Raw genomic sequence first — 113274 nt, 5'->3', positions numbered from 1 at the left:
TGCCTGTGATGACCGGCGATCCGCGCGCATTCAAGCAGATCGTGCTCAACCTCGTCGCTAACGCCATCAAGTTCACCGAGCGCGGCGGTCAGGTGACCGTGACGGCCGCCGCATCAGGCTCGCAGCTCACGCTGCGCATCACCGACACCGGGGTCGGCATCGCGCCGGATGATCTCAAGCGGATCGGCGCGCCGTTCTTCCAGGCCGGCAAGACCTATCAGCGCCGCCACGAAGGCACGGGCCTCGGACTTTCGATCGTGAAGAGTCTCGTGGCGTTGCATCTCGGCGAATTGACGCTACAAAGCAGGTTAGGTGAGGGCACCGCCGTCACCGTCAAGCTGCCGCTCGTCTACACGCCGCCGCAAGCCAAGAGCTTCGATGGCAAGCCGGTTGAAAGCAAGGTCACGACGTTGACGCCGGTGCTGCGCCAGGAGGCCTACGACCAAATTCGCGAGGAACTTCACGAAGACCTCAACGACCAACCCGCTCTGGTGAAGAAAAGTGCCTAAGAAGTCTGCCAAGGACGAAGCCGCTCCGCGCCGCCGTGGCGCCAAGGATGGGACCAAGGCCGCGGTCATCGACGTCGAGACCGAGCGCAACCTCGTGATGCGCGTGCTGCTGCACAGCCCGAAGGACACGCTGGCGGGTCTCGTCGCCGTCGCCGCCATCGCCGCGATCGTCGCCAATGCGCTGTTCCTGCAGACCGGCCGGCATCCGGCGCCGATGTTCGGCAGCGTGATCAATCTTCCCGTGCCTTCGTCGGTGCCGCTGTCGAACCCGTTGCCGCGTCCGCGCCCCGTCGGCGCCGACACCTCGCCGCTCGAACCGAGGGCGACGGAGTTTCGCGTCGAGCCCAAACCTGCTGAAAGAGCCGCCGAGAAGCCTGTGGAGAGGCCGGTCGAGGCGACCGCATCGACGCCGCGCGCGGGCAACGATCCCATGACCAATCTGGTCAAGGCGACCGCGACGCCGTCGTCCGCGATGCGTCCGCCGGCGCCGATCCCGCCGCCGCAGAGCCCGGCGGCGCGGCGCATCGCCGGCGTGCAGCGCGCGCTGGCCGAATATGGCTATGGCAATCTGAAGATCACGGGCACGATGAGTGGCGAGACCCAGTCCGCGATCCAGAAGTTCGAGCGCGAGCACAAGATGCCGGTCACCGGCCAGGTATCCGACCGCCTGCTGCGCGAGCTCGCCGCCGTGATCGGCCATCCCGTCGAATAATTGTCGGGCTGTGCATATCCACGCTCCTGACTGGGTCTCGCTGCCGCTGCGCGGGCGGATACTTCATCACAATTGACTTGAGATTATTTTGTAGCTACAAAATAATCCTGTGAAGATCGTTTGGGACGAACCGAAGCGCCAAGCCAATCTCGACAAGCACGGGATGGATTTCGCGGATCTCAACGAGACCTTCTTCGACAATGCCTTGGTTTTGGCGACCTATGGCAACCGCTGGCGCGCGATCGGCATTAGCATTCGGCGTTGTCTCAGTCATCTTCGCGACCCGCGGAGCTGAAGGCGCAAGCATCGTCAGCATGCGCCCTGCCAGCAAGAAAGAAAGGAGGTTCTATGAAGAAATCCGTCGCTAAGAAAGGTTACACCGCGCGGGACATGCGTGCGGTGAGCGACAATCCGGAATGGACCAAGGATGACTTCGCCAGGGCCAAGGCTTTCGATGAGGTTTTCCCAGGTGTGCGGAAGGGCCGCGGCCCCAACAAGGCTCCGACAAAACGGCAGGTGACCTTGCGCCTGAGCCCCGTGGTGGTCGACCATTTCAAGGCGGAAGGTCCGGGTTGGCAGAGCAGGATCGATGAAGAACTGCTCAAGGTGGTGAAGCGCAAGCGTACCTCCGCAGCAGGCTAGCTCATGCGCCTGAAATCAAACATCTGGGTCTCCGCTTATCTGCGCCGCTGCCAGACCGAGGGCGTGTTCGGGGCGGTGCGCCGCCGTGGCGCCGAGGAGGCGGGTGCGGTGTTCGTCAAGGTATCGCTGCTCGACGGCAACGCGATGCTCTACGTGCCGGCGCCGCAGACCGTCTATGAGGACGGCCGTCCCGTCGACCGCTTCTTCGTGCCGGTCGCGCCGCAGCCCCTGCCGGAGCACACCATTGAGGAGCGCCTGACCAAGGAGCTCCGCTTCGATCCGGATGCGTGGATCGTCGAGACCGAAGACCGCGCCGGGCGGCATTTCCTGGATTTGGCGAAGACTTAGCGCTCCGACGCCCCGCCGGTGCCGGTGCGCACCGTCGGGCTGGATCCGGGCTGCACGCCCGGTCGCGTCTGGCTTGCGCCGGCACGCGCGCGCTGCCGCTCGCTGTCGTGCAGCGAAGGTTGATACTTCGCCCGCGTCACGGCGAGCGTGGAGCCGCGCCAGGCCGCCAGCATCACCAGCGCCGCGCGGTCGCTGAGGCGGTCGTAGAGTCGCGACAGCCGGTACACCTCGTTCACGGAGTTGCCGATCTCCGGCTTGAAGAACAAGAGGATGCGCTGGAAATTCGGGCTCGGCATGTCGAGCGCGCGCGCGGCGACTGCGAGCGCCTCGCCGCCGGCATCGTCGACGATTTGCGCGGCGACGCGGGAGGGCAGGATCAGGCTGTCGCCGAGTTCATAGGTGAAGTTCTCGACGTCATTGGCGATTGCCGCCATCTCCAGGATCTGGATCGCGCGCTTGGCGCGCACGGTCGGTATCCGCGGCGCGGCCTTCAGCGGCGTCTGCGCCAGATTGTGCAGCATCAGCGCGCGCTCGGAGGCGCCGGCGCGGAAGAACGTGTCGTGGATTTCGGCCGCTTCCTTCGGCTGCATCGCCATGTTGGCGCCCATGCGCGCTTCCGCGTCGGTCGGGGCGCGGCTGGGGGACGGCGCCGAGATCTCGCGCGCGAGCGGAATCCTGCGGCCTTCCTGGGCCGCGACCAGCCCGAGCTTCTGCAGGACCGGGACGGGCGTCTGCGGATAGGTCGCGAGCTTCGCCTTGACCGAGGCGCGCGTCGCATCGTCGACCTGGTCGATCAGCCGCGTGGCGAGCTCGACGAATTGCCGCTGCTCGTCCTCGCTATGGGTGCTTGCCTGAACATAGAGGTCGGTCAGGACGCGCAGCAGCGTTGGACGAACATCGACGCCTTCACGACGTGACAGGGTCATCAGCCCGTCGAATCCGGGAAACAGCGACTTGGTCATGGAGAGGTACGCAACTTGGAAGAGACACTTGCAGCGAACCTAGCGCCGGTTCGTTTAAAGCCTCGTTAAGGAAAACGAGGCGTGAAGCGCGCCCTGCACTTACAGGCATTGTCGTGCCGCAACGGGACGGCGCGGCGAAGGCCGTGCGGTTACGGTCGGAGGGGCGTGTTTACACCCCGTTAACCATGAGCTGATCTTAATGGACCCATGTTGCAGGGGCGCGTTCGGTCGCGCGGCAATTGAAGAGAGCTGACATGGGGACCATCATCGAATTTCCGGCCGGTCGCCGGGTAGGCTCGTCGGGGGACGCCACACCGCGCACGGACACGGGAACGATCGTGATTCTCCCTGTGATCCGCATCGAGCGCGAGAGCGACGAAACCAGCGGCGATCGCGGGCCGGAGCAGGGCACAGCGCCGGGGCGCCGTCGCCGCCGCCGCTAGATCCGGCTCCCGCAATGCCGGAAACCATCCGCCAGATCCGGCCCTTCATATCGGCCATCCTGCTCGCAGCTCTGGGCGCGAGCCTCGCCGCCTGCAGCGGCGGCGATTTCGGCCGCACCCGCGCCGATATGCGCAGCGACGACATGCATCGCTGGCTCGGCGTTGAGGCCACCGGCAGCCTCGGCCTCAAGGCCTCGCAGTTCCAGCTCACCGACGAAGAGCGCCAGCTTCGCGACCTCGCCTATCCCATGATCGAGCCGCCGCTGTCGCGTCCGGCCTGGAAGAGCGTGTTCGGCGACTACAAGGCGCTGCCCTCGCCCTGGCGGCAGAAGATCGTGTTCGATCGCACCATGTACGGGCGCACGCTGATCGACGAGCCGCACCGCTCGCACTCCTCGCGCTATGCGCAGCTGATCGAGGACGTGCGCAACGACATCACCCGCTTCGAGCCGTTCTTCGCCTCCGCGATCCGCGTCATCGATCTAGACAGGAAGCGCAATGCCAGCATGGTGCGCGTCTCCGAGCTCTCGCCGCGGGAGATGGAGGACGCGATCGCGCGCATGCAGGAGAACTCGCTCATTGTGCAGTGGGTGCAGCAGTGCCTCGAACAGCGTGTTTCCTCTTATCGCTGGGCATTGGAGCGCCTGGTGATCCAGGCGCCCGACGGCATGGCCGCCGACGCCGACCGCCTGATCGGAGAGCTCGCCGCCCAGACCGCCAACCCGCCGGTCATGAGCCAGCCGCCTTACGGCCGCGCGGTGGTCTCGAAGGGCTGAGCGCATTGCGCGCGCCGGTCCGATCAGGCTTTCGCCGCTACTTCTGCAGCGTGTCCACAAATTCCTTCAGCGCATCCGATAGCGGGGCCGACCGATGCGCGATAGGCAACCCCACCTCGCGCTTCACCTTGAGCTCCCGCCGATTACGAGCGCTGCCGGTGCGGAGGGCATTGAGCGAGCGCCTTGCGCGACGCGCGCTCGCCACGGTCTCTATTTGCCGGAGTCAGCTTTTTGATTCAGCAGAAGGCGTTGCCTCACCGCCCGTGCGATGGCGGCCGGTGCCTCCTCGGGAATCGCAAAGCAGGAGCTCGCGTTGATCTCGCACAGCACGTAGGCGTCGGCGCCCGTTGGGTCGCGCGGCCCGTACAAAAAATCCGCATCCCAGATCACCGGCAGCGAACCCTCATCGATGCCGAGCCTCGCCAGCATCTGCGGCGTCCATTCGTTCTCCATCGCTCGCCGCAGCGCCTGGAATTGCGGCGCGTCGGGGCCCTGCATGATCCGCGGGCCGGGCTGGGCTTCAGGCGAGTCCGGCCCCTCAGGCGGCGGCGGGATCAGGGCTTTGATCTTCTGATGCCCAAAACCTGCGACTCTGGCGCCGCTCATGTAGCAGCGGATCATGCCGTCGGGCAGGCGGGGTTGAAACGCCTGGTCGATGATGCAGCCGCCCCAGCCGAAATAGGGCTCGCATCGCGCGAAGAGGGCATCGAGCGGCATATCCTCGGGTACGCTGCCGCGCTTTGCATGCAGCACGCGAACCATGGCATCGGTGTCGGGCAGCGCCTCGACCTTCCAGACGCCCTGGCCGCCATTGCCGCGATTCTGCTTCAGCACGCGCGGGCCGCTCGTTCGAAGCCGCGGCGGAAACTGTTCGCGGAAGCTCGCTGCCGTGTCGTAGCGATGCGTGTCGGCGCCCCAGCCGAGATGACGGGTTCGGTAGAGCACCTCCTTGACGCCCATCTTCAGGATCACGTCGGGATGTGCACTTACCCAAGGTCCTCGCGCTGCGACGTCGCGAAGCAGGATGTCGAGGTCCGCGCGCGTCTTGCCCTGATGGATCGGGTCGACCCAGACCAGCACGCCACTGGCGGCGAGCAATTGATCGCGGACAGCGTCAGCGAAGGTTTCGTCGTAAATCACCGGATGCGCGTCGATGCCAAGCGCGGCGAGGGCCTCGAAGACGTGGACGAAGCGGCTGTTCTGCGCCGTGGCGTCGCGACGCGCGGCAGCGTCTCCGCGGGAGAGGATGGCGATAGCAGGTCGGTGAGAGGAGTGTCGTTCGGTGTCCATGCGCAAGCTCCACGAATTTGCGTGCTGCGCAGAGCTTGGACCTGGGTCTCACGGGGAGTCTGCATCGTCCCCACGAGGATCAGTCTACGAGAATTGGTCGCAGGATTTCAAGAGAGCGTCGGTTCCATCCGGGCGGTGAACTCTTCGTGACGCCTATCCCGCGCTTTCGCGGGAAGCTCGGGTTGACAGCCCACCGCTCCGGGTTTCTACGTTAAGCCATCGGGGATGTGCGATCTCCCCGTGAGGCGACATGCCAAAGCGTCGCGTCCTGAGATTCACTAGGGGCGTAGCATGTCATTTTTCACGATCTCATCCGGTAAATCGTCCTGGCTCTCCAATGCGGCACGGCGCGTCAGCGCCTGCGCGGCGCTGATCGGCATCGCAGCCGGTTTCATCGCGGCGGCTCATGCGCAGGATATCGACTGGCAGAAGGTCGATCAAACGCTGGACCGCAAGGCGGCCGTCTCCGGCGACGTGCATCGCTACGGCTTCCCGCGCACCGATCTTGCGGTCACGCTCGGTGGCGTGACCATCAAGCCCGCGCTGGCGCTCGGCGGCTGGGTCGCGTTCAAGCCCGCGCATGGCGGCGTCATGGCGATGGGCGATCTCGTGCTGCTCGAATCCGAGATCAACCCGGTGATGCTGAAGATGATCGAAAATGGGCTCGAGATCACCGCCGTTCATAATCATCTGCTCGGCGCGAGCCCGGCGACGTTCTACATGCACGTCGCCGGGCACGGCGATCCGCTCAGGATCGCGGCCGCCCTGAAGGACGCGCTCGCTGAAAGCAAGACGCCGCTGTCGCTGGCGCCTCCAGCGGCCCCTCCGCCCGCCGTCGATCTCGACACGGCGCAGCTCGATCAGATCATCGGCGTCAAGGGCCAGGCCAATGGCGGCGTCTACCAGTTCAACGTTCCCCGCCGCGATCTGGCCATGGAGCAAGGCATGCAGCTGAGCCCCGCTGCGCCACTGGGGGTCGCAACCGGCATCAACTTCCAGCCGACCGGCGGCGGCAAGGCGGCGATCACCGGCGACTTCGTGCTGGCCGGCGATGAGGTCAACCCCGTCATCGCGGCGCTCCGCTCCCACGGCATCGACGTGACGGCACTTCACAGCCACATGCTGGACGAGCAGCCGCGTCTCTTCTTCATGCACTTCTGGGCCAACGACGACGCGGTCAAGCTCGCGGGCGGCCTGCGCGCTGCGCTCGACAAGACCGCGAGCGAAAGGAAGTGATGCGGGAAGGGGAGGTCGGGGACGAGGCGCTGCGCCTCAGCGAATGGCCGCCACCATGGTCGTGACGATGAGCGCGATTGTCACGAGCGCCCCTGCAACATGGAGGATGGTCCTGACGCCTGGCGCCCTTGGCGCTTCGCCTCCACGCAAATAGACTGCAACGCGGGCCAGACGGATCGCGGTATAGACCGATACCAGCGCTGAAGCACAGCCGGCCTGACGCCCACTATCAAGCCTATGTCCTTGGCGACGACGGGGAGCTATGGCGGTCCGAGCAGAAGCTCGCGACGTTCGAACCCGATCCTTTGGTCGCAGGCAAAGCCCAGGGTTGGCTCCAGGGGACGTACGTCGGCCGGAATAATTTCGGCGGCTCACGTCGGCAGGCCTACCTTGGAAAAGTTACGGATGACCGGGAGCGTGCTCGGCTTCCACGGCGCGGATCAGGGCGGCAAGACTGGGATATTCCACCCCATTGCGAGCGTAGCGATTGATGCGCTCCACATAGCGGGCCGATCCGTCGGGCCTGCCTCGCCAGCTGAACAGCAGTACGGGGCTGTTGTGCTTGCGCAGAACGTGGCCCGCTCCATTACCGAACGACTTGCTCAAGGGGTGGCGCTTCATGGCCGCGCCTCCAGCTTCACCAGCTCCGACTCGTCCATTCCCGGATAAGCATCCGGAACGGAGACGTTCCTATTGTAGGCGAGGAGAGATTCGGCAGGGGTGAGCAGCTTCACACTTCCTGTTTTTTAGGCGGGGTTGGATTAGGCTGACAGTCGCACAGGCCGGGAGCCTTGGGAACAGAGCTCACTGTCCAGCATGCCAGGCTGCCCCTGCGTGCTGAGCGCGAGCGCCGGGCTGAGCAGTAAGTCCGGATGTCGACGGATCGTCAGCAATACTCGATCGCAAATCAGATGGCTGTCATCGCGGCCTACGCAGTCCAGCATCGGCTCACGATCGTGGATACATATATAGACGGGCATCAGCGCAGTGAGGGTCAACAACCGATGGGGCTCATCCGTCTGATCAAGACGTTCAGTCAGGAGCCGCCGAGTTCGGCAAGGTGTTGGTGCGGGAATGCGGCAACGGGAACGAGGCTTCGGCCCACTAGAGGGGCCCTTGCTTCCGCAAGTGGCCCGACGGCGAATTCGGAACGAGCTGCTCAGCTATCCGCTCCTCAAAGCAGTCCGGAAATGGCAAAGCAGGGGACCTAATCAGCGCTTTTGACCCGTTGCAGAGTCCGCCTTGGCAGGAGCTGGACGGGGCGTGATGTGTCGGCCTGCAGCTCAGTGTCCTGGTTTTCCTGGCATCATAAAGTCCAAGACCGCCTGCATTACGTTTTCCCCCTGACGTACGAGATCATGCAAGCAGCTCCTGCGCCAGGAACAGACCGGGTACCAGGTGACTTTCTTCGCCAATCGATTCGCGCCTCTTTTGATCTTTACTCGGCCAAGACCATATGCCGAATGCCATAAGCCGGATACTTATCCGCTGGCTGTGATGCCCGTGTCTAAGAGTCCACTGTGCACCGGGAAAATCGACGCGGTATACTAATGGTGTAAGTCAATACTGACTTACAAAACTTCCAGGCCGGCATCACTTTCAGAGAAACGCCACACCTATTCGGAAGGGTGCGCGCCAAGCCACGCGGCAGGGCAACTTTAGACTGTGCTCTGGGATGATCAGAGTGAACCTGGCGGGTATTCGGTCTGTCGTACCAAGAATTGCAGCGCCGCGCCCGATGTCGAGATATCGCGGATCGTGCAGGAGATCTTATCTCCGGCTCCGTCTATTTGTGCCGGCATCGCCGCACGAAAGCGTGGTGCGTTACGCGTCTCTACCATGAGTTCAACTGCTATTGCAGTCCCTAGATCGATCCGTATTCCTCAACGCTCTGGTTGATCCAAAGCAGCGCCGCCCGGCTATCCAACCACAAAAGCTGGTCTTCCTCCCCTTCGCCGGGAGTCATGTGCAACACGAAGCAATTCTCGCCATATCGGAATAACGTGTCGCGCGCTAGGCGCTCGCTTAAGGTTTGAACGTCGAGATACGGATACTCGTGCGTAGCGACAAGCTTCATGACTGAAACCTGCTTAGAGCAGCGTCATCCAAAGCTGAGCCCAGTTGATCAACCATCTGACGGGCTCTCTCGACGCTACTAATTAGTTCTTCCGCTTGCCGAGTGAGCTGAAGGATACTCGGATCGTCTTTAAAGTCAGACAGGATAATCTGAACGCACCTGTTAGTAAGATCGAGCATCCATAGAGCACGTCGCATGTCGTGTTGGCTCTGAAGATCTGCTTCATGCAGCTCAGACAGGACGTTTGTAAGTCCTTGGATCCGACGAACAGCGGGATGAGATGTAGGACGTCCTCGACCGCGCGGGAAATCGAGTACCTCGGACACCGGTGTCCTCCAAATTGTTAAAATATGCAGGTAGTTTTGCGGCAATCATTTAACGCTTTCATAAGCTTCCATAAAATGGCTATCGGTTTTCGGCGAAGCAGCAGACGCTACCGAGAAGCAACCCGCATAGTTCGCTGCAAGCCGCCGTACTCCCCCTGCGCGTCCGTTGCAGCGGCCGGTCATGCTGAAGGCTGGGCCGATCTTGCTAGGCACCGTCGCAAATCGCGTGTGGCATAAGTCGCCCAACCGTCATCACGGAGAGATCCTGATCTGAAACCGCCGGGCTGTCCCCGGTGATGCCTATCGCGACAGTCAACTGATCTCTTCGTGGCCCGTTGCATCTACCTCCAGCAGCCGGCCGCGACCAAGCCCTGTCCGCTTATTCCCCATCGGCGAAGTTGCGCGTCGTCTGACGGAGGTCCGCTCACGGCGACGCAGCGGACCAGATTTGCGAAGCGCCGGGAGACCGGCAAGGAGTAGAGAGTGCAAGTCTCTTACGATGAAGGAGTAGCGATCCAGATCGGCCCCGAGTCATGCGCAGTTGCCCGCGAGGTGTCGGCGAAGCGTTGACAGGGGAGCGCATAGGCCAGCCATCGAGCCGCGAAAGAGTCCTATTCCGGGTGCCGACGCCGTGCAAATGGCGGAAGGCAACACATCCAGGCGCGTCATCGCGAGCGCCAGGACGACCCGGCGTGGTCAGAGACCCTGGCATGTGCAGACGCTCCTTGCATGGGAACCGGGAGATCTCGCGATCGACCGCTCGGCAACAGCCGCCGGTCCGCATCGGGAAGGCGAGGAGCCGAAGCCGATGATGCACGGTCGCGAGAAGTCAGACTCTGCCATAGTAGCTGTGAAGCCGACGAACAAAGCGGTCCCGACCGCAGCGGAGCCGGTGGAGCCAAGGGCGGGGGCCAAGGGGAACGCGCGCCAGCAAAGCACGCACCGGACACAGGGACGGGAGCGCGTGACACAGGCGCTGGAACGCGTACGGCAAGCCGCAAGGCAACGGAAGAAGGAGAGGTTCACCGCACTCCTCCACCACATCAGCATCGACTGCCTCCGGATGGCGTTCTTCGCGCTCAAACGCGATGCCGCCTCTGGGGTGGATGGACTGACGTGGCCGACCTACGAAGCAGACCTGACCGAAACCTCACTGATCTGCACGAGCGGGTTCATCGGGGAGCATACCGGGCATTGCCATCGCGCCGGACGTACATACCGAAGGCTGATGGGAAACAGCGTCCGCTGGCGGTTGCGGCGCTCGAGGACAAGATCGTCCAGAGAGCGACTGCGGCTGTGCTGAACGCCGTCTACGAGGAAGACTTTCCCGGGTTCAGCTACGGGTTCCGACCCAAGCGAGGTCAGCACAATGCGCTGGATGCGCTGGTCGTCGGGATCACGAGCAGGCGAGTGAACTTCATTTTTGACGCAGATGTGGCCTCCTTTTTGACTCAGTCAGCAAAGACTGGCTGGTGCGATTTGTGAGGCACCGCATCGGCGATCTGCGCATTATCCGCCTAATCCAGAAGTGGTTGAGGGCGGGTGTCCTAGAGAACGGAGTTGTCACGGTCAGTGAAAAGGGGACGGGGCAGGGATCGGTCATCTCACCGCTGCTCGCCAACGTCTACCTGCACTACGTGTTCGACCTCTGGGCCGCGCGCTGGCGACGGCACGAGGCCACGGGTGACATGATCCTCATGCGGTATGCTGATGACATTGTCGTCGGCTTCGAGCACGAGGCGGACGCCCGGCGCTTCTGGGACGATATGCGCAAGCGGTTCGAGGAGTTCTCGCTGTCGCTCAATCCGGACAAGACCCGCCTGATCGAGTTCGGCCGCTTTGCGGCGGAACGACGCGCTCATCGCGGGCTCGGAAAACCGGAGACCTTCAACTTTCTTGGCTTTACCTTCATCTGTGAACGCAACCGCCGTGGCCAGTTCCTTGACAAAAGAACAACACGGCGCGATCGCATGCGGGCGACGCTCAAGAGGGTCAAGGAGGAATTGCGACGGCGCATGCACGAACCTATCCCCGAGCAAGGGGCGTGGCTCAAGCAAGTGGTCAGAGGCTTCTTCGCCTACCATGCCGTGCCGACCAACGGCCGCGCACTGGGAGCATTCTATTATCATGTGACGCGCATCTGGTTGCGCACGCTGCGGCGGCGCGGCCAGAAGGACCGCTTCTCATGGCAACGAATGCACAGGTTAGCCGCCGACTGGCTCCCTCAACCGCGCATCCTTCACCCGTATCCTGACAAACGTTTCGCCGTCATGCACCCGAGTGGGAGCCGTGTGCGGGAATTCCGCCTGCACGGATTTGGGCGGGGGGCGGTCAGCAATGACCGTCCCTACCGCGCTTCCATCTGAGTTCTTCGCATTTTGACCCCGACCGGACACATGCCCTCCTTCGGGGGGCTGCAATAGCTCGGCGCGCATGGTAATCTTTCTGCCCCGAGTGAGGGAGCCAGAAGATGCAAGCGCGGGACGTGATGGTTCGTGGGGTTATCTCGGTTGGCCCCGATATCCCCGTTCAAATCGCGGCCAATGCGATGGTCAGTAACTGCGTAAGCGCGCTCCCGGTCATCGATATCCACGCCAAGCTGGTCGGCATCGTTTCGGAAGGCGATTTGATCCGGCGCGTCGAGATCGGCACCGAACGGTGCCGTTCCAGCGGGCGCGAAGCAATCATATCAAGCGACGCGCTGGCGAAGGAGTTCGTCAAGTCGCACGCTAAACGAGTAAGCGATGTCATGACGCGTGAGGTGATAACGGCGCAGCCGGAAACACCGTTGCGGGAAATCGCGAACTTGATGGAGAAGCACCGCATCAAGCGGGTGCCGATCGTTCAGGAAGAACTGGTGGTCGGGATCGTCAGCCGTGCGAACCTGTTGCAAGTATTGGCCCGCGTCAACAACAATGCGGATTGGGTTGAAAGCGACCGCGAGCTGCATCAACGCTTCGTCGACAGCATCAAGGATCAGCCGTGGGCGGACAGACCCTTCAACATCATCGTCAATGACCGCTGCGCCGATCTCTGGGGGTTTGTCTACAGCGTGGATGAGAAGACCGCCGTGCGCGTTGCGGCCGAGGCAACGCCTGGAATCGAGTCGGTATCGGATCATCTGGGCATCGCCCCGTGAGCCGATTTCTGGCCCCCAGCCGCCGCCTACATTGGAGCTGGTATCCCGCCACTCGCCGTAGCGGAGACAAAGGATGCCTTCGAAGTGACGGCCGACCGGTGAGAAAAAGGCCGAGAGCACAACAGACGAGAAGGAATGGCACGTCGAGGAGCGGACCTATGGCTCATACTATCGGTCGATGTCCCTGCCTTTTGAACCTGAGGCTGTCGAGGCGCATTTCGGCAAGGGCGTGTTGCATCTCGGCCATCAAGAAGCCAACCAAGGTCGTGAAGAGTTCGAAGACGATCGATATCAAGACAGGCGCTCCCCCTAACAAAGCTTAGCCCCTGATTTGATCGCAGCACCTCAGAGAGCCGCCTTCGGGCCATTTTTCGTCTAGGTGCCCGATGACGATCTTCGCGGTCTTCGGAGTGACCCACAGCAGAACCGAATTGGCGGCCTCACCCCAGTCGATCTAATCGTGCCAGAACGGATATGGAAATTTTCCGGGCGGTAACATAGGACGCGCCTGTCAGTTATGGGAATTAACCAGTTGCGCATATCGAGGACACGCGCCGTCGGCCGCATCCGTGACTTGGCGCGCAATCTCGTCCGTGAGACCTTCATGCTCCCAGCACGTGCCATCACTCTTGATGATGTTTCTGGCGCGGTAATAGGCGTGGGTTTCAGCGGCGTCGTCTCCGACGCGGATGATCACCTCTGGGTGGAAAGGGCAGAGAACCATAGCGCGCGTTGTCAACAACGCATAGCGCACGGCCGATTCCAGATTGTCGGTATCGACCGGCATCAGAGCCTCCTGCTTCGAGACGCAAGCGCGTTTGAGCGCGGGAGCAAGGCGCAGCCCAATCCTGATGCGCCTGACCGCAGCGTCGCTCGGTACAGTGCCACTGCGCGATACCATCGCGACTACTTTCGCTCGGCGTCAGCCTCCTGCTCGAGCCGCAAAATATGTGCGCGTAGTGCGTCAAACCGCTCTTCGGCAACGTCGCTGAACAGTGGGTCCTTGTGACTCGTTGCGGCCGAAGTGATCTCAGTCCAATCTTGAGGCTTGAGGGCCTTAAGTGCCGCGGGAAAGAAATTGCGATCTTCCATCATTACGTGACGGCGCTCGTGCGCAATAAAATCGCGAACGATGATATCCACATCTTCCCGAAGAATTTCACGATCTGCGAGTACGCCGTCGACCGCCTGAGCGACGCGGCGTAAAAGCTGGGCCCCTTTCTGGTGTTCGCGAGCTAGATCACCGATCTTCGCAGCAGCCGCAGGATCTCGCGCCCTCAGCTTGGCAAAGACCAGGTCCTCCTGGGGATGATGATAAACTTCGGGGTAGACTTCGAAATAACTGATCACCGCGTGAATGACCTCGTAGTCGGGACGGTCTCCGCGGTCGAATACCTCAAGTTCCCGTTCGAGGATGGCGAGCAACTTCTCAATGTTGCGATGCTCTTGGGATAAGCGCTCTATGATCATGACAGCGCTCCATAAACCAGCCAAAATATAGTCTCAGGGCCAGTATCGGTATTTGCGATAGATCAAATCCGAGACAAATTAGGTGCGACGCACAGTGGCTGATTGCCCGATTTCAACCGTGTCGCCTCGTCGTATTCAATTCCGGCCGGACTTCGCCATTCGCGAAGCTGACGCCTATTATCGTATGTTCTGCTTCTCGCCCGAAGATATGGAGAAAATGAGCGGCGCGCTGAAGCAGGCCGGGCTGCGCGAATAAGTGGAACGACTGGAGCCGAACGCGCGCGGTGGTGTAGTTAGGGTTTTCGCCGGAGAGGAGGATCGGACGAGTGACCCCAATCCGTCCGGAATTGGCCCGTGGCTGACTTCCCTTCATGGCCTCGCACGGTCCGCTTCCGAGGGCTAAGCGGAAAGCCCTCGTGGAGACGCCGAGGGCAGCCTTTGACCCATTGCGGTCATGGCGATACTCGTACTCGGGAGCGATATTCGCCATGACCGCGCCCTTCTGTTGACTTGAAAATCAGTCTTCGCGACTGGCCAGCCTACGATAAACCGCGAGATCGTCAAAGGTAGGTGCTTCGCCGCGCCGCACGTTGGAATTGATGTCAGGCCCGACGACCAGCGATGTACCAAGCCCGGCATAGATGTACCGCGTGCCGAATGCTTTCTTTAACGCAGCAAAGGTCGGTTCGCCCGTGCAGTGCCCGGGGGCAATGTTCTCGACCTTGAATTTGTCCTTGAGCGCCGTCACGATCTTTTCAATGGCATCGTCAGCTGCAACAACGAGGTGAAAGCTCCCAGCTATGAGATGAATTCTAGGGTTGATCGTTGCAGCCTCGACAATCCGTTCGATTCCCGGATGCGAACAGCCGACGACTAGAACAAGACCGTCCGGGGTGTTCACTGCGAGCGAGAGTTCTTTGAGTTCCTTTGTGCCGGGAAGATCAGAAACCAGAGCGATCAGAGTAAAGCCTGGTGCTATCTCCGTCGTCTGATCAATCAGTTCGAAGTTTGCATTGGGCCATGCGGCGCCGAACTCCAGGATGTTCGGCGGTTTGCCGCCGTAATATCGCATCTCTTCAGGCAGGGAATCGTCTTTGCGATAGAAGGTCGATGGAAGCGATGAACCGTAGATGCCGAATCCCTCCTTGGGAGCGTAGATCTTCACCTTCGGGTTCACACTGAGCACATAGCTCAATCCGGCCATGTGATCGGAATGCCTGTGAGAGAGAACCACAAAATCAAGAGCGGTAAGGTCAACCCCTTTCGCCCTGACATTCCTCGCAAAGATCTCCGCGCTATCTCCTGTATCAAATAAGATGCGCTTTCCCGCGACCTCCACCAGCGCGGAGAACCCCCAGTCCTTTGTCATTGCGGGATCGGCGCCAAACGCGTCATAGAGGATCGTAATCTTGCTGCTCGGCTCGGCCGCGATGCTCGCGCAAGAGGTCGCCACTATTGCGCAGGTGACAGCGGCGGCGATGAAACTCCATCTTCCGAATGTCATGGATGTGCCTCCTCTTCGGTTGGACTTCCGCTGAAGATTGAGTTGGCGCAGTCCGACTTCGACTGGCTGGGTACTATGGCACCGATCGCAAGTCGCGGACTGTCGCTCATCTTCCGATGCTCCCGGCCGATCGGCAACGAGACATTTTTGAGCTTGGGACTTGAACCTTCCGGCGCTTAGATCGACGTCCGCCGAATTGTTTCGGGTTATGGAGCAGGCCCGGCTGGTCCGCTTGTGTGCAGGTTTTTGGACGCCGGCAACGAGAGACGCTCCGCACGCTCAACTAGCCGGCGTCCAAAAAGCGCCAAGGCACGAAGTCGCGGGAAGTTGGGCACTGGCCGGGCAGCGAGTGCTATGCGGATTTGACGGCGGCGCCGACCTCGATGGTGGACGCGACGGAGGCAGGATGTGACCTGCGGATAGGGTCGCGGGCGAGATTGGGAGCATGCAATGGGCATCTCGGCGGCTGCTCGGAGTGCATCAACGCAGGATCCGGGCACTGCTGGATGCCATTGGGTTGAGCGAGAGCGCTACCGGCGTGGAGCCGGCATATCGGGCCAGGAAAACTGCAAGGCTTACACGCGGTGTTGGTCATGACGTGTCGATCCTGATCGGTGTTGGTCGCCAGCTCGGCGCGCAGCCGGGTGCGAAGGTCTCGATGACGATCATGCGCGCGCCACAGCGGGGACATGGGCACGGCAGCACCCGCGGTGGATCCGGCGCACCATCCGGCTCTTGTTGGGGATCGGCGGCAGACGGGACGACATTGAGGAGTGCGCGGGCGGTTGCGATGCTCTCGGCACGGTTGGTTGAGGCAAAGAGCCCGTAGTGGCGGATGCGGTGGAAACCCTTGGGCAGCACGTGCAGCAGGAAGCGCCTGATGAACTCGTGCGGGTGAAGCCGCATGGTCTTCCAACGGTCGGGGCCGCTGACGCGATAGTCCTTCCAGCGGAACGCAATCGCCTCCTCGTCGGCTGCAACGAGGCGGCGGTTGGAGATGGCGACACGATGGGTGTAACGGGAGAGATAGCGCAGCACCTGCGCGGGCCCCGCGAACGGGGCCTTGCAGTAGACCACCCACTTGATGCTGCGCAGCGGGGCGATGAAGCGCTTGAACGTTGTCTTGTCGGCAAGTCCGGCATGGGTGTTGAAGAACTTCAACTCGCCGGCGTCATGCGCATCCATGAGCATCGCCAGTATCTTGCCCCGGAACAGGCGCGCCAGCACGTTGACATGGACGAGGAAGTTGGAGCGCGCGGCGATCCATCGCGTGGTATCGAGCGAGAGCCCTCCACCCGGCACGATCATATGCACGTGCGGATGGTGGGTGAGCGCCGAGCCCCAGGTGTGCAGCACGGCCGTGATACCGATCCGCGCACCGAGGCGCTTGGGATCGCTTGCGATGGCGAGCGTCGTCTCGGCCGCTGCCTTCATCAGCAGGTTATAGATCACGCGTTTGTTCTGGTAGGCGATGTCACGCAACTCGCTCGGCAGCGTGTAGACGACGTGAAAATACGGCACCGGCAATAGCTCCGCTTCGCGGTCGGCCAGCCATCGGCGTGACGCCGCACCCTGGCACTTCGGACAATGCCGGTTGCCGCAGGAGTTGTACGCGATCTCGGTATAGCCGCACGCTGTGTTCTCGCAGCGTGCGACGTGGCCGCCGAGTGCTGCCGTACGACAGCGCTCGATCGCACTCATCACCTTCAATTGCCCGAGGCTCACATGCCCCTGATTGGCGTCACGCCAAGCAGAGCCGTGATCGCGGAGGATGTCCGCGACCTCCAGAACTGGCCGAGCCACCGCCGGCGGCGCTAGGGCGCTGGCGGCTCCTCACTGTCTCGCTGTCGCCGGCGGCGGCGCGAGGCGCTTAGGCCCTCGAGCGGGCTCTCGATCTTGGCAATCAGTCCGATCGCGACGCGACTGTAGCGGGCTGTCGTCTCAAGCTTGGAATGTCCGAGCAACGCCTGGATCACGCGAATGTCCCTGCCGCGCTCGAGCAGGTGGGTCGCGAAGCTGTGGCGAAGCGAATGCAGCGGGACCGTCTTGCGCAGCCCCGCGGCTTTGGCGGCCTCCTTGAACAACCGGCTGAACTGACGCGTGGTCAGTGGCTGACGTTGATTGCGACCGGGAAACAGCCAGCGCTGTTCGGGCGCGACGCCGTTGTTGGACGCGGTCGGCCCCGCCTTCCACCATTGCCGTAACAGCTTCAGGACCTCCGGCGGCAGCATCACGTGCCGGTCCTTGCGGCCCTTCGACTGCACAACGCGGATGATCTTCTGCTCGCTATCGATGTCGCCCGCCCGCAGCCGCACCACCTCGCCGGCGCGCAATCCGCAACCATAGGCCAGCGTTAGCATCGCTCGCGCTTTCAGGCTCGTCGCCATGGTCAGGACACGCTTGATCTCCTCAGGGCTTAGCACCGGCGGCAACCTCTCGGGCTCCTTGATGTGCCAGACCTCGGCCGCCAGATCGTGACGACGTAGCGTGACGCGGAACAGGAACCGCACCCCGGTCATGATCCGATTGCGGTTGCAGATGCTCATCCCGCTCTCGATCAGGTGCAGCTGAAATTGGCGCACCTCGTCGGGGGTTGCCGTATCGGGCGAACGTTTGAGCCAGGCGGCGAACCGCTTGCAACTGTAAATGTGGCCACGCCGCGTGTGCGGGTTGAGCTTGCGCGCAGCCATGTCTTCGATCATACGCTGACGCAGCGGACTGACTGTGTTGGTATCGCTCATGGAGAGCTCCTTCCTGAGTGAGGGTTGCAACACCTCGATTCTCAGGACGGGGGCTCTCCAGTGCTACCACTATCCTCTCAACTGGCTACCGGCCTCTCGGCTCTTGCTCCCGCGCAGCGGGCTGGAGCGCAGCGACTTTGTGCCCTGGCCCATCTGCGACGTTTGCTGCAATTGCACAAAGGCGGTCGGTGCCGGGGCAAACCGGACATCGAGAAAATCAATGAGTACGCGGCCTGGACATCGCTCCGCGCCCCCAAATGAAAACACCCGCGGCGGATTGCTCCGCGCGGGTGTGACGAACTCTCGATGATGCCATTATGCCGGCGTTTTGCCCGACGTGTCAAACTGACCGGAAGGCGCCACCTTTCGGTTTCAAGGCGTCAGCTGTTCGGAGTTACTGTCGTGCTGCGCCACTGGATCCCGGGATTTGTCCTCCGAACCTCGACGAGCCGGTGCCGCTGACGCTGGTCGGCCCGCCCGCCGTCCCGTTCGGGTCGGTACGTGCAGCCGTCCTTCCGGGACCGTGCATCATGTTCATCGAGCTGAACCAGCCGTGATGATGATGGCGTTTGGCGCTGTGGGCCGAGGCATAGCCGGTCGAGCAGGCGAGGACGATCGCTAAAGTAAGGGTTGCGGTTTTCATCGGCGTTCCTCCAGTTGAGGCAACTGCTTGTGCAGGCGACTGTTCCTCAGCTGTTGCGCCGAACGGACGTTTTGCACCGAAACGTCAACGGCTTCGCCGCAGGCACAGGGCATGGGCCGGAAAGCGGCCTTCTACTGTGCATGGGGTTGTTTTCGAAGTTTTGTTTTGAGCTGGCCGAAACAGCCGCGCGTCAGCGCCGGCCGCGCGGGGCTTCGGCCTTGGCCGGCGGCTCGGTCTGCGGCGCGCAGGTCGCGGCCTGGAGCGAGGCCTGCGCCTGCGGCATCAGGCCGGGCTCGGCGGCGAGGGCCTTCATCACGATCAGGCCGGTGGTGCTCGGCGAGTCGATGATCAGGCGGTCGGCCGCCGTGACCTCCTCGTCCTCGGGCAGCTCGTTGTGCTGCGCTTCGGTCATTAGGTCGAGCTCGATCACCTTCTTGCCGGCCGAGCGGTCGTTGATGGCGTAATAGGCGATCTCGTTGCGTGTGTAGAACGACACCGACGTATAGGCCTGGCTCACCGGCACCGTCAGCTTGAGCGGGCCGCCCGTGAGGTCATAGCGGCAGATCGCGATCGCAAACGCCGGGTCCATGAACGGCATCGGCGAGGTCTGCGGATCGGCGAGGGGAAGCTGGGTGACGCCGTTGACCTTGGTCATCGGCGTCAGCCGCGAATAGGCGTCCTGCGTCGCGATCCGCGGCAGCGCCAGCACGCTGACGAGATGGACCACGAGGCCCAGCACCACGCCCGCGACGATGGTGAACATGAGGCGGATCATGAGCAGCCCACCGTCTTGATGGTGGGCATCGGCGCATCGCGCTGGGTGCGGGTGGCAACGCCGACAGGGGTGTCGTAGAGGCGCAGCATCAAGGCGTAACGCTCGATGCCGCCGGTCGGCAGCCAGTTGCCGGCGCGCGAGCGCGAGGCGATGCGGATCTCGAACGAGCCGTCGGACGACCGCACGATCTCCTGGCTGGTGAAGCCGTAACGCTGGAGCGAGTTGGCGACCAGATGGCCCTTGCGGTCATAGAGCGTCAGCGTCCAGAACCGCGCCGGCGGCGTCACGCCGGAGACGACGACGTCGCAGCGGCCGTCGAGTGCCTTCTTCTTGTCGTCGGCGGTGGCGGTGAAGGCGACGCCGTCACCGGTGCCGATCGGCAGCTCGCCGTTGCGCACGATGGTGGCGCGCGAATAGGGGTCGACGTCGGCCGTGCCGGTGCGCGGACGCGCAGTCCACGCGCCGATCGTCAGCGCGCCGATCTCGGTGCCGCGCGTGGTCGTCATCCAGGTGGCACCCAGGCCCACCACGGTTGCGAGAAGAAGCGCCGTCAATGTGATCAGGATCAGCCGCACGGACGTCGATCAGTTCTTGCGCGGAGCGGATGCGTTCGCATTCTCTTCCGCATAGTTCTGCGGGAAGGCGAGCGCGCTCGTCGACGGCGACGGGCTCGCCTGCTTGCTGTCGTCGGCCGCCGATTTGTTCGCGGTCTTGGCGGCCTCGTCGAGCATCTTCTCGACGCGCACCAGGATGTCGGCACCGCGCTTGGTCAGCACCGGCGGCGGACCGGGCTTGGTCTCCAGCACTTTCGGCGCCGCATTGGCCTGCGCGTTCGCATCCTTCGGCTGCGGCGGCAGCTTCTGGCCCATGCCGATGCCGGGAATCTCCCGGACCTCGACGCCCTGATGCGCGGCGACCATGATGTCGTGCCAGGTCTGCGCCGGCAGCGAGCCGCCGGTCATGCGGTTGGTCGGCGAGTAGTCGTCATTGCCGTACCAGACCGCACAGGTGAAATTGCCGGTGTAGCCGACGAACCAGGCGTCGCGATACGCATTGGTCGTGCCGGTCTTGCCCGCGGTCGGAATGCCGTCGAGCGCGGCGCGGCGCGCGGTGCCTTCGCTGACCACGTGGCTCATCATGCCCGCCATGTCGGCGGCGATGTTCGGCGGAATCGCCTGCTTTGGCTTCGGTCCGTCGCGGTCCCAGCGCCAGACGAGATCGCCGGCGCCGGTGCGCACCTCCAGCACCGAATGCGGCGTCACCGACTTACCGCGGTTCGGGAAGGTCGCGTAGGCAACCGCGTGCTCGACCACGGTGACTTCGTCCGAGCCGATCGGCAGCGACGGCGTGTCGGGCAGCGGCGCCTTGAGGCCGAAGCGGCGCGCGACCTCGACGATCTTGGCGCGGCCGATCTTGGCCGGATTCGGCGCCTTCGGCTGTTCCTTCTGGCCGATCGCAATCGACAGCTTCACGGGCACGACGTTGATCGAGCGCGTGATCGCCTGCGTCAGCGTCACCGAGCCGGAATAGGAATGACCATAGTTCTGCGGGCACCAATTGCCGATGCAGACCGGGCCGTCGACCACGACCGAGTTCGGTGTGAAACCATTCAGCAGGGCCGTGGTGTAGACGTAGGGCTTGAACGACGAACCAGGCTGGCGATAGGCATCGGTGGCGCGGTTGAACTGGCTGGCGCCATAGTCGCGGCCGCCGACCATGGCGCGGATGCCGCCGTCGAGATCGGCGACGACGGTCGCGGCTTGCGTCGCGTGATAGTCGCGGCCGAACTGGCGCAGCTGGTTCTCGATCGCGTCTTCGGCGGCCTTCTGCACGTTGGTGTCGATCGCGAGGCGAACGACGAAGACGCGCTCGGTGTAGGACTTCGGGAAAGTGTCGACCAGCTTGCGCATCTCGTCGAAGGCGTAGTCGAGATAGTAGTTCGGCGAAGCCTCGTCGCGGCGGTCGACGGCGAAGGCCGGATTGCGGCGGGCGCCGAACACCTGGCCCTCGGTCATGAAGCCGGCATCGACGAGATTGTCGAGCACGACGTTGGCGCGGGCGCGGGCGGCCGGCAGGTTGATGTGCGGGGCGTATTTCGTCGGCGCCTTGAACAGGCCGGCGAGCATCGCAGCTTCCGCCAGCGTCACGTCGCGCGCCGACTTGTTGAAGTAGAAGTGCGCTGCGCCGTCGACGCCGAACGTGCCGCCGCCCATATAGGCGCGGTCCAGGTACAGCTTGAGGATCTCGTTCTTGGTCAGGCGCCATTCCAGCCAGACCGCGAGGAACGCCTCGTTGATCTTGCGCTCGATGGTGCGCTCGTTGCTCAGGAACAGGTTCTTGGCGAGCTGCTGGGTGATCGAGGAGCCGCCCTGGCGGACGCCGCCGGCCTGGGCGTTGGTGACGAGCGCGCGCGCGGTGCCGGCGATGTCGATGCCGAAATGGTCGTAGAAGCGGCGGTCCTCGGTCGCCAGCGTCGCCTTGATCAGCACGTCGGGAAAATCTTCCAGCGGGATCGAATCGTTGTGCTTGATGCCGCGGCTGCCGATCGGGTTGCCGTAGCGGTCGAGGAACGTCACCGCGAGGTCGGACTTCTTCAGCCAGTCCTCGTCCGCAGTCTCGCGGAAGGCCGGGATGGCGAGCGTGAGCAGCAGCACGAGCCCGCCCAGCCCGAGGGTCGCGGCCTCCGACAGCGGCTCGATGAACACCCAGCGCTTCCACCGCCCGACATAGAAACGGTCCATGAAGGTCGAGTAGCGCTCATAGAGCTCGCGGATGCCCTTGGCCGAGGAGAACAGCGAGGAGTCGATGCGCGCATCGAGGTCCAGGAAGAAATTCCGGACCTTGCTCTTCCAGTTGGATGGTGTGTTCTGGACCACCTAGAACCCTTGAGGCTCGGTTCGATAGCGTTCAAGCACCCGGCCGGGGGCGGCGCCGGGACGTCTTGAGGGAATGTTGCGGCAAACCCAAGGCGCCCGGCAAGCGCCCGAGGGACTTGTTGTTCCTTCTAGCCGAGCATGGCCTATAAACCAATGGTCAGGCTCGCTATTTTGAACAACAGGCCTAATTGACCCCGGTTCATTACGGGCGTTTGGAGGGCCTTGCTTGCAGCATGCTGGCCGCACGCCCTAGATGGCGTTAGCCGTAGCTCTTTCGAACCTTGTTGAGGCGCATGACCGCAGCTCCCAAACGACCTTCCGGGCAGGAAGGATTCTTCTGGAAAACCAAGACGTTGGAAGAGATGTCTCGGGAAGAGTGGGAAAGCCTGTGCGACGGCTGCGGCCGCTGCTGCCTGAACAAGCTCGAGGACGAGGACACCGGCCAGATCTATTTCACCCATGTCGGCTGCAAGCTGCTCGATGCCGGCACCTGCGCCTGCAAGGACTACCCGAATCGCTCCGACAAGGTTCCCGACTGCGTCCGCCTGACCCCCGCCAATGTCCGCACCCTGAACTGGCTGCCGCCGAGCTGCGGCTACAAGCTCGTTGCCGAGGGGCGCGACCTCTATTGGTGGCATCCGCTGGTGTCAGGCGATCCCACTACCGTGCATGAGGCCGGTGTGTCCGTGCGCGGCCGCGTCGAGGGCAGCGAAGAGGACATCCCGGACGAGGAGCTCGAGGACCACATCGTGCAATGGCCGGCCGTGCTGCCGAAACGGGCACGCCTGAAGCGACGTCCGAAGGACTGATCCGCCGCACGCGGGATCACATGTTCGGGATGGCCCCCGCGCGGGATGCACCCATGCGCTGCGGCGCCTGCCTGGGAAGGATTTTGCTCTCTACATTGCCTGCATAGAACGAATCCTTCGCGGCGTTGTGCCGCCACATCACGTCCGATCGAGATGAACAAGTTCGACCGGCAGAGCAGTTCTGCCGACATCCAGGCTTTGCCCGACGACATCGCGGAAGAGCTGTCCCGCCTTCCGAGCGAGGTCATCAGCGTCGATGACGCGCCGTCCATCTCTCCGCCCGCGGCGCTGACCTCGGACGAGGTCCGAACGATCGTCATCAGCCTGATGCTGACGATGTTCCTCGCCGCGCTCGACCAGACCATCGTCGCGACCGCGCTGCCGACCATCGGGCGCCAGTTCCAGGACGTCTCGAACCTGTCCTGGGTCATCACCGCCTATCTGCTCGCCTCGACTGCGGTTGCGCCGGTGTTCGGGACGTTGAGCGACATCTACGGCCGCAAGGCCATGATCATCACCTCGCTCAGCCTGTTCGTCGCAGGCTCGATCCTCTGTGCGATCGCCCCGAATATGCCGATGCTGATTCTGGCGCGCGGCCTGCAGGGTCTCGGCGGTGGCGGCATCATGCCGGTCGTGCAGACCGTGATCTCCGACGTCGTGAGCCCGCGCGAGCGCGGCCAATACCAGGCCTATTTTTCCAGCGTCTGGATGGTCGGCGGCATTTTGGGGCCCGTGATCGGCGGCGTATTCGCCGAGCATTTGCACTGGTCCATGATCTTCTGGATCAATCTGCCGCTCACGGCCGCGGCGCTCGCGCTGCTGCTGCCGAAGATGAAGAAAATCCCGGTGTTCCACCGCAAACGCGAGGTCGACTGGCTCGGCGGCGTGCTGCTGATGGCCTCCGCCGTCGTCTTCATGCTGGTGCTGACCTGGGGCGGCACGCGTTATCCGTGGCTGTCGCCGACGGTGCTTGCGATGATCGGCGGCGCTGTCGCGCTCGCCGTCACCTTCGTCTGGCACGCGCGGCGGGCGGATGAGCCGTTCCTGCCTTTGCCGTTGCTCGGCGGATCGGTCGCCCCTTATGGGCTGACGGCCGGCGGCTGCGCGCTCGGTGCGATCACCGGCCTCACGGTCCAGCTGCCGCTTTATTACGAGTCGGTCTATCACCTCAGCGCCAGCGAGGCCGGTCTCGCGCTGATCCCGCTTGCGGCGGTCTCGACCTGCGGCGCGGCAATCGCCGGCCGCACCATGGCGCGCGCCAAGCACTACAAGCGCGTCGCCATCATCGGTACGTCCTGGGCCGCGCTGTGCGGTCTCGGCCTCACGTTCACGACGCTGCCGCTATGGGCCCTGCTGACGCTGATGGCCGCGTTCGCGCTCGGCCTCGGCACGACCTTCCCGGTCTGCGTGGTCTCGCTGCAGAATTCGGTCGCCCGCCCGCAGGTCGGCACCATCACCGGCGCGCTGAACTTCTTCCGCTCGCTGATGTCCTCGTTCACGGTCGCGGCCTTCGCGGCGATCCTGCTGATCGCGCTCGGCGCCGACATTCCGCTCGCCGGCGAGCACCACGCCGCCGGCAGCGTCGTGATCCCCACCGAGGACATGCGGCACGCGTTCCGCTACGTGTTCGGCGCCGCCACCGCGCTGATGGCCGGCGCCGCGTTCTGCCTGATCATGATGGAGGAGCGGCCGCTCGCCGGTCCCTCCGTTACCAAGCATGTGGAGATGGCGGAGTAGGAGTTAGCCACCGCGATCGGGATCGTCGTCGACATTGCCCGCGCCGGCCTTCCGCGCCTTCGCCGCGAGCTCTTCCTTGAGCCGCGCCAGTGCATCCGCAGACCAATCACGGACATCGGTGACCGCGACCCAGGCATCGACGTAATGCTCGGGCGCGTAGACATGACCAAAGCCCATCGGGGTATCGGTCGCGACCGCCATATCGAGGGCGAGCTGCAGCATCGTGACGATCGGATACCATCGCAGCTCCGGTGAGACGTCAGGCCCGCGCGGTAAGCTCATCCAAGCCGGGGCCTGCAAGGCATCGCGGTAGGCGAAGAACGTGATCGCGTCGCTGGCATATTGCAGGTAGACCACGCGTATCGCTCCCCAGGGCGTATCCGGCGGTACCGTGGGCCCGTTCTGATTCATGAAGCGCACGATGCGGCTGTCACCGAATTCCGGAAGCCACGCCGGCGAGTCAGGGTTGCGGTTTGCGGTGACCGAGCGCCAGATGCGGCTCTCGAACGGTGGCCCGCTCCATAGCGCGCCGGCAATGGGATCGCCGATCATCTCGAACAGCTCCGCGGATTTTTCCGAGTTCATGGCGCCGAGGCTGAGCCCGTGGAGATACAGCTTCGGCCGCTTGTCCTTTGGCAAGCTTGTCCAGTAGCCGTAGATTTCGGCAAACAGGGCGCGCGCCGCCTCTGCGCCGTATTCGGGCTGAAATAGCAGCGACAGCGGGCTGTTGAGATAGGAATATTGCATCGCCACGCTGGCGACATCGCCGTGGTGCAGATATTCGACCGTATCCATCGCAGACGGATCGATCCAGCCGGTCCCGGTCGGCGTGATCACGATCAGGATCTTGCGTTCAAAGCCGTGCTGGCGCTTGAGCTCCTCGAGCGCGAGCTTCGCGCGCGCCTGCGCCGTGCCTCCACCGGCGAGGCCCACATAGACGCGCACGGGATCACGTGCGGGCCCGCCCGCGACGGCGCTGATGTCCGCGGCGGTCGGACCCGAGGCAATGAACCGGCGGCCCGTGCGCCCGAGCTCCGTCCACTTCACCAGCGACGCCGGACTTCCCGTGCGATCGGGCGCGGTCGGCTGCGGCCGTTCGGGCTCGTGCAGGGCGTCGAGTTCACGGAAGGAGGAGTCGAGCGCGCGAAATGCCGTGCTGATCAGGACATTGCTGGCAATCGACCAGAACAGCAGGCCTGCAGCCGCGATACCAATGACGTTCGCCACCTTGCGTGGAATGATGCGCCTGGCGTGCTCGGCGAGGAATCGCGACACGAGCGCGAACAGTCGTCCGAGCAGCAGCAATGCGGCGAATGTGACAAGGGCGATGCCGCAGACCTTCACCGGATGCGCGGTCTCGACCGGCGGCATCTTCATCACGGTGCGGATCGAATTCTGCCATTCGGCGGCGCGCAACAGATAGATGATGACGACGATCAGGCAGCCGGACGCGACCACCGCATTGCCGCCTGACCGCAGGCGCGCCGAGGGCTCGGGCAGCTCGAGATAGTGCCACAGCCAGCGCCAGAGGTTGCCGGCGAGATAGCCGATGGCAAAGCATCCGCCGGCGAGGGCGCCTTGGGTGAGATAGCTCCGCGGCACCAGCGTCGGCGTCAGCGCGGCCGCGAAGAACAGGGCGCCCAGCATGAGACCGACGCCGGACAGCGAGAGCAATTGTCGCCGAATGAGCCGCGCCAGAGTCATGAGGGCCCCTTCCGATCGCCGCTACCCTGTGGTCGTGTCCGGGAAGCTGCTCTTGCGCGGCAGGAGGATCGTGAACTCGGTGAACTGGCCCGGCTCCGTCGCGACGTCGATCGTGCCGCCATGCTGCTTCACCACGATATCGTGGCTCATCGACAGGCCGAGGCCGGTGCCTTCGCCGGCCGGCTTGGTGGTGAAGAACGGATTGAACATCTTCGCCTTCACCTCGTCGGGAATGCCGATGCCGTTGTCGCGGATGCGGATCTCGATATGGTCGCCGCGGTCGCGCGTGATTGCCGTCACGACCGGCTCGTAGCCAGCGGCGCCGTTGTCCGCCTTGCGTCTCGTCACCGCGTAAAATCCGTTCGAGATCAGGTTCAGCAGCACCCGCGTGATCTCCTGCGGGAAAACGTCGGCGGAGCCGGCCGCCGGATCGAGCTCGCGTTTCACCGTCACGTCGAACTGCGGCTTCTCGGCGCGTGCGCCATGATAGGCGAGATCGAGGCTCTCCTCGACCAGCGCATTGATGTCGCTCAAGCGGTGCTCGCCGCCGCCATCGCGCGAATGCAGCAGCATGTTCTTGACGATGGAATCGGCGCGCCGCCCGTGCTGCACGACCTTTTGCAGATTGTCCTTCAAGAGCCCGGTCAGCTCGTCGATCTCGTTGCGGACATCGTCGGCGAGCGGGACCGGCGCCAGCACCTCGTTGAGCTCATCGGTCAACTCGGACGAGAGCGAAGCAAAGTTATTGACGAAGTTGAGCGGATTCTTGATCTCGTGCGCGATGCCGGCGGTGAGCTGACCGAGCGAGGCCAGCTTCTCGGTCTGGATCAGCCGGTCCTGCGCGGCGCGCAGATCGTCGAGCGACTTGGCGAGCTCCCGTGTGCGGTCTTGCACTTCGTTGAACAGGCGCGTGTTCTCGACTGCGATCACGGCCTGGTCGGCGAAGGTCCTGAGCAAATTGATCGCCTTCTCCGGAAAATGACCGGGCTCCCGCCGCGTCACGCCGATGGTGCCGATCGCAAGGCCGTCGCGCAGCATCGGCACCACGAGAATGCTGCGATAGCCTCGTGTCCGCGCCAGCTCCTTCATGGCCTCCGTGAGATCGGGCTCGTTCTGCATGTCGCTGCGGAACGCATATTCGCCGCTGGTCGCCACGCGGCTGTGAATGCCCGACGAGTCGAGCGGCGCCGGGAACGTGCTGAGCAGCTCGGCGTTGCCGGCCTCGTTGTCGGTGGTGAAGGCCGCCAGATGCAGCATACCGTCGATGAGGCGTGTGACGGTGGAGGAATGTCCGCCAATCAACGCCTTGGCGCTGTCGGAGATGGCCTGGAACACCGGCGTGACGTCGGCCGGCGAGGCCGCGATCACCTTGAGGATGTCGGCGGTCGCGGTCTGCCGTTCCAGCGCTTCCTGGGTCGCGTTGAACAGGCTGACATTCTTGATCGCGATCACCGCCTGGTTGGCGAAGGTCTGGAGCAGCCGCACGTGATGCGCATCGAACGTCCCCGTCGCGCGGCGTGTGGTGATGATGACGCCGATCGCCTCGGCCTCGCTCATCAGGGGCGCGAACAGCATGCTGCGATAGCCGCGGGCGCGCGCGATGTCGCGGGCTGCCGGCTCGAGCTCGGTATCGGGCAGCTGCGCCGCGCTGCCGCCCGCCACGAGGCGATAGGGCGGGAACTGCGCGAACGGCACCGGGAACGACGCCTGCAGCACGCGGTCGCCGGCCGGATCGGTCGGGGTGAACGCGGCAAGATGCGCCGCACCGTCCACATAGCGCAGCACCGCGGTGGAGAAGCCGCCGATCAGGCGGTTGGCACTGGCGGCGATGGCGTCGAACACCGGCTGTACGTCGGAGGGCGAGGCGGCCATCACCTTCAGGATGTCGGCTGTGGCAGTCTGGCGCTCGAGCGCCTGCTGGGTCTCGTTGAACAGGCGCGCATTCTCGATCGCGATCACGGCCTGGTCCGCAAAGGTCTGGAGCAGCTGCACGAGATCGGGCGCGAATGCGCCGACCTCGGCGCGCGTGACGCTGATCATGCCGACCGGCGCGCCCCGGTTCATCAGCGGCATGAACAGCACGCTGCGGAAGCCGCGCAGCCGCGCGAGATCGCGGTTGAGCTGCGGGACGTCATCGGCTTCGCTGTCGGGAAACTGGATGGTCTCGCCGCCGCGCACCAGCTCGAAGGTCGGAAACTCCGTGATCTTCCGCGGGAACGAGGCCTTCAGTCCCGCGTCCGCCTCCGGGCTCGTCGGCGTATAGGCGACGAGATGCAGTTCGTTGCCGATGAACTGGAGCACGGTGGCGGAGAAGCCGCCGAGCAGACGTTTCGAGCTGGACGCGATCGCCTCGAACACCGGCCGGGCGTCGGAAGGGGAGGCCGCGATGGTGCGCAGGATCTCGGCGCTGGCGCTCTGGCGGTCGCGCGCGCTCGCAAGTTCGCTGCGCAGCCGCGCGTTCTCGGCTGCGAGCGCATCGGCGACATCGTTGGAAGGGTTCGTCATTCGCATTCCGGCCTGATGCCGCGACCTGCGCGGCACCAGGGCGGATTATCACATCTTCTGCGGCCGGAGCCAGCGCCCGCAGCGAGGCCCGGCCTCACGTGCCCGGCCGCGACACCTCGGTCTCCTTGGCTGTGATGAATTCGAGCAGCACGGGTATGCCTTCCTGCGTCTTCTGGATGCCGCGTTTGATCGCGGGGATGATGTCCTCGGGCTTGGTCACCCGCTCGCCATAGCCGCCGAAGGCGCGCGCCATCGCGGCGTAGTCGCCGGAAATGTCGGTCGAGCGATATTTCTCGGTCGAGACCGGCATCACCTTCAGCTCGATCGCCATCGAGAAATTGTTGAGCAGGATCGACATGATCGGGATGCGCTCGCGCACCGCGGTCTCGAAATCCATGCCGGTGAAGCCGATGGCCGCATCGCCCCAGACATTGACGCAGAGCTTGTCGGGCTTTGCGAGCTTGGCGCCCATCGCCAGCCCCAGGCCGTAGCCGAGCTGGGTGGTCTTGCCCCAGCCGAGATAGGTGAGGGGTTTTACCGCTTTCCAGAACGGCGAAAGCTGGTCGCGCGGGCTGCCGGCATCATGGGTGATGATGGTATTCTCAATATCGACAGTGTGCTGCAGGTCCCACAGCACGCGATAGGGGTTGAGCGGGGCGTCATTGCTGGTGAGTTTCGGCATCCATTTCGCCAGCCACTCCTTATGCGAGGCCGCGATCTCGGCCGCGACGGCTGAGGCGTCGTGATCCGAGGTAACGGTCTTGCCGATCTCCTCCAGCAGCGCATCGAGCACGAGGCCGGCATCGCCGACGAGGCCGATTCTGGCCTCCACATCCTTGTTGAGATGGTTCGGATCAAGCGTCGAGTGGATGATGGTCTTCCCCTTCGGCATCGCGATGCCGAAATTGGTCTCGGTGAAGGAGCAGCCGATGCCGAAGATGACGTCGGCATCGCTGAGGAATTTCGGCACCGCGCGCGGTACGGCGAGACCGCCCGAGCCGAGCGAAAGCGGGTGCGTTTCCGGAAACGACGACTTGCCACCGAGACTGCTGGTGACGGGAATGGCCAGCCGCTCGGCGAGGCGTTTCAATTGCGGCCAGGCCTGCGCGTAATGCACGCCCTGGCCGGCATAGATCACCGGCCGTTTTGCATTGACGAGCAAGCTTGCTGCCTCCCTCACATGCACCGGATCGGCACCGTAGCGGGTGCGCAGCACCGGCGTGTAGTTCAGCGGCTCCGGCACCTCCTCGTTCCACATGTCGGAAGGAATTTCGACGATCACGGGCCCGCCGCGGCCGTTCTTCAGTTTCGTGAAGGCGCGGCGGAAGATGTTGGCGACCTCCGCGGCCAGGATGATTGGTTCGGAGGATTTCGCGAACGGCTTCATCGCCTCGCTGGAATTGAAGTTGGGCTCGATGTGCGACAGCCGGCGCTGATAGCCCATCGGCAGCACCAGCACGGGCACGGATTCGCCGAAGCACTGCGCGACGCCGCCCATCGCGTTCTCGGCGCCGGGTCCATGCTGCATGCAGAACGCGCCGATCGTGCGTCCCGAGGTGACCCGCGAGATCGCATCCGCCATGTGGATGCCGACGCGCTCCTGCCGCACCATCACCGGGCGGATCTCGGCCTTGGCCGCGTGCTCGATCAGATGGTTGACGGGATAGCCGCAGAGGATCTCGATCCCCTCGCGCCTCATGATTTCCGCAATGGCGGTGCCGAGCTTCATGGCGTCTCTCTCCCTGGAGCGAGGCCGGTTGATCCGGCCGATTGAGGAGAGAGGATCAGGAAATCCGTGAAGCGTAAAGCGCGCGCGGTGAGCGGGGCGGAAGGCCAGCTATGCACCGCGAGCGTGCACCGGCCCCGGCTGGCGACAATGGCCGCAGCCGCCCGGCGTTGGCCGCATGCGCTGCAGCAGGCGCGAAGCAGTTAGCAGATCCGGTGTCTCGAAGCCCTCGGTGAATTCGTCATAAATCGGGGCTAGCAGGCGAACAGCTTTGGGCTTGCGGCCGGTCGCAATCCAGTGCGCGGCAAGGTCGATGGAGATGCGCAACGCGAAGGTCATCGCGCCGATGGCTCGCGCTTCGGCGAGCGCCTGCTGCAGCTGCCTTTCGGTGCGCAACGGCTCGCCGGCGCGGAGAAGGACCGCCGCTTCGACCCGCTGAAGCTCCGAGCGGCACCAACGCTCGCCCTGGCGTTCCTGATGGCCGATTGCCTGCGCGATGGCGTCGCGCGCCTCCGCGATCCGCCCCTGCCGCAGATAGGCGCGGGCCAGGACTGCCAGATAGCTGCCGATCCGCATCAGGAAGCGGCATGCGCATTCCAGGGCCGAACCAGGCAACCTGCATTGGGATGTCTGGCGCGACACATCGAACGAAGATCGCTACGTTCTCGACGAGCTGTACCGTGACGGCGCGGCCGTCGAAGCTCACCAAGCCACGCCGCATTACCAGGCCTATCTGGCAAAAATTCCCGAGCTGGCTGATCGGACGGCCGTGGTCTTGGAAGCGCTTGAGGTCGGGGGTCGGTGAACGGCGTCAGCAACTGCATCCGCGAACAGCTCCCCGGATTTCGCTGTGCTCCATCCGGGCTACGGGCTGGCGTTATGCTTTCCTATTTGCAGTTCTTGCAGATCGTCAGCTTTCGTCTCAACGCCTCATCTTCCGGATCGAACGAGTCCAGTTCCGTGGAGCCCTTCTTTGCCCCGCGCGACCGCGCCGGCGGCGCCAACTGGCGCGGGGTGTCGCTGTCCTCGCTGCCGACGCTGAAGCCATCGTAGTCGGCGGCGGGATTGGGCGATGCCGGAAGCCCGCCGATCACGGGCGTCGAAGGCGCTCCGCCGGGCGCGGTCACCACGGCCCGATCGCGCTTGGGCCGGGAATTCCTGGCGCTCGCTGGTGGGGGCGACGCTTGCGGCGGAGATGCCTGAGGCGGAGCAAGCGAAACCGGCGGTGCGGTCTGTCCTCTCGCGCTGTCCTGCGACCAGAGGCCGACAAACGCAAAGCTGACAGCCAGGACCATCGTGCGTCTCATCGGCATCCTCAAACAACCTTGGTTCAATGATCGAAGGCATGACTGTTCGGCCATGCCGTGCTGAAGAATATCAGCACCCAAATGGCTGCAAAAGGTGACGGAAATGGGGAGTTTGCCGCGCTCTAGCCGTGCGGGCTCCGCCGAGCGTGCGGGGGGTGTCGAGTCAGGCCAGAGCGGCCGCTATTTCATCGCCGAGCTGACCGAATTGAACTTGTTGTTGAGAAGCGCGCTGCCCGTGTTGTTGACGACGGTGACGATCGCGAGCGCGATGCCGGCGGCGATCAGGCAATACTCGATGGCGGTGGCACCATTTTCATCGGCAAGAAATGACCTGAGCAAAGTCATCGTCAACTCCTGTTCATCCGTCCAACGTAGGCTGGCGCCGTTTTCGGATTGGTAAATTGATTCACTAACTTTCGGGGGACGCGTGCGCGCAAAAGTGCAGGCGGGATGCGTTCTGCCTGCGGCTTAATACGATGCCATGCGTTGACTTAAGGTTTCATCACCTGATTTGGCCGGATTTGATGCTGTTTCTGGTCAGGACGTGATCGAGCGTCCCGGCGCGGCCTCGGCGGAGCGCTTCAGCACAGCGGCAAGGCGCCCGACCAGATAGCTCATGACACGCGGCTGCGACGGCGCGGGGCCGCCGGCGAGGCGCTCGTTCTCGGCCGTGTCGTTGACGAGGCTGATATAGTACTTCCTGGCGTCCTGCTGCGGCACGGGCGTACCCCCCGGATTCAATCGACGGCGCAACCATGCGATGCGCAGCGGGAATCGAAGGTTAATTTTATCTTCCGTAGGATTACGTGGCAGCCTCCGAGGGCGAGCGAAAACCACGATGCGGCCTTAACGGATTGTTGAGGCTGTTCGCCGGGAGGCAAGAAACGCGAGCGCAGATCTTGTGAGCGACACAGCGAAGCGGATGAGTTTTGGTTGAATCGATGCGCGCTCAGGACTCGGTTCACCTCTTCCGACAGGGAGAGGTGAACCATGGACAGCCCGCCGAACCTAGTTTCGGCATGCTCTAGCCGCGGTCGGCATCCGCGTTCAGTGCCCGCAGCATCGCGATGCGGGCGAACATCATCCAGCCGCCGCCGGTCTCGGCCGCATGGATCAGCGTCTCGATCGCGGTCTGCCAGTGGGGGGTGTGCTGCGCGTCCTCGGGCAGCCGCATAATGTGATCGGCCGCCTCTTGCAGCGTTCGCAGCTCGCGCCCGCCGCGCAAGGCAATGGGATCATCGAACGTCGCCGACCAGGGCATGTCAGGCCGGCCGATCGGCGAGGGGAGAGATCACAGCGCGATGAGAGGGTGTATGGCGCTAGCCGGCCTTCTTCGCCCGCGCTGGCGCGCGCACCAGCTGCTTGTCCGCCTTCTTGGCGGGCTCCTTCGCCGTCTTCGCAGCAGCGTCCTTGCCGCCCTTGCCTGATATCGGCAGCAGCATCTCGCGCTGACCCTCGACGCGCTTCTTCGGCTTCTTGCCTTTGACGGCTTCCTTGGCGACCTTCGCCGCGGGCGCCGCATCCTTCTCGTTCGCGATGCTCTTCTTCAGCGCGTCCATCAGGCTGATGACGTTGCCGCCGGTCTTTGGCGTCGCCTTCGGGGTGATGGGCATGCCGCTGCGCTTCTTGTTGATGAGGTCGATCAGCGCGGTCTCGTAATGGTCCTCGAACAGCTCCGGCTCGAACGCGCCGGACTTCTTCTCGACGATGTGCTTGGCAAGGTCGAGCATGTCCTTGGTCAGCTTCACGTCCTGGATGTCGTCGAAATATTCGGTCTCGCTGCGGACCTCGTAGGGATAGCGAAGCAACGTGCCCATCAGGCCGCTCTCGAGCGGCTCCAGCGCGATGATGTGCTCGCGGTTGGTCAGCACAACGCGGCCGATCGCGACCTTGTCCATGCTGCGGATGGTCTCGCGGATCACCGCATAGGCGTCGTGGCCGACCTTGCCGTCGGGCACGAGATAATAGGGCCGGATCAGGTAGCGGTTGTCGATGTCGGCCTTCGGCACGAACTCATCGATCTCGATCGTGTGCGTGGAGTCGAGCGCGATCTCGTCGAGTTCGTCCTTGGTGACCTCGATGTAGGTGTCGGTATCGACCTTGTAGCCCTTGACGATGTCCTCGGAGGTCACCTCGTCACCGGTCTCGGCGTCGACCTTCAGATACTTGATCCGGTGACCGGTCTTGCGGTTGATCTGGTTGAACGAGACCTTCTCGGTATCCGAAGTGGCCGGATACAGCGCGACCGGGCAGGTCACGAGCGACAGACGCAGAAAACCCTTCCAATTGGCGCGGGGGGCCATGGGCTACTCCAAACGCAACGGGGACAGCTGACAAGGATACCATCGGGGAACACCGAATCATAGCAAGGCGCGACGCGGAATCTTGCAACTGCGTTAACCGGCAGCTGGGCTCGCGGTTGCTGCCTCAGGCCGCGGGCAAAACCGGAACATCATATCAGATCGAGCGTTGGCTCCAGGGCGGCGACATGGTCGTCGGCCATCGGAGGCGACATCCAGAGATTGAGGGCATCATGGCAACCACGCGAGAGCAGAACCGGATCGTCGAAACTCCGACCGAGGCCCGCCAGGGCGAGCCCGGGCCTTCGGTGGCCGCGCTGCTCGCCATCTCGACCGGGCTGGCGATCCTGATCCTCGCCGTCGTCTGGTTCGTGTTCTTCCGGACCTGACGGCCGGGTCCGGTCACACGGACCATCCTGACCGCCGCATGACGCGGCACATTGCGCCCGCCATGCCGCCGGCCCGTCCGGATGCGCGGCGGGCGCAGTCGCATCCGAGCGTGAGGAATCGTATATGACTAAAAAGTAACGCGGGCCGGTTCCCCGCGTTCATATTCGGTTCACGCCGGAATTGCTCATCTCTAGCGCAGTCCCTGCGGCCAAATATCTGGAGAGAAGCGTGCGCCTGCTCGTTGTTGAGGACGACCCCGATCTCAATCGCCAGCTCACCAAGGCGCTGACCGACGCCGGCTACGTCGTCGATCGAGCCTTCGACGGAGAGGAGGGGCTTTATCTCGGTGACAACGAGCCCTACGACGCCGTCGTGCTCGACATCGGGCTGCCGAAGAAGGACGGCATCTCGGTGCTGGAGGCATGGCGCCGCAACGGCCGCACCATGCCGGTGCTGATCCTCACGGCGCGCGACCGCTGGAGCGACAAGGTCCAGGGCTTCGATGCCGGCGCCGACGACTATGTCGCCAAGCCGTTCCATCTGGAGGAGGTGCTGGCGCGCATCCGCGCCCTGCTGCGCCGCTCCACCGGTCATGCCCAGAGCGAGCTCTCTTGCGGCCCCGTCACGCTCGACACCCGGACCGGCCGAGTCAGCGTATCGGGCAACCCCGTCAAGATGACCTCGCACGAATATCGGCTTCTGGCCTATCTGATGCACCATTCCGGGCGCGTCGTCTCGCGCACCGAGCTGGTCGAGCATCTCTACGACCAGGATTTCGACCGCGACTCCAACACCATCGAGGTCTTCGTCGGCCGCATCCGCAAGAAGCTCGACGTCGACATCATCCAGACCGTCCGCGGGCTCGGCTATCTCCTGACGCCGCCGGCCGCCTGAAGGCCTTCTCGGGCTTGACGGCAGCCCGAACAGGGGCCTTGGTCCGGTTATGACGTTCGACGCACTGACATCCTGCGCCTGCCGGGACCGTTCCGATGGCTGCTAGCTCACTTGCCAACCGGCTGTTCCTGTCGGCGACGGCGTGGCTGGTGGTGATCCTGGCCATCACCGGCGTCGTGCTGTCCTCGGTTTACAAGAATGCGAGCGAGCGCGCCTTCGACCGCCGGCTCAACCTCTATCTGCGCACCCTCATCGCCGAGGTCGCGACCCCCGACGAGCCGCCGGACCGCCAGTTCCAGTCGCTCGGCGAACCCCTGTTCGAGCTGCCGCTGTCCGGCTGGTACTGGCAGATCACGCGCACCGACACCGAGAAGCCGGAGGTGCGCTCCTCGCGCTCGCTATGGGACAAGAAGCTGCCAAAGCTAGAGGATCAGGGCGCCGAGCTCACCGCCGCCGGCATTCGCCTGGCTTACGTCGACGGGCCCGAGGGACAGAATCTGCGCATGGTGGAGCGGCCGGTCGATCTCGGTGCCGACGGCAAATTCCTGGTCAGCGTCGCCGGCGATGATACCGAGATCTTCGACGAGACCCGCAGCTTCGACTATTATCTCGGCGGCACCTTCACCGCGCTCGGCATCGTGCTGCTGCTGACCACGGTGTTCCAGGTCCGCTTCGGCCTCGCGCCGCTCAAGCGCATCTCGGAATCGATCGCCGACATCCGCTCCGGGCGGGCGGAACGGCTCGAAGGCGAATTCCCGGTCGAGATCGCGCCCTTGGCGCGTGAGACCAACGCGCTGATCGAAGCCAATCGCGAGATCGTCGAGCGCGCGCGCACCCATGTCGGAAATCTCGCCCACGCGATCAAGACGCCGCTCTCGGTCATCGTCAACGAGGCCAGCGCCCACGCCGCCGAGCCGTTCGCGGCCAAGGTGATGGAGCAGGCCGACGTGATGCGCGACCAGGTCGCCCATCATCTGGAGCGCGCCCGCATTGCAGCGCGGGTCTCGGTGGTCGCGACCGTGACGGAGGTTGCGCCTGCGATCGAGGCGTTGCGGCGGACCATGGAGAAGATCCACCGCGACCGCGGCATCATGGTCGAGGCCAAGGCCGATCCCTCGGCAAAATTTCGCGGCGAGCGGCAGGATCTGGAGGAGATGGTCGGCAATCTCGTCGACAATGCCTGCAAATGGGCCGCCTCCCGGGTCTTCATCGAGGTCCTGGTGGAGACGGCGCGTCAGGCAGGCACCGGCCCCCGGCTGCGGATTCTCGTCGACGACGATGGCCGCGGCCTGTCGGAGGCCGAGCGGGCCCAGGTCTCCCGGCGCGGCCAGCGGCTGGACGAGTCCAAGCCCGGCTCGGGACTTGGCCTGTCCATCGTCACCGACCTTGCCGCCCTCTATGGCGGCAGCCTCTCTCTCAGTGCCGCCCCGATCGGAGGCCTGCGCGCCGAGCTGTTGCTCCCAGGAATATAATCCCTTGTTTCCACGGGCGTTTTCGGTTTGAGGAAGGCCGGTCCGCAGAGCGGATCGGGGCATTCGCGCCAACGTCCTCAACCGCTTCTTAAGGCGCAGTCTCCTATGATCGCGCCCGGACGCATCCCACGTCCGCCATTTTACCGTGCATTACCGGGCGCATGAGCCAGACATCAATCGAGCGGCTGAGGGAATATCTCGCGCAGCTCCCGCCGCAGTCGCAGGCGCTGCTGATGCGGGAGTTCGAGCGCGCGCTCGAGCGCGGCCAGGACACGGCGGTGGCGACCCTCGTGCTCGAGCAGCTGCGCAAGATCGTGCGCAAGAGCGAAGCCGACGAAGCCCCGCCGGCGCGAACCGACGATTTGTCGCGGCTGCTGTTCCAGGCGCTGGAACCGTTCCTGGTCGAGGCGGGCGTGCCGATCCGGGTCGGGCAGATCCGCCGCTCCTCGCTGCATCCGATCTGGCAATGGCTCGGCCGCGACGGTGCCCCGGACAAGGTCAATGAATTCGAGGCGGCGCTGGCGCGCATGCCGGCGGATGCAGGAGGGCAGGTCGAGGCGCTCGCGCACAAGCTCCAGGCTGTGGCTGCCGAGGCCATCCTCGAGTTGACGGGTCCGGGCGGCGGCGACAAATCGCGCGCGCTCGCGCGCGTCGGCCCGCCCAATGTGATCGAGGACCTCTATTCGATCGGAGCGGTGCTCCAGGTCCGGGAGGCCATCGCCTCGTTGAACGAGAAGCTGCCGCGCTTTCTGCGCGCCTTCGGCGAGCCCCAGATCGCTTCGGTGACGGCGGCGCTCAACATTCCCGTGCTCCAGACGCCGCAGATGCTGCCTTTCGCCCTGTCGATGGTGGCGCAGCGGATGGCCGCGCCCTGGCAGATCATCCGCCTCGCCATCAAGATGGCCGCCTCCGACGACGAGATCCGCGTCGCGGCGACGCCTTATGGTGTCGCGGTCACGATAGCTCTGCACGATCTGTCCTGCGTTGCTGCGATCCTGCGCATGGACATCAAGCGCGGCTATTTCGACAATGTCGCCGACAACCTCAAGGCGCTGCATGACGGCGTGCGCGGGCTGCGCACCGAGCTCGATCTGCGCAACGATTCGGCCTGGGGCAAGCAGCTGACCTCGATCCGGGCCGACATCTCCAATGCGCTGCAATCGGAGATCGATAGCGTTCCGGGCCGGGTCCGCCGCATCCTGCGCCAGCGGCCCGAGAAGGACATCCCGCCGGGGGCGCGGATCGACAGCACCGAGGTCGAGGAAACCGCGGCGCTGATCGATTTCGTCGCGACCTGCCGCAACTATGCCAGCGAGCTTGCAATCAACGAGGTGACGCTGCGCACCTATTCCGACCTCCAGCAATATGTCGAGCGCTCGACCGAGCAGCTGGTGCAATCGCTGCGCGCCGCCGATCACAAGGTCCGTACCTACCGGCAACAGCAGGTGCAGGCCGCGATTCGCTTCTGCCAGGTGCTGTTCGGCGACGATTACGCCTCGCTGATGAGCCGCGCCGCGGAGAACGCAGCCACTGGCGAGCGCAAATCGTCGCGCGCAAGCTGATCCAAGCGCATATTTGTGTAATCACAATTTGTGGTTGACGCTGCCCGTGGCGAGCCCTACGGTCGCGATGCAAGTCTTGGAAATTTCTATCTGTGGGCGCATGAAACCCTTTATCAGCTCCATCGAGATTGAGAACCGCGTCATTGTTGCCAAATATCAACGGCTGATGGTCGGCGCGAAGGTGGTGCTGGTCGAGAAGGCAAGCGGGCGGCAGTTGTCTGAGACGGTCACCAGGGTTGCATCGCCCGTTCCCGTCGGGGCGTTGCGCATCAGATTGCCCGACGCCATCGAGCCTGGAACATACTTCCTGCGGGCCTTCAACGGCCACGGCGAGAACGCCGCGCAAAGCGCCGACTTCGAGATCGGCTAAGTCGTTGGATTTTCACCGTTTCGGGACTATGTGCGGTCGCGCCGAATTGACAATTGTCAATTGCCGCATCGTCCGGCCGTGGTGTAAAGCCAGCTATGGGCGCGGGTGGCGCGCTGCCGGAAGCTTGCCTGATGACGCTATGGTTCGTGTTCGCGCTGATGACGGTCGCGGCGATTTTCGCCGTGCTCCTGCCGCTCGGCCGCAGCGGACGCGCGCAGGATCAGAATAGCCAAACCCAGGGCAGCGAGGTCGCGGTTTACAAGGACCAGTTGGCCGAGATCGAGCGCGATCTCGCTGCAGGGTTGGTCGCTGCGCCCGAAGCCGAAGCCGCGCGCGTCGAGATCAGCCGCCGGCTGCTCGCTGCGGCCGCCAGCGAGCCCGCATTGGAGCCGAAACCGAACCTCAAATGGCGCCGCGCGGCGGCCGTGCTGGCGCTCGTCGGCCTGCCGCTGGTTGCGATCGGCGTCTACATGCCGCTCGGCTCGCCCCTGCTGCGCGACTTTCCGCTCGCGCAGCGGGAGCGCGGGGCGGGCACCGGCATGGCGCAGCCGCTCGAGAACCTCGTCCTGCAGGTCGAGCAACATCTGGAAAAGAATCCAACGGACGGGCGCGGCTGGAACGTGCTCGCACCGGTGCTGGAACGTCTCGGCCGTTTCGACGATGCGGTCCGCGCCTATCGCAACTCGCTCGCCTACAACGGCGAGAGTGCGGAGCGGCGGTCGGATCTCGGCGAAGCGATCGCGGCGGCCGCGAGCGGCGTTGTAACCGCCGAGGCGAAGAGCGAGTTCGAACGCGCGCATGCGCTCAACGCCGACGATCCCAAGGCGAACTATTTCCTCGGCCTTGCCGCCGAGCAGGACGGCCGCAAGGACGATGCCGCCAACATCTGGCGCGCACTGCTGGCGAAGGCGCCGGCCGATGCGCCGTGGCGTCCGCTGGTGCAGTCCTCGCTGGCGCGGGTCAGCGGCGGGGGCACGATGCCCGCGCTGTCGGACGAGACGATTGCCGCGTCAAAGGACATCAACGAGGGTGATCGCAACGCGATGATCCGCGGCATGGTCGAGCGTCTCGCCACGCGCCTCAAGCAGAACGGCGACGACGTCGAGGGTTGGCTGCGCCTGGTGCGGGCCTATCTCGTGATGGGTGACCGCGACAAGGCGAAGGGCGCCTCGACCGACGCCCGCCAGGCCGTCGCCAATGACGCCGAGCGGCTGCGCCAGCTCAACGAGGGCCTCAAGACGCTCGGGCTCGACGGATGACGATATTGGGACGGAGAACGGACACGCCATGACCCGCAAGCAGCGACGCATGACCATTATCGGCGGCTCGCTCGCCGTGCTCGCGCTCGCGGCCGCGCTGGTGCTCAATGCACTGCGCGACTCCATTGTGTTCTTCTCGACCCCGACCATGGTCGCCGAGAAGCACGTCGCACCGGGCAAGCGGTTTCGCCTCGGCGGCCTGGTGCAGCCCGGCTCGCTTCAGCGCGGCGACAATCTCGCGGTGACCTTCGAGGTCGCCGACGGCAATGCCAAGCTGCCCGTCGCCTACAAGGGCATCCTCCCCGACTTGTTCCGCGAAGGGCAGGGCGTCGTCGCCGAAGGCGCGCTCGATGGCAACGGCGTGTTCAAGGCCGACACCGTGCTCGCCAAGCATGACGAGACCTACATGCCCAAGGACGTCGCCGATGCCCTGAAGAAGCAGGGCCACTGGAAGGATGATTACGGCGCCAAGCCTTCTGAAAACGTCAAGGCCTCCGGTGGCAGCAAGCCTGCGGCGACGACGGCGCAGGGCAACCCGCAAGGAGCGGTGCGGTGATCGCGGAATCAGGACATTACGCGCTGGTGCTGGCGCTTGGCCTCGCGCTGATCCAGTCCATCGTGCCGCTGATCGGCGCGCGCCTGCGCGATGCCGCGCTGATGAACGTAGCGCGCTCCACCGCGCTGGCGCAGCTGCTGTTCGTTGGCGCATCGTTCATTGCGTTGGTGACGTTGCATGTGAACTCGGATTTCTCCGTCGCGAATGTCTACGAGAATTCTCACTCCATGAAGCCGCTGATCTACAAGATCACCGGCGTGTGGGGAAACCATGAAGGCTCGATGCTGCTGTGGGTCTCGATCCTGGCGCTGTTCGGCGGTCTCGTCGCGGCCTTCGGCAACAATCTGCCGCTGTCGCTGCGTGCGCATGTGCTGGCGGTGCAGGCCTGGATCGCCAGCGCCTTCTATCTCTTCATCCTGATGACCTCGAACCCGTTCCTGCGCATCGTCAATCCGCCGATCGAGGGGCGCGATCTCAACCCGGTGCTCCAGGACGTCGGTCTCGCCGTGCATCCGCCGATGCTCTATCTCGGCTATGTCGGCTTCTCGATCTCGTTCTCCTTCGCCATCGCGGCGCTGATGGAGGGACGGATCGACGCGGCCTGGGCACGCTGGGTGCGGCCGTGGACGCTGGTCGCCTGGATCTTCCTGACGCTCGGCATCGCGATGGGCTCCTACTGGGCCTATTACGAGCTCGGCTGGGGCGGCTGGTGGTTCTGGGATCCGGTCGAGAACGCCTCGCTGATGCCGTGGCTCGCCGGCACTGCGCTGCTGCATTCGGCGCTGGTGATGGAGAAGCGCAACGCGCTGAAGGTCTGGACCATCCTGCTTTCGATCCTGACCTTCTCGCTGTCGTTGCTCGGCACCTTCCTGGTGCGCTCGGGCGTCATCACTTCGGTGCACGCGTTCGCGACCGATCCGACCCGCGGCGTGTTCATCCTGCTGATCCTCTGCATGTTCATCGGCGGCAGCCTGTCGCTGTTCGCCGGCCGGGCGACCTCGCTGAAGCAGGGCGGCCTGTTCGCGCCGATCTCGCGCGAAGGCGCGCTGGTGCTGAACAATCTGCTGCTCACCGTGGCCTGCGCGGTCGTGCTGTTCGGCACGCTCTATCCGCTGGCGATGGAAGTGCTGGCCGATTTCAAGATGTCGGTCGGCGCCCCCTTCTACAATCTCACCTTCGTCCCGCTGTTCGCGCTGCTGCTGCTCGCCGTGCCGTGCGGCCCGATGCTGGCGTGGAAGCGTGGCGACCTGCTCGGCGTGACGCAGCGCCTGCTCGCGGCCGGTGTAGCCGGCCTGGTCGCGGTGGCCATCGCCTGGGGCTGGGCGAGCGGCGGTGCGACGCTGGCGCCGCTCGCGATCGGGCTCGGCATCTTCGTCATCGCCGGCGCCGTCACCGACATCGTCGAGCGGACGGGCCTCGTGCGGTTGCCGTTCGCGACGGCCATCCACCGTGCCCGCGGGCTGCCGCGCTCGGCCTGGGGCACGGCCTTCGCGCATGCCGGCCTCGGTGTCGCGCTGATCGGCATCGTCTGCGAGACCACCTGGAACAGCGAATATATCGCGACCATGAAGCAGAACGACGTCGCCCACGTCGCCGGCTACGACCTCAAGCTCGACGGCCTGTTTTCGCGGCAGGGTCCGAACTACCACGAGATGATCGCCGAGTTCAACGTCAGCCGTGATGGTGAGGCGATCAGCGTGATGACGCCGTCGAAGCGCAGCTTTACCACGCGCGGCTCCTCGACGACCGAGGCGGCGCTGCTGACCCGCGGCGCGAGCCAGCTGTACGTCTCGCTCGGGGACGCCACCGCCGACGGCGCGATCGCGGTCCGCATCTATCACAAGCCGCTGGTGCTGCTGATCTGGTGGGGACCGGTGCTGATGGCGTTCGGCGGCGTGCTGTCGCTGTCCGACCGCCGCCTGCGGGTTGGCGCGCCGAAACCGGCGCGGGCCAGGCAGCGCCTCCAGCCCGCGGAGTGATCTTGATGCGACGGATGATGGCTGCGTTCGTTGCCTTGATGCTGCTGGCTGGGCCGGCGGCGCACGCCGTGCAGCCCGACGAGATCATGTCGGACCCCGCGAAGGAGGCCCGCGCGCGCGACTTGTCGCGCGAGCTGCGCTGCATGGTCTGCCAGAACCAGTCGATCGACGATTCCGACGCGCCGCTCGCGCGCGACCTGCGCCTGCTGGTGCGCGAGCGCATCGCGGCCGGTGACAGCAATTCGCAGGTGCTCGATTTCCTGGTGGCGCGCTACGGCGAATTCGTGCTGCTCAAGCCGCGCTTCGAGCGGCACACCATGCTGCTCTGGCTGCTCGCGCCGCTGCTGCTGATCGGCGGCGGCCTGGCGCTATGGCTGCAAATCCGCCGGCGCGCGAAAAGCGGTGCGGATCTACCAGCTCCGCCGCTCACGCCTGAGGAAGAAGCGCGTCTCGCGGCATTGATGTCGGACGACGCGAAACCGTCCTGACCAGCGTTCGGGCGAGCTGAAAACGGTGAAAAAGCGCGCTGTCGGCCTATCCGGGAACTTCGGTTAAGTTCCTAAAGAACCACGACTTTTGGCCTGCGTTAAACTGCCGCATCGGCAGCGCGCCTCCATTACAAAAGTTTAACCCCGCCGCCAGCGCGCGGTAAGGCGGAAGTCCCCATCTTCAGATCCGTAAAGGTGCCCATATCCGGCACCAGATGGATTTCAAGGCCCTGGAGATATCTGCATGACCGACCGTATCGACCTCTCGAACCTCCCGTCCTACCGGCAGCCGCGCCGGTCGGTGTTTTCCGCGCGCAAGATTGCGCTGATGGCCTCGGTCGCCGCCGGGCTCGGCGCTGCCGTTTACGGCTTCAGCCCGTCGGTGTCGCCGGCCGACCTGTTCTCCAGCCCGGCCCATGCGCAGGTCAACAACGAGGTTCGCAAGGTCGAGCGTCCGGTCGGTTTCGCCGACATCGTCGAGCGCGTGAAGCCGTCGGTGATTTCCGTGAAGGTCAACATCAAGGAGAAAACTGCGAGCAACGATGATGGCGACGACGCACAGTCGCCGTTCCAGCCGGGCTCGCCGATGGAGCGCTTCTTCCGCCGCTTCGGCGGTCCGGATGGCTTCCCGGGCCTGAAAGGCGGCCGCGGCCGCGTCGTGCAGGGCCAAGGCTCCGGTTTCTTCATCTCGGCTGATGGCTATGCCGTGACCAACAACCACGTCGTCGATGGCGCCGACAAGGTCGAGGTCACCACCGATGAGGGCAAGACCTATACCGCCAAGGTGATCGGCACCGACCAGCGCACCGACCTCGCCTTGATCAAGGTCGAGGGCGGCACCAACTTCCCGTTCGCCAAGCTTGCCGACGGCAAGCCGCGGATCGGCGACTGGGTGCTCGCGGTCGGCAATCCCTTCGGCCTCGGCGGCACCGTGACCGCCGGCATCGTCTCGGCCAGCGGCCGTGACATCGGCAACGGTCCGTATGACGATTTCATCCAGATCGACGCGCCCGTGAACAAGGGCAATTCCGGCGGTCCGGCCTTCAACACCGAGGGCGAGGTGATGGGCGTCAACACAGCGATCTATTCGCCCTCCGGCGGCAGCGTCGGCATCGCCTTCTCGATTCCCGCCAACACCGTGAAGAGCGTGGTGGCCCAGCTCAAGGACAAGGGCTCGGTCAGCCGCGGCTGGATCGGTGTGCAGATCCAGCCCGTGACGTCGGACATCGCCGACAGCCTCGGCATGAAGAAGGCCGAAGGCGCGCTGGTGGCCGAGCCGCAGGCGAACGGTCCGGCGGCGAAGGCCGGGATCGAATCCGGCGACGTCATCACGGCGGTCAACGGCGAGTCCGTCAAGGACGCCCGTGAGCTCGCCCGCACCATCGGCGGCATGGCGCCCGGTGCGACCGTGAAGCTCAACGTGCTGCACAAGGGGCAGGACAAGGTCATCAGCCTCACCCTCGGCCAGCTGCCGAACACGGTCGAGGCCAAGGCGGACACCGACAACGATAGCGGCAAGGGCGCCACCAAAGGCACCGACGTGCCCAAGCTCGGCATGACCGTTGCGCCTGCCAATTCCGTGGCTGGCGCCGGCAAGGAAGGTGTCGTCGTCACCGAAGTCGACCCGAAGAGCGCCGCGGCCGAACGCGGCTTCAAGGAAGGCGACGTGATCCTCGAGGTCGCCGGCAAGAGCGTGGCCACTGCCGGCGAAGTCCGGGACGCCATCAACGCGGCGCGGACCGACAACAAGAACAGCGTCCTGATGCGCGTGAAGAGCGGCGGCCAGTCGCGCTTCGTCGCAGTGCCCATCGCCAAGGGCTGAGGGCCAGGAGGCCTACGAGATGAGGGGTGTCGCCGGCATCAGTCGCCCCCGCCGCCGACGCTCCTCGGGGGAGCAGCGCAACGATTGCTTCCCCAGCCTACCTTCCGGTGGAATTACGCCCCCCTCCGTCGGAAGGCCTAGGGCGGTGAAGTCCCCCCAGCTTCACCGCCCGCCCTTTGCCCACCCAAGTCTCTTTCGCTTGGCTTGCATGCGATTGCCGCTCGCGCCATGTTCATAGAAGGTTGACCCCCTTGACCGCCGCTGAACGCACGATGCGCCTCCTCATCATCGAAGACGACCGCGAATCCGCCGACTACCTCGTGAAGGCGTTTCGCGAAGTCGGTCACATTGCCGATCACGCCGCCGACGGCGAGGAAGGCCTCGCCATGGCCGAGAACGGCGATTACGACGTGCTGGTGGTCGACCGCATGCTGCCCAAGCGCGACGGGCTGTCGCTGATCGGCGCGCTGCGCGACAAGGGCAACACCACGCCGGTGCTGATTCTCTCCGCGCTCGGACAGGTCGACGACCGCATCAAGGGCCTCCGCGCCGGCGGCGACGATTATCTGCCAAAGCCGTATTCCTTCGCCGAGCTGCTCGCCCGGGTCGAGGTGCTGTCGCGCCGCCGCGGAGGACCTGCCGAGGACACGCTTTATCGCGTCGGCGATCTCGAGCTCGACCGGCTCTCCCACCGCGTCGCCCGCGGCAAGGACGAGCTGACGCTCCAGCCGCGCGAATTCCGCCTGCTCGAATACCTCATGAAGCATGCCGGCCAGGTGGTGACGCGCACCATGCTGCTGGAGAACGTCTGGGACTATCATTTCGATCCGCAGACCAACGTGATCGACGTGCACATCTCGCGGCTGCGCTCCAAGATCGACAAGGGTTTTGAGCGGCCGCTGCTGCACACGATCCGCGGCGCCGGATACATGATCCGTGACGGCATTCGGTAAACTCGTCCGCACCACGGCGTTTCGGCTGACGCTGGTCTATCTGCTGCTGTTCGCGATGTTCGCGGCCTCGCTGCTCGGCTATTTCGCCTGGAATACGCGGCGGCTGATCACCGAGGAGATCACGCAGACGGTCAATGCCGAGACCTCGGAGATCGAGGAGATCTACGGCCGTCGCGGCATGTTCGTCCTCGTGCGCACGATCGAATACCGGGCGCTGCGGCCGGGCGCCAACCTCTATCTCGTGACCACGCCGACCGGGCAGGCGATCGCCGGCAATGTCGGCTCGCTGGCGCCGGGCGTGATGGCGACGCGCGGCTGGTCCGAGACCGCCTACCGCCGCATCGAGGATGCCGACGACCGCGACCACCGCGCGCTGGTGCGCGTCACCGAACTCGAAAACGGCTTCCGGCTCCTGATTGGCCGCGATCTCGCCGAGCGGCGACGGCTGTTCGGCATCGTCGCCAAGGCGGCGCAATGGTCGGTCCTGATCGTGGTGGTGCTGGGCCTTGGCGGCGGCATTTTCGTCGCACGCCGCGTGCTCACCCGTATCGACGCCATGACCGGCACGGCCCAGCGCATCATGACCGGTGATCTCAGCGGACGCCTGCCGGTCGGGCGCAGCGGCGACGAGCTCGATCGCCTCGCCGAGAACCTCAACGCCATGCTGGAGCGGATCGAGGCGCTGATGGCGGGGCTGAAGGAAGTCTCCGACAACATCGCCCACGACCTCAAGACGCCGCTGACGCGCATGCGCAACCGCGCCGAGGAAGCGCTGGCGAAATCGGGCTGCGAGGCCGATTACCGCGCCGCGCTGGAACGAACCATCGAGGAATCCGACGGGCTGATCCGCACCTTCAACGCGCTGCTGATGATCGCGCGCGCCGAGTCCGGCCAGGCGCGCGGCAACATGGATGACTTCGACGCGGCCGAAGTCGCGGCCGGCATCCACGAGCTCTACGAGCCGCTCGCCGAGGACGACGGTATGACCTTGAAGGTGAAGGCCGAGCCGACGCCGATTCATGCCAACCGCGAACTGATCAGCCAGGCGCTCGCCAATCTGGTCGAGAACGCGATCAAATACGGCAAGCCGGCCGTGCAGGCGGCGGGAACCGTGGTCAGCATGGACGCAAGGCAGATCACGATCGAGGCGAAACGCGAGGGCGACCAGGTGCTGCTCGGCGTCACCGATCGCGGCCCCGGTATTCCCGAAGCCGACCGCAAGCATGTCGTCGAGCGATTCGTGCGGCTCGAAGCCAGCCGCACGCTGCCGGGCTCAGGCCTCGGCCTTAGCCTGGCTGCCGCGGTTGCGACACTTCATGGCGGCGAATTGCGGCTGGGCGATGCCAACCCCGGCCTCGTCGCCACGCTGGTGCTGCCGACGCGCACGGGCGCGGGCGACAGGGTTGCTCCTCCGCTGCCGGATATGCCACAGAAGGTGGCATGAACCACTCCGCGCCGGGAAACGCGGACAAGACTGGTGTGAGCCTCGCGACCCGCTTCGCGGAGGCTCCCCATATTGCCGCTTCCGCAACCGACGAACGACGTCTTGAGAGCTGGCTGGCGGAACTTGAGCCGGCACAATCGACTCGTATTGAGGGATTGCTGAGCCATCCCTTCGCGCGGGATATCCTGGCCGGCATTGCGGAATTCTCGCCCTATCTGCTCGATCTGGTGCGCGCCGATGCGCCGCGCCTGATCCGCCTGCTCGAATGCGATCCGGATGCGCATCTTCCTGCGCTGATCGCGGAGGCGAGGAGCGCGGTACTCGCCGCGGGCGACGAAGCCGAGGTGATGCGTCTGCTCCGCCGCATGAAGGCGGAGGCGGCTCTGCTGACCGCGCTGTGCGACATCGGCCGGGTCTGGCCGGTGATGCGGGTGACGGCGGCGCTGACCGACGTCGCGGTCTCCTCGGTGCAGGCGGCGCTCCAGTATCTGCTGCGGCAGGAAGCCGCACGTGGCAAGCTCTCACCGCCCAATCCGGAAGCCCCTGAAGAGGGCTGCGGCCTGATCGTGCTCGCGATGGGCAAGATGGGGGCGGGCGAGCTGAACTATTCCAGCGACATCGATCTCATCGTCTTCTTCGATCCCGAAGCCACGACGCTCGCGCCGGACATCGAGCCGCAGCCGTTCTTCGTCCGCCTGACGCAAGGCATGGCGCGCCTCCTCCAGCAGCGCACCTATGACGGCTACGTCTTCCGCGTCGATCTGCGCCTGCGCCCGGATCCGTCCTCGACCCAGGTGGCGATCTCGCGCGAGGCCGCGCTGAATTACTACGAGCGGGAAGGGCGCACCTGGGAGCGCGCCGCGATGATCAAGGCGCGCGCCTGCGCCGGCGACCCCAAGGCGGGCGAGGCGCTGCTCGCCGAGATCGCGCCATTCGTCTGGCGCAAGCATCTCGACTTCGCCGCGCTTGCCGACGTGCACGACATGAAGCGGCAGATGCAGACCTATCGCGGCCAGAGCGAGATCGCGGTCGAAGGGCACAACGTCAAGGTCGGGCGCGGCGGCATCCGCGAGATCGAGTTCTTCGCACAGACCCAGCAGCTGATCGCGGGCGGCCGCCATCCTGAATTGCGGGTCCGGCCGACGCTCGCCGCACTCGACATTCTCGCCTCCAGCAACTGGATCACGTCCGCCGCGCGTGACGAACTGAGCACGGCGTATCAATTCCTGCGACGGGTCGAGCACCGTCTCCAGATGATCGCCGACGAGCAGACCCATGCGCTGCCGGAGGACAAGGAATCGGTCGAGCGCTTCGCGCGCTTCTTCGGCTATCCGGATCGCGAAGCCTTTGCGCGCGACCTGCTGCGCCAGCTCGAGATCGTGCAGGGACACTACGAGAAACTGTTCGAGGGCGACGATCCGACCGGCACGGCAAAGCTGCCGGCGCTCGATTACAGCGCCGGTCCCGAGGATCCGCGCCTGCTGCAATATCTGACCTCGCTGGGCTTCAAGAAGCCTGCCGCGGTTGCGCAGACCGTGCGCGACTGGATCACCGGCGATTATCGCGTGTTCCGCAATGATCAGACGCGAGGCGCCTTCGTCGAGTTCGTGCCGGCCCTGATCGATGGTCTCGCCCATGCCGAAGAGCCGGATCGCGCCGTCGTGGCGTTCGACCATTTCCTCCAGGCGCTTCAGCGCGGCGGCCGGCTGATCACGCTGCTCGGACAGAACCGCGATCTCGTCGCGCTGGTGGCCTTAGTGCTGGGCGCGGCGCCGCGGCTCGGCGAGATGCTGGCGCGGCAGCCGCAGCTCATGGACGGGCTGATCGATCCGCGCTTCTTCGGCGCAATGCCGGACAAGCAGGAATTGTCGGGACGGCTCGCGGCGACCGTGCAGGACGCCGGCTCATACGAGGAGTTCCTCGATCGCCTGCGCTTGTTCGGGCAAGAGAGTCTGTTCCTGATCGGCACGCGTATCCTGTCCGGCACCGTGTCGGCGCAGCAGGCGAGCACGGCTTTTGCCGACGTCGCCGAAGGCATCGTCCACACCGTGCACGGTCTGGTCGCCGATCGTTTCGCCGCCCAGCACGGCCGCATCAAGGACCAGGAGACCGCGATCATCGCGATGGGCCGGCTCGGCAGCCGCGAGATGACGGCCTCGTCCGATCTCGACCTGATCCTGCTCTACGATTTCGATAGCGACGAGCCGGACTCGGACGGGCCGAAATCGCTCCAGGGTGCGCATTATTTCGCCCGCTTCACCCAGCGCCTGATCAGCGCCTTCACGACCCGCACCAATTACGGCGTGCTGTACGAGATCGACATGCGGCTGCGCCCCTCCGGGCGTGCCGGCCCCGTGGCCTCGAGCCTCGTCTCCTTCGCCGACTACCAGGTCAACGAGGCCTGGACCTGGGAGCACATGGCGCTGACGCGCGCGCGCGTGGTGTCGGCGTCGAGTGAATTCCGCCAGCGGATCGAGCGCGTGATCCGCGATGTCCTGACCCGCCGCCGCGATCCCGTCACCACCGCCAACGACGTTGCCGACATGCGGCATGCCATCGCGCAGGAGAAGGGCGAGAGCGACCATTGGGATCTCAAATATGCCGCCGGCGGCATGGTCGATATCGACTTCATCGCGCAATATCTCCAGCTCGTGCACGCTCACGACAAGCCGGGGATCCTCGACGTCAGCACCCTGCAGGTGCTGGAAAATGCATGCAGGCTCGGCGTGCTTTCGCAATCGGAGACCGAGATCCTGCGTGCCGCGGCGCGGCTTTATCACGATCTGACGCAGATCCTGCGGCTCTGCGTCAGCGACCGCTTCAAGCCTGAGACCGCCGGCACCGATCTTCAGCGCGTCATGACACGCGCCGGCGATGCGCCGGATTTCTCTGCGCTTGAGGCCCGCGTGAAGGAGACGCAGAGCGAGGTGCGGCGCGTGTTCAGGACGCTGCTGGGAGGGACGTCGTCTGCTTCAGCACGGTGATGGCCTCGCGCACGTTCGGCTCGAGCCCCACGCCGCCGGCATCGAGATGGGCGAAGATCGCGCGCTTCATCCGGGGATCCCAGAACTTCCTGATGTGCTCGGCAATCCCTGGCACGGCCTTGTCGTGGCCCTGGCTCTGGAAGAACTTGCCGATCTGGTTGGCCATGTAGATCAGGCGGTCAGGCGACATCGGCAACTCCGTGGCATGGCAGGCAACGATCCGGCCGCCATGCGAGAACACTTCGAACCCGTCCTGGCGGGCAATGGCGATCAGCGTGATGCCGGCGGCTTCCGCGGTGCGCACCGCGAGCGCGGTGGGCGCGGAGACCGCGACCATCACCGGCGCGCCGATCGCGGCGGTCTTCTGCACCATCTCGACCGAGACGCGGCTGGTGAGCAGCACCATGCCGCAACCCGCGTCGGTGCGGCTGCGCGCGAGCGCGCCGGCGAGCTTGTCGAGCGCGTTGTGGCGGCCGACATCCTCGCGCAGCGCGACGATGTTGCCGGTCGTAGACCAAAATGCGGCGGCATGGACCGCGCGGGTTTGCAGATTGATCGATTGCAGCGGCGCGATGGCCTGCATCGCCGCCATGATCTGATCCGGCGTGAAGGTCTGCCCCTGCGGCACCACGCCGGCAGGCCGCACCGCTTCGGCAATGGACTCGATGCCGCAGATGCCGCAGCCGGTGGCACCCGCGATGTGGCGGCGGCGCTCGCTGATGCGTGCGGCGTCGTCCGAGGCCAGCCACATGCGCAGCTCGATGCCGTCGTCGAGGCGAACCACATCGAGCGACTTGATGTCGTCGACCGATTTGATGATGCCTTCGTCCAGGCTGAAGCCGACGGCGAAATCCTCGAGGTTCTGCGGCGTGCCCATCATGACGGCATAGGTGCCGCCATTATAGGTCAGCGCCAGCGGCGTCTCCTCCGGTATCAGCCGCGTCCCTTCGGACGCGACCGCGCCGCGCCAGATCTCGCGATCGATGGCCTGGACCGGCACGTGCATCCGGCTACTCCGCGGCCTCGGCCGGCGCGATGCGGCGGGAATGCCGCGCCTGCGCGTCATAGGCCTTCTGCCAGTCGGACGGGCCGTTCGACGGCGAGACTTGCACCGCCGTCACCTTGTATTCGGGGCAGTTGGTCGCCCAGTCCGAATAGTCCGTGGTGATGACGTTGGCCTGCGTGTCCGGGTGATGGAAGGTGGTGTAGACGACGCCGGGCGCGACGCGGTCGGTGATCTCCGCGCGCAGCGTGGTCTCGCCGGCGCGGCTCTTCAGCCGCACCCAGTCGCCGTCGCGGACGCCGCGTTGCTCGGCGTCGTGCGGATGGATCTCGAGCCGGTCCTCGGCATGCCAGACCACGTTCTCGGTGCGCCTCGTCTGCGCGCCGACATTGTACTGGCTGAGAATGCGGCCGGTGGTCAGCAGCAGCGGATAGCGCGGGCCGGTGCGCTCGTCGGTCGCGATATATTCAGTGACGACGAACTTGCCCTTGCCGCGGACGAAGCCGTCGATATGCATCACAGGCGTGCCCTCGGGCGCCTTCTCGTTGCAGGGCCATTGCACCGAGCCGAGCTCGTCCAGCTTGGCGTAGGAGACGCCGGCAAAGGTCGGTGTCAGCGCCGCGATCTCGTCCATGATCTCCGAGGGGTGGCTGTAGTTCATCTCGAAGCCCATCGCCTTGGCAAGGCCGATGGTGACCTCCCAGTCGGCCATGCCGTTCTTCGGCGTCATCACCTTGCGCACGCGCTGGATGCGGCGCTCGGCATTGGTGAAGGTGCCGTCCTTCTCCAGGAAGCTCGAGCCGGGCAGGAAGACGTGGGCGTAGTTCGCGGTCTCGTTCAGGAACAGGTCGTGGACGATGACGCATTCCATCGCCGACAGCGCCGCCACCACGTGGCTGGTGTTGGGATCGGACTGCAGGATGTCCTCGCCCTGAACGTAGATGCCCATGAAGGTGCCTTCGACCGCGGCGTCGAACATGTTGGGAATGCGCAGGCCCGGCTCTGGGTTGAGCTTGACGTTCCACAGCGCTTCGAACTGGTCGCGCACGGCATCGCCGGAGATGTGGCGGTAGCCGGGCAGCTCGTGCGGGAACGAGCCCATGTCGCAGGAGCCTTGCACGTTGTTCTGGCCGCGCAGCGGGTTCACGCCGACGCCGGGACGGCCGATATTGCCGGTCGCCATGGCGAGGTTGGCGATCGCGATCACGGTGGTCGAGCCTTGGCTGTGCTCGGTGACACCGAGGCCGTAATAGATCGCGCCGTTGCCGCCGGTGGCGTAGATGCGGGCGGCCTCGCGCAGCAGCTTGGGATCGACGCCGGTCAGGATGGCCGTGGCTTCCGGGCTGTTGTTCGGCTGCGCGACAAAGGCGGCCCATTCCTCGAACTCGGCCCAGTCACAACGCTCGCGCACGAAGGCTTCGTTGACGAGGCCTTCGGTGACGATGACATGCGCCAGCGCGGTCATCACCGCAACGTTGGTGCCGGGCATCAAGGGCAGGTGCAGCGCCCTCACATGCGGCGATTCCACCATCTCGGTACGGCGCGGATCGATCACGATCAGTTTTGCGCCCTGGCGCAGCCGCTTCTTCAGGCGCGAGGCGAACACGGGGTGAGCGGAGGCCGGGTTGGCGCCGATCACGACGACGACATCGGTGTCCTCGACCGAGTCGAAATCCTGCGTGCCGGCCGAGGTGCCGAAAGCGGTGGCAAGGCCGTAGCCGGTCGGGGAGTGGCAGACGCGGGCGCAGGTGTCGACATTGTTGTTGCCGAAGCCGGCGCGGATCAGCTTCTGCACCAGATAGGTCTCTTCATTGGTGCAGCGGGACGAAGTGATGCCGCCGATGGCGTCGCGGCCATACTTCTTCTGGATGCCGCGCATCTTCGACGCGGCGAACGAGAACGCCTCGTCCCAGGACACTTCCTTCCAGGGATCCTCGATCCGCTCGCGGATCATCGGCTTGAGGATGCGTTCCTTGTGGTTGGTGTAGCCCCAGGCGAAGCGGCCCTTGACGCAGGAATGGCCGCGATTGGCCTTGCCGTCCTTGTACGGCACCATGCGCACGACTTCCTCGCCGCGCATCTCGGCCTTGAAGGCGCAGCCGACGCCGCAATAGGCGCAGGTGGTGACGACCGAATGTTCGGGCTGGCCGATCTCGATGACGGATTTTTCCGTCAGCGTCGCGGTCGGGCAGGCCTGCACGCAGGCGCCGCAGGAGACGCATTCGGAGCCGAGGAAACTCTCGCTCATGCCGGGCGAGACGCGGCTGTCGAAGCCGCGGCCGGAGATGGTCAGCGCGAAGGTGCCTTGCACCTCCTCGCAGGCGCGGACGCAGCGCGAGCAGACGATGCACTTGGAGGGATCATAGGTGAAGTACGGGTTGGACTCGTCCTTCGGCATCCAGTGCTCGTTGCTGCAGCCGTTCGTCTTGGCGAAGACGTGGTTCTCCCCCTCATAGCCGTAGCGTACGTCGCGCAGGCCGACGGCGCCGGCCATGTCCTGCAATTCGCAATCGCCATTGGCGCCGCAGGTGAGGCAGTCGAGCGGATGGTCGGAGATGTAGAGCTCCATCACGCCCTTGCGCAGCTTCTTCAGCCGCTCGGTCTGGGTGTGAACCACGAGACCGTTCATGACCGGCGTGGTGCAGGAGGCCGGCGTGCCGGCACGGCCTTCGATCTCGACGAGGCAGAGCCGGCAGGAGCCGAAGGCGTCGACCATGTCGGTGGCGCAGAGCTTCGGGATCTGATGGCCGGCGTCCATCGCGGCCCGCATGATCGAGGTGCCCTCGGGCACCGTCACCTGGTTGCCGTCGATGGTCAGCGTGACCATCGTTTCCGATTTGGAGCGCGGCGTGCCGTAGTCGATTTCCTCGATCAGAGACATTGTCGTTCTCCTATTCCGCGGCCTGAAGCGTGGTTGGCGCCGGGACAAAATCCTCCCGGAAGTGCTTCAATGCGCTGAGCACGGGGTAGGGCGTGAAGCCGCCGAGTGCGCAGAGCGAGCCGAATTTCATGGTGTTGCAAAGGTCCTCGACGAGCGCGAGATTTTCATGGACGCGCTCGCCGTTGATGATCTTCTCGATGGTCTCGACGCCGCGGGTCGAGCCGATCCGGCACGGGGTGCACTTGCCACAGGATTCGACGGCGCAGAACTCCATCGCGAAACGCGCCTGCCTGCGCATGTCGACGCTGTCGTCGAACACGACGACGCCGCCATGGCCGATCAGGCCGTCGCGCGCCGCGAACGCCTCGTAGTCGAACGGCGTGTCGAACAGGGCGCGCGGAAAATAGGCGCCGAGCGGGCCACCGACCTGCACCGCGCGGACCGGGCGGCCGGTTGCGGTGCCGCCACCGATGTCGTCGACGAGATCGCCGAGCGTCACGCCGAACGCGGTCTCGAACAGCCCGCCGTAGCGGATATTGCCGGCGAGCTGGATCGGCATCGTGCCGCGCGAGCGGCCCATGCCGAAATCGGCATAGGCCTTGGCGCCTTCGGCGAGGATGAAGGGGATCGCCGCGAACGACAGCACGTTGTTGATGACGGTCGGCTTGCGGAACAGGCCGTGATGCGCCGGCAGCGGCGGTTTTGCGCGCACGATGCCGCGGCGGCCTTCCAGGCTCTCCAGCAGCGAGGTCTCCTCGCCGCAGACGTAGGCGCCGGCGCCGACGCGGACTTCGAGATCGAAGCTGTAGGCGGAGCCGCCGATCTTGTCGCCGAGATAGCCGCCCCGCTTCGCGGCGTTGATCGCCGCGTTCATCGCCTCGACGGCGTGCGGATATTCGCTGCGGATGTAGATGTAGCCCTTGGCCGCGCCGACCGTGATGCCGGCGATGGTCATGCCTTCGATCACCAGGAAGGGATCGCCTTCCATGATCATGCGGTCGGCGAAGGTGCCGCTGTCGCCTTCGTCGGCGTTGCAGACGATGAACTTGCGATCGGCCTTCGTCTGCGCAACCGTCTTCCACTTGATGCCGGTCGGAAAGCCCGCGCCGCCGCGGCCGCGCAGGCCGGATGCGGTGACTTCGTTCAGGATCTCATCCGGGCCGAGCGAGAGTGCGCGCTCAAAACCCTTGTAGCCACCCTGGGCGCGGTAGTCGTCGAGCGAGCGCGGATCGATCACGCCGCAGCGCGCGAAGGTGAGGCGGGTCTGGCGCTTCAGCCAGGGGATCTCGTCGGTCGCGCCGAGCCGCAACAGATGCGGCGTGTTGCTGGCGAGCGCATCGAGCAGGGAAGGCACGTCGGTCTCGGTCACGGGGCCGAAGGCGATGCGGCCCTGCGGTGTCGCGACCTCGACCAGCGGCTCCAGCCAATACATGCCGCGCGAGCCGGTCCTGACGATCTCGACGGCAATGCCGCGCTTGGCGGCAGCGTGTGCCAGCGCCAGCGCGACCTCGTCGGCGCCGACGGCGACCGCACCTGCATCGCGCGAGACGAAGAGACGCATGCTCATCGCTGTGCCTCCGCGACCAGGGCATCGAGGCGCTTCTCGTCGAGCCGGCCAATGACGCGGCCGTCGAGCATGGCGGACGGCGCGGTCGCGCACAGGCCGAGGCAGTAGATCGGCTCCAGCGTGACGCGCTCATCGGCGGTGGTGTTGCCAATCGAGATGCCAAGCTTCGTTTCGGCGCGCGCGGCCAGCGCATCACCGCCCGCAGCTTGGCAAGCTTCGGCGCGGCACAGCTTCAGCACATGGCGGCCGGCCGGCTTGTGGCGGAAATCATGATAGAAGGTGAAAACGCCGTGCACCTCGGCGCGCGACAGATTGAGCGCCTGCGCGACCATGGGAATCGCCGCCTCCGGCACGTAGCCGAAGGCCTCCTGAAGCGCATGCAGGACGACGAGCGTTGCGCCCTCCTGCTTCGCATGTTCGGCGATGATCTCGGCGCCGCGCGTCTCGTCCCAAAGCTCGTGAAGCGTTGTCATTCTTCGTTCTCAACCGGAGCGTTTCTCCCTCGCAAACTATTTGGAATCATTCGAAGATCAATAAAGCTGTCTCATGCTGCGATTGCGAATTCTGATCGATTTGCAACCGCAATTGATCGATACGAATGGTAATGAAGGTTGTATCGGCTGCCGGTTTTTGCGTGTCGGTGCAGGCCCGACATGCTAGCTTGCATGCGACGACAGAATTCGAGGGGACGTCCGGTTGATCGACAAGCTTGAACTGCTGCTGGCGCTGGCGAAGGAACGGCACTTTGGTCGCGCGGCAGAAGCCTGCGGCGTGACCCAGCCGACGATGTCGACCGGGCTGAAGCAGCTCGAGGAGATCCTCGGCGTGATGCTGGTCCAGCGCGGCTCGCGCTTCCAGGGGTTCACGCCCGAAGGCGAGCGAGCGCTGGATTGGGCGCGGCGGATCGTGGGCGATGCCCGCGCCATGCGCGACGAGATCAACGGGCTCAAGCACCAGCTCTCCGGCGAGATCCGCATCGCGGCGATCCCGACCGTGCTCGGCATGGTCGCTGCGCTGACGACGCCGTTCCGCGCGCGGCATCCCGAGGTGCGCTTCCGCATCCAGTCCACGACCTCGTCGGAGGTGCTGGGCCTGCTCGAAAATCTCGAGGTCGATGCGGGGCTGACCTATATCGAGAACGAGCCGATCGGCAAGGTGCGCACCATCCCGCTCTACAACGAGAGTTATCGCCTGCTCACCGCGCCCGATGCGATGTTCGGCGACCGCGAGACGGTGACCTGGACCGAGGTCGGGCAGGTGCCGCTGTGCCTGCTCACGCCCGACATGCAGAACCGCCGCATCATCGACCGCGCGCTGCGCTCGGTCGGCGCGGAGGCGACGCCGACCTTGACCTCGAACTCCCTGCTGGTGCTGTTCACGCATGTGAAGACGGGGCGCTGGGCCAGCGTGATGCCGGCCAAGCTCGCCGAGACTCTTGGCTTATCGGATACGGTGCGCTCGATCCCGATCGTCGATCCCGAGGTCAATTACAGCATCGGCATGGTGATCCCGCAGCGCGATCCCATGACGCCGCTGATCGCCGCGCTGGTCAATGTCGCGCGCGAGGTCGCGCCCTCGCTGCAGCTGTAATTCTACGCCGCCGCTGATATCCCGGTCGCCGCCCTGATGGCGTCGCGCGGCAGGGTGACGCGGACCACGGTGCCGACCTCGATCTTCGAGCGCAGCCGCATCGAGCCGCCGTGAAGCTGCGCCAGCGAGCGGGCGATGGCAAGGCCAAGGCCCGAGCCGTGATAGGTCTTGGTGAGCTGGCTCTCGACCTGCTCGAACGGGCGGCCAAGCCGCGCCAGCGAATGCGCAGCGATGCCGATGCCGGTGTCGGCGATCATCAGCACGACCTTGTCGTCGAGCTGGCGGCTGCGCACCACGACGCGGCCGCCGTCGGGCGTGAACTTCACCGCGTTGGACAAGAGATTGACGATGATCTGCTTGGTGGCGCGGCGGTCGGCCACGACCGAGATGGATTTCGCGATGTCGGCATCCAGCGTCAGGTGCTTGTCCTGGGCCCGGCCGGTGACGACGCGTAAGGATTCCGCCAGCGTCTGCGACAGGTCGAGCTCTTCCATGTCGAGCTTCATGCGCCCGGCCTCGATCTTGGACATGTCGAGGATGTCGTTGATGACCTCGAGCAGGTAGTGGCCGCTGGTCAGGATGTCCTGGCAGTATTCCTGGTACTTCTCGCTGCCGAGCTCGCCGAACATGCCTGAGCCCATGATCTCAGAGAAGCCGATGATGGCGTTGAGCGGCGTGCGCAGCTCGTGGCTCATATTGGCGAGGAATTTCGACTTGGTCTGGTTGGCTTCCTCGGCACGGGTCTTCTCGCGCTGATATTTCTCGGCAAGGTCCGCGAGCTCCACGGCCTGGCGCTCCAGCGCGGCCTGCGAGCGCTTGAGGTCGATGACGGTGGCGCGCAGGCGAAGATCGTTGTCGACCAGCTTCTGCTCGTGCTCCTTGATGCGGGTGATGTCGGTGCCGACCGAAACGTAGCCGCCGTCCTTGGTACGGCGCTCGCTGATGTGCAGCCAGCTGCCGTCGTCGAGCTGCGCCTCGAAGGTGCGGGCGCCCGGACCTTGCGCACCGGTCTCGTTGTGGCGGGTGCGAACCTCCGGCATGCGGCCGACCTCGAGCACGGTCTCGTAGGAGGTGCCGGGGATGACGGCGCTGTCGGGCAGCTTGTGCAGGCGCTGGAAGTGCGAGTTGCAGAGCACGAGGCGGTCGCCGGCGTCCCACAGCACGAAGGCTTCCGGGATAGTCTCGATCGCGTCGCGCAGGCGCAGATCGGCTTCCACCGTCTTCTCGGCAAGGCTCTTCTGCTCGGTGATGTCGACCGCGATGCCGATCAGGTGCACGCTGGAATCGGTCGCCCCGCGCGTCTTCTCGCAGCGGACGCGGAGCCAGATCCAGTGGCCGTCGACATGCTGCATGCGGAAGGTCTGGTCGATGTGGTCGATCTTCTCGGAGATGAGCTGGTCGGCGATCTCGAACAGGTCGATGTCGTCGGACTTCACCAGCGCGTTGACCTCGCCGAAGGTGAGGAGCTCGTTGCGGCCGTCGAGGCCGAGCATCGAGAACATCGACTGCGACCAGAAGATCCGGCCGCGCGACAGGTCCCAGTCCCACAGGCCGCAGCGGCCGCGGTTGAGCGCGGTGTCGATGCGGCCGCGCACGGCGTCGTTGATGAGGTCGCCTTCGCGTGCGCGGGTGGACTGCCAATGGAAGGCGAAGCCGAGGATCAGGACGACGAAGCCGGTGGTGGCCGACAGCGTCACCGAGAGCGCGGCGTCCGAGCCCCAGATCGGCTCGTTGCGCTCCTGGATCACGGTGACGAAGCCGGGCATCGACTTGATCTGCCGCGAGGTCGCCATTGCGGCGTTGCCGCCCGGCAGCGTCATGTCGGAGATGTTGCCGTCGCGCGGCGGCGCCGCGAGCAGCTGCGCCGTAGTGATGGCATCGAGCAGGCGGTCATTGCCGGAAGGGTCGCTGTCGATCGGAATGCGGGCGAGGATGCGGCGGTCGATGCCCGCCGAGGTGACGATGACGTGGCGGCCCGCGGCCATGCCCCAGGACGGGATGAGGTCGGGCAGCAGCGTCGGCAGGCGCTCGATGTTCTTCTGCCGCTCCAGCCGCGACGAGGCGAGGCGGTCGATGCGTTCGGCGAGCAGGTCGGCGAGCGCGGAGATGTCGTGCCGGATCGCCAGCCGCTTCTGGCGCGTCTGGTCGACGACCTGCACGAAGGCGCCGAGGCAGATGGTGATCAGGAAAGCGATGATGAGCGTCGGCACGGCGCGGCGCAACGCCGGCTCCGCGATCAGGAGTCGGTGGTAGGCAGGTTTCGCGATCGATTGCGCCAATCCCTTGATCGAATCGGATTGGACGCACGCGTTCGCGGCGTCTGCACGCGACATGCCTTCGGCCCCCTGAAAACGAGTTTCGAAAGCAGCCCCACGTCGCTTTCGAATCACACCGATTTGAATCCAGTTTGCGCAGGCTGTCGAGAGTCAACGAAACGTTAACGCGAAATAATTCTTATCCAATGCAGAGTTCGCGCGTCTTAGCTCCGCAAATCGACGTGCACGAGGAGTCCGAAACGAGAACGTGTGACTCCTCGCCACGTTCTGCATCACGCGCGCGGCGGCTCGGCGTGACTGATGACGCGCTTCACGCTCGGGAACGCGCGGCGCAGTGCGCGCTCGATCGCGTCGACATGCTCGTGCACCTTGATCACGCTCATCGACGGCGCGGCGCGGCAGTGGAAGTTGACGATCTCGCCGGCGTCGGTGTTGCGCACGCGCACATTATGGATGTCGTGGATCTCGCCTTCGCCGGCGAACTCCGCGAGCGCAGTGGCGATGGTCTGCACCCGCTCCGGCGCGGCGTCGACGCCGAACGGCAGTTCCGGCTCCAGCGGCTCGATATGGACGTCGACCTCGACGTCCTCGCCGAACTCCTCCTGGATGTTGCGCTCCAGCGTGTTGGCGATGTCGTGGGCGGCCTCGAGCTGCATCCCGGCGTCGACCTCGAGGTCGATGCTGACGATCAGCTTGGCGCCGAGATCGTGCACCGTGACGTGATGGATGGCGAGGCCCGAATTGCGCGCGATCACCATGATGCGGTCGCGCACGGTCTCGTTTTGTCGCGCGCGACGGGAACGGCGGTGAAGGTGAGATCGGCGTCGCCGAAGGCCCTGGTGACGGCGGCTTCCGCGTTGCGCTTGATGCTCTCGACACGGTCGATCGGATAGGTCCGCGGCACCTTGGCGATGGTGTCGATGAAGGTGGTCGCGCCGACCATGCGCACGCGCAGTCGCTCGACGCCGATCACGCCGGGCACGCTGCGGATCGCGGCAGTGGCCTTCTCCTGCGCGCCTTCGGGGGCGCGGTCGACCAGCGTCTGCACGGTCGAGCCGGCCATGCGCAGGCCGAGCAGGGCGATCATCACCGCGACCGCAGCGGCGGCGGCGGCGTCGCCCCACCAGAACCCGAGGGCGGCGAGGATCAGGCCCACGATCACGGCGAGTGAACCCATCACGTCGGAGGCGAAATGCAGCGCGTCGGCGGCGAGCGCCTGGCTCCTGGTTTCCCGCGCGGCCCGGTCCAGGGCACGGGCGCGCCAGACATTGACGAGGATGTCGATCACCAGCACGACGAACGGCACGGCCGAAATCGTCGGCGGCGGGGTTCCCTCGCGCAGGCGCCCATAGGCCTCCACCAGGATGCCGCCGGCGAGCACGTAAAGCAGGGCGGTGACGCCCAGCGCGGAGATGCTCTCCAGCTTGCCGTGGCCGTAATGGTGCTCCTCGTCCGCCGGCTTGTCGGAGACCCGCACCACCGCCCAGGTGATGATGGTCGCGACGAGGTCGATCGAGGAGTGCAGGGCCTCGGAGATCAGCGCCAGCGAGCCGATCGCGATCCCGACCACGAGCTTGGCCGCCGCCATGCCGCCGCTGGCGAAGATCGAGATCGCGGCGACCGAGGTCTTGTTGTGCTGGGAGGTCATGGCGGGGATGTAGCAGGGCGAGGCCGAACATCAAGCGACGATCCACAGCTATAGTCGCAAGTGAGTTGCAGGAGCGGATGCCTCTCACCACCGTCATTCCGGGGCGCCGAAGGCGAACCCGGAATCCCGAGATTCCGGGTTCGGTCCTGCGGACCGCCCCGGAATGACGGTCGCCCCTTACACCGTCACCACGATCTTGCCCAGGTGCTTGTTCGCCTCCATGTGCTCGAACGCCTTGTCGATGTCGTCGAACCCATAGACCTTGTCGATCGGCAGCTGCAGCTTGCGGGACTCGACCGCGCCCCAGATGTCCTTCCTGACCTCCTCGAAGATCTCACGGACCTCTTCGATGGTGCGGGTGCGAAAGGTGACGCCGATATAGGAGATGCGGCGCGCCGCATGCAGGTCGAAGTTGAAGTCGGCATGAGTGCCGCCGAGCCGGCCGACATTGACGATGCGGCCCAGGACCTTGGTCGCGGCGAGGTTTTGGTTCGCGACCTTGCCGGAGACCTGGTCGACGATGAGGTCGACGCCTTCGCCCCCGGTCGCCTTCAGCACCTCGTCCACCCATTTGGTGTCGGAGGAATCGACGGCGAGGTCGGCGCCGTATTCCTTCAGCCGGCCGCGGCGGTAGGCATCGGTCGAGGAGCCGATCACGAGCTTTGCGCCCTTCAGCTTTGCAATCTGCATCGCCATCAGGCCGACGCCGGAGCTCGCGCCCTGGATCAGCACGGCTTGTCCCGGCTGCACGCCGCCGACGGTGACGACGGCGTTGTGCATGGTCGTGAGTGCGAGAGGCAGGGTGGCGGCCTCCTCGAAACTCATGTTCGCGGGGGCGCGGAACAGCCGGCCGTGATCGGCCAGCGTATACTCGGCGAACGCCGCGGCGCCCGATCCCATGATGCGATCCCCGACCTTGACGCCCTTCGCGTCCGGTCCGAGCTCGGCGACTTCGCCGGCCCATTCCATCCCGAGCACGGTGCCGATACCGCCGGCCGCGCCATGGGCGTGGCCCTTGCGCATGCCGGTGTCGGCGCGGTTGAGGCCGCAGGCGCGCACGCGCACCAGCACTTGCGTGCCTTTGGGCTTAGGTTGAGGAACGTCGGAAATCTGAGCGCCTTCAGGGCCGTAGACGTAAGCCTTCATCAATTGCTCTCGCTTCTTGCAGTGATTATTCCGCCGCTTGCGCGCTCGGATGAACGATCATGCCTTCGAGCCTGTTCCTGATGATCGCTTCGGCTTCACGCACGATGCGGGAGATCAGCTCGGCGCAGCTCGGGATGTCCTGGATCAGCCCCTGCACCTGTCCGGCCGACCAGATGCCCTCGTCCGAATTGCCGGTGGCGTAGACCATCTTGCCGCGGGCTCCTGCAACGAGCTCGCGGATGTCCTCGAACCTGGCGCCTTCCTTTTCCATGGCGACGACCTTGGTCGAGATCTCGTTCTTGGCGACGCGGGAGGTGTTGCGCATGGTGCGGAAGATCAGCTCGGTCTCGCGCTCGTCATTGGCGACGATCTTCTCCTTGATGAGCTGGTGGATCGGGCTCTCCTTGGTCGCCATGAAGCGGGTGCCCATGTTGATGCCGTCGGCGCCCAGCGCCAGCGCGGCGACGAGGCCGCGGGCGTCGGCAAACCCGCCTGAGGCGATCATCGGGATCTTAACCTTGTTGGCGGCGGCCGGGATCAGGATCAGGCCGGGGGTGTCGTCCTCGCCGGGGTGGCCGGCGCATTCGAAGCCGTCGATCGAGATGGCGTCGACGCCCATCCGCTCGGCCGACAACGCGTGGCGGACGCTGGTGCATTTGTGCACGACCTTGACGCCGTGCTTTTTGAACTCGTCGACATGCTCCTGCGGCTTGTTGCCTGCGGTCTCGACCACCTTGATGCCGCTCTCGATGATGGCGGCGCGGTATTCGGCGTAGGGCGGCGGCTTGATCGCGGGCAGGATGGTGAGGTTCACGCCAAAGGGCTTGTCGGTGAGGTCGCGGCAGCGCGCGATCTCTTTTGTGAGGTCCTCCGGCGTCGGCTGGGTCAGCGCCGTCATGAAGCCGAGCGCGCCGGCATTGGCGACGGCTGCGACCAGCTCGGCCCGCCCGACCCATTGCATGCCGCCCTGGACGATCGGGTGCTCGACGCCGACGAGCTCAGTGAACCGTGTCTGCAACATGATCTGTTTCCCCCGCCGGTATGGCGCTCTGTTATCGGTTGATGGCGAGAGGATGCCGCCGGGGTCGGCAAAAGTCTATTGCGCGGACGTGCGGTTAGGGCGGGGCGCTCATGCGGGGGATGAGGAGATTCCGCGGGGCGGATAATTTGGATGGTCTCGTGTCCCGGACGCGCTGCAACGCCATCAGCGCGTTCACGCGCGTCTTCGACGCACTAGGGCGTTGCGGCGCAGAGCCGGGACCCACATTCCGCGGATACTTTGAGAGATGGGCCCCGGCTCTGCAGCGCATCGTCGAAGGAACGCTGCGCTGCGTCCGGGGCACGGATCCTAGGCTGCCCCTACTCCGCCGACAGCCGCACCATCTGCCGGCCGCCGTTCAATTCCTTGAGGCGGTTGACGAAGTTTTCCGGGCGCTGCCAGCGGTTGGGGACCTCTAGTCCCATGAACTCGGCGATGTCGCCGATGAAGCCGGTGCAGTTGGCGGTCTCGGCATTCCAGACCGGCGAGCTCGCCTGCAATTTCTTGATATAGGCGAACACGCGCTTGGCGTCGGCCTCGTTGAGATAGACGCGATAGCTCGCGGTCAGATATTCCGGATCGAGATCGCCGTAGCTGGCGCCGGTCTCGGACGGCACAAAGGTGATGTGACCGAGCACGTAAGCCAGCGTGTCGCCGGCGGGGGTGAGCCCTGCGACCTCGACCGCTTTCTCGCTGGTCTTGCCGTACCAGACGAAGGCATGGCCCCAGCTCGCGGCCGTGCGGGCACGGAAGTCGACGTAATAGGGACCTTTCTCCGCGCGCGCGACCGGGCGCCGCGATGGCGGTGCCGGTCGCGAGGCGGTGCCGGCCGGAGCAAGCGCATTGGCGCCCGCCATGCGCTTGTTCGCTTCGTGGGCCGAAGCCGAGGGTGTCGTGCAAGCGAGCATGGCCGCGAGCGCGGCCCCCGCGATGATGCAGGATCCCGTTCGATCAGCTTTGTTCGTCACGCTGTGCCCCCTCGACTGCCGGCCGCTCGCGCAGATTCCGCTGATGCGTCAGTAACGCGCCGCGACCGGGCCGGGCGCCTTGCCGATCGGCGCCTTGCCAACCGGGCTCTTGCCAATCGGCATCTTGCCGATCGGGGCCTGCTCCGCCGGATAGGCCGGCACGGGCTGGCGCCGCGGCAGATCCGCAGCGTTCGCAGCCGTCACCAGAGCAAGCGTTGCTCCCAGAACAAATACAATCTTCTTCACAGTGACACCCCTAAAAGGTTTGGTCCAAACACGGCCATGCCGTGCCCCCCAGACACGCCTCACAAAAAGGCGGCCGAATGCGTCCAAGTTGCGGCGCGCACGGGACAAGTTGGCGGCATTGATCGGGCGAACCCAGATGTGATGTGTTCAGATGTTTCGGACGTGCGATGCCGGTCCTACGAAGCCGCACACCCGATCCGGTTCAAACTGTTCCTGATCATCGAGAAGATGCCGCCGATGTCCTTGCGCAAGGCATCGAGCGCTCGCGATCACTTCCCGAGGAAGTTCGAGCGCATCTTGTCGGCGAACCAGACCACGAAGATCGCAGCGAACGCGAGGACAAAGTACAGAGCCGTCCACAAAAGTGCATTGGCAGCATTCGTCATGGCGTCCTCCCTTGCATCAGACATCGATCTGTTGCCGGAAAGGATAATGGCGGCCGCGACATCGCGATTTGCGCAGGATCAATTTTGCCGCGCTGCGGCGAAATGGCCGGCGAGCCTTCATTCCGAGGTCACGATGGAATTGTGCCCGGGAATGAAGGAGCCGCTACAGCATGATCCGGACCCGAAGGGCCGCGTCAGCGCAAAGTGCGCAGCGGTTTTCCGAAAAGATCATGCGCAAACAACAAGCTAAAGCGCGTGACGATTCATCCTGATTTTCATCGCGCTTTAGTTAGAGGCGGAATTCGTTGGTGAGCTCGCCGATGCCCTCGATCGCGACCGTCACCGTGTTCACCGGCTCCTTCATCACGCCGACGCCCACCGATGTCCCGACTGCGATGAGGTCGCCGGGCAGCAGCGTCATGTCGTGCGAGATCCGGCTGACCAGCTCCTGCGCCGAGAAGATCATGTCCGAGATCGGATAGTTCTGCCGCTCGGCGCCGTTGAGGATGGTGCGCACAACGAGCTTGGCCGGATCGAGGCCGGTCGCGATGACGGGGCCGAACGGGCCGTAGTCGTCGATGCCCTTGGCGCGGGCCCACTGGGGAAAAGTGGGGTCGCGGGTCAGGATGTCGTTGGCGGTGATGTCGTTGACGCAGGTGTAGCCGAAGATGAAGCCGTCGGCTTCCGCGGGCGAGACGCGGGCGCAGGTCTTGCCGATGACGATGCCGAGCTCGCCCTCATAGGTGGTCTTGCCGTCGTAATAAGAGGGGCGGCGGATCACCGTACCGGGCGGGGCGATGGTGGTGGTGGCCTTGAGCAGATAGAGCGGCTCCGGCGGCTCGGGCTGGTTGAGTTTCGCCGCGAGCGCGTGGAAATTATTCCAGAGCGCGACGATCTTGCTGGGCGCGCAGGGCGCGAGCAGCTCGACTTCCGACAGGGCCAGCGTCTTGCCGGTGGCGGCATGGCGGCCGAACATCTCGCCTTCATGCACGCTGATGCCTGACGGCGTCAGCGTGCCGAAACCGGTCGCACCATTATTCCGGAATCGCAGCCAGTGATTCACTTCGTCCGCCATCACGCCACCACCAGCGCACGGGGATCGCCGGGTGCCGCGACGCCGTCATAGAGACCGGCGATGCGGGCGCGCTGGGTCACCATCGCCAGGACCGAGTCCAGCGCAGGCGTAGCGATGCCGGTGAGGCGGCCCATCTCCTGCACCACGGTCACGAGCGGATCGATCTCCATCGGGCGGCCGCGCTCGAGATCCTGGAGCATCGATGTCTTGTGCGCGCCGACCTTGCGAGCGCCCTCGATGCGGCGCTCGACGTCGACGCGGAATTTGACGCCGAACGTTTCGGCGATCGCCTGCGTCTCCACCATGATCGCGCGCGACAGCGCCCGCGTGGACGGATCGGTGCAGATCACGTCGAGGGTCGCATGGGTCAGCGCGCTGATCGGGTTGAAGCAGACATTGCCCCAGAGCTTGAGCCAGATCTCGTCGCGGATGCGGTCGAGCACCGGCGCCTTCAGGCCGGCCGCGACGAAGAGATCGGCGAGGCGCTGCACGTCGGAGGTGATCTCCCCTGAGGGCTCGCCGAGCGGGAAATTGTTGCCGTAGACGTGGCGGATCACGCCGGGCGCCTCGATCTCGGTGGCGGGATAGACGATGCAGCCGATGGCGCGCTCGGCACCGATCTCGCGCCACTGCCGTCCGCCGGGATCGATGCTCTCCAGCGTCGAATTCTCGTACTGGCCGCCGTGCTTGTAGAAATACCAATAGGGGATGCCATTGACGGCGGTGACGATACGGGTGTGCGGCCCGAGCAGCGGCTGCATCTTCTCGATCACGCCGGTGATCGAATGCGCCTTCAGCGTGATGATGATGTAGTCCTGCACGCCGAGCTCGGAGGGATCGTCGGTACAGCGCGGATGCACGGTGTGCGTCTCCTCGCCGGCGAGCAGCGTCAGGCCGCGCTCGCGCATCGCCGCGAGATGCGCGCCGCGTGCGACGAGACTGACGTCCGCGCCAGCGCGCGCGAGCTGAACCCCGAGATATCCGCCGATCGCGCCGGCGCCGTAGATGCAGATCTTCATGAAATCCTCGCGAGCAGAGACCGGAATTTTGGGACGAAAGATCCGGTCCGGCTCGGAAGGATCCGAGCCGGGGCCGGTGGTCGCAGCGGAAGTGTGTGTGCCGCGCTAGGCGGCTTGCGGCGTCGAGTTGGTCGCTTCGTCAACGGCCGCGGCGATGTCGCGCATGCTGATGACGGAGACGAGGCTGTAATCGTCGATCACGGGCAGATGACGGATGTGATGACGGTTCATCAGGTGCCGCACGTGCTCGATCGTGTCCGAGGAGGTGCAGGAGACCAGTTGCTGCACCGAGACGAGCTGCGAGACCTTGAGGTTAATGGCATTCGCGCCGTGCTCGGCGACGGCGCGCACCACATCGCGCTCGGTGAACATGCCGACCGCGGTGTTGCCCTCAGAGCGGACCACGTCCTTGACCACCAGCGCGCTGATATTGTTCGCGCGCATCAGCTTCGCGGCGATACCCACCGTTTCGTTCATTCGCACCGTGACAACGCGCGGCGTCTTCTTGCGCAGAATGTCTCCGACCAGCATGGCGACCTCCCTGGGTGAATGATGAGGGAGTGTGGTATACATAATGCCAACCGTCAAGCGCTGGATTTGGCTGATCCGAAAAATCTTGCGGCAGCAATACTGACGTGTGTCCGGCAGCCAAAAAGAAGGGGCGCAGCGCTGCGCCCCTTCTTGACCGACGCGAGAGGCGTGGTCGTTACGCCGTCTCGGTCTTGGCAGTTGCCGTTGCGGTGCTCGCGCCCTCGGCTTCCTTGCCGAGGATGAAGGAGCGGCGCAGCGGCTTGATAACGAACAGCGCCATCAGCGCCGCCGTCGCGTTCAGCGCCACGGCCACCACGAACACGGCCTTCCAGCCATAGGCGGTCGAGATCACGCTGGCGAGCGGGACGAGCAGCGAGGCAGTACCCTTCGCGGTGTAGAGCATGCCATTGTTGGTGGTCGCGAATTTCGAGCCGAAGGTGTCGCCGCAGGTGGCGGGGAACAGCGAGTAGATCTCGCCGAACACGCCGAAGTAGACCGCAGTCGCGAGCACGAACACGATCGGGATGTGACCATAGGCCGACAGCGTCAACAGCATCAGCGCCGCCGTGCCGAAGGCGATGAACATGGTGTGCTCGCGGCCGATCGTGTCGGACACAAAGCCGAAGAACGGACGACCAAAGCCGTCGAAGATGCGGTCGAGTGAGATCGCGAAGGTCAGGGCCGCCATCTGGAAGCCGGCGAGAGTCACCGGCGTGTTGGCGATCTTGAAGTCGTGCGCGATCGGCGCGATCTGCGCCGCGGTCATCAGGCCGCCGGAGGCGACCATGACGAAGACGAGATACATCACCCAGAAAATAGGGCTGCGCAGCACCTGTGGCGGGGTGAAGTCCATCTTGGTCTGCGGCAGGTTGAGTTGCTTCTTCTTCGGCGGGATCGAGATCCGCGGCGGCTGGATGAAGAAGGCCAGCACGAACACGATCAGGCCCTGGCCGATGCCGAAAGTGAGGAAGGCCTGCTGGTAGCCGCTCGATGCGATCATGGTCGCGATCGGCACCACGGTGATGGCGGCGCCGGCGCCGAAGCCGGCTGCGGTTGCGCCGGCGGCAAGACCGCGGCGGTCGGGAAACCATTTCAGCGCGTTGCCGACGCAGGTGCCGTACACCGCGCCCGCGCCCATGCCGCCGATCACGGCCGCCGTGTAGAGCAGGGCAAGCGACTCGGCATAGGAGTTGAGCACCCAGGACAGTGCGATCATCACGCCGCCGAACATGATGACGATGCGCGGGCCGTATTTGTCGACGAACCAGGCCTCGATCGGCACCAGCCAGGTCTCGGTGACCACGAAGATGGTAAAGGCGAGCTGGATCGCGGCGCGTCCCCAATGGTGGGCCGCATCGATCGGATCGACGAACAGCGTCCAGCCATATTGCAGGTTCGCGATCATCGCCATGCAGACGATGCCCATGACGAGCTGAAGCCAACGGAAACCGGTCCGAAGAGGCGCGGCTGTGACGGCGCCGTCCGTGCTGGAAATCATCAAGAACCTCCCAACGCGCCTGATTGATCGCGACCAGGGATGGCAAGGTGACCCGGTGTCGCAAATGTTGTGGCTTATCGTCGCAAGCGCGGCGGGCAGCTTGGTATACCATATCCCAGATTGCAAGCCCTATCTCATGTCGAAGGCCAACAAAATGCGCGGTTCCGTTCGGATACCGGAATCGATCGTGCTTCGGCCAAACGAAAACGCCCGGCCACTAGGCCGGGCGTCGTAAGCGAGCGAGCCGTCGAGGCAGCGCGTCAAATCGTCGATTTGGCGACCACGACCCTGCGCCAGGGCTTGAGCACCACGATCGCCAGCAGCGAGGCCAGGATGTTGGCGCCGGCTGCGATGATGAACACGCTGTCCCAATTGCCCGAGCTCTGCTGCATCAGGTTCGCGGCCGGAACCAGCAGCGCGGCGGTACCCTTTGCAGTGTAGAGCAGGCCTGCATTGGTGGTCGCGAACTTGGCGCCGAACGTATCGGTGCAGGTCGAGGGGAACAGCGAGTAGATCTCACCCCAGGCGAAGAACACGAAGCCCGAGAGCAGCACGAACCAGACCGGATCGTGGCCCCAGAGGTAGAGCATCCAGATGCCGATCCCTTCCATGCCGAAGGCGATGAACATCGTGTTCTCGCGGCCGATCATGTCGGAGATCCAGCCGAAGAACGGACGCGTCAGGCCGTTGAGCACGCGGTCGATCGTGGCCGCGAACGTCACCGCGGTCATGGTCATGCCGATCAGCGTGACCGGAATGGCATCGACCTTCCAGTCGACCGCGATCGGCTTCAGGTTCGCGGTGACCATCAGGCCGCCGGCGCCGACGATCACGAACATGAGGTACATCAGCCAGAAGATCGGCTGGCGCAGCACCTCGGTCGGCTGGTAGTTGCGACGCGACTGCACCAGCGCGGCGTTCGCCATCACTGCCGGCACCTGGCCCGGCTTCGGCGCGAGCAGGAAGAAGGCGAGGATGCAGATGATGAGGCCTTGTCCGAGGCCGAAATAGAGGAAGGTGGTCTGGAACCCACTGTCCTTGATCATGGCCTGGATCGGCGCGACGGTGAGGGCGGAGCCTGCACCGAAGCCCGCGGCCGTGATGCCAGCGGCAAGGCCGCGCTTGTCCGGAAACCACTTCAGCGCGTTGCCGACGCAGGTGCCGTAGACGCCGCCGGCGCCGATGCCGGCGATGATCATGCCGAGATAGTAGCCGTTGAGCGAGGTCGCCTGCGCGTTGATCGCCCAGCCGATGGCGCAGAGCACGCCCCCGACGAGGACGACGATGCGCGGACCGTATTTATCGACGAACCAGCCCTCGACCGGGACGAGCCAGGTCTCGAACAAGACAAAGAGAGTAAAAGCCCATTGGATCGACGCGCGATCCCAGCCGAACTTCTTCTGAATATCGGGGACGAAGAACGTCCAGCCATACTGGTAATTGGCGATCATCACCATGGCCGCTACACCGATCGCCAATTGCGCCCAGCGATACGTGTCGCTGACGCGCGCGGCAGTAGGGGCCGTTGCCTGCACCATGTCCGTCATAAAGCCTCCCGTGGCGCCTCTAATTTTTCTGCGAGCGCTGGAACGGCATTCTTGTATTCATTATGCCAAGGTTCAAGCGTTGGCCCGGCCACCGTGCGCAAATGCCGCAGCGAGCTTGTCCGGCCGCGGCAGTGACTCAGGGACAGCACAAGTAGAAATGGCCCCGTCCTGCGGGGCCATTCATCAAAAGTAGCATATGAACCGGTCTGAAACCGTCGCGCTGCGTGGCAGCACGGGAAAATGCCGGCTTATAGGCCGAAACGCGGCAGATCGCCGTTGTGATTCGAGATCTCGGCGCTCGCCATCAGGAGGCGGTCGATCGCGGCCATCAGGCGGGCGAACAGCGAGGAGGAGGGGGCGAGAGCGACGGAAGCGGTCTTGGACATCGGAAATTCCTTTCTTGAGACGGTCAATATCGCTGTCTCATTTCGAAAGGCAATCTATGTATACCAGATGCCAGTGTCCATGCGCGTGTTTGCATAGCAGCATGCGGCCTCTCGCATTGCAGCATAATGATGCGTTAAAGCGGCCGTTGCGGGCTTAAAATTGCAAAACAGCGGCCGAAACGACGCATTGGCGCGGATTTGACCGGAATCACAGCGTGTCCGGGCCTTGGCAGGGCAGGTCAAAGCCGTTAGTGCTCTGCCCCCTTTTCCAATCAGCTGCAGAGTGGTTCATGTCGAGCGCCTCGGCCGCCGTCTCGATCGGCATCGATTTTGGGACCAGCAACACGGTCGTCGCGCTCGCGGCGGACGACCGCCGGGTCGAGGCCATCCGCTTCGACCATGGCGGCCAGCGCCACAGCGTCTACGTCTCGGCCCTGTGCTTCTGGGAGGACCGGCCCGGCGCGGGCGCCCAGGCCGAGGGCGGCCCATGGGCGATCGAGACGTTCCTGGAAGGCCGCCACGTCTACCGCTTCCTCCAGTCCTTCAAGACCTTTGCGGCGAGCTCGAGCTTCCAAACCACGCAGGTGTTCCGGCAGCGCTTCAAGTTCGAGGACATTCTGGCGGCGTTCCTGCGCACCCTGGCGCGCCATGGCGGCGAGAAGTTCGGCTTCGAGACGTCCAACATCACCGTCGGCCGTCCCGTGCGCTTTGCCGGCGGCAATCCCGACGAGACGCTGGCGATGCAGCGCTATCGCGCCGCCTTCGAGCGTCTCGGCGCCGGCCACGCCCGCTATGTCTACGAGCCCGTGGGTGCGGCGTTCTCCTTCGCCCGCCGCCTGGAGCGCGATGCGACCGTGCTGGTTGCGGATTTCGGCGGCGGCACCAGCGACTTCTCGGTGATGCGCTTCTCGCGCGCCGGCGGCACGCTGCGCGCCGAGCCGCTGGGCCACGCCGGCATCGGCATCGCCGGCGACACCTTCGACTATCGCATCGTCGATCACGTCGTCTCGCCGCGGCTCGGCAAGGGCTCGAGCTTCCGCTCGTTCGACAAGGTGCTGCCGGTCCCGAGCGGCCACTACACCAACCTCGCGCGCTGGCATCAGCTCGCGATGATGAAGAGCAATGGCGACCTGCGTGAGCTCCGCGAGCTCGCGCGCACCGCGCTGAAGCCGAAGCTGCTCGAGGACTTCATCACCATCGTCGATCTCGACCTCGGTTTTTCGCTGTATCGCGCGGTGTCCGATGCCAAGGTCGCGCTGTCGGGGCAGGATCAGGTCGACTTCCGCTTCAAGGGCGGCGGCGTCGACATCGGTTCGACCATCACGCGGAAGAATTTCGAATCCTGGATTGCCGACGACATCGTCCGGTTAGGGGCCACTGTCGACAAGGTGCTGGCTCAGGCCGGCATCACCGCGCGCGAGGTGGAGAAGGTGTTCCTGACCGGCGGCACCTCGTTCGTGCCTGCCGTGCGAAGACTGTTCGCCGAGCGCTTCGGCAACGAGCGGCTGATGTCGGGCGACCAGTTCGAATCGATCGCCTATGGCCTCGCCCTGATCGGGCACAGCCCCGATCCGGACCGCTGGACCGCAGATGGCGGGCTCAAGCCGAAGGGTGCGTAGGGCAGTGGCAGTCGTCATTGCGAGCAATGACGATGTGGGTCGATCTGCAGATGCGATCAACCAGTGCCGTAGGGTGGGCAAAGGCGCGGAGCGCCGTGCCCACCATCTCTTTCCGAGGTTGAGACAGACTGGTGGGCACGCTGCGCTTTGCCCACCCTACGATACTGCTGTCACTGCTACTGATTGATCTCCGGCTCGACCAGCCGCGCCAGATTCCGCAGCGATTCCTGCCAGCCGAGATAACAGGCCTCCGGCGGAATGACGTCGGGGATGCCGGCCTGCGTGATGTCGACCTCGGTGCCGACCGACACCTTCTTCAGGATCACGGTCACCTGGATCTCGCCCGGCAGATTGGGATCATCGAACCTATCAGTGTAGCGCAGGCGCTCGCCGGGCACGAGCTCGACATATTCGCCGCCGAACGAATGGCTGTTGCCCGTGGTGAAATTCCGGAACGACATCTTGAACGTGCCGCCGACCTTGGGTTCGAAATGATGCACGGTGCAGGTGAAGCCGTTCGGCGGCAGCCATTTCGCCATCGCATCGGCCTCGAGGAAGGCGCGATAGATTTTCTCAGGGCTGGTGGCCAGAACGCGGTGCAGTCGTACAGTGCTGGGCATGTTCGTCATTCCTCGTGCATGTGCATTGATGGGCCGAGGTTGGCGTCTAAAGCATGATCCGGAAAAGTGCGAAGCGGTTTTCCGGAAAGATCATGCTTTAACATCAACCCAAAGTGCGATGACGGTTCATCTCATCGCGCTTTAAGGCCCGTTCATGTCTAGATGACGAACGAGGGGCTGCCGATCCGACACGTCATCGCAGATATAAAGAGATCGCAGATAAAAGAACTGCCGGAACCGGCGGCTTTGACATTGCGCGCGCCGGTTCTGCCGCTCACCGCGTCCAGTCTTCACCCGCGCACAACGTTCCCATGCAGCCCTGGACGTTGAGATTGCCCGACGGCAGCAAGGTCACGGTGCTCGCATAGGTCTTGCCGTCGTCGGCATTGTAGATCCGGCCCGACCATTTGTTGGCGCCGGCCGCCTGCATGTCGATGAACAGGGAGATGCCGACGATCTTTCGGCCGCGCAACGCCGGATCGGAATTGTGGTCGTCGAGCTGCGGCTTGCCGGTCTTCTTGTCGATCGGCTCCTTCAGCCAGACGACGCGGCCGCACAGCGCGTTACCGCAGCGGCTCACCTTGATCTTCGCATCGCCCGACTGGGTCAGCCAGACGCCGCCGGGATCGCCCGACGCTGCGGCTTCGGCATTTCCGAGCGGCGAGATGGACAACATGGCTGCGAGCACGTGCCGGACAAGGGTGGAACGCATGGGGGCTCCATATCGAATTAATTATCATGAATTATTTCATGATAAACGATCAATATATCGCGCTTAAGGTTGAGTCAAGCGCCTGGAACGGGCATATTGGCCCGCGTAGATGACCCTTGCATTGCGGAGTGGCTGGAGATGGTTGCGGTGGAGACGTCGGTGCGCGAGGCCCGGCAGCGCTGGTTTCGGCGTCTTGATCTTGCGTTCTGGGCGATCTGGGCGGCGCTGCCGGTGATGGTGTGGCTCGCCTATCGGGCCAACACGACCGCCTCCGCGTCGATCGCGGCCAGCCTCAGCCCCGAGCAGGCCAAATGCGCCGGCATCGTCGCCAACCCGCTCGACATGTCGCGCCGGGGCCAGTTGCTGTTCTGGACCTTATTTGCGCTTCAGCTCTCGTTCTTCGCCGTGTTGATCGGCATCCTTCACCGCATGGTGCATCGATTCGCGCGCGGCCGGATCTTCGTGTCCGAGACACTCCAGGGTGTGTGGTGGATGGGAATCATTCTGGTGATCTGGCCGTTCATCGACCTGATCACCAGCAACGCGGTGGCCTATGCCTTGCACGAGATCGGCGACGTCAAATTCTTCCTGCCGTCATACAATATCGACATCGGCGCGATCGCGGGCGGGGTGTTCCTGATGGCGCTGAAATTCGTCATCGAGCACGCCATCCGGCTGCAGTCCGAAAACGAACTGACGATCTGAGGTGAATGCTTGTGCCGATCGTCGTGAACCTCGATGTCATGCTTGCGAAGCGGAAGCGCCGCCTCGGGGACCTCGCGGATGCCATCGGCATCTCCATCCAGAACCTGTCGATCCTGAAGACCGGCAAGGCACGGGCGATGCGCTTCTCGACCCTGGCTGCGATCTGCCGCGAGCTCGACTGTCAGCCCGGCGACATCCTCGAATATGTCGCGGGCGAGGAGAGCGATAGGGAAGCGGGCGAGGGGAGCTGAGGTCACACCGGACGGGTCTTGTCCGCCTTGGTCTTGGACGCGAAGACCTGAAGAATCTCCATGCGCAGCGCCCGGCCATTACAGGCCGGCGGCCATCCCAAATCGGCCAAGGCCAGGTAGCTTGAGCGCCGGACGCCGGATGTCGAAACCGAGCACGGCACCAAGGAAATTGACCTCCAGACCCTCGACCCATCCGATCGAGAAGCCGATGTATCCAGCGAGCGACGCATAGATGCCGGTGCCTGACGCGGTGATACCGAGCCATTTGCCGGTGTAGGGGAAGTCCTTGCCGATCGCAGTCGGCGGCAGGACGGCGCGGAGCTCGGGGACGGAGTCGAGTGCGGCCTGCACGAAGGTGTTCGAGTTGGGACCGGGCCAGGCGCTGTAGTCTCCGTAGGAGCGGAACCTGTAGTTTTCGATCACATCCCGCATCTTGGGGATCAGCGCTTCCGCGCGCTCTCCATTCACGGCGACGATGGTTTCGGGCAAAGCGCCGAACCACCGCCCATCTGGAGCGAAGCCGTTGGTGCGGATCGGCTCGCCCCAGGCCGTGTAGTCATATCGGGTGTAGGTCGCCGCATTCTTCTCCTTCACGACGATCCAGGTGTGAACGGCAAAGATGCTGCGCCATCTGACGGTTCTCGCCGCGAACACCCGTATCGCTGCTTCCGGATGATCCGCCGCGGCGGGCAGAAGGCCGGCGCTCGACCGGTCTGCCATTTGCCAATTGCCGCGGCCATCGCCCAAAACCAAATATCTCGCCGCCGAGGCAGCGAGGGGCGCAAACAGGAGGAACAGAAAGATGAGCAAGTGTTTCTTCAAGGGAGCGGTGCGGCGGGATCTTCCATGATCATATAGTTCGCATGGGTACCGCCGCCATAGCTGCTCCAGACGATCGGTTCCGTTGGATCAGGTGAGCCGACGGAGTTTGAAGCTTCGCTGGTTGTTCGAGAGGAGAATACGCATGGACATGAAGGAAGCTTCGGCGATGACGGAGGCCTCGGGGTTGGTGGATGAGCAGGAGGGCATAGGGCAAACCTCCGGATCGAACAGGCCAAAGGAGAACGCAGGGGAGAGCCGTCGGCCGGTCCAATCGCCTTCCGCGGATCCTGCGATGCGATGGGCTGAGCAGTTGCGCGAAGTAACGATGAAGGCGCCGTTGCGGTCGCTGCTTGTCGCCTTCCTGGCCGGAGCGTGGATCGCACGCCGGCGATAGGAGTGGCGACTTGCGCACGTCACGACGGGGAAGGTCCGAAGACCTCGAAGGGACACGGCAACACCCGAGGCCAAGACATTCCGGTTGTCTGCCGTAGCGGGTGCGGTGGCGCTGGGCTTGACCCGCGCAAGAGCATATGGGAACAAAACCGCTGGTTGAGCATTGGTATTATGTTTCGCCTCAGTTGAAATGGAGCCTTGGAGACCAAATGATTACCGCCGCGCAATGCTTGGAATGGGCACATTGATATAGGGCACTCTCTCAAACATCCGGCATCTCCAAAGACCGCGCCTTCATCATGAAGAACATCGCGAGGAGCCTTTCTGGTTTGGCAGGCCAATTGGACCGCCTTGATGCGCTTACGAGAGATGAACAGTCTACATAATTAGCAATGCGGATCGCGCGCGAGTGAAACCGGCAGCCTGCCGAGCAGACTGAGGAGGTCGCCGAGCTCCCGGAGCGTCGTCAGCCCGCATCCCTGACGGAGAGGGTTACCTCGAAAGAGGCGCAAGAAGCGCACTCTGAAGGGCTTGTCAGAGCGCTCCTGGTACCGAATAGGATTGCGGATGGGGCAAATTGAGCCGATCCGCCGTCGCCAGCAATCGTCGATCCGTCACGTGCACCCGAACCACGTTGACGAGGACGATGGGGCAAGATTTTTCCGAGGGCTGTTGATCGCCACGGGGCCGGGCCTGCTGCTTTGGTTGTGTCTCGCACTTTCAATCAAAATGATGATCCACGGCGATCTACTTCCCTGAAGCAAGCGAGCCTCCTTTAGGGAGTGCACACCTGAGTTGGCGAGACGCCCTTCAGTTTGAATGAGCGGGCTATGTGATGCGACAATCGCAGAGCGAGCGCCACGACGATCAGCGTCGGATTGGCTTGACTGGACGTTGGCAGCACCGACGTGCTGCACAGGTACAGGTTGGCGATGCCAAAAGCGCGAAGAGTGCTGTCCGCAACTCCGTCCTTTGCCGATGAAGCCATCCGCGTCAAGCCGAGTTGATGCGTGCCATCCTTGGCCTGCCGCAGAGCGGTCTGTTGCTGATCGGACGGGTTACAGCGCAGCACCAGCCGGGCGAGGCTTCCCCGCTTCAACCATTCCGACATTCGCCGGTGTACTCTCTCGAGGGATGCTGCGTCCGCATCTGCAAAGCGCAAATCGATCGCAATCCGGTTCATACCCAACCGATCGACCTCGCCTGTCAAAGTCACCCGGCTCTCGCGATTGGGCAGATGCTCGGCATGATATGCTAGTCTGTACTGCGAGCTTGGGTTGCGTATGAGGAAGCCTGGAGGCCGAGGGTCTGCGCGCCATCGTTCCAAAAGCGCTTTTGCGTCAGCCAGAACGCTCATGAAGCCTGCTGGGGTGAGGTTTCTCAAATGTGCCCTCGCAGTGCTCCCGAGAACGTTTTCGCTGTATCGGCGCCGAACGACTTCCGGCAAGATTGCTCGTCCGAGGCTGTTCGCGCCGGAGAGCAAGAACACCATCGAGAGCAGCGCTCGTCGATGCCTCGCATCGGCAATCGCGCCCTCCGGCCAGAGAACGGTGTTCGACAGGTCCCATTTTTCCTGCGTTGCTTCGCTCGGCCGGAATCGGCGTCGGGTATAGGTTCCGCTCGCGTCCTTCCGGAAGTCGAACAAGTCGACGTATTGCGGCTTGAGAAACCTGACGTCCGCTATCGAGCCCATCAAATGGCTCATGTAATATCGCCCGAGGGGGCCGGCCTCGCCGCCGAACAGCCTGGGGCGATCGCGCTGCATATTCAGAGCCAGCCTTGTCGTCTCGATCCCTCCCGCCGCAACGACGAGCATTCGAACGGGTAGTTGGGATGCTTTCGATCCGTCCGAAGATGCCACCGCAAGTCCAGTGACGACGCCATCGTCGGAGAGGAAAACCTCGGTCACGACCGTGTTCAGGCACACCGTGATGCGGGTGGATCGAACGGCGGCCGCACCGTGCGAGACTTGGCTACGCCTCTCGCCCGCGAACCGCGCAAGGCTCGTGCACGAGAACTCATCGTCCGACCCATGAGCTACATCGGCCGCAATGAACTCCGCAGGACCCACGTCGAGAAAGCGACTGGCCGGTTCAAAGAACGGCAATATGTCCTCGAATGTGATCGGCCATCCTCCGTCGCTTACGAATCTCCGCTCCTTGAAGTCGATCGGATCGTAGGCCACGCAGGCTCCGGCCCAAAGATTGGATGTTCCTCCGAACATTTTGGCCGATACGGCCTCGAGCGGGCCGTGGGTTGCCGGCGTGCGGAGTTGCGCGGTGAACAGACGGTCCACTGATCGACGCCGCCTCAGACCTCCAGCTTCGAGGACTTGGCTGGAAATTCCAAGACGATCGAGCTCAAGCGCGATTGCGAGACCAACAGGACCCGCTCCGATGATCGTGACTTCGGCAGCCACCTGCGATCGCTCAAAAGCGTCTCCGAACATTGGGTGTCCTTGCGCAATCGAGGAGACAACCTGCGTGAGAATTGCGGTTGCAAGATGAATTCGCGCGATCGAAGGCAGGCGAACGCCTCTCTCGTGAGAGGGCAGGGCCATCACACATGGAAACGGCGTCCCTGCGGCTGGATATACCCATTTATAGTCAGTTCGCGCGCCGAATAAACATCATAAGCTTTTGCTCGGTCTAGTTGAGGAGGATGCGATGCGCAGGCAGCCTGTTCCGCCTACTTCGGGCGATCTGGTCAATCGTCAATTCGGCACCGACGACAACCTCATAGGCACGCCCGGCGCACCGACCTTGTTCGGTGATGCCGGTGGCAGCATGTTCGACTTTTCGAAGGGAGGGAACGACACCTTCGACGAAGTCGGACTTTCCAATTACACATTTTATGGCGACGCGATCGGCAGCCTTTTCGATTTTGCTCGGGGCGGCGATGACACGTTCAACGGACTCCCTCTGGCTGGTGTCACGGCCTACGGCGACGCCGGTGCAGACATGTCGGATCACAGCAAGGGCGGCAACGACACCTTCCTGTCTGGGACGGGCAGACAGCAAACCAATACGTTCTTCGGCGACGCCGGCGGCTCCATGTCGGGTCACGCTCACGGCGGCGACGACACTTTCATCACTCAGACGGTACAAGGCGGCACCCACACGTTTTACGGCGATGCGGGCGGCGACATGTCCGGCGACAGCAAGGGCGGCAACGACAGCTTCCAGGGCTCTAGACAGGCTGCAAACATCTTTTTCGGGGACAGCGGGCACGACATGTCCGGTCACGCCCAGGGCGGCGATGACACATTCACAGCCAGAACGGACTCAGGCAACACATTCTACGGAGATGCCGGGGGTGACATGTCCGGCCACAGCAGAGGTGGCAACGACACCTTCAACGGAGCCTTGTTCGCAACGCAGGTGTTCTACGGTGATGCGGGAGGCAACATCTCAGGCCATGCTCAGGGAGGAGACGACACTTTTACGGGCTCGGGTGGGGCCGTCCTGTCAAAGACCTTCTACGGTGATGCTGGCGGCGACATGTCCGGCTTCGCCAAGGGCGGCAACGATACCTTCGCAAACGAAGGCGGCTCCACAGTGTCATTTTACGGGGACGCCGGCGCCACAATGTCCGGCCATGCCCAAGGCGGGAATGACGTTGCGACTTTGCAGGGCACCAAGAACTTCGCCGTTGGCGATGCTCTTACGATGCTCGACGCTGCCAGCGGAGGGAATGACAGTCTCAGCGGCGGCGATAGGTCGCTGACTGATGTTGTAAACCAGCTCTATGGTGATGCCCAAGTCATGGGCGGGGCGAGCCAAGGAGGCGATGATCTTATCGCCGGCGGTGACGCGATTAGTAGCGGCCGGGTCGATAACTTCCTATGGGGCGACGCCGCGGAACTTTCAGGTCGTGCCAACGGCGGCAGCGATATCCTATACGCGGGGAGGGCTGGGCAAGGTTCCACGGTCAACAATGAGATGTGGGGAGATGGCGAACTGGGCGGCAATGCTCATGGAGGCTCCGACACGTTCGTATTCAAGGACGACGGCGCCATGACCGTTGGGACCAGCAATTTCATTCGCGATTTCAGCCAATGCCAGGGTGACAAGATAGCTTTCATCGACATTGAGGGCGTGCAGTCGTTCGACGACCTTGTCATCACGCAGAGCGGAACCAGCACGGTCATCATCGCGGGAGCTGATCAAGTCACGCTTGCAAACTTCACGGACGTGATGACGAGGGACGACTTTTTGTTTGTTTGACAGGGCACTCAGTTCGCCGGTCCTTGGCGCATCTTGAGGATGGCGCTCCAGGACGCGAGCGGCTCCTACCCGTCGCCTGGCGTATGGCCTGGCGCTGGGCTCGCCGGCGACATCGTGCAGGTCGCGCTCGCGCTGATCGGAAGCGCAGCCACCGGTGCTGACGCGACAGAGGCGCTCCGTACGCTGGGCGGTGTCAGCTTAGACTAGGAGCATACAACGGATGTCCTGCGGCTTGGTGCTCAGCGGCGGCTTGTCACCCCTACCGAAAGTAAGCCCCGGCAATATTCATTTAGCCGTTTTCGCCTGCGTCCAATCATCTGGCACAGGGCTTCAGTTGTTCATTCAGAGGATCGGATGCCTCGCGGGTCAATACCTCGATTGGAGGCGACGTAGTCGATCTCGCCGCGCGTTGTGCCAATGTCCATTAGCTCCCTGTCACTGAGGTCGCACAAAGCTCGTCGTAGCCTCTGGCACTGGCGCCATTCCTTAAGCTCACCCCAACATCGCTTGAATAGGCTCGGGACGCTCCACGTCGATGCGGCGCTCGGTCGCGACCCGATCCAACTATAAGTCGTATCCATCGCGGCATCTCCTCGGGTTTTAAACCAAAAGAGGATACGAAGGACTTGCAGGGCTTGCTTAACATTCGGCTTACTTTTCCCTTATCGGCGGCTTATCCTTAGAGTTGGTGCTGACACGCCTTCTGCGACCGGCAGTCTGAGGGATTGGCAGCTTTGCGCTATCTCTTTGAGGGATGCTCATTCGACACCGAGCGGCGCGAGCTCCATCGCGGGGCGCACCTCGTCCCTGTTGCTCCACAGGTATTCGATCTGCTCGACTACTTGATCCGCAACAGGGAACGGGTCGTAAGCAAGGACGATCTCATCATCGCTATTTGGAGCGGGCGGAGCGTGTCCGACGCCGCGCTCACGACGCGCTTGAATGCTGCCCGCAACGCCATCGGCGATTCCGGGCAAGAACAGCGGCTGATCAAGACCTTTCCGCGCAAGGGCTTCCGCTTCGTCGGAACAGTGCAGGAAGCGACGAAGCTCGCAGGCGGGGGAATCGGCGATCCCCCCGTGCAAGGGCCGACACTGGAGCTTCTGTTCCCTGAGAAAGCCTCTGTGGCCGTTCTCCCCTTCACCAACCTGAGCTCCGATCCCGAACAGAATTACTTTGCTGATGGAGTAACCGAAGACATCATCACAGGGCTGTCTCGATTCAAAGCCCTGTTCGTCATCGCGCGGAATTCGAGCTTCACCTACAGGGAGCGTCCTGTCGACGTGAAGAAAGTCGGGCGCGAACTTGGGGTGCGCTACGTCCTGGAGGGCAGCGTCCGGAAAGCTTTAGACCGCGTGCGCGTCACCGGCCAACTGATCGATGCAGCCACCCGAGCGCATCTTTGGGCCGACCGGTTCGAGGGTGAACTCGGCAACGTCTTCGATTTGCAGGATCAGGTAACTGAGAGCGTGGTTGGAGCGATCGCGCCAAGGGTTGAAAAAGCGGAGATTGAGCGCGCCAAGCGCAAGCCAACCGAAAGTCTCGATGCCTATACGGTTTATCTGCGCGGATTGGCCAGATTTTATCAGATTGATAACGACCGAGAGGCGATCAACGACGCATTGCGGCTATTCAATAGCGCAGCCGAACTCGATCCGAATTTTGCGGCCGCGTACGGCCGTGCCGCCTCTTGCTATGCGTATAGTAAGGGCATTGGCTGGTTTTCGGGCACAGCGGAAGAGATTCTGCGAGTAACAATGCTTGCCAGGCGGGCGCTCGAGTTAGGCAAAGACGATGCGATCGCACTCAGTGCGAGCGGATGGGCTTTCGCCTACATCGTTGGCGATTTCGAGCAAGGTGCCGCCTTGATCGAGCGCGCCCTCTTGCTCAATGTCAATTTGGCCGAGGCGTGGCTCTTTAATGGGTGGGTCAAAAATTGGCTCTGCGAGCCGGAGTCGGCACTCAAATGCTTCGACCACGCCATGCGTCTGAACCCATTGGATGCGAGGATCGCGGGGATGCGAACCGGAATGGCATATGCGCATTTTCTGCTAGGCCGCTATGATGAGGCGGCGTCGTGGGCGGCAATGGCGTTGCAATACAACCCCGAATTTCCGGCAGGATTGCGCGTTGCTGCGGCGAGCAACGCAATGGCCGGTCGCCTGGAACAGGCACGCAAGGCAATAGCCCGCCTCCGACAACTCCATCCCGCGCTACGCGTATCCAGCATACGGGGCCTGGTGCCTCATCGACGGGTTCATGACCTCGCGCGATTTGAAGAAGGATTGAGGAAAGCCGGATTGCCGGAGTAAGCCTGTTTCATTGTGCAAACGGGCGATCGAAGGAGGCGCAATGTCCGCAAATGGGCCATCGCGACGCATTCCGCTGTGAAAATGCTGAACGTGTTCGTCGTCGACAAGGGTAAGCCGATGACTGAGTTCATCAAAATAAAGCCGGGCATTCACCGCAAACGCGCAAGAGGCGGCTACGAATGAAGGCCAGGCTTGTTCGGTGGCCTGCTGGCGAAGCCGATGAGCGTCTCAGTTCTGATCATGGCACAATACCCCTGTTTTGCCCGACGCGTCAAAGTTTTTTCGCAAAATCGGAAAACCAGCTTGCGACCAAGGGGGCCGGCTACTGTGCATGGGGTTGTTTTCAGTTTTTAGTTCTGGGCCTGCGGCCACCCGGCCTTTTCATGCAAAAAGGGCCGCCCCAAAGGCGGCCCTTTCGTCTTGGTTGAGGCTAATCGGCTTACTCGGCGGCCTGCTTCTGCGGCGGATCGAGCGCGCCGGACTTGTGGATCTCGGCGACCTGGTGGTCGCTGAAGCCGAGCACCGAGCGCAGGATCTCGTCGGTGTGCTCACCGAGCAGCGGAGAGCGCTGCACGTCGCTCGGGCTGTCCGACAGCTTGATGGGGTTGCCGACCGAGATGTACTTGCCGCGGGTGGGGTGGTCGACCTCGACCACGGTGCCGGTCGCGCGCAGCGACTGGTCCTCGGCGATCTCCTTCATCGACAGGATCGGGCCGCATGGGATGTCGTCCTTGTTGAGGATCTCCATCGCCTCGAACTTGGTCTTGGTCATCGTCCACTGCTCGATGCGGGCGAAGATCTCGTTGAGGCGCGGCAGGCGGGCGGCCGGCTTGGCGTAGTTCGGATCGGTCTTCCAGGTGGGCTCGCCGATCACGTCGCAGATCTTCTCCCAGACCGGGGCCTGGGTGATGAAGTAGATGTAGGCGTTGGGATCGGTCTCCCAGCCCTTGCACTTCAGGATGCGGCCGGGCTGGCCGCCGCCGGAATCGTTGCCGGCGCGCGGCACGGCGTCGCCGAACGGCACGCCTTCGCCGAACTGGCTGTATTCCTTGAGCGGGCCGTGGGCGAGGCGCTGCTGATCGCGCAGCTTGACGCGACAGAGGTTGAGCACGCCATCCTGCATCGCCGCAGTGACACGCTGCCCCTTGCCGGTATGGGTGCGCTGGTAGAGCGCGGTGACGATGCCGAGCGCCAGATGCAAACCGGTGCCGGAATCGCCGATCTGCGCGCCGGTGACGAGCGGCAGACCGTCGCGGAAGCCGGTGGTGGAGGCGGCGCCGCCGGTGCACTGGGCGACGTTCTCATAGACCTTGCAGTCTTCGTACGGCCCGGGACCAAAGCCCTTGATCGAGGCCACGATCATCTTCGGGTTGATGGCGTGGATCTTCTCCCAGGGGAAGCCCATGCGGTCGAGCACGCCGGGTCCGAAGTTTTCCACCAGCACGTCGCATTGCTTGATCAGTGCGGTGAGGACTTCCTTGCCCTTCGGGTTCTTGGTGTCCAGCGTGATCGAACGCTTGTTGTGGTTCAGCATGGTGAAATACAGGCTGTCCACGTTCGGGATGTCCTGCAGCTGGCCGCGGGTAATGTCACCCACGCCCGGGCGTTCCACCTTGATCACGTCGGCGCCGAACCAGGCCAGCAGCTGCGTGCAGGTCGGTCCGGACTGGACGTGGGTGAAGTCGAGAATGCGAACGCCCGTGAGCGCTTTGGTCATCATGTTGCTCCTGTTACCACTTTGCTTCCGTCATGCCCGCGAAGACGGGCATCCAGTATTCACTGTCGTTTCAGTTGGGCTCAGTGCTCGCCACCCATGCGGTCCGGCGAATACTGGACTCCCCGCCTGCGCGGGGAGTGACCCGGCGGTCGATTACTTCTTCTTCTGCAGAACGCTCTGCGGATTGAGGTTGCCGATGCGGCCGCTCTCCGAGCCCGCGGCGGGATCGATCACCGCGTTGATCAGCGTCGGCTTGCCGGACTTCATGGCCTCGTTGACGGCGCGCTTGAGCTCGTCGGGCGAGGTGGCATTCACGCCAACGCCGCCAAAGGCTTCCATCATCTTGTCGTAGCGCGCGCCCTTGACGAACACCGTCGTCGCCGGATCGGCGTTGGCGCTGTTGACGTCGGTGCCGCGATAGATGCCGTCATTGTTGAAGATGACGACGCAGATCGGCAGGTTGTAGCGGCAGATGGTCTCGACCTCCATGCCGGAGAAGCCGAACGCCGAGTCGCCTTCCACCGCCAGCACGGGATGGCCGGTCTCGAGCGCAGCCGCGATCGCCTGGCCCATGCCGATGCCCATCACGCCCCAGGTGCCGACGTCGAGACGCTTGCGCGGCTTGTACATGTCGATGACGCCGCGGGCGAGGTCGAGCGTGTTGGCGCCCTCGTTGACCAGGATCGCCTCGGGGTACTCCTTGATGACGTTCTTCAGCACGCCGAGCGCGCCGTGATAGTCCATCGGCGATTTGTTGTTCATGAGCTTCGGCGCCATCTTGGCGACGTTCTCTTCGCGCTTGGTCGAGACGGCCTTGGTCCAGTCGGCGGGCGGGGCGGTCCAGCCGGTGCCCATCGCCTGGTTGAAGGCGGAGACGACTGAGCCGATGTCGCCGACGACGGGCGCGACGATCTCGACATTGGAGTCCATCTCTTTCGGCTCGATGTCGACCTGGATGAACTTCTTCGGCGTTTCGCCCCAGCTCTTGCCCTTGCCGTGCGAGAGCAGCCAGTTCAGCCTTGCGCCGATCAGCATGACGACGTCGGAGTCCTTCAACACGGTCGAGCGGGCCGCGCCGGCACACTGCGGATGGGTATCGGGGAGAAGGCCCTTGGCCATGCTCATGGGGAGGAACGGCACGCCGCTCTTCTCGACGAAGCTCTTGATCTCCTCGTCGGCCTGCGCGTAGGCCGCGCCCTTGCCGAGGATGATGAGCGGGCGCTTTGCGCTCTTCAGCACATCGAGCGCACGCTTCACCGAAGCGGGCGAGGGGATCTGCGCGGGCGCAGCATCGATCACCTTGACCAGCGACTTCTGGCCGGCCTCGGCGTTCATCACCTGGCCGAACAGTTTCGCCGGCAGGTCGAGATAGACGCCGCCTGGACGGCCCGAGACCGCGGCGCGGATGGCGCGGGCGAAACCGATGCCGATGTCCTGGGCGTGGAGCACGCGATAGGCCGCCTTGCACAGCGGCTTTGCGATCGCGAGCTGGTCCATCTCTTCGTAGTCGCCCTGCTGGAGGTCGACGATCTCGCGCTCGGAGGAGCCGGACACGAGGATCATCGGGTAGCAGTTGGTGGTGGCGTGCGCGAGCGCCGTGAGACCGTTGAGGAAGCCGGGCGCCGAGACCGTGAGGCAGACGCCGGGCTTCTTGGTGAGATAGCCGGCGATGCCTGCGGCGTAGCCGGCGTTCTGCTCGTGACGGAAGGAGATCACGCGAATACCCGCGGCCTGCGCCATGCGGCCCAAATCCGTGATCGGGATGCCCGGCACATTGTAGATGGTGTTGATGCCGTTCAGCTTGAGCGCGTCGATGACGAGATGGAAGCCATCCGTCAGTTCCTGCTCGGTGCCCGGTGCCTCGGACTTGGTCGCGGTATTCAGCATGGGCCTTGTCTCCCTGGTCTCAAGTAGTGGGGCGAGTTGTTCGCCCTTCTGGTGAACGTCGCTTGGTGAACGGTTACGTGAACAGTTCCTGGCCATGCGCTTCGACGTAAGCGGCAAGGCCAAGGGTGTGGTCGCGGGCGCGCTTCTCGGCGAGCTCGGTGTCGCGCGCCTCGAGCGCTTCGATCATCGCGAGATGCTCGGGCAGCGAGGTCGCGGTTCGGTCCTTGCGTCCGATCGTGAGCTGGCGGTAGCCGCGCACGTGCAGCAAGAGGTCGTTGGTGAGATCGACCAGAACAGGCGATTCCGACAGCGAGATCAGGGCCTGGTGGAAGGCGATGTTGGCCTTGGAGTATTCCTCCACATGATCCTCGGGCAGGCGGTCCTTGCCGAAGTCCTTGAAGAAGTCACGCAGCGCCGTGATGTCCTTCTTGCGCGCGGTGGTGGTGATGAGGCGCGCGGCCATGCTCTCGAGCGCCGCCCAGGCGCGGATCATATCGACGATCTCGCTCTTGGTCCGGCGCACCACCATGATGCCGCGGCGCGGCACGGTCTTCACGAAACCGTCCTGCTCGAGCATCGCGATGGCCTCGCGGATCGGCGTGCGGCTGACACCCAGACGTTCGGACAGCGCGCGCTCGTCGAGCATCACCGGCTCGGGCGTCGAATAGATGTCCATCTTGAGGATGGCTTCCTTCAAGGCGTCATACGCCTTGTTCTTGAAGCTGCTCTCCGGGGCAATACGAACGATTGCGATATCTGCCTCGGCCATGTTCGGCAACGCCTTGGTTGGTTTCCGCAGTGACACGACGAATCTCCTCCAGGTAGGGAGTCGTCTTTTACAGGATTATTAACGAGAAAGTTTTTGGCATACCACATGCCAGAATGTCAAGCTGCCTATTTTTTGCGGCGTTCTAAGTCATGCGGCGGCTTGACAAGTTGGCTTCTGGCATACCAAATGCCATCGCCAGCCATTTTTGATCCAGGCCGGCGGAGTAGTCTCAGGCTTATGCCACTCCGTTCCGCCGCATGGAACAGAGCGCGGCGAATGGCAAGCATCACGGGCAGCCGCAACACGCGCGCGCTTTGAAAAGAACGAACTGAGGTCAAGGGAGAAGCCACATGTCCAATTCCAAAGATGCCGTCCGCAAGGTGCTCGACCAGGTCAAGGCGGACAACCGCACCAGCCTGACGGCCCCGGAAGGCAAGCTGGTCTGCGACGCCTACGGCATTCCGGTGCCGAAGGAGGGCGTGGCCAAGTCGGCGGGCGAGGCCGGCAAGATGGCCTCGGCGATGGGCTTCCCGGTGGTGATGAAGATCGTCTCGCCGGACATTCTCCACAAGACCGAAGCCGGCGGTGTCATCGTCGGCCTCAAGACCGCCGAGGACGCCGAGAAGGCCTATGAGACCATCCTCGGCAACGCCAAGAAATATAAGTCCGATGCCAAGATCGAGGGCGTCCAGGTGCAGCAGATGCTGGCCGGCGGCACCGAGGTCATCGTCGGTTCCATCACCGACGGCTCGTTCGGCAAGCTGGTCGCCTTCGGCCTCGGCGGCGTGCTGGTCGAAGTCCTGAAGGACATCACCTTCCGCCTCGCGCCCGCGATCAAGGAAGACGCGCTCTCGATGCTCGACGGCATCCAGGCCCATGAGATCCTGAAGGGCGTTCGCGGCGGCGAGCCGGTGAACCGCACGGCGCTTGCCGACGTCATCGTCAAGGTCTCGCAGTTGGTCACCGATTTCCCTGAGATCGTCGAGCTCGACCTCAACCCGGTGTTCGCGACCCCGAGGGGCGCAACCGCCGCCGACGTCCGCATCGTCGTCGACTTCGCCTACAAGCCCAAGCCGAAGCCGCGTCCGACCGAAGAGATCGTCGCGGCCATGAACCGCATCATGCAGCCGAAGGCGGTCGCCGTGGTCGGTGCCTCCGCCGAGGACGGCAAGATCGGCAACTCCGTGATGAAGAACCTCATCAACGGCGGCTACAAGGGCGAGATATACCCGATCCATCCCAAGGCTGCCGAGATCCTCGGCTACAAGGCCTATAAGAGCGTCAAGGACGTTCCCGGCGTAATCGACGTCGCGGTGTTCGCGATCCCCGCCAAGTTCGTGGCGGCAGCGCTGACCGAATGCGGCGAGAAGAAAATCCCGGGCGCGGTGCTGATTCCGTCGGGCTTTGCTGAAGCCGGCGCGCCGGAGCTTCAGGCCGAGATCGTCGAGGTCGGCAAGAAGTATGACATTCGCCTGATGGGGCCGAACATCTACGGCTTCTACTACACGCCCGCCAATCTCTGCGCGACCTTCTGCACCGCCTATGACGTCAAAGGCCACGCCGCGCTGTCGTCGCAGTCGGGCGGCATCGGCATGGCCATCATCGGCTTCTCGCGTTCGGCGAAAATGGGCGTCTCGGCGATCGTCGGGCTCGGCAACAAGTCCGACATCGACGAGGACGATCTGCTCGCCTTCTTCGAGCAGGACCCGAACACCAATCTTATCGCGCAGCACTGCGAAGACCTCAAGGATGGCCGCGCCTTTGCGGAAGCCGCCAAGCGCGTCTCCAAGAAGAAGCCGGTGGTCGTGCTCAAGGCCGGCCGCACCTCGGCCGGAGCAAAGGCGGCCTCGTCGCACACCGGCGCGCTCGCCGGCAACGACCGCATCTACGAGGACGTGTTCAAGCAGTCCGGCGTGATCCGCGCCCGCAGCTTGCGCCAACTGCTCGAATTCGCTCGTGGCGTGCCGGTGCTGCCGACGCCGAAGGGCGAAAATGTGCTGATCATCACCGGTGCCGGCGGCTCGGGCGTGCTGCTGTCGGACTCCTGCGTCGACAACGACCTGTCGCTGATGTCGATGCCGCCGGATCTCGATGCCGCCTTCCGCAAGTTCATCCCGCCGTTTGGCGCGGCCGGAAATCCTGTGGATATCACCGGCGGCGAGCCGCCGATCACCTACGTCAACACGGTGAAGCTCGGCCTGTCCGATGACCGTATCCATGCGCTGATCCTCGGCTACTGGCACACCATTGTCACCCCGCCGATGGTGTTCGCCCGCAACATGGTCGAAGTGAAGAAGGAGATGGAGGCCAAGGGCTTCGTGAAGCCGATGGTCGCCTCGCTCGCCGGCGACGTCGAGGTCGAGGAAGCCGCCGAATATCTCTACCAGCACGGCATCCCGGCCTACGCCTATTCGACCGAGCTTCCGGTCGAGGTGCTCGGCGCCAAATACAAGTGGGCGCGCGGGGCAGGGCTGCTCTGAGCGTCATCCCGCCTTTCATCCCGGGTCGATGTGACGGGACCGCGCAAGCGCGGCCCGGAGCATTGAACCCGGGACATCGAGATTCCGGGTCTGGTACGCCAGGCCCGCGCTGCGCGCAGCCCCGGCGCACCATCCCGGAATGACGGATGTACAAGCGGCAGGTCGCGATGAGCAAGAACGTGATCCGGCGCAAATCGCTCGAACCTCGGTCGCCATCGGACACCGAGCACGAGGCGCGTGACGGCGGCGTGCAGTCGGTCGATCGCGCGCTGTCGATCCTCGAAACACTCGCCGAGGATGACGAAGGCTATCGCCTCAGCGATCTGGCCGTGCGCACGGGCCTGTCTGCCTCGACCGTGCACCGCCTGCTGGCGACGCTGGAGAGCCGCCGCTTCGTACAGTTCGACCGTGCCGAATCCAAATGGCATGTCGGCGTGCGCGGCTTCACGGTCGGCGCCAGCTTCGCGCGGCGGCGCAATTTTTCCACCCAGGCGATTCCTTACTTGCGCAAGCTGCGCGATCTCACCCGTGAGACCGCCAATCTCGCCGTGGTCGACGACGAGTTCATCATCGTGCTGACCCGCATGGAGAGCCGCGAGATCATGCGCTCGCTCACCCAGGTCGGCGGCCGCGTCGCGATGGTGACCTCAGGCGTCGGCAAGGCGGTGCTCGCGACCTATTCCGACGAGGATGTCGGCGCGGTGATCCGCCATCATGGCATGCCGCGTCTGACCGAGAAGTCGATCGTGCGGCCGAGCGACCTGTTCAGGGAGCTCGAAAAGATCCGCAAGCAGGGATTTGCGATCGACGATGAGGAGGCCTGCATGGGCCTGCGCTGTATTGCCGCAGTGGTCTATAACGACTGTGCCGAGCCGCTCGCGGCGATTTCAGTCTCGGGGATGACCAGCCGCCTGACCGACGACAGATTGCCGGAAATCGGCCAGATCGTGCGCGACGTCGCCGGCGAGCTGACCATCGCGCTCGGCGGAGCGATGCCCGCCTCCGCATAGCGAGGAACCCGGGCGCTGTCGCTGGACAGCATCGGCCGTTTTGGTTGATATGCGACCAAACGACACAATGCGGCACACGATCAACACGTCCGCACGAGCCTGGAGGCTGCACTGATGTTTCAATTCCCCGCGCGCCTTGTCGGCGCAGCCGTCGCGCTGACCCTTGCGGCAGCTAGCCCGGCCTTCGCCCAGCAGCTCGAGCTCAAGCTGATGGCGCCGGCAGCCCCGGGCGGGGGATGGGACCAGACCGCGCGCTCGATGCAGCAGGCGCTGGTCGCCTCGGGCGTGGCGCGCAGCGTGCAGGTCACCAACGTTCCCGGCGCCGGCGGCAGCGTCGGCATCGCCCAGTTCGTCAACGGCGCCAAGGGCGACGGCAACCAGCTGATGGTCAACGGCTTCGTCATGGTCGGTGCGCTCGCCATGAACAAGTCGCCTGTGACACTCGATCAGGTGACGCCGATCGCGCGCCTCACCGAGGAAATCCAGGTGATCGTGGTGCCCGCGAATTCGCCCATCAAGACCGCGCAGGATCTCGCCGCCGCAGTGAAGGCCGACATCGCCAAGGTGACCTTCGCCGGCGGCTCGGCTGGCGGCGTCGACCATGTGATGGCGGCGTTGTTCGCAAGCGCCGTCGGCGCCGACGCCAAGAAGATCAACTACATCCCGTTCTCCGGCGGCGGCGAATCGCTCGCCGCGATCCTCGGCGGCAAGGTCACCGCGGGCATTTCGGGCCTGAGCGAATATGAAGGACAGATCAAGTCCGGCAAGCTGCGTGCGATCGGTCTGACCTCGGAGAAGCGCATCGCGGGCAGCGACATCCCGACCTTCAAGGAGCAGGGTATCGATCTCGTGATCGCCAACTGGCGTTCGGTCGTTGCGCCTCCTGGCATCACGCCGGAGCAGAAGAAGACGCTCAGTGACGCGGTCGAGAAGATGGTCAAGTCGGACGCCTGGAAGGAGATCCTCAAGCAGAAGGGGTGGGAGGATGCCTATCTCGGCGGCGACGCCTTCGCCGACTTCCTGAAGCAGGAAATCGTGCGCGTCACTGACGTGCTGAAGTCGGTCGGCCTCGTCAAGTCATGACCTCAGGCGACCCCGCCCAGCCGCGGCGCGTCGATCGCGCCGGCATCGTCATCGCTGCACTTCTCGCAGGTCTCGCCGCGGTGCTGGTCTGGGACGCGCGCGGCCTGCAATCCGCCGCGATGTACGGCATGGGACCGGAGGCGATGCCGGTGGTGGTCGCCAGCGGCCTTGCGCTGCTAGCAATCGGCAACTTCATCGCCGCGCTGCGCGGCAACCTGCCGGCGCGCGAGAGCGCCGATCCGGTACCGGTCGTTCTGATCCTCGTTGGCCTTGCGCTGCTGATCGCCATCATCGGCTTCGGCGGGGGTTTCATCCTGGCCACTTCGGCGCTGTTCGTGACGACGTCGGCCGCGTTCGGGCGCCGCGCCATCCTGGTCGACAGCATCATCGCGCTCGTGATGTCGACCCTCATTTATCTGGCGTTCGACCGCCTGTTGACGCTGAGCCTTCCCGCCGGCCCGCTGGAGCGACTGCTGTGATGGACACTTTTGCCGCGCTGGCCCACGGCATGGCGGTCGCCGTCCAGCCGATGAACCTGCTCTATGCGCTGATCGGCGTATTTCTCGGCACGGCCGTGGGCGTGCTGCCCGGCATCGGCCCGGCGCTGACGGTCGCGCTGCTCTTGCCCGTCACCTACAAGCTCGACCCCGGCGGCTCGTTGATCATGTTCGCCGGCATCTATTACGGCGGGATGTATGGCGGCTCGACGACTGCGATCCTCATCAACACGCCCGGCGAGAGCGCCTCGATGGCGACCGCGCTCGAAGGCAACAAGATGGCCAAGGCCGGCCGCGGCGGGCCGGCGCTCGCGACCTCCGCGATCGGCTCCTTCGTCGCCGGCACCATCGCCACCATCGGGCTCGCCTTCCTCGCGCCATGGCTGGTCGATTTCGCCGTGCGCTTCGGCCCCGAGGATTATTTCGCGCTGATGTGCGTCGCCTTCGTCACGGTGTCGGCGACCTTCGGCGATTCTCCGGTCCGCGGCCTGACCAGCCTGTTCATCGGCCTGACACTCGGCCTCGTCGGCATCGACAAGTTGACCGGACAGGCGCGGCTTGCGTTCGGCGTGCCCGAGCTGCTCGATGGCGTCGAGGTGACGACGCTCGCGGTCGGCCTGTTCGCGGTCGGCGAGGCGCTCTACGTCGCATCGCGCCGTCACCATACCGAGGAGAAGCTCGAGCCGGTGCGCGGCTCGCTGTGGATGACCAAGGAAGACTGGAAGCGGTCGTGGAAGCCGTGGCTGCGCGGCACCATGTTCGGCTTCCCGATCGGCGCGCTGCCGGCGGGCGGTGCCGAGATCCCGACCTTTCTGTCCTATTCAACCGAGAAGCGTCTTACCAAACACCCCGAGGAGTTCGGCAAGGGCGCGATCGAAGGCGTCGCTGGGCCGGAGGCCGCCAACAACGCCTCGGCCGCCGGCACGCTGGTGCCGCTGCTGACCCTGGGCCTGCCGACCTCGGCGACGGCCGCGATGATGCTGGCGGGCTTCCAGCAATATGGCCTCAACCCGGGGCCGCTGCTGTTTGCCGAGCGGCCCGATCTGGTCTGGGGCCTGATCGCCAGTCTCTTCATCGCCAACATGATGCTGCTGGTGCTCAATCTGCCGCTGGTTGGCCTGTGGGTGCGACTGCTCGCAATCCCGCAGCCCTGGCTCTATGCCGGCATTCTCGTCTTCGCGACCATGGGCACGATCGCGGCAAAGCCCTCGGTGGTGGAATTGTCGATGCTGGCCGGCTTTGGCGTGCTGGGCTTCCTGATGCGGCGGTTCGATTTCCCGATCGCACCCGTCGTCGTCGGCCTGATCCTCGGGCCCATCGCCGAGAGCCAGCTCCGCCGTGCGCTCGCGATCAGCCTCGGCGATCCCATGACGCTGGTCCAGAGCCCGATCTCGGCGACGCTGCTCGGCGTCGCGCTGATCGCGCTGTTGGCGCCGTTCGTGCTGAAGGGGCTCGGCCGGTTTAAGGCGAACGAAGATTAGCGGAACCCTTATCAGGCGCGCTTGCCTAATGCGTAAGCAGGAATGCCGTTTTATTTGAGTTGCCCGTGCCGCCTGCGCCGCGCAACCATCGCTGGGCTGTGCCCGTCAAACGAGAGCTCCGATGGCCAAACTCACCCGCTTTTCCGTCGCGCCGCTGCATAGCATGACGCGGCGTCTTGCCGACGTCGCCTCTGCGCGTGCCGCGCCGGATCTCGTCGTCACGGGCGCGCGGGTGCTTTCGACCTATTCGGAGCGTATCCATGCGGGCCGCGAGGTCTGGATTAGCGGCGGCCGCATCGCGGCGGTGAGGCCGGCCGGAACGGCGAACAAAGCCTGGAGCGGCATCGCGACTTATGACGCCGCCGGCGGCATCATCGCGCCGGGCCTCGTTGATCCGCACATCCACATCGAATCCTCGATGGTGACGGCCTGCGCCTATGCCGAGGCAGCGCTGCTCAACGGGACCACCACGATCTTCTGCGACAGCCACGAGATCGGCAATGTCATGGACGTCGCCGGCGTCGAGGCGATGCTCGAGGACGCGCGCGAGGCGCCGCTGTCGATCTTTCTGACGGTGCCGAGCACCGTCCCGGCGACCTCGGCCGAGCTCGAGACCGCCGGTGGCGATCTCACGCCGGACAAGATCGCCGGCTTGTTCGATCGCTGGCCCGAGGCGGTCGCACTCGGCGAGAAGATGGACTTTGTGCCTGTCACCATGGGCGACGAGCGCAGCCACGCGATCCTCGCAGCAGCGTTGAAGCGCGGGCGGCCGGTGTCCGGCCATGTCTACGGCCGCGAATTCGTCGCGGCCTACGCGGCATCCGGTGTCACCGACACCCATGAGGCAATCGATCGCGACATCGCCGACGATCTGCTCGACGCGGGCGTCTGGGTGTTCCTGCGCGGCGGGCCGCCGACCACGCCCTGGCATTCGCTGCCGCAGGCGATCCGGACGATCACCGAGCTTGGCGCCTCGCACAAGCGCACCGCGGTGTGCACCGACGACCGCGATGCCGACGATTTGCTTCTGTTCGGCCTCGACTGGGTGGTGCGCGAAGCGGTGAAGGCTGGGATGTCGCCGGAGCAGGCCTGGTCGATGGGCTCGCAACACGGCGCCGCACGCTTCGGCATGGAGGGCGATATCGGCGGCCTCGGCGGCGGCCGCCGCGCCGACCTCGTGTTGATGGACGATCAGCTCAAGCCGCAATGCACCTGGTATGGCGGCGAGCTTGTGGTCGAGCACGGCAAGATCACGGATCGCCTCGATCAGGCGCTGTCGCAGCGCTACCAATATCCGAAGGCGGCTTACGCGACCGTCAAACTGCCAGCGACGATGAAGCTGACGCCCGAGCTTCCTGCGAAGGCCTGCACCGTCAACGCGATCAAGACCGCACTGCCGGGCATCACGCTGATCCACGAGAAAGTGGCGATCGAGCCCGCAAATGATTGGCCGTCGCTGTTCGCGCGCCACGGTCTCTGCTTCGTCGCGGTGGTCGAGCGCCATGGCAAGTCGTCCGGCAACGTCGCCCATGGCCTGCTCAAGGATTTTGGCCTAAAGCGCGGCGCTGTCGCCTCCAGCGTCGGGCACGACAGCCACAACATCATCGTCGCCGGAACAAATGAACCAGACATGCAAGTCGCGATCGCGGCGATCAAGGACAAGCAGGGCGGCGTCTGTGTCGTCGCCGACGGCACGGTGAGGGCGCTGGTCCCGCTGCCGATCGCTGGCCTGCTCTCCGACAAGCGAGTCACCGAAGTCGCCGAAGAGGTCAAGGTGCTAAAGAAGGAATGGGCCGAGGCCGGCTGCACCATTCCCTACATGGGCTTCAATTTGATTCCGCTATCGGTCATTCCGGAAATTCGCATCACCGACAAGGGCCTGGTACTGGTGCCTCAGATGGAGCTGGCGCCGTTGTTCGAGTGATTTCTTTCATGCATTTCTCAATCTAAGCGCTTGAACCAGACGAATTTTTCCCACGGCTACCGCATCGTGGAAAATAAAATCGATCTCGTTGAGATCGGCTTCCGCGCATCTGATGATCTCGCTCGCCGACTTAAGCCAAAGCGAGGTCCGATATGGCGAAGATGCGAGCCGTCGATGCAGCCGTGCGTATCCTGGAGAAGGAAGGCATCTCGACTGCCTTCGGCATTCCCGGAGCTGCGATCAATCCGCTTTACTCGGCCTTGAAGAAGCGCGGGTCGATCCGCCACATCCTGGCGCGCCATGTCGAGGGCGCCTCGCACATGGCCGAAGGCTATGCGCGCGCCAAGGCCGGCAATGTCGGCGTCTGCATCGGCACCTCGGGGCCGGCCGGCACCGACATGATCACCGGGCTCTATTCGGCGATCGCCGATTCCATCCCGATCCTCTGCATCACCGGCCAGGCGCCGCGGGCGCGGCTGTACAAGGAGGATTTTCAGGCCGTCGACATCGAATCGATCGCAAAGCCCGTGACGAAGTGGGCGGTGACGGTGCGCGAGCCGGCGCTGGTGCCGCGCGTGTTCAGCCAGGCGTTTCATGTGATGCGCTCGGGTCGGCCGGGACCGGTGCTGATCGACATGCCCCTCGACGTGCAGCTCGCCGAGATCGAGTTCGACGACGAGACCTATGAGCCGCTGCCGGTCTACAAGCCCGCCGCGACCCCCAAGCAGGTCGAGAAGGCGCTGGAGATGCTCAACGCCGCCGAACGTCCGCTGATCGTCGCGGGCGGCGGCATCATCAACGCCGATGCGTCGGACCTCTTGGTCGAATTCGCTGAAATCGCCAACGTCCCTGTCGTGCCGACGCTGATGGGGTGGGGCGCGATCCCAGACGATCACGTCCTGATGGCCGGCATGGTCGGCCTCCAGACCAGCCACCGCTACGGCAATGCGACGCTGCTCGAATCCGACTTCGTGCTCGGCATCGGCAATCGCTGGGCCAACCGTCACACCGGCTCGGTCGAAACCTATACCAAGGGCCGCAAATTCGTCCATGTCGACATCGAGCCGACCCAGATCGGCCGCGTGTTCAATCCCGATCTCGGCATCGTCTCGGACGCCAAGGCTGCGCTCGAACTCTTCGTCACCGTCGCCAGGGAGTGGCGCCGGTCAGGCAGGCTCCGCGAGCGCCAGGCCTGGCCCGCAGCCTGCCGCGATCGCAAGAAGACCATGCTGCGCAAGAGCCATTTCGACAACGTCCCGATCAAGCCGCAGCGCGTCTATGAGGAGATGAACAAGGCGTTCGGCCGTGACACCACCTATGTCACCGTGATCGGCCTGTCGCAGATCGCCGGCGCGCAGTTCCTCGGCGTTTACAAGCCGCGCAACTGGATCAATGCCGGGCAGGCGGGACCGCTCGGCTGGACGCTGCCGGCGGCGCTCGGCGTGCGCGCGGCCTGTCCGGATCGCGAGATCGTCGCGCTCTCCGGCGACTACGACTTCCAGTTCCTGATCGAGGAGCTCGCGGTCGGGGCTCAGTTCAATCTGCCCTATATCCATGTCGTCGTGAACAATTCCTATCTCGGCCTCATTCGTCAGGCCCAGCGTGGCTTCGACATGGACTACCATGTCCAGCTCTCCTTCGAGAACATCAACGCGCCCGAGATCGGCGTCTACGGCGTCGACCATGTCGCCGTCGCCGAAGGCCTCGGCTGCAAGGCGATCCGCGTCACCGACCCCAAGGACACGCAGGCTGCGTTTGCCACTGCGCGTGAATTGATGGCGAAGCACCGCGTGCCCGTGGTGGTCGAGTTCATCCTTGAGCGCGTCACCAACATCGCGATGGGGACCGAGATCGACAACATCGTCGAGTTCGAGGAGGTGCTGGACCTGCCGCTCGATGAGGTCGAAACGACGCGCACCGGCGTGCTGCAGCCGGCAGAGTAGGGGAGAGTCATGCCGAAATTTGCCGCCAACCTCACCATGCTCTTCAACGAGATGCCGTTCCTCGACCGCTTCGCTGCGGCCAAGGCGGCGAGTTTTTCTGGGGTCGAATATCTCTTCCCCTACGATTTCGACAAGGCGCAGCTGCGCGAGCAGCTCGATGCCCATGGCCTGACCCAGGTGCTGCACAATCTGCCTGCAGGCAACTGGGCCGGCGGGGAGCGCGGCATCGCGATCATGCCCGATCGCGCTAGCGAGTTCCGCGATGGCGTGTTCCGCGCCATCGACTACGCCAAGGCACTCGATTGCGACCAGCTCAACTGCCTCGTCGGCATTGCGCCTGCGGACGCCGATCCGCGCGAGCTTCAGGAGACGCTGGTCGGCAATTTGCGCTTCGCCGCCTCGACGCTGGCGCGGGAGAACATCAAGCTGCTTGTGGAGCCGATCAACACGCTCGACATCCCGGGCTTCTACCTCAACGGTACCGAGCAGGCGGTTCAGCTGATCTCCGAGGTGCGGTCGAACAATCTGTTCGTCCAATACGATATCTATCACATGCAGATCATGGAGGGCGATCTCGCCCGCACCATGCAGGAGTATCTGTCGCAGATCGCGCACATCCAGCTCGCCGACAATCCCGGCCGTAACGAGCCCGGCACCGGCGAGATCAACTATCCCTTCCTGTTCCGCCATCTCGACGCGATCGGTTATCGCGGCTGGATCGGCTGCGAATACAAGCCCCGCACCACGACGTTGGAAGGCCTGTCCTGGCACGCGGCGCAGACTTTTGAGACCTGAGGATCTGGACATGATCGACATTGGCTTCATCGGACTTGGCACCATGGGGCGGCCGATGGCCGGCCATCTCCTTGCGGCGGGCCATCGCGTTCTCCTGCATGACGTCGCCCCCGTTGCTCCCGAACTGATCGCTGCCGGCGGCATCGCCTGTAAATCGGCAAAGCAGGTCGCGGAGGAAGCGGATGCGGTCATCATCATGGTGCCGGATACGCCGCATGTGGAGGCCGTGCTGTTCGGCAAGGACGGCGTCGCGGCAGGCATCTCCAAGGGCAAGATCGTCGTCGACATGAGCTCGATCTCACCGCTTGCGACCAAGCAATTCGCGAAGAAGATCGAGGCGCTCGGCGCGGACTATCTCGACGCGCCGGTGTCGGGCGGCGAGGTCGGCGCGAAAGCCGCGAGCCTCACCATCATGGTCGGCGGGCCGGAGCGCGCCTTTGGCACGATGAAGCCGGTTTTCGATAAGATGGGCAAGAACGTCACCCATGTCGGCGCCAATGGCGATGGCCAGACCACCAAGGTCGCCAACCAGATCATCGTCGCGCTGACGATCGAGGCGGTGAGCGAGGCTCTGCTGTTCGCATCGAAAGCCGGCGCCGACCCGGCGCTGGTGCGCAAGGCGCTGATGGGCGGTTTCGCTTCGTCGCGGATTCTCGAAGTGCATGGCGAGCGCATGGTGAAACGCAATTTCGAGCCCGGCTTCCGCATCGAGCTGCATCAGAAGGATCTCAACCTCGCGTTGGAAGGCGCGCGTTCGCTCGGCCTGTCGCTGCCGAGCACGGCGGTGGCGCAGCAATTGTTCTCGTCCTGCACCGCGCACGGTGGCAAGGCCTGGGATCACTCCGCGATGGTGCGGGCGCTGGAACTGATGGCGGGGCACGAGATCGCGGCGGCCTGAAATGTTACGCGGTAACAGTCTTCGGATGTGATCCGCCTTTCGTCGCAGGGGAACCGGAACAATGATCCGGCCCCGCGGTTGAAGACGCACACGCAATCACTGGAGACTGAAGCACATGAAGACCCGTTTTGCGATTACGTTGGCTGCCGCGTCGGTGCTGGCGTCGAGCGCAGCCTTTGCCCAGTCGACGACCGAGGAAGGCGCGAGGAACGGCGCGCGTGCGGGCGGCGAGATCGGCGGTCCGATCGGCGCGATGGTCGGCGGCACCGTCGGCGCGGCTGTTGGCGCGGGCCTCGAAATTCCGAATGCGGTGCTTGGCGGCATTCCGCGCGACGATTCCGTCGTGGTGCATGAGCGCGTTGTGGTCGGCGAGCCGCTGCCCCCGACCGTGGTGCTGCGGCCGGTGCCGAACTACACCCAATATCGATATGCGGTCGTGAACGATCGCCGCGTGATCGTCGAGCCGCGCACGCGCCGCGTGATCAAGATCATCGACTGATCGATCAGAAGGCAGAAGAGCCGCGCCCTGCGGAGCATCACTCCGCGGGGCGTCGGTCTGTCAGGGCCGGAGTTGCGCGAAGGCGCGCGAGCGCCCAATCGGCTGCGGCGGCAAGCGCAAAGCCGATGCAGGCCGTGCCGGCGTCGACCAGGAAATCCTCCAGCCGAGCATGCCGTCCCGGTGCCCAGAATTGCATCAGCTCGAGCACACCGATCAGGACCACCGCGATGGCGGTAACGGCTCCGCGGCGATTCCTGTAAGCAAGTCCAAAGGCCAGTCCGATCAGAACGAAGGCGAGAGCATGCTCGCCGTCCTGCCCGAGATCGGAATGCGGCCGCAGGGTCGGCGGTCCCAGGGTCGCGAAGGTGACGGCGGCCGCAAGAACCCAGGCAAACAGGCGAACAAGAATGGACATCCGGCGCCGATAGCACGGATTCGCAACAGCTTGTTACCCGATATGGATCAGATCGCTGTGTAGTTAATGACGGAACGTTAAAGCGGCTCGCGTACGCCGAGGCCGTGCATGAAACGTTCCCGTATCTGTACGGGGTCGCGCCGGGTGGTGCCGACGCCCGGCTTGTCGTCGATGCGCACCGCGATCAGGCTGGGCTCCGAGCGCGACATCGCCTCGTCGATCAGGCGCTCGAAATCCTCCTCGTCCGCGGCCCAGACGCTGTTGGCGAGCCCCGAAGCGGTGGCGATGCCGACGATGTCGGCCACACTCGCAGCCGGCGTCGGCTGCGCGCCAGTGATCTGGTAGATGCCGTTGTCCATCACGATCATGATCAGGTTCTTGGGTTTCAACGCCGCAATGGTCGAGAGCGCGCCGAGCTGCATCAGCAGCGAGCCGTCGCCTTCGAGCGCGAAGACGCGGCGGTCGGGCTGCGCCAGCGCGACGCCAAGCGCGATCGGGAAGGCGAGACCCATGCTGCCCAGCATGTAAAAATTCTGCGGGCGATGGCCGGCAGCCCAGAGATCGAAATTGGTGTTGCCGATGCCGCCGATCACAGCTTCCTCGTGCTCGAGCTTTGCGATCAGACGCGAGGTGACGTCGAAGCGGTTCATGATCTTGGTGTTGCGCGTGGCCATGGCGGCGCTCACTTGTCGAAAACCTTGCCGCCCGTGAGCAGCGGGTTGAGGATCAGCGCGACCGGCGCCTGCGTGGTCACGGCCTGCTTGATCGAGCGGTCGGCGATGAACTCGAGCTCGTCCAGCCTTGTGATGGTGTGGTGCTCGAGGGCGAGCGAGTCCAGCACCGGGCGCATGGTGCGGCAGACCAGCGACTGGCCGTAGTTGAACTCGCCGAGCGTGCCGCGCTCGGACACGAACATGATCAGCGGGATCTGGTAGGGCACCGCGAGCGAAGCAAGCACGTTGGCGAGCGTGGCAAAGCCCGAGGTCTGCATCAGCACCGCGCCACGCCGTCCGCCCATCCAGGCGCCGGAGACGATGCCGACGGCCTCTTCCTCGCGAGCGGTGGCGAAGGTGGTGAAGAAGGGATCGGCATGCAAATTCTTGATCAGCGGCGTCAGCACGCGATCGGGCACGTAAGGGATGAGACTGATCTCGTTCCGCTTCAGGGTCTGCAGGACGATGCCGTGCCAGCTCTTGTCGCTGGGCGCCTGTGCTGCCTGGGCCTGCTGTTCTGCAGTCGCCATTGCGTTCTCCCCGGAGCCGCGCATGCTTGTTGGTTCTGGCCGTCGCGGCGGTCTGCCGAACTTGACCCAGGCAGCGGGATTGTCAACATGCCCGGCCCGGCACCGTGATCTGCGCCAGACGGCCTGCCGTGGCCGGCACCGCCATGGCATAAGCGGCAGCCATGAGAAACGGGAGGGACGCATGGACCGGGTAAGCATTGCGCGGGCCTTGCGGGTCTCCATGAGAGAGCCGGAAGGGTCCTGATGTCCGTCAACAGCAAGCGCGTCTTCTACGTCAAATATCTGGCCAATCCGATCTATATCGACATTCTGAAGGCGCGCCCCGACGTCCGGCTCGATCGCATCGAGAACGAGAGCCCCGAGGACTTTTACGCCCCGATCCTGAGCGCGGCCCATGTCTACCAGATCGGCGCCGCCCGCGACGAGCTCGCGCCGCATTTCCATGTCGACGCCGCGTTTCTGAAGCGCACGCCGAACCTGCTGCTGGTCTCCAGCAACGGCGCGGGGTTCGACCCTGTCGACGTCGAGGCCTGCACCGATGCGGGCGTGCTGGTCGTCAACCAGTCCGGCGGTAACGCCCATTCCGTGGCCGAGCACGCGCTGGCGATGATGCTGACCCTGTCCAAGCGCATCATCCAGTCCGACCGCAGGCTCCGCAGGGAGTCCAACGTCAACCGCAATGAACTCGTCGGGAACGAGATCGAGCACAAGACCGTCGGCATCATCGGCCTCGGCAATGTCGGCCGCCGCATCGCCGCGCTGTGCAACGGCCTGTTCGGCATGAAGGTGCTGGCCTACGATCCGTATCTGACGGCCGAAGTGATGGCCGAGCGCGGCGGGGAAAAGGTCGAGCTCGACGAACTGCTGCGCCGCGCCGATTTCGTCTCGATCTCCTGCCCGCTGGACAAGCGCAGCCGCAACATGATCAGCACGCGCGAATTCGCGCTGATGCAGCCGCACGCTTATTTCATCACCACGGCGCGCGGCTTCATCCACGATGAGGACGCGCTGCTCCAGGCCTTGCGCGACAAGCGCATTGCCGGCGCCGGTCTCGACGTCTGGTCCAAGGAGCCGCCGCCGCCGGAGCATCCGCTGCTCCAGCTCGACAACGTGCTGGCGAGCCCGCACACCGCCGGCGTCACCGTCGAGGCGCGTCAGAACATGGGCCGCATCGCCGCCGAGCAGGTGCTGGAGACGCTCGACGGCAAGCGCCCGCCGCGCATCATCAATCCCGAGGTCTGGCCGCGCTATGCCGAGCGCTTCAAGCAGGCTTTTGGCGTGACGCCGGGGTAGGCGGCGCGCTCATGGGATTGCGCTCCGATCGTTGGTTTACGAGGCTGAAAACAAAAAGCGGCGGATTTTACCGATGCCGTGAATGAACGCGCATGACTTGTGCTGTAGATCAGGATGCATGAGCATACTCTCGATTGCGACATCCGGACTTTCGGCGGCCAGCCTTCGCGTGAACGTGGCCGCCAGCAATATCGCCAACGTCAACACGACCGGGCCGCTCCCCGTATCAGGCGGATCGAGCACATCGGCCAGCTCGGGCATTGCTCCGACGTATCCCGCCGCTTATGTGCCGCTGCGCGTCGATCAGGTCGCCCAATCGAGCGGCTCGGCGCCCGGCGGGACGATCGCGACCGTATCGGCGGTTTCGCCGAGCTATACCGCGCAATCCGACCCGAGCGCTCCCTTCGCAAATCAGGCGGGCCTGGTCGCCGCGCCGAACGTCGATCTGGCCAACGAGTTCGCTCAGCTGGCGACCGCAAAGTACAGCTTCATTGCCAATGCGAAGGTCATTCAAGCCTACGCCGAGACCGAAGACACACTCCTCGATATCAAGACGTGATCGCTGACGGATCGTTTCGAGGCCCTTTGGCGACGGGAACCGTCGCCGGCCTTGATCCGCGTCAAAATCTCCTTCCCCAATCCGGCCTAAATGGGATTAGAGTGCCGCCGGGGCAGGCAGGAGGTCCGATGTCCACTTATGTCGTCAGGTTCATGAAGGACGTGCTCGGCCACGGCCGGCAGATCGAGGTTTGCCAGGGCACCCTCGAGGTCGATGCCTGCGATGAGAACGAAGCCAAGGAGCGGGCGAAAGCAAAATTCTGCAAGGACCAGGCGTTGCTTCACTGGTCGTTGCATGCCGACCGCATCCAGGTCAGACCGGCTGACTATCCGTCCTGAGGTTTAGCGTCCAGGTGCCGTGACCGCTGGCGGCGAGGTTGCGCCCGCGCCGAGCGAGCGCTGCACCATGACGGTGTCGGACCAGCGGCCGTGGCGATAGGCGACGCCGCAGAGCAGGCCGGCGCGCGCGAAGCCAAACTTCTCGTGCAGTGCCAGCGAGGGCGCATTGTCGGCATCGATATAGCCGATCATCTGGCGGAAGCCAGCCGCAGCGCAGGCGTTGATCAATTCCCCGAGCAAGAGCCGCCCGACCCCGCGGCCGAGATGCTCGTGGTGGACGTAGATCGAGTGCTTGGCGGTGTAGCGATAGGCCGGCCGCTTGCGGAACAGCACCGCATAGGCATAGCCAACCACCTCGCCGCGAAAGGTCGCGACAAGGTGCGGCAGGCGGGTCTGCTTCAGGTTCTTGCGGCGATCGCGCAAATCGTCAGGCTCGGGCGCACCGGTTCCCTCGACGTCGCGCGGTACGCCGTTGCGGACGTGATGGCGATAGATCGCCAGCATCGCCTCGACATCGCTCTCGCGTGACGGCCTGACCAGGACAGGCTCGTCACTCGCGCGCACAGCTGTCTCGTTCATCGGCACCTACTCGGCAACGACGTAAGTATAGAGACCGATGCGGCCCCGCGCATCGATCTCCTTGTAGACGCCCTGGATTTCCACGTCGAATCCCGGGAAAGTGTTGAAGCAGGTCTCGAACATCTTGAGATAATCCACCATAGGCTTGGCCCGTTCCGTCAGCCGCTCGCCGGGCACGATGGTGGCGATGCCGGGCGGGTAGACCACGAAGGGCGTGGTGGCGATGCGGCCCGCGATCGCCTCGATCGGCAGATAATCCACATCGTTCTTGAACAAATAGCGCGCAGCATCACGGGGCGACATCGCGATCTCAGGCATATGCTCGGGCATGAACTGGCGGGCCTGGAGCGCGCTGACGTCGGCGGCGCGGAAGAAGCGGTGCATGTCGGCGCAGAGGTCGCGCAGCCGCACGCCGGCATAGCGCGCCTGGCGCCGCTGGTAGAACTCCGGGATGACCTCGGCCAGCAGCGCATTGTCGTCATGCAGCTTCTTGAAGGCGACGAGGCCGGAGATCAGCGTGCCGGCCTTGCTCGCCTCGACGCCGGGGGTGAGCAGGAAGAGCAGGGAGTTGAGGTCGTTCTTCTCGGGGACGATGCGGTTCTCGCGCAGATATTGTGCGAGGACGGGCGCGGGGATGCCGTGGTCGGCATAGGCACCGGTCGCGCGGTCGAAGCCGGGGGTGAGGAGCGTCAGCTTGTTCGGGTCGGTAATGGCGAAGCCTTCAGTAAGATTGGGGAAGCCGTGCCAGTTTGTATCGGGCGAGAGCTGCCAGAGCGCGGGATTGGTGGCGAGCTCGTCGGTGGAGAGCGACTCCCAGGCGACGTTATGCGCGGTGCCGGGCCGGCCGACGTCGGGAATGGCGACGCGATCCGGCACGAAGGGTTCGAAGAACCAGCGCCGATCCGGATTCTGCTCGTTCTCCTCGAACTCCCGGCGCATCGCGCGGACTTTCTTGCGCAGCTCGATGCCGAGGCGGATCGTGTCGTCCCACAGCACCTCGCCGGATCGACCCTTCATCATCTGCGCGCCGACGTCGAGCGAGGCGAACAGCGGGTAGAAGGGCGAGGTCGAGGCGTGCTGCATGAAGCTTTCGTTGAAGCGGCGGTGCTCGACACGACGCTTCTGGCCGCGGATGTGGCGGTCCTTGATGTGGATCTGCGAGGCCTGCGAGAAGCTCGCGAGCTGCTTGTGGGTCGACTGCGTCGCGATGATGCCGGGCGCCTCAGGAGGGAGGTTCGACAGCCCCATGGCAAAGCGGCCGGCATAGAGCGGATGGAATTTCATGAAGCCGGCCCAGGCCTCGTCGAACAGGATGTATTCGCAGAGATGGCCGATGCGCTTCAGGATCATCTCGGCGCTGTGGATCGAGCCATCATAGGTACACTGCTCGACCACGGCGACGCGGAACGGCCGCTCCTTGCGCCACGCGTCGCTGTCGGTCACCAACGGATGGTTGCGGATCGCCTCGCGCAAGGCCTTCTCATCGAGCATGTCCCACCGCATCGGGCCGATTAGGCCCCAGGCGTTGCGGACGCTGGGGACATAGACCGGGATGCCCCCATTGATCATCAGCGCGCCGTGATGGGCGGCCTTGTGGTTGTTGCGATCGAACAGCACGAGGTCGCCGTCGGTAACGAGGGCGCCGAGCGCGACCTTGTTCGAGGTTGAGGTGCCGTTGAGAACGAAATAGGTTTTTTCCGCGCCGAAGATCTGCGCGGCTTCCTTCTGCGCTTTCAGCGCCGGTCCCTCATGGGTGAGGAGGTCCCCGAGATCGAGGACCGAATTGTCGAGGTCGTCACGGAACACGGATTCGCCGAGATGCTCGACGAAGACCCGGCCGATCGGGCTGCGGTTGTAGAACACGCCGCCGTTGTGCCCCGGGCAGGTCCAGAGCTGGTTGCCTTCCTCGGCATAGTCGACGAGGGCACCGAAGAACGGTGTCTTCAGGGTCTCGGCATATTGCTTGAGCCGGCTGATCAGGTTCCTGGCGATGAAGGTCGGCGTCTCCTCGGACAGGAAGACGTAGCCGTCGATGAAGTCGAGCACCTCGACCGGCAGGTCCTCGAAGCGCTTGCGCCGGATCAAGAGAATGATCGGGAAGTCGAGGCCGCGGCGCCGCATCAGGTTGATCAGGGCCGACGTCCTGCCTTCCAGGCCCTTCTTGCCCCAGTCCACCACCATGCAGCCGATCGCGGCATCGGTCTGTACCGCGATCTCGGCGTCTTCCAGCTTGCGTGCCCGGACCACCTCGAAGCCGGAGCGCTGGATCTCCTCGATGATCTGGTTGAAGCGGAGGCCCTCGAGGTCGTCGGCGTCGAATGCAGGTGCGGCGAACAGGAAGTTGAAGCGTTTGAAATAGTCCATGGCGTGTCCCGAATGTGCGAGACGGACAGGTCTCTGCACATTCGATGACAGTTATATGACGGCGGCTTGCGCGCGACGAACCCGGTCAGTTCGCGGCGGCGATGATCATGCGCTTTCGTCCGAAATTCGCCACGGCTGCCTCAGGAACACCGAAATTGTTGGCCAGCAGGTGGCGCGGCGCCTTGGCCAGCCAGTCGCCGAGGCTGCTTTCGTGATAGGTGCCGCTGTCGAGCACGCCGACGACCTCGGCGTCCTCGTTGCCGATGTTCTGGATCGAGTGTCCGCAATTGGCGGGGACGTAGGCGCATTCGCCGGACGAGAGTTCTGCGATCGCAACACGCTTGTCGAATGCGAACAGCGTCACGCGCGTGCGCCCCTTCAGCACGTAGTGCCATTCATTGGCATCGGTGTGCCAATGCGGCTCGTGCATCGCGCCGGGTTTGAGCTTCAGCACCGTCCCTGTCATGGTGCTCGACACCGGAAACTCCTTGGCCGAGGCGACGTAGAGCTGGCCGCCGGCCGTGCTCACCCGCGGCTTCTGCGACGTCAGCGGGAAACGGTGGGTGCGGTCGCGGTCGAGCGCGCGGGCGACTTTCGCCTGCGGACCATCGAGCGCCAGCACCTCGCCCTGCATGATGTAGGTTTCGGCCTTCGGATTGGCGCCAAAGATATCGGTGGAGACACCCAATGCCTGCGACAGCGTCGGGGCGTCGTAGCGGCTCATCCAGTCGCTGATCCCGAACGTACCATGCTCGGAATAGAGCCCATCATCGAAGGCGAGGATGGCGTGACAGGGGGCAGACCCCAGCGTCTGGATGGCGTGGCTGTGGCCTTTCGGGAAGAACCAGAGATCGCCGGGCGCGAGATTGACGATCTCGAGCTGGCCTTCGGGATCGACCACCGTCACCTGGCAATGGCCGTCGACGACTAGGCCCACTCGGCGGAATTGTGCCAATGCATTTCCCGGGCGCCGCCGGCATTGACGAACAGATGCGCGCCGGCAATGCCGGTCGCGAGCGGGAGGGTGCGGGTCGTGACCTCGCGCGCCCAGCCTCCGGAGGTGGCCTTGATCGGACCCTTGTCGAGTGAGGCCGTGAACACGACGGGATCGCCGGACTTGCGCGGGATCGTCTTCAGGAAGTCCGTCGCCGGAGCGACATCGTAGCCCGCGGCATGTCCATCGGGAGCCGCGATCGCGGATTTGGCAGCGCCGAGGATGCCGGCACCGAAGGCAACAGATTGAATGAAGAGACGGCGGCTGGATTCGAACATCGAAGACCCCAATATCAGATGGTTGCATGAAACGGACCCGCGAAGCCTCTACGCCTCGCGCGCCATCATCTGGGTCTGATGAACCCGCCCGCTGCGCCTCAACCATTGGGTTGAGACGGCGCCTCAATTATCTTTGATTGAGCAATGAAAACGACTGTGAAGCGGTGCGCTTGACAGCACGATCCGCGCCGCGGGCGGCGATTCAGCTAGCGCTTGGCTTCGCCGAACACCACCGTCGGCACGGCGCGGTTGACGATTTCGCGGAGCGCGAAGCTCGATTGCACCCGCGCCACGCGCGGCAGGCGCGACAGCTCGGTGCGATGGATGCGCTCGAAATCCTGGATGTCGCGGGCGAGCACAATCAGGATGTAGTCGTCGGTCCCCGACATCAGGAAGCAGCGCACAACCGAAGGGCATTTCACCACCTCGGCCTCGAACGCCTTCAGCGCCTCGTCGCTTTGGCTCTCGAGCGCGATGCGGACCAGCACGGTGGTGGTGAGGCCGAACTGGTTAAGATCGAGCGCGGCCTGGTAGGCCTGGATGTATCCGTCGTCCTCAAGGGCTTTCTGACGACGCGCCAGCGCCGTGCTGGAGAGCCCGATCTTGTTGGCGAGCTCGGCGTGGCTCGCCCGCGCATTGGTGGTGAGTTCCGCGAGGATAGCGAGATCTTTCCGGTCGAGGGCCAAGGTTTTGTTTCCGGCGTGAAAGGGCGCTTCCGCGCCGGAAACCGGCGCGCAAGCAGCCAAACTAGCGGATAATTGCACGAAACCAAACCGCCCCCGTCGCTACGATCAACAACGGAATCAATGCGATGGCGAGGGAGCTCAAGATGCGCGTCGGTGTGCCCAAGGAGATCAAGGTACAGGAATATCGCGTCGGGCTCACTCCGGGTGCGGTCCGTGAATATGTCGCGGCCGGACATCAGGTCGCGGTCGAGACCGGTGCCGGCAGCGGCATCGGCGCGTCGGACGAGGTGTACGAGCGGGCAGGGGCTGCCATTGCCGCGAGCGCGCGCGACATCTTCGCCACGTCCGACATGATCGTGAAGGTGAAAGAGCCGCAGGTAAGCGAGTGGGTCCAGCTCCGCGAAGGCCAGATTCTGTTTACTTTCCTGCATCTTGCGCCGGATCCCGAACAGGCCAAGGGTTTGCTTGCGTCCGGCTGTAGTGCGATCGCCTATGAAACCGTCACCGACGCGGCCGGTCACCTCCCCCTGCTGGCGCCGATGAGCGAAGTCGCCGGCCGCCTCGCGATCGAGGCCGCTGGCGCCGCGCTCAAGCGGTCGGCGGGCGGCCGCGGATTGCTGCTCGGCGGTGTGCCCGGCGTACAGCCGGCGCGCGTCGTCGTGCTCGGCGGCGGCGTCGTGGGAACGCAGGCGGCGCGCATGGCCGCCGGCCTCGGCGCGGAAGTCACCGTGATCGACCGTTCGATTCCACGTCTGCGCGAGCTCGATGATCTCTTTGTCGGACGGGTCCGCACCCGTTTCTCGACGATCGAGTCGGTCGAGGATGAAGTGTTCGCCGCGGACGTCGTGATCGGCGCGGTGCTGGTGCCGGGGGCCAGCGCGCCAAAACTCGTCACGCGCGCAATGCTGAAATCCATGAAGCCGGGCGCCGTGCTGGTCGACGTCGCGATCGACCAGGGCGGCTGCTTCGAGACCTCGCACCCGACGACGCATACCGATCCGACCTACGAGGTCGACGGCGTCGTGCACTATTGCGTTGCCAATATGCCGGGTGCGGTGCCGGTGACGTCGAGCCAGGCGCTGAACAACGCGACGCTGCCGTTCGGCCTGATGCTCGCGAGCAAGGGCTTTGCCGCGGTGCTGGAGAACCCGCATCTGCGCAACGGTCTGAACGTGCATCGTGGCCGGATCACCAACAAGGCCGTGGCGGAGAGCCTTGGGCTGGACTTTGCGCCTGTCGGGAGTGGGCTCGCCGCCTGAGTAGCGACTTACCCCTTCGTCCGCCGGTACTGCTCCAGATCCGGATCATGCGTCATGCGCCAGTAATCGACGAACCGCCACGGCATCGCCGAGAACACGCGACCGCTCGCGTTGCGATAGTAGGTACTCATGCCCGGATGGGTCCAGATCATGGCCTCGTGCTCGGCATCGACTTTACGAACATAGTCGTCGAGCACGTCTGGGCGAACGTCGATCGCGGCTATATCGTGCTCGATCATCTCGGCGAGACAGGCGGAGATGTAGCGGCTCTGGCATTCCGACTGGAAGATGACGCTGCCGCCGTGCGCAGGACCTGAGTTCGGGCCGAGCATGCAGAAGAAGTTGGGAAAATCAGGCACCGTGAGGCCGAGGAATGCGGTCGGATTGTCGTTGGCCCAGGCCTCGCGCAGATTCTTGCCACCGCGGCCTATGATGTTGAGGCGCGCCGCCATCTCCGTGACCTTGAAGCCGGTAGCGACGACGATGACGTCAGCGTGGCGATGCTTGCCGTCGGCGGTGATGATGCCGGTTTCGTCGAAATGGTCGATCGTGTCGGTGACGAGCTCGACATTGTCCCGCCTCAGGGTCTTGAACCAGTTGTTGTCGAGCAGGATGCGCTTGCCATAGGGCGGATAGGTCGGCACGCATTTCTCGATCAGGTCCGGCCGTCCCTGCAGTTCCGACAGGATGAAGTCAGTCAGCTCCTGGCGGTGCCGGTCATTGCCCTTGTTGACGGCGCGCTCGGGATGCGGCCAGGCCGGGTCCTTGCGCAGGAATGGCAACAGGCCGTCGCCATAGCGCCAGAACATGTTGAAGCGGTACCACTGCACATAGAACGGCAGATGCGCGAGCAGCCAGCGCGCGCCTTTGCTGATCGGATCGGAATAACCCTTCACCGGACGCGCCCATTGAGCGCTGCGTTGATAGACCGTGACCGAGGCGACGCGGCCCGCGATCGACGGCACCAGCTGCATCGAGGTCGCGCCGGTGCCGATCACGGCGACATGCTTGCCGTCGACATTGATGTCGCCGGACCACAGCGCCGAATGCAGGATCGTGCCCTTGAAGGTCTCTTCGCCCTTGAAATGCGCGCGCGAGGGATCGTTGAGCTGGCCGATGGCCGAAACCAGCGCGGTGGATTCGAAGGTCTCTTCGCCGTCTCTCGTCTTCAGCGTAGAGACCCAGCGCTTCTTGCCTTCGTCCCAGCGCGAGGAGGTCAGCTCCGTGTTGACCCGCAGATGCTTGCGGATGCCGAATTCGTCCGCGACCTTGAGCAGATAGCCGAGCAGCTCCTCGCGCTGGCAGAAATAGCGCGTCCAGGCATTGCCCGAGCCGAACGAGTAGGAATAGGAATGGTTCGGCGTATCCACGCCGCAGCCGGGATAGCGGTTGATCCACCAGGTGCCGCCGAGCTCGGCGTTCTTCTCGACGATGGTGTAGGGGATGCCGAGATGGCCGAGCGCTACGCCGAGCGCGATGGCGCAGACGCCGGCGCCGACGATCAGGACGTGCTGCCCCGCAAGCTTCTCGTCCGCGGGTCTCTTGGTCCAGCGTGCCTCGCGCGGCACAAAACCCATCTCCTCGCGCATCAGGGGCGCATATTCCGGCGCAACATTCTCGCCAAGGCAGGCGCGCATCATCCTGAGCAGCAGCTCTTCGCCGGGATCGGTGATGACGGGTTTTGGCGTCCCGCCGGCAAACAGCTCGACCACGGCGGCGCGGATCTCGTCCTGGATATTGCGGGGCACGCCGGCCTCGGGATCGGGGATGAGGCGGATGTCGCGCTTGGGCAGATACGGCGGCTCCAGCCATTTCTTGTCGCCGGTCATGTGCACCAGCACCATCAGCAGGCAGCGGATGTCGGCTTCGGCGATGGCCGAGGCGAGGTCGAGCGGCTTGTGGGAAGATGCGATGTTCATGGCGTGTCACCGGAGGCAGTGAAGAGGCCACGCGTCATCAGCTTGCGATAGGCGGAGATAACGTGGTCGGGCACGGTGGTGACGCCGCCTTCCGAATAGGAGTAGCGGCGGCTGAGATAGCCGCGCGAGCCCATCAGCATGTGGACGATGGCTTCGAATTCCTCGTCGCTGTAGTCGTGAATCGCGCCTGCTGCGCGTGCGCGACGCAAGATGCGCACATAGGCCGTCGAGATGTTGTCGAGGTGCTTCTGATAGCCTGTGGGCGCGAAGAATTCGGCCTCGTTGAGGATGCGCAAGAATTCCGGCACCTCGCGGATGAAGTCGAAGAAGGCGGAGAAGCGCGAAATTTCCTGCCGCGCCGCGTCCGCCGTGCCGGTCCGGGCGCGGATGAACTCGACCATGTCGAGTCCGATCTTCGGCAAGAGCTGGTCGAGCAGCTCCTGCCGGTTCTCGAAATGGTTGTAGAAGGTGCCCTGCGCGACGCCGGCCTCTTCCGTGATGCGGGCGACCGAGGCTTCGGCGTAGCCATATTTGCCGACGACCTTGGTCGCAGCGTCAAATATCTTCTGCTTGGTCCAGGCATTGCGCTCGACGCGGTTCAGCTTGGTCACCTTGGCGTTCGCTTGCGTCATTCAGACGTCTCCAGCTCGGCGCGCAGCACGCGCTTGAGGATCTTTCCGCTCGGATTGCGCGGCAAGCTGTCACGGATGATCAGCTGTTTCGGCACCTTGAAGCTCGCCAGTCGCGCGCGGCAGTGTTCGGTGAGGGCAGGAAGCCCAAGACTCGCGCCTTCCGTCAGCACGACGATGGCGACGGGACGCTCGCCCCAGCGCGGATCGCGCAGGCCGATCACGGCGACCTCGCGCACCTCGGGCAAGTCGTAGATGACGCGCTCGACCTCGGAGGAGGAGACATTTTCGCCGCCGGAGATGATCATGTCCTTCTTGCGGTCGGTCAGGTAGAGAAAGCCCTGATCGTCGAGATAGCCGACATCGCCGCTGCGGAACCAGTCGCCGAAAAAGGCGGAGGCGGTCTTCTCCGGATCCTTCCAATAGCCACGCGTGATCTTGGGGCCGCGCAGGCAAATCTCGCCATTGAAGTTCGGCGGCAGCGCCTTGCCGTCCTCGTCGCGGATCTCGATCTCGACATGGGCGATGGCGCGGCCTGT

General features: G+C 64.3%; 106 protein-coding genes and 5 pseudogenes (2 of these 111 cut by a window edge). 52 read left to right on the top strand and 59 right to left on the bottom strand.

The annotated features are described in order from the left end of the window. The 5 genes and pseudogenes from ACVWY3_RS17745 to ACVWY3_RS17725 form a co-directional block, all read left to right on the top strand. On the top strand, nucleotides 1-509 hold the 3' end of the coding sequence (locus ACVWY3_RS17745) for a PAS domain-containing sensor histidine kinase (RefSeq protein ID WP_456839611.1). Its footprint begins 1384 nt before the window's first position; 509 of the gene's 1893 nt are visible here — the last part of the coding sequence; its start codon lies off the left edge, out of view; the stop codon is at nucleotides 507-509. Beyond that, a complete protein-coding gene (locus tag ACVWY3_RS17740) occupies nucleotides 502-1221 on the top strand; it encodes a peptidoglycan-binding domain-containing protein (RefSeq protein ID WP_456839610.1) in 720 nt (239 codons plus the stop codon). The genes ACVWY3_RS17745 and ACVWY3_RS17740 overlap by 8 nt, the downstream gene beginning before the upstream one ends. 109 nt (nucleotides 1222-1330) lie before the next feature. Further along, nucleotides 1331-1589, top strand: a pseudogene (locus ACVWY3_RS17735) (BrnT family toxin). After that, nucleotides 1570-1863, top strand: a complete 294-nt coding sequence (locus tag ACVWY3_RS17730; protein WP_456839609.1) for a BrnA antitoxin family protein — start codon at nucleotides 1570-1572, stop codon at nucleotides 1861-1863. Before ACVWY3_RS17735 ends, ACVWY3_RS17730 begins: the two are co-directional and overlap by 20 nt. Before the next feature lie 3 nt (nucleotides 1864-1866). Further along, a complete protein-coding gene (locus tag ACVWY3_RS17725; protein WP_456839608.1) occupies nucleotides 1867-2211 on the top strand; it encodes a DUF1491 family protein in 345 nt (114 codons plus the stop codon). Here the strand turns inward: ACVWY3_RS17725 and ACVWY3_RS17720 are convergent. Continuing rightward, complete coding sequence (locus ACVWY3_RS17720) at nucleotides 2208-3173, bottom strand: DUF2336 domain-containing protein (RefSeq protein WP_456839607.1); 966 nt, start codon at nucleotides 3171-3173, stop codon at nucleotides 2208-2210. The genes ACVWY3_RS17725 and ACVWY3_RS17720 overlap by 4 nt on opposite strands. A 254-nt stretch (nucleotides 3174-3427) precedes the next feature. Between ACVWY3_RS17720 and ACVWY3_RS17715 the strand changes: the two genes are divergently transcribed. Both ACVWY3_RS17715 and ACVWY3_RS17710 read left to right on the top strand, forming a co-directional pair. Then, complete coding sequence (locus ACVWY3_RS17715) at nucleotides 3428-3616, top strand: hypothetical protein (protein ID WP_235539389.1); 189 nt, start codon at nucleotides 3428-3430, stop codon at nucleotides 3614-3616. A gap of 14 nt (nucleotides 3617-3630) precedes the next feature. After that, entirely contained in the window at nucleotides 3631-4392 is a 762-nt protein-coding gene (locus tag ACVWY3_RS17710; protein WP_456839606.1) for a hypothetical protein, read from the top strand. Between the two features lie 210 nt (nucleotides 4393-4602). Here ACVWY3_RS17710 and ACVWY3_RS17705 read toward each other — a convergent pair whose 3' ends face one another. Continuing rightward, nucleotides 4603-5682, bottom strand: coding sequence for a Cj0069 family protein (locus tag ACVWY3_RS17705; protein ID WP_456839605.1), 1080 nt, complete (start codon nucleotides 5680-5682; stop codon nucleotides 4603-4605). A gap of 291 nt (nucleotides 5683-5973) precedes the next feature. Between ACVWY3_RS17705 and ACVWY3_RS17700 the strand changes: the two genes are divergently transcribed. Then, nucleotides 5974-6918, top strand: a complete 945-nt coding sequence (locus ACVWY3_RS17700; protein ID WP_456839604.1) for a DUF1259 domain-containing protein — start codon at nucleotides 5974-5976, stop codon at nucleotides 6916-6918. 399 nt (nucleotides 6919-7317) lie between these two features. Here the strand turns inward: ACVWY3_RS17700 and ACVWY3_RS17695 are convergent, their stop codons facing one another. The 3 genes from ACVWY3_RS17695 to ACVWY3_RS17685 form a co-directional block, all read right to left on the bottom strand. After that, entirely contained in the window at nucleotides 7318-7539 is a 222-nt protein-coding gene (locus ACVWY3_RS17695; protein ID WP_456839603.1) for a hypothetical protein, read from the bottom strand. A gap of 1058 nt (nucleotides 7540-8597) precedes the next feature. Beyond that, nucleotides 8598-8759, bottom strand: coding sequence for a PilZ domain-containing protein (locus ACVWY3_RS17690; protein ID WP_456839602.1), 162 nt, complete (start codon nucleotides 8757-8759; stop codon nucleotides 8598-8600). 23 nt (nucleotides 8760-8782) lie between these two features. Beyond that, on the bottom strand, nucleotides 8783-8995 hold the full coding sequence (locus tag ACVWY3_RS17685) for a hypothetical protein (protein WP_456839601.1): 213 nt from the start codon (nucleotides 8993-8995) through the stop codon (nucleotides 8783-8785). 1442 nt (nucleotides 8996-10437) lie between these two features. Between ACVWY3_RS17685 and ACVWY3_RS17680 the strand changes: the two genes are divergently transcribed. The 4 genes and pseudogenes from ACVWY3_RS17680 to ACVWY3_RS17665 form a co-directional block, all read left to right on the top strand. Continuing rightward, nucleotides 10438-10806, top strand: coding sequence for a reverse transcriptase domain-containing protein (locus ACVWY3_RS17680; RefSeq protein ID WP_456839600.1), 369 nt, complete (start codon nucleotides 10438-10440; stop codon nucleotides 10804-10806). After that, nucleotides 10803-11687, top strand: coding sequence for a reverse transcriptase domain-containing protein (locus ACVWY3_RS17675; RefSeq protein WP_456839599.1), 885 nt, complete (start codon nucleotides 10803-10805; stop codon nucleotides 11685-11687). The genes ACVWY3_RS17680 and ACVWY3_RS17675 overlap by 4 nt, the downstream gene beginning before the upstream one ends. A 104-nt stretch (nucleotides 11688-11791) precedes the next feature. Next, entirely contained in the window at nucleotides 11792-12460 is a 669-nt protein-coding gene (locus ACVWY3_RS17670) for a CBS domain-containing protein (RefSeq protein ID WP_456839598.1), read from the top strand. Between the two features lie 118 nt (nucleotides 12461-12578). Further along, a pseudogene (locus ACVWY3_RS17665) lies at nucleotides 12579-12773 on the top strand (Hsp20/alpha crystallin family protein); the annotation flags it as partial. Nucleotides 12774-12971: 198 nt separating this feature from the next. On the opposite strand, the gene ACVWY3_RS17660 reads toward ACVWY3_RS17665, so the two are convergent. Further along, nucleotides 12972-13247: a hypothetical protein gene (locus ACVWY3_RS17660; RefSeq protein WP_456839597.1), complete on the bottom strand. Its 276-nt coding sequence runs from the start codon at nucleotides 13245-13247 to the stop codon at nucleotides 12972-12974. A 119-nt stretch (nucleotides 13248-13366) separates the two neighbouring features. Further along, nucleotides 13367-13930, bottom strand: coding sequence for a hemerythrin domain-containing protein (locus ACVWY3_RS17655; protein ID WP_456839596.1), 564 nt, complete (start codon nucleotides 13928-13930; stop codon nucleotides 13367-13369). Nucleotides 13931-14024: 94 nt separating this feature from the next. On the opposite strand from ACVWY3_RS17655, the gene ACVWY3_RS17650 reads away from it, so the two are divergent. Further along, a complete protein-coding gene (locus ACVWY3_RS17650) occupies nucleotides 14025-14186 on the top strand; it encodes a hypothetical protein (protein ID WP_456839595.1) in 162 nt (53 codons plus the stop codon). 261 nt (nucleotides 14187-14447) lie between these two features. Here ACVWY3_RS17650 and ACVWY3_RS17645 read toward each other — a convergent pair whose 3' ends face one another. The 7 genes from ACVWY3_RS17645 to ACVWY3_RS17615 form a co-directional block, all read right to left on the bottom strand. Next, entirely contained in the window at nucleotides 14448-15434 is a 987-nt protein-coding gene (locus ACVWY3_RS17645) for an MBL fold metallo-hydrolase (RefSeq protein ID WP_456839594.1), read from the bottom strand. Between the two features lie 591 nt (nucleotides 15435-16025). After that, nucleotides 16026-17237, bottom strand: coding sequence for an IS91 family transposase (locus ACVWY3_RS17640; protein ID WP_456837762.1), 1212 nt, complete (start codon nucleotides 17235-17237; stop codon nucleotides 16026-16028). Between the two features lie 11 nt (nucleotides 17238-17248). Beyond that, nucleotides 17249-18175 carry a tyrosine-type recombinase/integrase gene (locus tag ACVWY3_RS17635; protein WP_456837439.1) on the bottom strand — a complete coding sequence of 309 codons (927 nt, stop codon included), beginning with the start codon at nucleotides 18173-18175 and terminating at the stop codon, nucleotides 17249-17251. A gap of 394 nt (nucleotides 18176-18569) precedes the next feature. Beyond that, on the bottom strand, nucleotides 18570-18818 hold the full coding sequence (locus tag ACVWY3_RS17630; RefSeq protein WP_456839593.1) for a hypothetical protein: 249 nt from the start codon (nucleotides 18816-18818) through the stop codon (nucleotides 18570-18572). Nucleotides 18819-19008: 190 nt separating this feature from the next. Continuing rightward, nucleotides 19009-19593 carry a DUF1254 domain-containing protein gene (locus ACVWY3_RS17625; protein WP_456839592.1) on the bottom strand — a complete coding sequence of 195 codons (585 nt, stop codon included), beginning with the start codon at nucleotides 19591-19593 and terminating at the stop codon, nucleotides 19009-19011. Next, nucleotides 19590-20168, bottom strand: coding sequence for a DUF1214 domain-containing protein (locus ACVWY3_RS17620; protein WP_456839591.1), 579 nt, complete (start codon nucleotides 20166-20168; stop codon nucleotides 19590-19592). The genes ACVWY3_RS17625 and ACVWY3_RS17620 overlap by 4 nt, the downstream gene beginning before the upstream one ends. A 9-nt stretch (nucleotides 20169-20177) precedes the next feature. Next, nucleotides 20178-22469 carry a transglycosylase domain-containing protein gene (locus tag ACVWY3_RS17615; RefSeq protein WP_456839590.1) on the bottom strand — a complete coding sequence of 764 codons (2292 nt, stop codon included), beginning with the start codon at nucleotides 22467-22469 and terminating at the stop codon, nucleotides 20178-20180. Between the two features lie 293 nt (nucleotides 22470-22762). Between ACVWY3_RS17615 and ACVWY3_RS17610 the strand changes: the two genes are divergently transcribed. After that, on the top strand, nucleotides 22763-23278 hold the full coding sequence (locus ACVWY3_RS17610; RefSeq protein WP_456839589.1) for a YcgN family cysteine cluster protein: 516 nt from the start codon (nucleotides 22763-22765) through the stop codon (nucleotides 23276-23278). Nucleotides 23279-23431: 153 nt separating this feature from the next. Further along, nucleotides 23432-25015, top strand: coding sequence for an MDR family MFS transporter (locus ACVWY3_RS17605; RefSeq protein WP_456839588.1), 1584 nt, complete (start codon nucleotides 23432-23434; stop codon nucleotides 25013-25015). A gap of 3 nt (nucleotides 25016-25018) precedes the next feature. Here the strand turns inward: ACVWY3_RS17605 and ACVWY3_RS17600 are convergent, their stop codons facing one another. The 4 genes from ACVWY3_RS17600 to ACVWY3_RS17585 all read right to left on the bottom strand — a co-directional run bounded on the left by ACVWY3_RS17600 (nucleotide 25019) and on the right by ACVWY3_RS17585 (nucleotide 31526). Beyond that, entirely contained in the window at nucleotides 25019-26719 is a 1701-nt protein-coding gene (locus ACVWY3_RS17600) for an alpha/beta hydrolase (RefSeq protein WP_456839587.1), read from the bottom strand. A gap of 21 nt (nucleotides 26720-26740) precedes the next feature. Further along, nucleotides 26741-29224, bottom strand: coding sequence for a GAF domain-containing sensor histidine kinase (locus ACVWY3_RS17595; protein WP_456839586.1), 2484 nt, complete (start codon nucleotides 29222-29224; stop codon nucleotides 26741-26743). A gap of 94 nt (nucleotides 29225-29318) precedes the next feature. Next, the gene (locus ACVWY3_RS17590; protein WP_456839585.1) at nucleotides 29319-30953 is read right to left on the bottom strand and encodes a thiamine pyrophosphate-requiring protein; all 1635 of its coding nucleotides are present in this window, start codon (nucleotides 30951-30953) and stop codon (nucleotides 29319-29321) included. Between the two features lie 108 nt (nucleotides 30954-31061). Further along, nucleotides 31062-31526 carry a hypothetical protein gene (locus ACVWY3_RS17585; RefSeq protein ID WP_456839584.1) on the bottom strand — a complete coding sequence of 155 codons (465 nt, stop codon included), beginning with the start codon at nucleotides 31524-31526 and terminating at the stop codon, nucleotides 31062-31064. Between the two features lie 22 nt (nucleotides 31527-31548). Here ACVWY3_RS17585 and ACVWY3_RS17580 point away from each other — a divergent pair. Then, nucleotides 31549-31755: pseudogene (locus ACVWY3_RS17580) on the top strand (putative quinol monooxygenase); the annotation flags it as partial. A gap of 82 nt (nucleotides 31756-31837) precedes the next feature. Here ACVWY3_RS17580 and ACVWY3_RS17575 read toward each other — a convergent pair. The 5 genes from ACVWY3_RS17575 to ku all read right to left on the bottom strand — a co-directional run bounded on the left by ACVWY3_RS17575 (nucleotide 31838) and on the right by ku (nucleotide 34560). Further along, on the bottom strand, nucleotides 31838-32080 hold the full coding sequence (locus ACVWY3_RS17575) for a hypothetical protein (protein ID WP_456839583.1): 243 nt from the start codon (nucleotides 32078-32080) through the stop codon (nucleotides 31838-31840). Between the two features lie 357 nt (nucleotides 32081-32437). Beyond that, a complete protein-coding gene (locus ACVWY3_RS17570) occupies nucleotides 32438-32602 on the bottom strand; it encodes a Flp family type IVb pilin (protein ID WP_456839582.1) in 165 nt (54 codons plus the stop codon). 192 nt (nucleotides 32603-32794) lie between these two features. Beyond that, a complete protein-coding gene (locus ACVWY3_RS17565) occupies nucleotides 32795-32977 on the bottom strand; it encodes a hypothetical protein (RefSeq protein WP_456839581.1) in 183 nt (60 codons plus the stop codon). Between the two features lie 304 nt (nucleotides 32978-33281). Continuing rightward, nucleotides 33282-33518: a hypothetical protein gene (locus tag ACVWY3_RS17560; RefSeq protein WP_456839580.1), complete on the bottom strand. Its 237-nt coding sequence runs from the start codon at nucleotides 33516-33518 to the stop codon at nucleotides 33282-33284. Between the two features lie 58 nt (nucleotides 33519-33576). Continuing rightward, a complete protein-coding gene (ku, locus tag ACVWY3_RS17555; protein WP_456839579.1) occupies nucleotides 33577-34560 on the bottom strand; it encodes a non-homologous end joining protein Ku in 984 nt (327 codons plus the stop codon). 230 nt (nucleotides 34561-34790) lie between these two features. Here ku and ACVWY3_RS17550 point away from each other — a divergent pair, with 230 nt between their 5' ends. From ACVWY3_RS17550 to ACVWY3_RS17490, 13 genes are all read left to right on the top strand, one after another. Next, nucleotides 34791-34946, top strand: coding sequence for a hypothetical protein (locus ACVWY3_RS17550; protein WP_162832009.1), 156 nt, complete (start codon nucleotides 34791-34793; stop codon nucleotides 34944-34946). Between the two features lie 229 nt (nucleotides 34947-35175). Further along, entirely contained in the window at nucleotides 35176-35841 is a 666-nt protein-coding gene (locus ACVWY3_RS17545; protein WP_456839578.1) for a response regulator transcription factor, read from the top strand. Nucleotides 35842-35936: 95 nt separating this feature from the next. Next, complete coding sequence (locus ACVWY3_RS17540; RefSeq protein WP_456839577.1) at nucleotides 35937-37313, top strand: ATP-binding protein; 1377 nt, start codon at nucleotides 35937-35939, stop codon at nucleotides 37311-37313. Nucleotides 37314-37474: 161 nt separating this feature from the next. After that, nucleotides 37475-38875: a hypothetical protein gene (locus ACVWY3_RS17535; protein WP_456839576.1), complete on the top strand. Its 1401-nt coding sequence runs from the start codon at nucleotides 37475-37477 to the stop codon at nucleotides 38873-38875. Nucleotides 38876-38975: 100 nt separating this feature from the next. Further along, nucleotides 38976-39245 (top strand): hypothetical protein, encoded by a 270-nt coding sequence (locus tag ACVWY3_RS17530; RefSeq protein WP_456839575.1) that lies wholly within the window; start codon nucleotides 38976-38978, stop codon nucleotides 39243-39245. 131 nt (nucleotides 39246-39376) lie between these two features. Further along, nucleotides 39377-40504: a c-type cytochrome biogenesis protein CcmI gene (gene ccmI / locus ACVWY3_RS17525; RefSeq protein ID WP_456839574.1), complete on the top strand. Its 1128-nt coding sequence runs from the start codon at nucleotides 39377-39379 to the stop codon at nucleotides 40502-40504. 28 nt (nucleotides 40505-40532) lie between these two features. After that, nucleotides 40533-41060: a cytochrome c maturation protein CcmE gene (gene ccmE / locus ACVWY3_RS17520; RefSeq protein ID WP_456839573.1), complete on the top strand. Its 528-nt coding sequence runs from the start codon at nucleotides 40533-40535 to the stop codon at nucleotides 41058-41060. Beyond that, nucleotides 41057-43039 (top strand): heme lyase CcmF/NrfE family subunit, encoded by a 1983-nt coding sequence (locus ACVWY3_RS17515; RefSeq protein ID WP_456839572.1) that lies wholly within the window; start codon nucleotides 41057-41059, stop codon nucleotides 43037-43039. The genes ccmE and ACVWY3_RS17515 overlap by 4 nt, the downstream gene beginning before the upstream one ends. 5 nt (nucleotides 43040-43044) lie before the next feature. Next, entirely contained in the window at nucleotides 43045-43527 is a 483-nt protein-coding gene (locus tag ACVWY3_RS17510) for a cytochrome c-type biogenesis protein (RefSeq protein ID WP_456839571.1), read from the top strand. Nucleotides 43528-43771: 244 nt separating this feature from the next. Continuing rightward, a complete protein-coding gene (locus ACVWY3_RS17505) occupies nucleotides 43772-45349 on the top strand; it encodes a Do family serine endopeptidase (RefSeq protein WP_456839570.1) in 1578 nt (525 codons plus the stop codon). Nucleotides 45350-45621: 272 nt separating this feature from the next. Beyond that, nucleotides 45622-46302 carry a response regulator transcription factor gene (locus ACVWY3_RS17500; protein ID WP_247275851.1) on the top strand — a complete coding sequence of 227 codons (681 nt, stop codon included), beginning with the start codon at nucleotides 45622-45624 and terminating at the stop codon, nucleotides 46300-46302. After that, nucleotides 46286-47746 (top strand): sensor histidine kinase, encoded by a 1461-nt coding sequence (locus ACVWY3_RS17495; RefSeq protein ID WP_456839569.1) that lies wholly within the window; start codon nucleotides 46286-46288, stop codon nucleotides 47744-47746. Before ACVWY3_RS17500 ends, ACVWY3_RS17495 begins: the two co-directional genes overlap by 17 nt. Next, nucleotides 47743-50730 (top strand): bifunctional [glutamine synthetase] adenylyltransferase/[glutamine synthetase]-adenylyl-L-tyrosine phosphorylase, encoded by a 2988-nt coding sequence (locus tag ACVWY3_RS17490; protein WP_456839568.1) that lies wholly within the window; start codon nucleotides 47743-47745, stop codon nucleotides 50728-50730. Before ACVWY3_RS17495 ends, ACVWY3_RS17490 begins: the two co-directional genes overlap by 4 nt. On the opposite strand, the gene ACVWY3_RS17485 is transcribed toward ACVWY3_RS17490, so the two are convergent. The 5 genes and pseudogenes from ACVWY3_RS17485 to ACVWY3_RS17465 all read right to left on the bottom strand — a co-directional run bounded on the left by ACVWY3_RS17485 (nucleotide 50687) and on the right by ACVWY3_RS17465 (nucleotide 56654). Further along, nucleotides 50687-50896 (bottom strand): formate dehydrogenase subunit delta, encoded by a 210-nt coding sequence (locus tag ACVWY3_RS17485; RefSeq protein WP_456843391.1) that lies wholly within the window; start codon nucleotides 50894-50896, stop codon nucleotides 50687-50689. The genes ACVWY3_RS17490 and ACVWY3_RS17485 overlap by 44 nt on opposite strands. Before the next feature lie 27 nt (nucleotides 50897-50923). Further along, nucleotides 50924-51736, bottom strand: a pseudogene (fdhD, locus tag ACVWY3_RS17480) (formate dehydrogenase accessory sulfurtransferase FdhD); the annotation flags it as partial. A 4-nt stretch (nucleotides 51737-51740) separates the two neighbouring features. After that, on the bottom strand, nucleotides 51741-54614 hold the full coding sequence (fdhF, locus tag ACVWY3_RS17475; RefSeq protein ID WP_456839567.1) for a formate dehydrogenase subunit alpha: 2874 nt from the start codon (nucleotides 54612-54614) through the stop codon (nucleotides 51741-51743). Nucleotides 54615-54624: 10 nt separating this feature from the next. Next, nucleotides 54625-56181 (bottom strand): formate dehydrogenase beta subunit, encoded by a 1557-nt coding sequence (locus ACVWY3_RS17470; protein ID WP_456839566.1) that lies wholly within the window; start codon nucleotides 56179-56181, stop codon nucleotides 54625-54627. Beyond that, complete coding sequence (locus ACVWY3_RS17465) at nucleotides 56178-56654, bottom strand: formate dehydrogenase subunit gamma (RefSeq protein ID WP_456839565.1); 477 nt, start codon at nucleotides 56652-56654, stop codon at nucleotides 56178-56180. The genes ACVWY3_RS17470 and ACVWY3_RS17465 overlap by 4 nt, the downstream gene beginning before the upstream one ends. A gap of 223 nt (nucleotides 56655-56877) precedes the next feature. On the opposite strand from ACVWY3_RS17465, the gene ACVWY3_RS17460 reads away from it, so the two are divergent. Beyond that, a complete protein-coding gene (locus ACVWY3_RS17460) occupies nucleotides 56878-57771 on the top strand; it encodes a LysR family transcriptional regulator (RefSeq protein WP_211401157.1) in 894 nt (297 codons plus the stop codon). Nucleotides 57772-57773: 2 nt separating this feature from the next. Here ACVWY3_RS17460 and ACVWY3_RS17455 read toward each other — a convergent pair whose 3' ends face one another. The 6 genes and pseudogenes from ACVWY3_RS17455 to ACVWY3_RS17430 all read right to left on the bottom strand — a co-directional run bounded on the left by ACVWY3_RS17455 (nucleotide 57774) and on the right by ACVWY3_RS17430 (nucleotide 65094). Further along, nucleotides 57774-60104, bottom strand: a complete 2331-nt coding sequence (locus ACVWY3_RS17455) for a PAS domain-containing sensor histidine kinase (protein ID WP_456839564.1) — start codon at nucleotides 60102-60104, stop codon at nucleotides 57774-57776. A 215-nt stretch (nucleotides 60105-60319) separates the two neighbouring features. Beyond that, a pseudogene (locus tag ACVWY3_RS17450) lies at nucleotides 60320-61695 on the bottom strand (cation diffusion facilitator family transporter). A 177-nt stretch (nucleotides 61696-61872) separates the two neighbouring features. Beyond that, complete coding sequence (locus ACVWY3_RS17445) at nucleotides 61873-62841, bottom strand: quinone oxidoreductase family protein (protein WP_456839563.1); 969 nt, start codon at nucleotides 62839-62841, stop codon at nucleotides 61873-61875. 25 nt (nucleotides 62842-62866) lie between these two features. Next, the gene (locus tag ACVWY3_RS17440) at nucleotides 62867-63862 is read right to left on the bottom strand and encodes an NAD(P)H-dependent flavin oxidoreductase (protein WP_456839562.1); all 996 of its coding nucleotides are present in this window, start codon (nucleotides 63860-63862) and stop codon (nucleotides 62867-62869) included. Between the two features lie 338 nt (nucleotides 63863-64200). Next, complete coding sequence (locus ACVWY3_RS17435; protein ID WP_456839561.1) at nucleotides 64201-64848, bottom strand: hypothetical protein; 648 nt, start codon at nucleotides 64846-64848, stop codon at nucleotides 64201-64203. A 48-nt stretch (nucleotides 64849-64896) separates the two neighbouring features. Next, nucleotides 64897-65094: a hypothetical protein gene (locus tag ACVWY3_RS17430; protein ID WP_456839560.1), complete on the bottom strand. Its 198-nt coding sequence runs from the start codon at nucleotides 65092-65094 to the stop codon at nucleotides 64897-64899. Between the two features lie 237 nt (nucleotides 65095-65331). Between ACVWY3_RS17430 and ACVWY3_RS17425 the strand changes: the two genes are divergently transcribed. Beyond that, complete coding sequence (locus tag ACVWY3_RS17425; RefSeq protein ID WP_456839559.1) at nucleotides 65332-65730, top strand: hypothetical protein; 399 nt, start codon at nucleotides 65332-65334, stop codon at nucleotides 65728-65730. Nucleotides 65731-65769: 39 nt separating this feature from the next. Here the strand turns inward: ACVWY3_RS17425 and ACVWY3_RS17420 are convergent, their stop codons facing one another. The 6 genes from ACVWY3_RS17420 to ACVWY3_RS17395 form a co-directional block, all read right to left on the bottom strand. After that, a complete protein-coding gene (locus tag ACVWY3_RS17420) occupies nucleotides 65770-66555 on the bottom strand; it encodes a fumarylacetoacetate hydrolase family protein (RefSeq protein WP_456839558.1) in 786 nt (261 codons plus the stop codon). Continuing rightward, the gene (locus ACVWY3_RS17415) at nucleotides 66555-67574 is read right to left on the bottom strand and encodes a 2-dehydropantoate 2-reductase (RefSeq protein ID WP_456839557.1); all 1020 of its coding nucleotides are present in this window, start codon (nucleotides 67572-67574) and stop codon (nucleotides 66555-66557) included. Before ACVWY3_RS17415 ends, ACVWY3_RS17420 begins: the two co-directional genes overlap by 1 nt. Before the next feature lie 105 nt (nucleotides 67575-67679). After that, a complete protein-coding gene (locus ACVWY3_RS17410) occupies nucleotides 67680-68105 on the bottom strand; it encodes a CBS domain-containing protein (protein ID WP_456839556.1) in 426 nt (141 codons plus the stop codon). A gap of 175 nt (nucleotides 68106-68280) precedes the next feature. Next, nucleotides 68281-69603 carry an oxalate/formate MFS antiporter gene (gene oxlT / locus ACVWY3_RS17405; RefSeq protein WP_456839555.1) on the bottom strand — a complete coding sequence of 441 codons (1323 nt, stop codon included), beginning with the start codon at nucleotides 69601-69603 and terminating at the stop codon, nucleotides 68281-68283. A gap of 260 nt (nucleotides 69604-69863) precedes the next feature. Continuing rightward, nucleotides 69864-71150 carry an oxalate/formate MFS antiporter gene (gene oxlT / locus ACVWY3_RS17400; RefSeq protein ID WP_456839554.1) on the bottom strand — a complete coding sequence of 429 codons (1287 nt, stop codon included), beginning with the start codon at nucleotides 71148-71150 and terminating at the stop codon, nucleotides 69864-69866. Nucleotides 71151-71398: 248 nt separating this feature from the next. Further along, nucleotides 71399-71536 carry a hypothetical protein gene (locus ACVWY3_RS17395; protein ID WP_167336519.1) on the bottom strand — a complete coding sequence of 46 codons (138 nt, stop codon included), beginning with the start codon at nucleotides 71534-71536 and terminating at the stop codon, nucleotides 71399-71401. Between the two features lie 290 nt (nucleotides 71537-71826). Here ACVWY3_RS17395 and ACVWY3_RS17390 point away from each other — a divergent pair, with 290 nt between their 5' ends. Continuing rightward, complete coding sequence (locus tag ACVWY3_RS17390; RefSeq protein ID WP_456839553.1) at nucleotides 71827-73155, top strand: Hsp70 family protein; 1329 nt, start codon at nucleotides 71827-71829, stop codon at nucleotides 73153-73155. Between the two features lie 176 nt (nucleotides 73156-73331). Here ACVWY3_RS17390 and ACVWY3_RS17385 read toward each other — a convergent pair whose 3' ends face one another. Further along, nucleotides 73332-73775: an SRPBCC family protein gene (locus ACVWY3_RS17385; RefSeq protein ID WP_456839552.1), complete on the bottom strand. Its 444-nt coding sequence runs from the start codon at nucleotides 73773-73775 to the stop codon at nucleotides 73332-73334. A 274-nt stretch (nucleotides 73776-74049) separates the two neighbouring features. Continuing rightward, nucleotides 74050-74487 carry a DUF2147 domain-containing protein gene (locus ACVWY3_RS17380; RefSeq protein WP_456839551.1) on the bottom strand — a complete coding sequence of 146 codons (438 nt, stop codon included), beginning with the start codon at nucleotides 74485-74487 and terminating at the stop codon, nucleotides 74050-74052. Nucleotides 74488-74625: 138 nt separating this feature from the next. On the opposite strand from ACVWY3_RS17380, the gene ACVWY3_RS17375 reads away from it, so the two are divergent. Both ACVWY3_RS17375 and ACVWY3_RS17370 read left to right on the top strand, forming a co-directional pair. Continuing rightward, nucleotides 74626-75192 carry a DUF2975 domain-containing protein gene (locus ACVWY3_RS17375; protein WP_456839550.1) on the top strand — a complete coding sequence of 189 codons (567 nt, stop codon included), beginning with the start codon at nucleotides 74626-74628 and terminating at the stop codon, nucleotides 75190-75192. A gap of 5 nt (nucleotides 75193-75197) precedes the next feature. Beyond that, nucleotides 75198-75443, top strand: a complete 246-nt coding sequence (locus ACVWY3_RS17370) for a helix-turn-helix domain-containing protein (RefSeq protein ID WP_456839549.1) — start codon at nucleotides 75198-75200, stop codon at nucleotides 75441-75443. 78 nt (nucleotides 75444-75521) lie between these two features. On the opposite strand, the gene ACVWY3_RS17365 is transcribed toward ACVWY3_RS17370, so the two are convergent. Continuing rightward, nucleotides 75522-76253: a DUF3750 domain-containing protein gene (locus tag ACVWY3_RS17365; RefSeq protein ID WP_456839548.1), complete on the bottom strand. Its 732-nt coding sequence runs from the start codon at nucleotides 76251-76253 to the stop codon at nucleotides 75522-75524. Nucleotides 76254-76407: 154 nt separating this feature from the next. Between ACVWY3_RS17365 and ACVWY3_RS17360 the strand changes: the two genes are divergently transcribed. Further along, entirely contained in the window at nucleotides 76408-76659 is a 252-nt protein-coding gene (locus ACVWY3_RS17360) for a hypothetical protein (protein ID WP_456839547.1), read from the top strand. A gap of 566 nt (nucleotides 76660-77225) precedes the next feature. Beyond that, entirely contained in the window at nucleotides 77226-77417 is a 192-nt protein-coding gene (locus ACVWY3_RS17355) for a hypothetical protein (protein ID WP_456839546.1), read from the top strand. 16 nt (nucleotides 77418-77433) lie between these two features. Here the strand turns inward: ACVWY3_RS17355 and ACVWY3_RS17350 are convergent, their stop codons facing one another. Beyond that, complete coding sequence (locus tag ACVWY3_RS17350) at nucleotides 77434-79107, bottom strand: GMC oxidoreductase (RefSeq protein ID WP_456839545.1); 1674 nt, start codon at nucleotides 79105-79107, stop codon at nucleotides 77434-77436. Between the two features lie 217 nt (nucleotides 79108-79324). Between ACVWY3_RS17350 and ACVWY3_RS17345 the strand changes: the two genes are divergently transcribed. Next, on the top strand, nucleotides 79325-80884 hold the full coding sequence (locus tag ACVWY3_RS17345) for a hypothetical protein (RefSeq protein WP_456839544.1): 1560 nt from the start codon (nucleotides 79325-79327) through the stop codon (nucleotides 80882-80884). Nucleotides 80885-81222: 338 nt separating this feature from the next. Here the strand turns inward: ACVWY3_RS17345 and ACVWY3_RS17340 are convergent, their stop codons facing one another. Next, on the bottom strand, nucleotides 81223-81465 hold the full coding sequence (locus tag ACVWY3_RS17340; RefSeq protein ID WP_456839543.1) for a DUF1127 domain-containing protein: 243 nt from the start codon (nucleotides 81463-81465) through the stop codon (nucleotides 81223-81225). 153 nt (nucleotides 81466-81618) lie between these two features. Here ACVWY3_RS17340 and ACVWY3_RS17335 point away from each other — a divergent pair, with 153 nt between their 5' ends. Further along, nucleotides 81619-83196 carry a winged helix-turn-helix domain-containing tetratricopeptide repeat protein gene (locus ACVWY3_RS17335; RefSeq protein ID WP_456839542.1) on the top strand — a complete coding sequence of 526 codons (1578 nt, stop codon included), beginning with the start codon at nucleotides 81619-81621 and terminating at the stop codon, nucleotides 83194-83196. A 439-nt stretch (nucleotides 83197-83635) separates the two neighbouring features. On the opposite strand, the gene frc is transcribed toward ACVWY3_RS17335, so the two are convergent. The 3 genes from frc to ACVWY3_RS17320 form a co-directional block, all read right to left on the bottom strand. Then, the gene (gene frc, locus ACVWY3_RS17330; RefSeq protein WP_456839541.1) at nucleotides 83636-84913 is read right to left on the bottom strand and encodes a formyl-CoA transferase; all 1278 of its coding nucleotides are present in this window, start codon (nucleotides 84911-84913) and stop codon (nucleotides 83636-83638) included. 153 nt (nucleotides 84914-85066) lie between these two features. After that, entirely contained in the window at nucleotides 85067-86800 is a 1734-nt protein-coding gene (gene oxc, locus ACVWY3_RS17325; protein ID WP_456839540.1) for an oxalyl-CoA decarboxylase, read from the bottom strand. A 73-nt stretch (nucleotides 86801-86873) separates the two neighbouring features. Continuing rightward, nucleotides 86874-87569, bottom strand: coding sequence for a GntR family transcriptional regulator (locus tag ACVWY3_RS17320; protein WP_164938111.1), 696 nt, complete (start codon nucleotides 87567-87569; stop codon nucleotides 86874-86876). 350 nt (nucleotides 87570-87919) lie between these two features. On the opposite strand from ACVWY3_RS17320, the gene ACVWY3_RS17315 reads away from it, so the two are divergent. The 10 genes from ACVWY3_RS17315 (at nucleotide 87920) to ACVWY3_RS17270 (ending at nucleotide 100179) form a co-directional block, all read left to right on the top strand. Continuing rightward, a complete protein-coding gene (locus ACVWY3_RS17315) occupies nucleotides 87920-90049 on the top strand; it encodes an acetate--CoA ligase family protein (RefSeq protein WP_456839539.1) in 2130 nt (709 codons plus the stop codon). A gap of 167 nt (nucleotides 90050-90216) precedes the next feature. Then, nucleotides 90217-91059, top strand: coding sequence for an IclR family transcriptional regulator (locus tag ACVWY3_RS17310; RefSeq protein ID WP_456843390.1), 843 nt, complete (start codon nucleotides 90217-90219; stop codon nucleotides 91057-91059). Nucleotides 91060-91173: 114 nt separating this feature from the next. Continuing rightward, a complete protein-coding gene (locus tag ACVWY3_RS17305; RefSeq protein ID WP_456839538.1) occupies nucleotides 91174-92142 on the top strand; it encodes a Bug family tripartite tricarboxylate transporter substrate binding protein in 969 nt (322 codons plus the stop codon). Then, on the top strand, nucleotides 92139-92621 hold the full coding sequence (locus ACVWY3_RS17300; protein ID WP_456839537.1) for a tripartite tricarboxylate transporter TctB family protein: 483 nt from the start codon (nucleotides 92139-92141) through the stop codon (nucleotides 92619-92621). The genes ACVWY3_RS17305 and ACVWY3_RS17300 overlap by 4 nt, the downstream gene beginning before the upstream one ends. Next, nucleotides 92621-94120, top strand: a complete 1500-nt coding sequence (locus ACVWY3_RS17295) for a tripartite tricarboxylate transporter permease (RefSeq protein ID WP_456839536.1) — start codon at nucleotides 92621-92623, stop codon at nucleotides 94118-94120. Before ACVWY3_RS17300 ends, ACVWY3_RS17295 begins: the two co-directional genes overlap by 1 nt. A 121-nt stretch (nucleotides 94121-94241) precedes the next feature. Continuing rightward, nucleotides 94242-96044: an adenine deaminase C-terminal domain-containing protein gene (locus ACVWY3_RS17290; RefSeq protein WP_456839535.1), complete on the top strand. Its 1803-nt coding sequence runs from the start codon at nucleotides 94242-94244 to the stop codon at nucleotides 96042-96044. A gap of 152 nt (nucleotides 96045-96196) precedes the next feature. After that, entirely contained in the window at nucleotides 96197-97987 is a 1791-nt protein-coding gene (gcl, locus tag ACVWY3_RS17285) for a glyoxylate carboligase (RefSeq protein ID WP_456839534.1), read from the top strand. 9 nt (nucleotides 97988-97996) lie between these two features. Next, nucleotides 97997-98782, top strand: a complete 786-nt coding sequence (gene hyi, locus ACVWY3_RS17280) for a hydroxypyruvate isomerase (RefSeq protein WP_456839533.1) — start codon at nucleotides 97997-97999, stop codon at nucleotides 98780-98782. Between the two features lie 10 nt (nucleotides 98783-98792). Beyond that, nucleotides 98793-99680 (top strand): 2-hydroxy-3-oxopropionate reductase, encoded by an 888-nt coding sequence (locus tag ACVWY3_RS17275; RefSeq protein WP_456839532.1) that lies wholly within the window; start codon nucleotides 98793-98795, stop codon nucleotides 99678-99680. Nucleotides 99681-99795: 115 nt separating this feature from the next. Continuing rightward, a complete protein-coding gene (locus tag ACVWY3_RS17270) occupies nucleotides 99796-100179 on the top strand; it encodes a DUF1236 domain-containing protein (RefSeq protein ID WP_456839531.1) in 384 nt (127 codons plus the stop codon). A gap of 37 nt (nucleotides 100180-100216) precedes the next feature. Here the strand turns inward: ACVWY3_RS17270 and ACVWY3_RS17265 are convergent, their stop codons facing one another. The 3 genes from ACVWY3_RS17265 to ACVWY3_RS17255 form a co-directional block, all read right to left on the bottom strand. Then, on the bottom strand, nucleotides 100217-100594 hold the full coding sequence (locus tag ACVWY3_RS17265) for a VanZ family protein (protein ID WP_456839530.1): 378 nt from the start codon (nucleotides 100592-100594) through the stop codon (nucleotides 100217-100219). A 77-nt stretch (nucleotides 100595-100671) separates the two neighbouring features. Next, the gene (locus tag ACVWY3_RS17260; protein WP_456839529.1) at nucleotides 100672-101268 is read right to left on the bottom strand and encodes a thiamine pyrophosphate-dependent enzyme; all 597 of its coding nucleotides are present in this window, start codon (nucleotides 101266-101268) and stop codon (nucleotides 100672-100674) included. 8 nt (nucleotides 101269-101276) lie between these two features. Further along, nucleotides 101277-101837 (bottom strand): thiamine pyrophosphate-binding protein, encoded by a 561-nt coding sequence (locus tag ACVWY3_RS17255; RefSeq protein ID WP_456839528.1) that lies wholly within the window; start codon nucleotides 101835-101837, stop codon nucleotides 101277-101279. A gap of 243 nt (nucleotides 101838-102080) precedes the next feature. Between ACVWY3_RS17255 and ACVWY3_RS17250 the strand changes: the two genes are divergently transcribed. The 3 genes from ACVWY3_RS17250 (at nucleotide 102081) to ACVWY3_RS17240 (ending at nucleotide 104027) form a co-directional block, all read left to right on the top strand. Then, nucleotides 102081-103130: a hydroxyacid dehydrogenase gene (locus ACVWY3_RS17250; RefSeq protein WP_456839527.1), complete on the top strand. Its 1050-nt coding sequence runs from the start codon at nucleotides 102081-102083 to the stop codon at nucleotides 103128-103130. A 118-nt stretch (nucleotides 103131-103248) separates the two neighbouring features. After that, nucleotides 103249-103689, top strand: a complete 441-nt coding sequence (locus tag ACVWY3_RS17245) for a flagellar basal body rod protein FlgC (RefSeq protein WP_456843389.1) — start codon at nucleotides 103249-103251, stop codon at nucleotides 103687-103689. Between the two features lie 128 nt (nucleotides 103690-103817). Further along, nucleotides 103818-104027 (top strand): hypothetical protein, encoded by a 210-nt coding sequence (locus tag ACVWY3_RS17240; RefSeq protein WP_456839526.1) that lies wholly within the window; start codon nucleotides 103818-103820, stop codon nucleotides 104025-104027. 3 nt (nucleotides 104028-104030) lie between these two features. On the opposite strand, the gene ACVWY3_RS17235 is transcribed toward ACVWY3_RS17240, so the two are convergent. From ACVWY3_RS17235 to ACVWY3_RS17215, 5 genes are all read right to left on the bottom strand, one after another. Continuing rightward, complete coding sequence (locus ACVWY3_RS17235) at nucleotides 104031-104606, bottom strand: N-acetyltransferase family protein (RefSeq protein ID WP_456839525.1); 576 nt, start codon at nucleotides 104604-104606, stop codon at nucleotides 104031-104033. Nucleotides 104607-104612: 6 nt separating this feature from the next. After that, nucleotides 104613-106970: an Orn/Lys/Arg family decarboxylase gene (locus ACVWY3_RS17230; protein WP_456839524.1), complete on the bottom strand. Its 2358-nt coding sequence runs from the start codon at nucleotides 106968-106970 to the stop codon at nucleotides 104613-104615. 85 nt (nucleotides 106971-107055) lie between these two features. Beyond that, entirely contained in the window at nucleotides 107056-107907 is an 852-nt protein-coding gene (locus ACVWY3_RS17225; RefSeq protein WP_456839523.1) for a cupin domain-containing protein, read from the bottom strand. Beyond that, nucleotides 107898-108242, bottom strand: coding sequence for a hypothetical protein (locus ACVWY3_RS17220; RefSeq protein ID WP_456839522.1), 345 nt, complete (start codon nucleotides 108240-108242; stop codon nucleotides 107898-107900). The genes ACVWY3_RS17225 and ACVWY3_RS17220 overlap by 10 nt, the downstream gene beginning before the upstream one ends. Nucleotides 108243-108448: 206 nt before the next feature. Beyond that, nucleotides 108449-108928 (bottom strand): Lrp/AsnC family transcriptional regulator, encoded by a 480-nt coding sequence (locus tag ACVWY3_RS17215; RefSeq protein WP_456839521.1) that lies wholly within the window; start codon nucleotides 108926-108928, stop codon nucleotides 108449-108451. Between the two features lie 143 nt (nucleotides 108929-109071). On the opposite strand from ACVWY3_RS17215, the gene ald reads away from it, so the two are divergent. Beyond that, the gene (gene ald / locus ACVWY3_RS17210; protein WP_456843388.1) at nucleotides 109072-110187 is read left to right on the top strand and encodes an alanine dehydrogenase; all 1116 of its coding nucleotides are present in this window, start codon (nucleotides 109072-109074) and stop codon (nucleotides 110185-110187) included. A gap of 8 nt (nucleotides 110188-110195) precedes the next feature. On the opposite strand, the gene ACVWY3_RS17205 is transcribed toward ald, so the two are convergent. The 3 genes in view from ACVWY3_RS17205 to ACVWY3_RS17195 are tightly spaced (each overlapping or abutting the next) and all read right to left on the bottom strand, a layout consistent with a single transcriptional unit that may run on beyond the window. Next, nucleotides 110196-112106, bottom strand: a complete 1911-nt coding sequence (locus tag ACVWY3_RS17205; RefSeq protein WP_456839520.1) for a flavin-containing monooxygenase — start codon at nucleotides 112104-112106, stop codon at nucleotides 110196-110198. Beyond that, nucleotides 112103-112738, bottom strand: coding sequence for a TetR/AcrR family transcriptional regulator (locus ACVWY3_RS17200; protein ID WP_456839519.1), 636 nt, complete (start codon nucleotides 112736-112738; stop codon nucleotides 112103-112105). The genes ACVWY3_RS17205 and ACVWY3_RS17200 overlap by 4 nt, the downstream gene beginning before the upstream one ends. Continuing rightward, a protein-coding gene (locus ACVWY3_RS17195; protein ID WP_456839518.1) for an AMP-binding protein crosses the window boundary here: on the bottom strand, nucleotides 112735-113274 show its final stretch. The gene runs 954 nt beyond the window's last position; the window shows 540 of its 1494 coding nt (coding positions 955-1494); its start codon lies off the right edge, out of view; its stop codon occupies nucleotides 112735-112737. The genes ACVWY3_RS17200 and ACVWY3_RS17195 overlap by 4 nt, the downstream gene beginning before the upstream one ends.

The sequence above is a fragment of the Bradyrhizobium sp. USDA 4486 genome (genome assembly GCF_054057995.1).
Note: the sequence above shows the minus strand (reverse complement) of the source record. Positions and strands in the feature narration are given on the sequence as shown.

Bases quoted from the DNA above. Each gene is read 5' to 3' on its own strand.
- ACVWY3_RS17730 (WP_456839609.1), top strand. From the start codon at position 1,570: ATGAAGAAATCCGTCGCTAAGAAAGGTTACACCGCGCGGGACATGCGT.
- ACVWY3_RS17725 (WP_456839608.1), top strand. From the start codon at position 1,867: ATGCGCCTGAAATCAAACATCTGGGTCTCCGCTTATCTGCGCCGCTGC.
- ACVWY3_RS17720 (WP_456839607.1), bottom strand. From the start codon at position 3,173: ATGACCAAGTCGCTGTTTCCCGGATTCGACGGGCTGATGACCCTGTCA.
- ACVWY3_RS17715 (WP_235539389.1), top strand. From the start codon at position 3,428: ATGGGGACCATCATCGAATTTCCGGCCGGTCGCCGGGTAGGCTCGTCG.
- ACVWY3_RS17710 (WP_456839606.1), top strand. From the start codon at position 3,631: ATGCCGGAAACCATCCGCCAGATCCGGCCCTTCATATCGGCCATCCTG.
- ACVWY3_RS17705 (WP_456839605.1), bottom strand. From the start codon at position 5,682: ATGGACACCGAACGACACTCCTCTCACCGACCTGCTATCGCCATCCTC.
- ACVWY3_RS17700 (WP_456839604.1), top strand. From the start codon at position 5,974: ATGTCATTTTTCACGATCTCATCCGGTAAATCGTCCTGGCTCTCCAAT.
- ACVWY3_RS17695 (WP_456839603.1), bottom strand. From the start codon at position 7,539: ATGAAGCGCCACCCCTTGAGCAAGTCGTTCGGTAATGGAGCGGGCCAC.
- ACVWY3_RS17690 (WP_456839602.1), bottom strand. From the start codon at position 8,759: ATGGTAGAGACGCGTAACGCACCACGCTTTCGTGCGGCGATGCCGGCA.
- ACVWY3_RS17685 (WP_456839601.1), bottom strand. From the start codon at position 8,995: ATGAAGCTTGTCGCTACGCACGAGTATCCGTATCTCGACGTTCAAACC.
- ACVWY3_RS17670 (WP_456839598.1), top strand. From the start codon at position 11,792: ATGCAAGCGCGGGACGTGATGGTTCGTGGGGTTATCTCGGTTGGCCCC.
- ACVWY3_RS17660 (WP_456839597.1), bottom strand. From the start codon at position 13,247: ATGCCGGTCGATACCGACAATCTGGAATCGGCCGTGCGCTATGCGTTG.
- ACVWY3_RS17655 (WP_456839596.1), bottom strand. From the start codon at position 13,930: ATGATCATAGAGCGCTTATCCCAAGAGCATCGCAACATTGAGAAGTTG.
- ACVWY3_RS17645 (WP_456839594.1), bottom strand. From the start codon at position 15,434: ATGACATTCGGAAGATGGAGTTTCATCGCCGCCGCTGTCACCTGCGCA.
- ACVWY3_RS17635 (WP_456837439.1), bottom strand. From the start codon at position 18,175: ATGAGCGATACCAACACAGTCAGTCCGCTGCGTCAGCGTATGATCGAA.
- ACVWY3_RS17630 (WP_456839593.1), bottom strand. From the start codon at position 18,818: ATGAAAACCGCAACCCTTACTTTAGCGATCGTCCTCGCCTGCTCGACC.
- ACVWY3_RS17625 (WP_456839592.1), bottom strand. From the start codon at position 19,593: ATGATCCGCCTCATGTTCACCATCGTCGCGGGCGTGGTGCTGGGCCTC.
- ACVWY3_RS17610 (WP_456839589.1), top strand. From the start codon at position 22,763: ATGACCGCAGCTCCCAAACGACCTTCCGGGCAGGAAGGATTCTTCTGG.
- ACVWY3_RS17605 (WP_456839588.1), top strand. From the start codon at position 23,432: ATGAACAAGTTCGACCGGCAGAGCAGTTCTGCCGACATCCAGGCTTTG.
- ACVWY3_RS17600 (WP_456839587.1), bottom strand. From the start codon at position 26,719: ATGACTCTGGCGCGGCTCATTCGGCGACAATTGCTCTCGCTGTCCGGC.
- ACVWY3_RS17595 (WP_456839586.1), bottom strand. From the start codon at position 29,224: ATGACGAACCCTTCCAACGATGTCGCCGATGCGCTCGCAGCCGAGAAC.
- ACVWY3_RS17590 (WP_456839585.1), bottom strand. From the start codon at position 30,953: ATGAAGCTCGGCACCGCCATTGCGGAAATCATGAGGCGCGAGGGGATC.
- ACVWY3_RS17585 (WP_456839584.1), bottom strand. From the start codon at position 31,526: ATGCGGATCGGCAGCTATCTGGCAGTCCTGGCCCGCGCCTATCTGCGG.
- ACVWY3_RS17570 (WP_456839582.1), bottom strand. From the start codon at position 32,602: ATGACTTTGCTCAGGTCATTTCTTGCCGATGAAAATGGTGCCACCGCC.
- ACVWY3_RS17560 (WP_456839580.1), bottom strand. From the start codon at position 33,518: ATGCCCTGGTCGGCGACGTTCGATGATCCCATTGCCTTGCGCGGCGGG.
- ku (WP_456839579.1), bottom strand. From the start codon at position 34,560: ATGGCCCCCCGCGCCAATTGGAAGGGTTTTCTGCGTCTGTCGCTCGTG.
- ACVWY3_RS17550 (WP_162832009.1), top strand. From the start codon at position 34,791: ATGGCAACCACGCGAGAGCAGAACCGGATCGTCGAAACTCCGACCGAG.
- ACVWY3_RS17540 (WP_456839577.1), top strand. From the start codon at position 35,937: ATGGCTGCTAGCTCACTTGCCAACCGGCTGTTCCTGTCGGCGACGGCG.
- ACVWY3_RS17535 (WP_456839576.1), top strand. From the start codon at position 37,475: ATGAGCCAGACATCAATCGAGCGGCTGAGGGAATATCTCGCGCAGCTC.
- ACVWY3_RS17530 (WP_456839575.1), top strand. From the start codon at position 38,976: ATGAAACCCTTTATCAGCTCCATCGAGATTGAGAACCGCGTCATTGTT.
- ccmI (WP_456839574.1), top strand. From the start codon at position 39,377: ATGACGCTATGGTTCGTGTTCGCGCTGATGACGGTCGCGGCGATTTTC.
- ccmE (WP_456839573.1), top strand. From the start codon at position 40,533: ATGACCCGCAAGCAGCGACGCATGACCATTATCGGCGGCTCGCTCGCC.
- ACVWY3_RS17510 (WP_456839571.1), top strand. From the start codon at position 43,045: ATGCGACGGATGATGGCTGCGTTCGTTGCCTTGATGCTGCTGGCTGGG.
- ACVWY3_RS17505 (WP_456839570.1), top strand. From the start codon at position 43,772: ATGACCGACCGTATCGACCTCTCGAACCTCCCGTCCTACCGGCAGCCG.
- ACVWY3_RS17500 (WP_247275851.1), top strand. From the start codon at position 45,622: ATGCGCCTCCTCATCATCGAAGACGACCGCGAATCCGCCGACTACCTC.
- ACVWY3_RS17490 (WP_456839568.1), top strand. From the start codon at position 47,743: ATGAACCACTCCGCGCCGGGAAACGCGGACAAGACTGGTGTGAGCCTC.
- ACVWY3_RS17485 (WP_456843391.1), bottom strand. From the start codon at position 50,896: ATGGCCAACCAGATCGGCAAGTTCTTCCAGAGCCAGGGCCACGACAAG.
- fdhF (WP_456839567.1), bottom strand. From the start codon at position 54,614: ATGTCTCTGATCGAGGAAATCGACTACGGCACGCCGCGCTCCAAATCG.
- ACVWY3_RS17470 (WP_456839566.1), bottom strand. From the start codon at position 56,181: ATGAGCATGCGTCTCTTCGTCTCGCGCGATGCAGGTGCGGTCGCCGTC.
- ACVWY3_RS17465 (WP_456839565.1), bottom strand. From the start codon at position 56,654: ATGACAACGCTTCACGAGCTTTGGGACGAGACGCGCGGCGCCGAGATC.
- ACVWY3_RS17455 (WP_456839564.1), bottom strand. From the start codon at position 60,104: ATGTCGCGTGCAGACGCCGCGAACGCGTGCGTCCAATCCGATTCGATC.
- ACVWY3_RS17445 (WP_456839563.1), bottom strand. From the start codon at position 62,841: ATGAAGGCTTACGTCTACGGCCCTGAAGGCGCTCAGATTTCCGACGTT.
- ACVWY3_RS17440 (WP_456839562.1), bottom strand. From the start codon at position 63,862: ATGTTGCAGACACGGTTCACTGAGCTCGTCGGCGTCGAGCACCCGATC.
- ACVWY3_RS17425 (WP_456839559.1), top strand. From the start codon at position 65,332: ATGTCCTTGCGCAAGGCATCGAGCGCTCGCGATCACTTCCCGAGGAAG.
- ACVWY3_RS17420 (WP_456839558.1), bottom strand. From the start codon at position 66,555: ATGGCGGACGAAGTGAATCACTGGCTGCGATTCCGGAATAATGGTGCG.
- ACVWY3_RS17415 (WP_456839557.1), bottom strand. From the start codon at position 67,574: ATGAAGATCTGCATCTACGGCGCCGGCGCGATCGGCGGATATCTCGGG.
- ACVWY3_RS17410 (WP_456839556.1), bottom strand. From the start codon at position 68,105: ATGCTGGTCGGAGACATTCTGCGCAAGAAGACGCCGCGCGTTGTCACG.
- oxlT (WP_456839555.1), bottom strand. From the start codon at position 69,603: ATGATTTCCAGCACGGACGGCGCCGTCACAGCCGCGCCTCTTCGGACC.
- oxlT (WP_456839554.1), bottom strand. From the start codon at position 71,150: ATGACGGACATGGTGCAGGCAACGGCCCCTACTGCCGCGCGCGTCAGC.
- ACVWY3_RS17395 (WP_167336519.1), bottom strand. From the start codon at position 71,536: ATGTCCAAGACCGCTTCCGTCGCTCTCGCCCCCTCCTCCTCGCTGTTC.
- ACVWY3_RS17390 (WP_456839553.1), top strand. From the start codon at position 71,827: ATGTCGAGCGCCTCGGCCGCCGTCTCGATCGGCATCGATTTTGGGACC.
- ACVWY3_RS17385 (WP_456839552.1), bottom strand. From the start codon at position 73,775: ATGCCCAGCACTGTACGACTGCACCGCGTTCTGGCCACCAGCCCTGAG.
- ACVWY3_RS17380 (WP_456839551.1), bottom strand. From the start codon at position 74,487: ATGCGTTCCACCCTTGTCCGGCACGTGCTCGCAGCCATGTTGTCCATC.
- ACVWY3_RS17375 (WP_456839550.1), top strand. From the start codon at position 74,626: ATGGTTGCGGTGGAGACGTCGGTGCGCGAGGCCCGGCAGCGCTGGTTT.
- ACVWY3_RS17370 (WP_456839549.1), top strand. From the start codon at position 75,198: ATGCTTGTGCCGATCGTCGTGAACCTCGATGTCATGCTTGCGAAGCGG.
- ACVWY3_RS17360 (WP_456839547.1), top strand. From the start codon at position 76,408: ATGGACATGAAGGAAGCTTCGGCGATGACGGAGGCCTCGGGGTTGGTG.
- ACVWY3_RS17355 (WP_456839546.1), top strand. From the start codon at position 77,226: ATGGGGCAAATTGAGCCGATCCGCCGTCGCCAGCAATCGTCGATCCGT.
- ACVWY3_RS17350 (WP_456839545.1), bottom strand. From the start codon at position 79,107: ATGTTCGGAGACGCTTTTGAGCGATCGCAGGTGGCTGCCGAAGTCACG.
- ACVWY3_RS17345 (WP_456839544.1), top strand. From the start codon at position 79,325: ATGCGCAGGCAGCCTGTTCCGCCTACTTCGGGCGATCTGGTCAATCGT.
- ACVWY3_RS17340 (WP_456839543.1), bottom strand. From the start codon at position 81,465: ATGGATACGACTTATAGTTGGATCGGGTCGCGACCGAGCGCCGCATCG.
- frc (WP_456839541.1), bottom strand. From the start codon at position 84,913: ATGACCAAAGCGCTCACGGGCGTTCGCATTCTCGACTTCACCCACGTC.
- oxc (WP_456839540.1), bottom strand. From the start codon at position 86,800: ATGCTGAATACCGCGACCAAGTCCGAGGCACCGGGCACCGAGCAGGAA.
- ACVWY3_RS17320 (WP_164938111.1), bottom strand. From the start codon at position 87,569: ATGGCCGAGGCAGATATCGCAATCGTTCGTATTGCCCCGGAGAGCAGC.
- ACVWY3_RS17315 (WP_456839539.1), top strand. From the start codon at position 87,920: ATGTCCAATTCCAAAGATGCCGTCCGCAAGGTGCTCGACCAGGTCAAG.
- ACVWY3_RS17310 (WP_456843390.1), top strand. From the start codon at position 90,217: ATGAGCAAGAACGTGATCCGGCGCAAATCGCTCGAACCTCGGTCGCCA.
- ACVWY3_RS17305 (WP_456839538.1), top strand. From the start codon at position 91,174: ATGTTTCAATTCCCCGCGCGCCTTGTCGGCGCAGCCGTCGCGCTGACC.
- ACVWY3_RS17300 (WP_456839537.1), top strand. From the start codon at position 92,139: ATGACCTCAGGCGACCCCGCCCAGCCGCGGCGCGTCGATCGCGCCGGC.
- ACVWY3_RS17295 (WP_456839536.1), top strand. From the start codon at position 92,621: ATGGACACTTTTGCCGCGCTGGCCCACGGCATGGCGGTCGCCGTCCAG.
- ACVWY3_RS17290 (WP_456839535.1), top strand. From the start codon at position 94,242: ATGGCCAAACTCACCCGCTTTTCCGTCGCGCCGCTGCATAGCATGACG.
- gcl (WP_456839534.1), top strand. From the start codon at position 96,197: ATGGCGAAGATGCGAGCCGTCGATGCAGCCGTGCGTATCCTGGAGAAG.
- hyi (WP_456839533.1), top strand. From the start codon at position 97,997: ATGCCGAAATTTGCCGCCAACCTCACCATGCTCTTCAACGAGATGCCG.
- ACVWY3_RS17275 (WP_456839532.1), top strand. From the start codon at position 98,793: ATGATCGACATTGGCTTCATCGGACTTGGCACCATGGGGCGGCCGATG.
- ACVWY3_RS17270 (WP_456839531.1), top strand. From the start codon at position 99,796: ATGAAGACCCGTTTTGCGATTACGTTGGCTGCCGCGTCGGTGCTGGCG.
- ACVWY3_RS17265 (WP_456839530.1), bottom strand. From the start codon at position 100,594: ATGTCCATTCTTGTTCGCCTGTTTGCCTGGGTTCTTGCGGCCGCCGTC.
- ACVWY3_RS17260 (WP_456839529.1), bottom strand. From the start codon at position 101,268: ATGGCCACGCGCAACACCAAGATCATGAACCGCTTCGACGTCACCTCG.
- ACVWY3_RS17255 (WP_456839528.1), bottom strand. From the start codon at position 101,837: ATGGCGACTGCAGAACAGCAGGCCCAGGCAGCACAGGCGCCCAGCGAC.
- ACVWY3_RS17250 (WP_456839527.1), top strand. From the start codon at position 102,081: ATGTCCGTCAACAGCAAGCGCGTCTTCTACGTCAAATATCTGGCCAAT.
- ACVWY3_RS17245 (WP_456843389.1), top strand. From the start codon at position 103,249: ATGAGCATACTCTCGATTGCGACATCCGGACTTTCGGCGGCCAGCCTT.
- ACVWY3_RS17240 (WP_456839526.1), top strand. From the start codon at position 103,818: ATGTCCACTTATGTCGTCAGGTTCATGAAGGACGTGCTCGGCCACGGC.
- ACVWY3_RS17235 (WP_456839525.1), bottom strand. From the start codon at position 104,606: ATGAACGAGACAGCTGTGCGCGCGAGTGACGAGCCTGTCCTGGTCAGG.
- ACVWY3_RS17230 (WP_456839524.1), bottom strand. From the start codon at position 106,970: ATGGACTATTTCAAACGCTTCAACTTCCTGTTCGCCGCACCTGCATTC.
- ACVWY3_RS17220 (WP_456839522.1), bottom strand. From the start codon at position 108,242: ATGTTCGAATCCAGCCGCCGTCTCTTCATTCAATCTGTTGCCTTCGGT.
- ald (WP_456843388.1), top strand. From the start codon at position 109,072: ATGCGCGTCGGTGTGCCCAAGGAGATCAAGGTACAGGAATATCGCGTC.
- ACVWY3_RS17205 (WP_456839520.1), bottom strand. From the start codon at position 112,106: ATGAACATCGCATCTTCCCACAAGCCGCTCGACCTCGCCTCGGCCATC.
- ACVWY3_RS17200 (WP_456839519.1), bottom strand. From the start codon at position 112,738: ATGACGCAAGCGAACGCCAAGGTGACCAAGCTGAACCGCGTCGAGCGC.